The organism is Ructibacterium sp. SJQ-7 (assembly GCF_054696575.1).
This window is the reverse complement of record NZ_CP195193.1, coordinates 692,058-807,400: the sequence shown is the minus strand read 5'-3', so window position 1 is coordinate 807,400 and position 115,343 is coordinate 692,058. Positions and strand designations below refer to the sequence as shown.

General features: G+C 38.8%; 100 protein-coding genes and 1 pseudogene (2 of these 101 cut by a window edge). 83 read left to right on the top strand and 18 right to left on the bottom strand.

What is annotated here, in order from left to right; translation table 11 throughout:
• The 4 genes in view from tig to lysA are tightly spaced (at most 29 nt apart) and all read left to right on the top strand, a layout consistent with a single transcriptional unit that may run on beyond the window.
• Window positions 1-645 carry the 3' portion of a trigger factor gene (gene tig / locus ACSAMO_RS03540; RefSeq protein WP_499209867.1) on the top strand. Its footprint begins 642 nt before the window's first position, so 645 of the gene's 1,287 nt are visible here — the last part of the coding sequence; its start codon lies beyond the left edge, outside the window; its stop codon occupies window positions 643-645.
• A 29-nt stretch (window positions 646-674) separates the two neighbouring features.
• Window positions 675-1,271 (top strand): ATP-dependent Clp endopeptidase proteolytic subunit ClpP, encoded by a 597-nt coding sequence (clpP, locus tag ACSAMO_RS03535; RefSeq protein ID WP_117964894.1) that lies wholly within the window; start codon window positions 675-677, stop codon window positions 1,269-1,271.
• A 14-nt stretch (window positions 1,272-1,285) separates the two neighbouring features.
• Window positions 1,286-2,557: an ATP-dependent Clp protease ATP-binding subunit ClpX gene (gene clpX / locus ACSAMO_RS03530; RefSeq protein ID WP_022230192.1), complete on the top strand. Its 1,272-nt coding sequence runs from the start codon at window positions 1,286-1,288 to the stop codon at window positions 2,555-2,557.
• Window positions 2,558-2,583: 26 nt separating this feature from the next.
• On the top strand, window positions 2,584-3,885 hold the full coding sequence (gene lysA, locus ACSAMO_RS03525; RefSeq protein ID WP_147513614.1) for a diaminopimelate decarboxylase: 1,302 nt from the start codon (window positions 2,584-2,586) through the stop codon (window positions 3,883-3,885).
• Window positions 3,886-3,939: 54 nt separating this feature from the next.
• Here lysA and ACSAMO_RS03520 read toward each other — a convergent pair whose 3' ends face one another.
• Window positions 3,940-4,290: a winged helix-turn-helix transcriptional regulator gene (locus ACSAMO_RS03520; protein WP_022230194.1), complete on the bottom strand. Its 351-nt coding sequence runs from the start codon at window positions 4,288-4,290 to the stop codon at window positions 3,940-3,942.
• A 139-nt stretch (window positions 4,291-4,429) separates the two neighbouring features.
• Here ACSAMO_RS03520 and ACSAMO_RS03515 point away from each other — a divergent pair, with 139 nt between their 5' ends.
• Together ACSAMO_RS03515 and ACSAMO_RS03510 are read left to right on the top strand one after the other, a co-directional pair.
• Window positions 4,430-6,913, top strand: coding sequence for a heavy metal translocating P-type ATPase (locus tag ACSAMO_RS03515; protein ID WP_499209866.1), 2,484 nt, complete (start codon window positions 4,430-4,432; stop codon window positions 6,911-6,913).
• Window positions 6,914-7,094: 181 nt separating this feature from the next.
• On the top strand, window positions 7,095-9,401 hold the full coding sequence (locus ACSAMO_RS03510; RefSeq protein WP_499209865.1) for a phosphodiester glycosidase family protein: 2,307 nt from the start codon (window positions 7,095-7,097) through the stop codon (window positions 9,399-9,401).
• Between the two features lie 31 nt (window positions 9,402-9,432).
• Here ACSAMO_RS03510 and ACSAMO_RS03505 read toward each other — a convergent pair whose 3' ends face one another.
• Together ACSAMO_RS03505 and ACSAMO_RS03500 are read right to left on the bottom strand one after the other, a co-directional pair.
• Window positions 9,433-10,239 carry an AraC family ligand binding domain-containing protein gene (locus ACSAMO_RS03505; protein WP_499209864.1) on the bottom strand — a complete coding sequence of 269 codons (807 nt, stop codon included), beginning with the start codon at window positions 10,237-10,239 and terminating at the stop codon, window positions 9,433-9,435.
• Window positions 10,240-10,242: 3 nt separating this feature from the next.
• Complete coding sequence (locus ACSAMO_RS03500) at window positions 10,243-11,073, bottom strand: helix-turn-helix transcriptional regulator (RefSeq protein WP_308456196.1); 831 nt, start codon at window positions 11,071-11,073, stop codon at window positions 10,243-10,245.
• A 217-nt stretch (window positions 11,074-11,290) separates the two neighbouring features.
• Here ACSAMO_RS03500 and ACSAMO_RS03495 point away from each other — a divergent pair, with 217 nt between their 5' ends.
• The 15 genes from ACSAMO_RS03495 (at window position 11,291) to ACSAMO_RS03425 (ending at window position 30,110) form a co-directional block, all read left to right on the top strand.
• A complete protein-coding gene (locus ACSAMO_RS03495) occupies window positions 11,291-16,702 on the top strand; it encodes a LamG-like jellyroll fold domain-containing protein (protein ID WP_499209863.1) in 5,412 nt (1,803 codons plus the stop codon).
• Window positions 16,703-16,788: 86 nt separating this feature from the next.
• A complete protein-coding gene (locus ACSAMO_RS03490) occupies window positions 16,789-17,262 on the top strand; it encodes a C-GCAxxG-C-C family protein (RefSeq protein ID WP_412274201.1) in 474 nt (157 codons plus the stop codon).
• An 83-nt stretch (window positions 17,263-17,345) separates the two neighbouring features.
• A complete protein-coding gene (locus tag ACSAMO_RS03485; protein ID WP_418755880.1) occupies window positions 17,346-17,609 on the top strand; it encodes a hypothetical protein in 264 nt (87 codons plus the stop codon).
• A gap of 87 nt (window positions 17,610-17,696) precedes the next feature.
• Window positions 17,697-19,064 (top strand): copper amine oxidase N-terminal domain-containing protein, encoded by a 1,368-nt coding sequence (locus ACSAMO_RS03480; RefSeq protein ID WP_499209862.1) that lies wholly within the window; start codon window positions 17,697-17,699, stop codon window positions 19,062-19,064.
• Between the two features lie 140 nt (window positions 19,065-19,204).
• Window positions 19,205-19,765 (top strand): elongation factor P, encoded by a 561-nt coding sequence (efp, locus tag ACSAMO_RS03475; protein ID WP_022229870.1) that lies wholly within the window; start codon window positions 19,205-19,207, stop codon window positions 19,763-19,765.
• A gap of 81 nt (window positions 19,766-19,846) precedes the next feature.
• Window positions 19,847-20,323, top strand: a complete 477-nt coding sequence (locus ACSAMO_RS03470; RefSeq protein ID WP_117964874.1) for a CD1247 N-terminal domain-containing protein — start codon at window positions 19,847-19,849, stop codon at window positions 20,321-20,323.
• A gap of 53 nt (window positions 20,324-20,376) precedes the next feature.
• Window positions 20,377-21,474 carry a radical SAM family heme chaperone HemW gene (hemW, locus tag ACSAMO_RS03465; protein ID WP_499209861.1) on the top strand — a complete coding sequence of 366 codons (1,098 nt, stop codon included), beginning with the start codon at window positions 20,377-20,379 and terminating at the stop codon, window positions 21,472-21,474.
• Between the two features lie 172 nt (window positions 21,475-21,646).
• Complete coding sequence (gene hrcA / locus ACSAMO_RS03460) at window positions 21,647-22,684, top strand: heat-inducible transcriptional repressor HrcA (protein WP_147513624.1); 1,038 nt, start codon at window positions 21,647-21,649, stop codon at window positions 22,682-22,684.
• Window positions 22,685-22,700: 16 nt separating this feature from the next.
• On the top strand, window positions 22,701-23,234 hold the full coding sequence (gene grpE / locus ACSAMO_RS03455) for a nucleotide exchange factor GrpE (RefSeq protein ID WP_308456201.1): 534 nt from the start codon (window positions 22,701-22,703) through the stop codon (window positions 23,232-23,234).
• Window positions 23,235-23,257: 23 nt separating this feature from the next.
• Window positions 23,258-25,090, top strand: a complete 1,833-nt coding sequence (dnaK, locus tag ACSAMO_RS03450) for a molecular chaperone DnaK (protein WP_022229875.1) — start codon at window positions 23,258-23,260, stop codon at window positions 25,088-25,090.
• A 121-nt stretch (window positions 25,091-25,211) separates the two neighbouring features.
• Window positions 25,212-26,342 carry a molecular chaperone DnaJ gene (gene dnaJ / locus ACSAMO_RS03445; RefSeq protein ID WP_499209860.1) on the top strand — a complete coding sequence of 377 codons (1,131 nt, stop codon included), beginning with the start codon at window positions 25,212-25,214 and terminating at the stop codon, window positions 26,340-26,342.
• Window positions 26,343-26,358: 16 nt separating this feature from the next.
• Window positions 26,359-27,657: a histidinol dehydrogenase gene (gene hisD, locus ACSAMO_RS03440; protein WP_499209859.1), complete on the top strand. Its 1,299-nt coding sequence runs from the start codon at window positions 26,359-26,361 to the stop codon at window positions 27,655-27,657.
• A 160-nt stretch (window positions 27,658-27,817) separates the two neighbouring features.
• Window positions 27,818-28,435: an imidazoleglycerol-phosphate dehydratase gene (locus ACSAMO_RS03435; protein WP_022229878.1), complete on the top strand. Its 618-nt coding sequence runs from the start codon at window positions 27,818-27,820 to the stop codon at window positions 28,433-28,435.
• Between the two features lie 88 nt (window positions 28,436-28,523).
• Window positions 28,524-29,558, top strand: coding sequence for an HAD family hydrolase (locus ACSAMO_RS03430; protein ID WP_499209858.1), 1,035 nt, complete (start codon window positions 28,524-28,526; stop codon window positions 29,556-29,558).
• Window positions 29,559-30,110: a Fe-S-containing hydro-lyase gene (locus tag ACSAMO_RS03425; protein WP_117964857.1), complete on the top strand. Its 552-nt coding sequence runs from the start codon at window positions 29,559-29,561 to the stop codon at window positions 30,108-30,110.
• A gap of 44 nt (window positions 30,111-30,154) precedes the next feature.
• Here the strand turns inward: ACSAMO_RS03425 and ACSAMO_RS03420 are convergent, their stop codons facing one another.
• The 3 genes from ACSAMO_RS03420 to glmS form a co-directional block, all read right to left on the bottom strand.
• Window positions 30,155-31,822, bottom strand: coding sequence for a leucine-rich repeat domain-containing protein (locus tag ACSAMO_RS03420; RefSeq protein WP_499209857.1), 1,668 nt, complete (start codon window positions 31,820-31,822; stop codon window positions 30,155-30,157).
• Window positions 31,823-32,149: 327 nt separating this feature from the next.
• Window positions 32,150-34,231, bottom strand: coding sequence for a glutamine synthetase III family protein (locus ACSAMO_RS03415; protein ID WP_499209856.1), 2,082 nt, complete (start codon window positions 34,229-34,231; stop codon window positions 32,150-32,152).
• Window positions 34,232-34,849: 618 nt separating this feature from the next.
• Window positions 34,850-36,676, bottom strand: coding sequence for a glutamine--fructose-6-phosphate transaminase (isomerizing) (gene glmS, locus ACSAMO_RS03410; RefSeq protein WP_499209855.1), 1,827 nt, complete (start codon window positions 36,674-36,676; stop codon window positions 34,850-34,852).
• Window positions 36,677-36,858: 182 nt separating this feature from the next.
• Between glmS and ACSAMO_RS03405 the strand changes: the two genes are divergently transcribed.
• From ACSAMO_RS03405 to ACSAMO_RS03390, 4 genes are read left to right on the top strand one after another with little or no spacing between them, the layout of a single operon-like run.
• Complete coding sequence (locus ACSAMO_RS03405) at window positions 36,859-37,515, top strand: YesU family protein (RefSeq protein WP_147513630.1); 657 nt, start codon at window positions 36,859-36,861, stop codon at window positions 37,513-37,515.
• 15 nt (window positions 37,516-37,530) lie between these two features.
• Complete coding sequence (locus tag ACSAMO_RS03400) at window positions 37,531-39,927, top strand: endonuclease MutS2 (RefSeq protein ID WP_499209854.1); 2,397 nt, start codon at window positions 37,531-37,533, stop codon at window positions 39,925-39,927.
• Window positions 39,928-39,937: 10 nt separating this feature from the next.
• Entirely contained in the window at window positions 39,938-40,429 is a 492-nt protein-coding gene (ybaK, locus tag ACSAMO_RS03395) for a Cys-tRNA(Pro) deacylase (protein ID WP_499209853.1), read from the top strand.
• A gap of 14 nt (window positions 40,430-40,443) precedes the next feature.
• On the top strand, window positions 40,444-41,703 hold the full coding sequence (locus tag ACSAMO_RS03390; protein ID WP_308456209.1) for a DUF1015 domain-containing protein: 1,260 nt from the start codon (window positions 40,444-40,446) through the stop codon (window positions 41,701-41,703).
• A gap of 324 nt (window positions 41,704-42,027) precedes the next feature.
• Here the strand turns inward: ACSAMO_RS03390 and ACSAMO_RS03385 are convergent, their stop codons facing one another.
• The 3 genes from ACSAMO_RS03385 to ACSAMO_RS03375 form a co-directional block, all read right to left on the bottom strand.
• Window positions 42,028-43,359, bottom strand: a complete 1,332-nt coding sequence (locus ACSAMO_RS03385) for an MATE family efflux transporter (RefSeq protein ID WP_308456210.1) — start codon at window positions 43,357-43,359, stop codon at window positions 42,028-42,030.
• A gap of 141 nt (window positions 43,360-43,500) precedes the next feature.
• Complete coding sequence (locus ACSAMO_RS03380) at window positions 43,501-44,343, bottom strand: fumarate hydratase (protein WP_022229337.1); 843 nt, start codon at window positions 44,341-44,343, stop codon at window positions 43,501-43,503.
• A 17-nt stretch (window positions 44,344-44,360) separates the two neighbouring features.
• A complete protein-coding gene (locus ACSAMO_RS03375) occupies window positions 44,361-47,522 on the bottom strand; it encodes a glycosyltransferase family 39 protein (protein ID WP_022229338.1) in 3,162 nt (1,053 codons plus the stop codon).
• Window positions 47,523-47,717: 195 nt separating this feature from the next.
• On the opposite strand from ACSAMO_RS03375, the gene hpf reads away from it, so the two are divergent.
• Window positions 47,718-48,257 carry a ribosome hibernation-promoting factor, HPF/YfiA family gene (gene hpf, locus ACSAMO_RS03370; protein WP_412598434.1) on the top strand — a complete coding sequence of 180 codons (540 nt, stop codon included), beginning with the start codon at window positions 47,718-47,720 and terminating at the stop codon, window positions 48,255-48,257.
• A 42-nt stretch (window positions 48,258-48,299) separates the two neighbouring features.
• Here the strand turns inward: hpf and ACSAMO_RS03365 are convergent, their stop codons facing one another.
• The 3 genes from ACSAMO_RS03365 to ACSAMO_RS03355 form a co-directional block, all read right to left on the bottom strand.
• Window positions 48,300-48,506, bottom strand: a complete 207-nt coding sequence (locus ACSAMO_RS03365) for a hypothetical protein (RefSeq protein WP_412598436.1) — start codon at window positions 48,504-48,506, stop codon at window positions 48,300-48,302.
• Window positions 48,507-48,626: 120 nt separating this feature from the next.
• Window positions 48,627-50,108, bottom strand: a complete 1,482-nt coding sequence (locus ACSAMO_RS03360; RefSeq protein WP_499209852.1) for a lipopolysaccharide biosynthesis protein — start codon at window positions 50,106-50,108, stop codon at window positions 48,627-48,629.
• A gap of 9 nt (window positions 50,109-50,117) precedes the next feature.
• Complete coding sequence (locus ACSAMO_RS03355; RefSeq protein ID WP_499209851.1) at window positions 50,118-51,161, bottom strand: glycosyltransferase; 1,044 nt, start codon at window positions 51,159-51,161, stop codon at window positions 50,118-50,120.
• Between the two features lie 153 nt (window positions 51,162-51,314).
• On the opposite strand from ACSAMO_RS03355, the gene ACSAMO_RS03350 reads away from it, so the two are divergent.
• The 15 genes from ACSAMO_RS03350 (at window position 51,315) to ACSAMO_RS03280 (ending at window position 63,776) form a co-directional block, all read left to right on the top strand.
• Entirely contained in the window at window positions 51,315-52,295 is a 981-nt protein-coding gene (locus tag ACSAMO_RS03350) for a glycosyltransferase family 2 protein (protein ID WP_499209850.1), read from the top strand.
• A gap of 3 nt (window positions 52,296-52,298) precedes the next feature.
• Window positions 52,299-53,282, top strand: a complete 984-nt coding sequence (locus tag ACSAMO_RS03345; RefSeq protein ID WP_499209849.1) for a polysaccharide pyruvyl transferase family protein — start codon at window positions 52,299-52,301, stop codon at window positions 53,280-53,282.
• A gap of 110 nt (window positions 53,283-53,392) precedes the next feature.
• Window positions 53,393-54,301, top strand: coding sequence for a quinolinate synthase NadA (gene nadA / locus ACSAMO_RS03340; RefSeq protein ID WP_412293667.1), 909 nt, complete (start codon window positions 53,393-53,395; stop codon window positions 54,299-54,301).
• 11 nt (window positions 54,302-54,312) lie between these two features.
• A complete protein-coding gene (locus tag ACSAMO_RS03335) occupies window positions 54,313-55,584 on the top strand; it encodes an L-aspartate oxidase (protein WP_499209848.1) in 1,272 nt (423 codons plus the stop codon).
• Window positions 55,577-56,428 carry a carboxylating nicotinate-nucleotide diphosphorylase gene (nadC, locus tag ACSAMO_RS03330; RefSeq protein WP_022229346.1) on the top strand — a complete coding sequence of 284 codons (852 nt, stop codon included), beginning with the start codon at window positions 55,577-55,579 and terminating at the stop codon, window positions 56,426-56,428. Before ACSAMO_RS03335 ends, nadC begins: the two co-directional genes overlap by 8 nt.
• 21 nt (window positions 56,429-56,449) lie before the next feature.
• Window positions 56,450-56,962: a transcription repressor NadR gene (locus tag ACSAMO_RS03325; RefSeq protein WP_022229347.1), complete on the top strand. Its 513-nt coding sequence runs from the start codon at window positions 56,450-56,452 to the stop codon at window positions 56,960-56,962.
• Window positions 56,963-57,238: 276 nt separating this feature from the next.
• Entirely contained in the window at window positions 57,239-57,454 is a 216-nt protein-coding gene (locus ACSAMO_RS03320; RefSeq protein WP_022229348.1) for a hypothetical protein, read from the top strand.
• A 137-nt stretch (window positions 57,455-57,591) separates the two neighbouring features.
• Complete coding sequence (gene thiS, locus ACSAMO_RS03315; protein WP_022229349.1) at window positions 57,592-57,783, top strand: sulfur carrier protein ThiS; 192 nt, start codon at window positions 57,592-57,594, stop codon at window positions 57,781-57,783.
• 3 nt (window positions 57,784-57,786) lie between these two features.
• A complete protein-coding gene (thiF, locus tag ACSAMO_RS03310) occupies window positions 57,787-58,419 on the top strand; it encodes a sulfur carrier protein ThiS adenylyltransferase ThiF (RefSeq protein ID WP_499209847.1) in 633 nt (210 codons plus the stop codon).
• 3 nt (window positions 58,420-58,422) lie between these two features.
• Window positions 58,423-59,196, top strand: a complete 774-nt coding sequence (locus ACSAMO_RS03305; RefSeq protein WP_117966978.1) for a thiazole synthase — start codon at window positions 58,423-58,425, stop codon at window positions 59,194-59,196.
• A gap of 18 nt (window positions 59,197-59,214) precedes the next feature.
• Window positions 59,215-60,366 carry a 2-iminoacetate synthase ThiH gene (gene thiH / locus ACSAMO_RS03300; RefSeq protein WP_499209846.1) on the top strand — a complete coding sequence of 384 codons (1,152 nt, stop codon included), beginning with the start codon at window positions 59,215-59,217 and terminating at the stop codon, window positions 60,364-60,366.
• The gene (locus tag ACSAMO_RS03295; RefSeq protein ID WP_499209845.1) at window positions 60,359-60,940 is read left to right on the top strand and encodes a thiamine phosphate synthase; all 582 of its coding nucleotides are present in this window, start codon (window positions 60,359-60,361) and stop codon (window positions 60,938-60,940) included. The genes thiH and ACSAMO_RS03295 overlap by 8 nt, the downstream gene beginning before the upstream one ends.
• An 80-nt stretch (window positions 60,941-61,020) precedes the next feature.
• Window positions 61,021-62,499: an L-arabinose isomerase gene (gene araA / locus ACSAMO_RS03290; protein ID WP_499209844.1), complete on the top strand. Its 1,479-nt coding sequence runs from the start codon at window positions 61,021-61,023 to the stop codon at window positions 62,497-62,499.
• 72 nt (window positions 62,500-62,571) lie between these two features.
• The gene (locus ACSAMO_RS03285; protein ID WP_176813169.1) at window positions 62,572-62,940 is read left to right on the top strand and encodes a helix-turn-helix domain-containing protein; all 369 of its coding nucleotides are present in this window, start codon (window positions 62,572-62,574) and stop codon (window positions 62,938-62,940) included.
• Entirely contained in the window at window positions 62,874-63,776 is a 903-nt protein-coding gene (locus ACSAMO_RS03280; RefSeq protein ID WP_176813171.1) for an IS3 family transposase, read from the top strand. Before ACSAMO_RS03285 ends, ACSAMO_RS03280 begins: the two co-directional genes overlap by 67 nt.
• Window positions 63,777-63,930: 154 nt before the next feature.
• Here ACSAMO_RS03280 and ACSAMO_RS03275 read toward each other — a convergent pair whose 3' ends face one another.
• From ACSAMO_RS03275 to ACSAMO_RS03265, 3 genes are read right to left on the bottom strand one after another with little or no spacing between them, the layout of a single operon-like run.
• The gene (locus ACSAMO_RS03275; protein ID WP_499209843.1) at window positions 63,931-65,262 is read right to left on the bottom strand and encodes a hypothetical protein; all 1,332 of its coding nucleotides are present in this window, start codon (window positions 65,260-65,262) and stop codon (window positions 63,931-63,933) included.
• A complete protein-coding gene (locus ACSAMO_RS03270; protein WP_499209842.1) occupies window positions 65,237-66,463 on the bottom strand; it encodes a glutamate-cysteine ligase family protein in 1,227 nt (408 codons plus the stop codon). The genes ACSAMO_RS03275 and ACSAMO_RS03270 overlap by 26 nt, the downstream gene beginning before the upstream one ends.
• Window positions 66,464-66,474: 11 nt before the next feature.
• Window positions 66,475-66,774: a putative quinol monooxygenase gene (locus ACSAMO_RS03265; protein WP_022229355.1), complete on the bottom strand. Its 300-nt coding sequence runs from the start codon at window positions 66,772-66,774 to the stop codon at window positions 66,475-66,477.
• Between the two features lie 146 nt (window positions 66,775-66,920).
• Between ACSAMO_RS03265 and ACSAMO_RS03260 the strand changes: the two genes are divergently transcribed.
• The 11 genes from ACSAMO_RS03260 (at window position 66,921) to ACSAMO_RS03210 (ending at window position 76,791) form a co-directional block, all read left to right on the top strand.
• Entirely contained in the window at window positions 66,921-68,201 is a 1,281-nt protein-coding gene (locus ACSAMO_RS03260; protein ID WP_499209841.1) for a methionine gamma-lyase family protein, read from the top strand.
• A gap of 4 nt (window positions 68,202-68,205) precedes the next feature.
• On the top strand, window positions 68,206-68,871 hold the full coding sequence (locus ACSAMO_RS03255) for a CpXC domain-containing protein (protein ID WP_022229357.1): 666 nt from the start codon (window positions 68,206-68,208) through the stop codon (window positions 68,869-68,871).
• A complete protein-coding gene (locus ACSAMO_RS03250; RefSeq protein WP_412322119.1) occupies window positions 68,871-69,764 on the top strand; it encodes an RluA family pseudouridine synthase in 894 nt (297 codons plus the stop codon). Before ACSAMO_RS03255 ends, ACSAMO_RS03250 begins: the two co-directional genes overlap by 1 nt.
• Window positions 69,765-69,852: 88 nt before the next feature.
• A complete protein-coding gene (locus tag ACSAMO_RS03245) occupies window positions 69,853-70,704 on the top strand; it encodes a sulfide/dihydroorotate dehydrogenase-like FAD/NAD-binding protein (protein ID WP_117966948.1) in 852 nt (283 codons plus the stop codon).
• Window positions 70,705-70,723: 19 nt separating this feature from the next.
• Window positions 70,724-72,115 (top strand): NADPH-dependent glutamate synthase, encoded by a 1,392-nt coding sequence (gltA, locus tag ACSAMO_RS03240; protein WP_117966945.1) that lies wholly within the window; start codon window positions 70,724-70,726, stop codon window positions 72,113-72,115.
• A 146-nt stretch (window positions 72,116-72,261) separates the two neighbouring features.
• Window positions 72,262-72,846 (top strand): XTP/dITP diphosphatase, encoded by a 585-nt coding sequence (locus ACSAMO_RS03235; RefSeq protein ID WP_412274148.1) that lies wholly within the window; start codon window positions 72,262-72,264, stop codon window positions 72,844-72,846.
• Window positions 72,847-72,870: 24 nt separating this feature from the next.
• Window positions 72,871-73,437 carry a DUF6106 family protein gene (locus ACSAMO_RS03230; RefSeq protein ID WP_499209840.1) on the top strand — a complete coding sequence of 189 codons (567 nt, stop codon included), beginning with the start codon at window positions 72,871-72,873 and terminating at the stop codon, window positions 73,435-73,437.
• 3 nt (window positions 73,438-73,440) lie between these two features.
• Window positions 73,441-74,985 carry an NAD(P)H-hydrate dehydratase gene (locus ACSAMO_RS03225; protein ID WP_412322116.1) on the top strand — a complete coding sequence of 515 codons (1,545 nt, stop codon included), beginning with the start codon at window positions 73,441-73,443 and terminating at the stop codon, window positions 74,983-74,985.
• Window positions 74,986-75,073: 88 nt separating this feature from the next.
• The gene (gene alr / locus ACSAMO_RS03220) at window positions 75,074-76,231 is read left to right on the top strand and encodes an alanine racemase (protein ID WP_499209839.1); all 1,158 of its coding nucleotides are present in this window, start codon (window positions 75,074-75,076) and stop codon (window positions 76,229-76,231) included.
• A gap of 46 nt (window positions 76,232-76,277) precedes the next feature.
• Window positions 76,278-76,439 carry a hypothetical protein gene (locus ACSAMO_RS03215; RefSeq protein WP_308456228.1) on the top strand — a complete coding sequence of 54 codons (162 nt, stop codon included), beginning with the start codon at window positions 76,278-76,280 and terminating at the stop codon, window positions 76,437-76,439.
• Between the two features lies 1 nt (window position 76,440).
• On the top strand, window positions 76,441-76,791 hold the full coding sequence (locus tag ACSAMO_RS03210) for a type II toxin-antitoxin system PemK/MazF family toxin (protein ID WP_022230485.1): 351 nt from the start codon (window positions 76,441-76,443) through the stop codon (window positions 76,789-76,791).
• Between the two features lie 201 nt (window positions 76,792-76,992).
• Here ACSAMO_RS03210 and ACSAMO_RS03205 read toward each other — a convergent pair whose 3' ends face one another.
• Window positions 76,993-79,632, bottom strand: coding sequence for a transglycosylase domain-containing protein (locus ACSAMO_RS03205; protein WP_118446187.1), 2,640 nt, complete (start codon window positions 79,630-79,632; stop codon window positions 76,993-76,995).
• Window positions 79,633-79,868: 236 nt separating this feature from the next.
• Here ACSAMO_RS03205 and ACSAMO_RS03200 point away from each other — a divergent pair, with 236 nt between their 5' ends.
• The 3 genes from ACSAMO_RS03200 to groL all read left to right on the top strand — a co-directional run bounded on the left by ACSAMO_RS03200 (window position 79,869) and on the right by groL (window position 82,376).
• Complete coding sequence (locus tag ACSAMO_RS03200) at window positions 79,869-80,231, top strand: hypothetical protein (protein WP_118446186.1); 363 nt, start codon at window positions 79,869-79,871, stop codon at window positions 80,229-80,231.
• A gap of 217 nt (window positions 80,232-80,448) precedes the next feature.
• A complete protein-coding gene (locus ACSAMO_RS03195; RefSeq protein ID WP_022230488.1) occupies window positions 80,449-80,733 on the top strand; it encodes a co-chaperone GroES in 285 nt (94 codons plus the stop codon).
• A gap of 20 nt (window positions 80,734-80,753) precedes the next feature.
• Window positions 80,754-82,376, top strand: coding sequence for a chaperonin GroEL (groL, locus tag ACSAMO_RS03190; RefSeq protein WP_499209838.1), 1,623 nt, complete (start codon window positions 80,754-80,756; stop codon window positions 82,374-82,376).
• Between the two features lie 493 nt (window positions 82,377-82,869).
• On the opposite strand, the gene ptsP is transcribed toward groL, so the two are convergent.
• Window positions 82,870-84,534, bottom strand: a complete 1,665-nt coding sequence (ptsP, locus tag ACSAMO_RS03185; protein ID WP_147513655.1) for a phosphoenolpyruvate--protein phosphotransferase — start codon at window positions 84,532-84,534, stop codon at window positions 82,870-82,872.
• Window positions 84,535-84,807: 273 nt separating this feature from the next.
• Between ptsP and ACSAMO_RS03180 the strand changes: the two genes are divergently transcribed.
• From ACSAMO_RS03180 to ACSAMO_RS03115, 14 genes are all read left to right on the top strand, one after another.
• Complete coding sequence (locus tag ACSAMO_RS03180) at window positions 84,808-85,980, top strand: NAD(P)-dependent malic enzyme (RefSeq protein ID WP_022230491.1); 1,173 nt, start codon at window positions 84,808-84,810, stop codon at window positions 85,978-85,980.
• 13 nt (window positions 85,981-85,993) lie between these two features.
• Window positions 85,994-88,603, top strand: coding sequence for an exo-rhamnogalacturonan lyase family protein (locus ACSAMO_RS03175; RefSeq protein ID WP_499209837.1), 2,610 nt, complete (start codon window positions 85,994-85,996; stop codon window positions 88,601-88,603).
• A 127-nt stretch (window positions 88,604-88,730) separates the two neighbouring features.
• A complete protein-coding gene (locus tag ACSAMO_RS03170) occupies window positions 88,731-90,887 on the top strand; it encodes an S-layer homology domain-containing protein (RefSeq protein ID WP_499209836.1) in 2,157 nt (718 codons plus the stop codon).
• Between the two features lie 399 nt (window positions 90,888-91,286).
• Window positions 91,287-92,774 carry a rhamnulokinase gene (locus ACSAMO_RS03165; protein ID WP_499209835.1) on the top strand — a complete coding sequence of 496 codons (1,488 nt, stop codon included), beginning with the start codon at window positions 91,287-91,289 and terminating at the stop codon, window positions 92,772-92,774.
• Window positions 92,775-92,912: 138 nt separating this feature from the next.
• A complete protein-coding gene (locus ACSAMO_RS03160; protein WP_499209834.1) occupies window positions 92,913-94,454 on the top strand; it encodes a DUF3794 and LysM peptidoglycan-binding domain-containing protein in 1,542 nt (513 codons plus the stop codon).
• 98 nt (window positions 94,455-94,552) lie between these two features.
• The gene (cysS, locus tag ACSAMO_RS03155; protein ID WP_118446249.1) at window positions 94,553-95,962 is read left to right on the top strand and encodes a cysteine--tRNA ligase; all 1,410 of its coding nucleotides are present in this window, start codon (window positions 94,553-94,555) and stop codon (window positions 95,960-95,962) included.
• A gap of 32 nt (window positions 95,963-95,994) precedes the next feature.
• A complete protein-coding gene (locus tag ACSAMO_RS03150; protein ID WP_022229889.1) occupies window positions 95,995-96,393 on the top strand; it encodes a Mini-ribonuclease 3 in 399 nt (132 codons plus the stop codon).
• Window positions 96,389-97,264 (top strand): transketolase, encoded by an 876-nt coding sequence (locus ACSAMO_RS03145; protein ID WP_499210083.1) that lies wholly within the window; start codon window positions 96,389-96,391, stop codon window positions 97,262-97,264. Before ACSAMO_RS03150 ends, ACSAMO_RS03145 begins: the two co-directional genes overlap by 5 nt.
• On the top strand, window positions 97,264-98,193 hold the full coding sequence (locus ACSAMO_RS03140) for a transketolase family protein (RefSeq protein ID WP_499209833.1): 930 nt from the start codon (window positions 97,264-97,266) through the stop codon (window positions 98,191-98,193). Before ACSAMO_RS03145 ends, ACSAMO_RS03140 begins: the two co-directional genes overlap by 1 nt.
• 17 nt (window positions 98,194-98,210) lie before the next feature.
• Entirely contained in the window at window positions 98,211-98,759 is a 549-nt protein-coding gene (locus ACSAMO_RS03135) for a hypothetical protein (protein ID WP_308456237.1), read from the top strand.
• A gap of 185 nt (window positions 98,760-98,944) precedes the next feature.
• Window positions 98,945-99,430: a CarD family transcriptional regulator gene (locus ACSAMO_RS03130; protein WP_022229885.1), complete on the top strand. Its 486-nt coding sequence runs from the start codon at window positions 98,945-98,947 to the stop codon at window positions 99,428-99,430.
• Window positions 99,431-99,492: 62 nt separating this feature from the next.
• Window positions 99,493-100,182 carry a 2-C-methyl-D-erythritol 4-phosphate cytidylyltransferase gene (ispD, locus tag ACSAMO_RS03125; protein WP_499209832.1) on the top strand — a complete coding sequence of 230 codons (690 nt, stop codon included), beginning with the start codon at window positions 99,493-99,495 and terminating at the stop codon, window positions 100,180-100,182.
• The gene (ispF, locus tag ACSAMO_RS03120; protein ID WP_147513662.1) at window positions 100,179-100,646 is read left to right on the top strand and encodes a 2-C-methyl-D-erythritol 2,4-cyclodiphosphate synthase; all 468 of its coding nucleotides are present in this window, start codon (window positions 100,179-100,181) and stop codon (window positions 100,644-100,646) included. The genes ispD and ispF overlap by 4 nt, the downstream gene beginning before the upstream one ends.
• Window positions 100,647-100,659: 13 nt before the next feature.
• Entirely contained in the window at window positions 100,660-101,616 is a 957-nt protein-coding gene (locus tag ACSAMO_RS03115) for an HAD-IB family phosphatase (protein ID WP_499209831.1), read from the top strand.
• A gap of 160 nt (window positions 101,617-101,776) precedes the next feature.
• On the opposite strand, the gene aroA is transcribed toward ACSAMO_RS03115, so the two are convergent.
• A complete protein-coding gene (gene aroA, locus ACSAMO_RS03110) occupies window positions 101,777-103,042 on the bottom strand; it encodes a 3-phosphoshikimate 1-carboxyvinyltransferase (protein WP_499209830.1) in 1,266 nt (421 codons plus the stop codon).
• 113 nt (window positions 103,043-103,155) lie between these two features.
• Here aroA and ACSAMO_RS03105 point away from each other — a divergent pair, with 113 nt between their 5' ends.
• The 14 genes and pseudogenes from ACSAMO_RS03105 to ACSAMO_RS03040 form a co-directional block, all read left to right on the top strand.
• Window positions 103,156-104,688: a putative polysaccharide biosynthesis protein gene (locus tag ACSAMO_RS03105; protein WP_117966905.1), complete on the top strand. Its 1,533-nt coding sequence runs from the start codon at window positions 103,156-103,158 to the stop codon at window positions 104,686-104,688.
• Between the two features lie 70 nt (window positions 104,689-104,758).
• Window positions 104,759-105,535: a nucleoside triphosphate pyrophosphohydrolase gene (gene mazG / locus ACSAMO_RS03100; protein WP_117966902.1), complete on the top strand. Its 777-nt coding sequence runs from the start codon at window positions 104,759-104,761 to the stop codon at window positions 105,533-105,535.
• 155 nt (window positions 105,536-105,690) lie between these two features.
• Entirely contained in the window at window positions 105,691-105,966 is a 276-nt protein-coding gene (locus ACSAMO_RS03095) for a non-specific DNA-binding protein Hbs (RefSeq protein ID WP_022230727.1), read from the top strand.
• 113 nt (window positions 105,967-106,079) lie between these two features.
• Window positions 106,080-106,322 carry an RNA-binding S4 domain-containing protein gene (locus ACSAMO_RS03090; protein ID WP_117966899.1) on the top strand — a complete coding sequence of 81 codons (243 nt, stop codon included), beginning with the start codon at window positions 106,080-106,082 and terminating at the stop codon, window positions 106,320-106,322.
• Between the two features lie 67 nt (window positions 106,323-106,389).
• Window positions 106,390-106,689 (top strand): sporulation protein YabP, encoded by a 300-nt coding sequence (gene yabP / locus ACSAMO_RS03085; protein ID WP_117966896.1) that lies wholly within the window; start codon window positions 106,390-106,392, stop codon window positions 106,687-106,689.
• The gene (yabQ, locus tag ACSAMO_RS03080) at window positions 106,686-107,120 is read left to right on the top strand and encodes a spore cortex biosynthesis protein YabQ (RefSeq protein ID WP_117966893.1); all 435 of its coding nucleotides are present in this window, start codon (window positions 106,686-106,688) and stop codon (window positions 107,118-107,120) included. Before yabP ends, yabQ begins: the two co-directional genes overlap by 4 nt.
• Window positions 107,101-107,430 (top strand): FtsB family cell division protein, encoded by a 330-nt coding sequence (locus tag ACSAMO_RS03075; RefSeq protein WP_022230731.1) that lies wholly within the window; start codon window positions 107,101-107,103, stop codon window positions 107,428-107,430. The genes yabQ and ACSAMO_RS03075 overlap by 20 nt, the downstream gene beginning before the upstream one ends.
• A gap of 23 nt (window positions 107,431-107,453) precedes the next feature.
• A complete protein-coding gene (locus ACSAMO_RS03070) occupies window positions 107,454-107,900 on the top strand; it encodes a S1 RNA-binding domain-containing protein (protein ID WP_117966890.1) in 447 nt (148 codons plus the stop codon).
• Window positions 107,901-107,966: 66 nt separating this feature from the next.
• Window positions 107,967-110,045, top strand: a complete 2,079-nt coding sequence (wsfD, locus tag ACSAMO_RS03065) for a glycan biosynthesis hexose transferase WsfD (RefSeq protein WP_499209829.1) — start codon at window positions 107,967-107,969, stop codon at window positions 110,043-110,045.
• 16 nt (window positions 110,046-110,061) lie between these two features.
• Window positions 110,062-111,507 carry a nicotinate phosphoribosyltransferase gene (locus ACSAMO_RS03060; protein ID WP_499209828.1) on the top strand — a complete coding sequence of 482 codons (1,446 nt, stop codon included), beginning with the start codon at window positions 110,062-110,064 and terminating at the stop codon, window positions 111,505-111,507.
• Window positions 111,508-111,524: 17 nt separating this feature from the next.
• Window positions 111,525-112,544, top strand: a complete 1,020-nt coding sequence (locus ACSAMO_RS03055) for an L-threonylcarbamoyladenylate synthase (RefSeq protein WP_118446250.1) — start codon at window positions 111,525-111,527, stop codon at window positions 112,542-112,544.
• A gap of 415 nt (window positions 112,545-112,959) precedes the next feature.
• The gene (locus ACSAMO_RS03050) at window positions 112,960-113,805 is read left to right on the top strand and encodes a hypothetical protein (protein ID WP_499209827.1); all 846 of its coding nucleotides are present in this window, start codon (window positions 112,960-112,962) and stop codon (window positions 113,803-113,805) included.
• A gap of 213 nt (window positions 113,806-114,018) precedes the next feature.
• Window positions 114,019-114,561 (top strand): hypothetical protein, encoded by a 543-nt coding sequence (locus tag ACSAMO_RS03045; RefSeq protein ID WP_118446251.1) that lies wholly within the window; start codon window positions 114,019-114,021, stop codon window positions 114,559-114,561.
• A gap of 49 nt (window positions 114,562-114,610) precedes the next feature.
• Window positions 114,611-115,343: pseudogene (locus ACSAMO_RS03040) on the top strand (IS3 family transposase) (its annotated part continues 164 nt past the right edge of the window); the annotation flags it as partial.

Genomic DNA, 115,343 nt, shown 5'->3' with positions numbered 1-115,343 from the left:
GTTAAGGTTACTTTCCCTGAAGAATATCATGCAGAAAACCTTGCAGGTAAGGACGCAGTATTTAAAGTAAAGGTTAAGGAAATCAAGAAACGTGAACTTCCTGAACTTGATGACGATTTCGCAAGTGAAGTAAGTGAATTTGATACAATGGACGAATTCAGAGCAGACGTTCGTAAAAAGCTTGAAGAGGCTGCTGAAAACAAAGCTAAGGTTGAAACTGAAAATGCAGTTATCGACAAGGTTATTGAAAATGCTGAGTTCGATCTTCCTGACGCTATGGTTGAAACTCAAATCGACAACAGTGTAAGAGATTTCGCTCAAAGACTTTCATACCAAGGTATGAACCTTGATATGTATATGCAATATACAGGTATGACAATGGACGCTCTAAGAGCTCAATTCGCTGAACAGGCTAAGAAACAGCTAAGCGGTTCGCTTGTTCTTGAGGCAATTCAAAAGGTTGAAGGAATCGAAGCAGGTCCTGAAGAAGTTGAACTTGAACTTGTAGATATGTCAAAGAAGTACAATATGGAACTTGACAAGCTTAAGGAACTTCTTGGTGACGCTGAAAAGGAAAGCATTAAGAAAGACCTTGAAATTCAAAAGACAATCACTATGATTGTAAACAATGCACAGGTAAAATAATTTCATAATTTCGGAAAGGGATGAATAGTATGGCATTAGTACCAATGGTCGTTGAACAGACCAACAGAGGCGAACGTTCATACGATATTTATTCAAGACTGCTTGAGGACAGAATTATATTCTTGGCAGATCAGGTAACTGACGCAACGGCAAGTCTTGTTGTGGCACAGCTTTTATATCTTGAAGCAAAGGATCCTGATAAAGATATTCAGCTTTATATCGACAGCCCGGGCGGCTCGATTACTGCAGGTATGGCAATTTACGACACAATGCAGTATATAAAGTGTGACGTATCTACAATTTGTATCGGTATGGCGGCAAGTATGGGTGCATTCTTGCTTGCGGCCGGTGAAAAAGGCAAGAGATTTGCTTTGCCGAACAGTGAGGTTATGATACATCAACCTCTTATTGCCGGCGGCGGACTTAGCGGTCAGACAACTGATATTAAAATATACACAGATCATCTTGTTAATACAAAGAAGAAGATGAATGAAATTCTTGCAGAGCGTACGGGACAAACTTACGAAAAGCTTTGTGAGGATACAGAGCGTGATAACTTTATGACTGCTCAAGAGGCTAAGGAATACGGCCTTATTGACGAGGTTATTGTAAAAGCCTCTAAATAAAGGAGTATAAATATATGGACGAAAATAAACATTTCAGATGTTCATTCTGCGGAAAAACTGAACAAGAAGTAGATAAGCTTTTGTCGGGACCGGGGGTATATATCTGTAACGAATGTATAGATATGTGCAACAGTATACTTGACGGTGAATTTGAGCATAAGGGCGGATTTACGGCTACTGAACTGCCTAAGCCGAAGGAAATAAAGGCTTTTCTTGATGAATATGTTGTCGGACAGGAGGACGCAAAGAAAATTTTGTCGGTAGCGGTATATAATCATTACAAGAGAATAGAACATTCTGATATGGCTGACGATGTGGAACTTCAAAAGAGTAATATACTTATGATAGGCCCGACAGGCAGCGGTAAGACGTTCCTTGTACAAAATCTTGCAAAGATACTTAATGTACCTTTTGCCATAGCTGACGCTACTTCTCTTACTGAGGCGGGCTATGTCGGCGAGGACGTTGAAAATATATTGTTAAAACTTATTCAAGCGGCTGATTACGATATTGACGCTGCGGAACGCGGAATTATATATATTGACGAAATTGATAAAATTGCACGAAAATCCGAAAATCCGTCAATTACGCGTGACGTTAGCGGTGAAGGTGTTCAGCAGGCACTTTTGAAAGTGCTTGAGGGTACTGTTGCGTCAGTTCCTCCGCAGGGCGGAAGAAAACATCCGCACCAAGAACTTATTCAGATTGATACAACGAATATTTTGTTTATATGCGGCGGTGCTTTTGACGGTATCGAAAAGATTATCGGCTCAAGAACAGGTAAGCAAGGTTTGGGATTTGGTGCACAGATTTCAAGCAAGAAAGAGTCTAACATCAATGAATTGCTGGGTAAACTTATACCGCAGGATTTGCTTAAATTCGGATTGATTCCTGAATTTATAGGCAGACTTCCTGTTTTTGCAAGACTTGATAAACTTGACAGAAAAACGCTTATTACAATTCTTACAGAACCGAAAAATGCACTTATAAAGCAGTATAAAGCCTTGTTTGCATTTGACGGTGTAAAGCTTGAATTTGAAGATGACGCGATAGAGGCAATCGCTGATAAAGCGATTGAAAGAAATACAGGTGCGAGAGGACTTCGTTCAATTATCGAGGAGGCAATGTCTGACATTATGTTTGAAGTGCCGTCCGATGACAGTATAAAAACCGTTATCATAACAAAGAAGTGTATAACAGATTTAAAAGAACCTAAGATTATACACGAAACTAAGGAAACGAAGAAACTCAAAGAAAATTTAGAGCCTGACGGAACTCAGGGTTAAGAAACTTTAGGAAGGTGTGAGAAAGAATGTTTGTATCAGAAGATTTGACAGTAAACGAGAAAAATCATCTTGTTATTGGTAAAAATGATACTGTTGAACTTGCAAAGGAGTTTGGAACTCCGCTATATGTATTAGATGAGGATTTAATAAGAAAAAATTGTCGTGTTTATAAAAACGCGATGGATAAATATTACGGAGGAAACGGACTTGTCCTTTATGCAAACAAGGCTTTCTGCTCACTTTTCACTTGCAGACTTGTTAAAGAAGAAGGTTTGGGTATTGACGTTGTATCGGGCGGCGAGCTTTATACGGCGATAAAGGCAGATTTTCCTATGGATAAAGTCTATTTTCACGGCAATAATAAAACTGCTGATGAAATTGAGCTTGCAGTTAAAAATAAAGTTGGTAATATCATAGTTGATAATATTTATGAACTTGAAGCACTTAACGAAACTGCTAAGAAATACGGTGTTGTTCAGAACATAATGTTCAGAATCAAACCCGGTGTTGACGCTCATACTCACAGCTTTATTCAAACAGGTCAAATTGATTCAAAGTTCGGTGTTGCACTTGAAAATGGCGAAGCATTTGAAATTATTGAAAAAGCAAGTAAAATGTCTAACGTAAAAGTAAACGGTGTTCACTGCCACATCGGTTCACAAATTTTTGATATTGAACCGTTCTGTAAAGCGGCTGAAATAATGATGAACTTTGTAGGCGACTTAAAGGACAAGCTTGGTCTTGAAATTGATAATCTTAACCTTGGTGGCGGATACGGTATTATGTATACCGAAAATGACGATCCTGTACCGTATGATGAATATATTCAGCACGTTTCAGAGGTTGTTAAGGCTACTGCAGAAAAAAGAGGAGTCAAACTACCGTTCATTCTTATGGAGCCGGGTCGTTCAATTATTGCGCCGGCGGGTATTACGCTTTATACAGTAGGCGGAATTAAGGATATTAAGAATGTGAGAAAGTATGTGTCGGTAGACGGCGGTATGGGTGATAACCCAAGATATATACTTTACGAATCAGAGTATGAAGCGGTTGTTGCGAACAACGCAAATGCCGAACGTACCGAAAAGGTTACAGTAGCGGGTAAGTGCTGTGAATCCGGAGATATTTTGCTTAAAGATGCGATGATGCCGGAAATCAAAGTCGGAGATACTTTGGCAGTTCTTGCAACAGGTGCTTATAACTATTCAATGGCAAGCAATTATAACAGAATTCCGAGAGCGGCAGTTGTTGCTGTTTCGGACGGTAAAGCTAAGGTAGTTGTAAAGCGTGAATCATATGAGGACCTTATAAAGAACGACGTTCTTTAATATATTGGTTTAATTAAACTGACACAAAAAGGAGCTGAAATCAGCTCCTTTTTGTTATTTTTGTTTTGTCATAGAACAGTTAGGACAAATGTTGTTTGCCTTTAAATAATTATTTCCCCAATCGCAAATGCTTGATAATATAGGAATAAAACTTGTTCCGAGCGGCGTAAGTGAATATTCCACTTTCGGCGGAACTACGGGATAAACTTTTCGTGCAATCAGTCCGTCATTTTCAAGCTCGCGTAGCTGTTTTGTAAGCATTTTCGGCGTTGCAGATGAAAGCAATTTTTGTAATTGCCCGAAACGTAATGTTTTACCCGATAAGTGCCATAATATAAGTGGCTTGTATTTTCCGCCCACTATTTCAAGTGTTGCCTCAACAGGGCATATATAATCGTGGTTCATATGTATTACCTCCAATCCATACTATCATAAATGATAGTATCTATCAAAAAAGTGCATACTTGAAAAATAAATAATTTACGATATAATAATATCATAAACAATAAATAAATTCAATCAAAATATTCGGGACGGTGATAATGTGACTGAAAAATTTAATGTAACGGGAATGACGTGCAGTGCGTGCAGCGCACACGTTGAAAAAAGCGTCAAAAAACTTAACGGTGTGAAATCTGTAAACGTAAATTTGTTGCAGAATAATATGCACGTTGATTTTGATGAAACGGCTGTAAGCGTTGACGATATTATAAACGCAGTTGTTTCGGGGGGATACGGTGCGTCTGTTGCGGGGAAAAAACAAGAAAAGAAAGACAACAAAATCGACAATGAAATTTCAAATATGAAGTTCAGACTTATTGTGTCGCTTGTTTGCCTTGTGCCGCTAATGTACATTTCAATGGGACATATGTGGGGTTGGCCGTTTTTGAGCGTGTTTCACGGTGCAGAAAACGGAATAACATTTGCACTTACGCAAATGCTGTTGACGTTGCCGATAATGTATGTCAACAGAAAATACTATATAACAGGTTTTAAGACGTTGTTTCACGGTGCACCGAATATGGATTCGCTGATAGCGATAGGTTCGGGCGCGGCATTCGCGTATGGAATCATTGCAATATATTGCATAGGATACGGACTCGGACACGGTGACAAGGAATTTGCACATTCATATATGATTAATTTGTATTTTGAGTCGGCGGCAATGATACTTGCACTCATAACCCTCGGAAAATTTCTTGAATCGAGGGCAAAAGGGAAAACATCACAGGCGATAGAAAAACTTATTGATTTATCGCCGAAAACGGCAGTTGTAATTCGTGACGGAAAAGAAGTTACAGTAGGTGTAGATGACGTGCAAATCGGTGAAATTGTCGTTGTAAAAGCAGGACAATCAGTTCCGCTGGACGGTGTTATCGTTGAGGGTAACGGTGCGATAGATGAGTCGGCTATTACAGGCGAGAGTATCGCAGTTGAAAAAAATATCGGTGATAAGGTTATCGGAGCTACTATAAATAAATCGGGATATTTTAAATTTAAGGTTGAAAAAATCGGCGAAGATACCGCATTGTCACAGATTATACATCTTGTGGAAGAAGCTTCGGCATCAAAAGCACCGATTGCAAAGCTTGCCGATAAGGTCAGCGGTATATTTGTACCGGTTGTAATATCAATCGCAGTGATTACGATTATAGTGTGGTTGTTTTTGGGTAAAGGCGTTAGTTTTGCACTTTCAATGGGAATATCGGTACTTGTAATTTCTTGCCCGTGTGCGTTGGGATTGGCAACACCGACTGCAATAATGGTCGGTACAGGCAAGGGCGCGCAGTACGGAATACTTACAAAATCAGCCGAAAGTCTTGAAACAGCACATCAGGTTGATACGGTCGTACTTGATAAAACAGGCACGATAACAGAGGGTAAGCCTTCTGTAACGGATATAGCACCTGTCGGAATTTCCGATAAGGAACTTTTACAGATTGCAGCGTCAATAGAATATTTGTCGGAACACCCTCTTGCAAAGGCTATTGTTGAAAAAGCCAACGGCTTGGAATTTAGTGATGTTGCAGATTTTGAACAGATTGTCGGACAAGGTGTAAAAGGCAATGTTGACGGAAAGAAAGTTTTAGCCGGAAATTATAAGATGATGCGTGAAAACAATATTGAAGTATCGGAAGATGAAATATTCGCGAAGAACGGAAAAACATCATTGTATTTTGCGGTGGATAATAAATTTGTCGGAATAATCGCAGTTGCCGATACCATAAAGGCAACAAGTAGGCAAGCGATAGAAGATATGCGTAATATGGGACTTGACGTAATAATGCTTACGGGTGACAATGCCGTTACGGCAAATGCAATTAAAAACAAGCTGCCGTTAAGCAGTGCCGTTGCGGAGGTGTTGCCGTCAGACAAGGAAGAAGAAGTAAGAAAACTTCAGCAGAGCGGTCACAAGGTTGCAATGGTCGGTGACGGAATTAATGACGCACCTGCTTTGACTCGTGCAGACGTTGGCATTGCTATCGGTGCGGGAACGGATATAGCTATTGAATCAGCTGATATTGTATTGATGAAAAGTGATTTGCAGGACGTTGTTACATCAATAGAGCTAAGCCACTCGGTAATTAAAAATATAAAAGAAAATCTGTTCTGGGCATTTTTCTATAATGCACTCGGAATACCGATTGCTGCAGGTGTTTTGTACGGTATAGCAGGATTGAAATTAAATCCTATGATTGCCGCACTTGCTATGAGTTTCAGTTCGGTATTCGTTGTGTCAAATGCGTTGAGATTGAGATTTTTCAAACCAAAACGCAATAATATTAAAACTGTAAAAAATGAAAAGGAGAATAAAACTATGACAAAGACAATTAAAATTAACGGAATGATGTGTTCACACTGTACAGGCAGAGTTGGAGAGGTGCTAAACGCAATAGACGGAGTAAGTGCGGAAGTTTCACTTGATAACGGCGGTCAGGCTGTCGTAACACTTGCAAAAGACGTGTCGGACGATGTGCTTAAAAAAGCCGTTGTTGACGCAGGATATGAAGTTGTAGGTATAGAATAAGAATTAAGCAAAATTTGGATTGTAGACAAAACCGATATGGTTTTGTCTACTTTATTTTTTGATGTCGATAGCCTTAATTATATAATATTTAATTGCATATATTCCATTATTTAAGTTTTACATAAATCCGATTTTGTGATATACTATAAAATGTATTGTTTTTTATATGGAGGAATGTTTTGTGAGGAAGAAAATTTTATTTTTTGCAATGACACTTTTGTTGCTTACGGGAATAACTGCAAGTGCAGATGTTTTGGGTGAGCAAAACGGCGGTTGGAGTACGTATATGGGAGCATTTACATACTTTCATAATGTACAGTTCAATTCGGACAGCGTCGGTAAGCAAAATGAATATTATGTTGAATATACACCTAATGAGGACGCCGTACCGATTGTTGTGAACGGTGCGAGCATATGGGGAACGAGAAATATTAAACAGGCAGAGCAATATATGCAGGAGAACGGTTTAAGACCGCTTGCCGGAATTAATGCCGATTATTTTTCATTCAAGACAGGTATTCCGATGGGTTATACAATAGCCGACGGCGAAATTATATCAAAGGAATACGGCGGACAGGACGCAGTCGGTTTCAGAAGCGACGGAACGGGTTTTATAAAGTGGCTTGACATTCAGACAACAGTGACGGACGGCGAAAAATCGATTGACGTTATGTATATAAATAAGTGGTGTCAGGCGGGATTTGATCCTGTTTATCTTTTGACGGACAAATTCGGAGAAACGACAAAAACTCAATCGGAATGTATTTTTGTTATTTGCACACCTAACGAGGGCAGACTGCACGTAGACGAAACAATGTCGCTTACTGTTGACGATGTGTTCATATATAACGGCGAGATAGAAATTCCTGAGGGTAAGGTTGTTTTGCTTATGGATACAAGCGGTGTAAGTGAATATTATGACTTTTTGAGCAGACTTCACGCAGGTCAGACTTTAACGGTCGCAAATCAGGCGGTCGGAGATGACGGTACTTGGAAAACAGCTGAAAACGCGGTAAGCAGTGTCGGTGGCAGACTTGTAACAAACGGAGTGGCAAATTCCGATTTTGAAGCCGGTGCGGCACCGAGAACGGCTGTTGGAATAAAAGCAGACGGCAATATTATTTTCTATACGCTTGACGGCAGACAGTCGGGTTACAGCTATGGCGCTCAACTTAAAACGCTTGCAAAACGTATGGTTGAGCTTGGGTGTGTTGACGCGTTAAATCTTGACGGAGGCGGTTCGACAACCATTTCTGCGTGGTTTCCGGGAAAAGACAATACAATGGTTGTAAATTCACCGTCGGACGGTTATTTGAGAAGTGTTGCAAATTATATTTTCTTAAAGGACAATCGCGAGAGAACGAATATTCCGTGGATAATCAATATTACAGGCGGAACTAATAATAACTATCTTTCGGGAATGACCGCGAATATTAATATAGAAAGCGTATACGATACCGCAAATTATAAAATGGAAGAACCGTATAATATAAAATATCGTGCGGAAACCGATACGGACAGTACGGTAGATGAAAACGGAGCAGTATCGCTTAACGGTACAGGCGATGTTAAAGTTGTTATGTACGGCGATAACGGTGACGTGACGGACGTGACATACGGCGTTTATGAAACACCTGAAGAAATAAAGGTATATAATCAAGCGGACTGGAAAGAAATCAGCGAAATCTATACAGAGGCAAACGAAGAATTACAGCTTAATCTTTCGGCGGCGTCATACAAAAACGGAACCGAATTACTTTCAACAAACAGATTGTATAAATGGGAAGTTGAGGGCGATATAGGTACGATAACAGAGGACGGCATTTTCACACTTGCCGATACGGTCAACAAAGACGGTAAAATAAAGGTGACGGCAGGAAATTTAACGAAAGAAATACCGGTGCATATTTCGGATTATCCGAGTACACCTAATCCGTTTTACGATACAGAAAATCACTGGGCAAAGGATATAATTGCCGATATGGCGGCAACAGGGATTATCAGCGGTTTTGAAGAAGACGGAAAAATGATTTTTAAGCCTGACAACAATATGACCAGAGCGGAATTTGCATCGATGATAGCAAATTACAAAAAACTTGATTTTTCAAAATATGATGATGTAAAGCTTGATTTTACGGACAATGATACAATACCGCAGTGGGCAGTTCCGGCTGTAAAAGCTGTGTATAAAGAGGGTATAATTTTAGGTCGCGTCAATGACGACGGAACAAGCACATTTGCACCGTATGACAATATAACGCGTGCAGAGGCAATGACGATTTTGGGAAGAATACTTCCGAATAATGATGATTTGCCGAATCTTCCGTTTGCGGATAAAAACGATATACCGCAGTGGGCGGAAGAAGGTGTGAGCAAGTTGTATTCGACAGGTATTGTGAGCGGTTATGAGGATAACACGATACTTCCGAATAATAATATGAAACGTGCCGAAGCGGCAACGATGTTGTATAAAATTGAAAATAAATAAAACAATAGGCTGTCGGTTTTTTGCCGACAGCCTATTGTTTTGCCCAAACAAGGTTAAAGTATTCCTCTACGGTCATATTCGCATACTTTTTAAATTCACTGTAAAATTCTTGGGGAGATTTAAAACCGCATTGATTATAATACCTTTCGTAATGAGTATTTCCTACCTTGAAAACCGCGTACTTTGCAAATTCCATACGGTAAAAGTAAATCAGCTCATTAATATTTTTGCCGTAACGGTTTATAAAAATATCGTTAAGCTCCGTTATTGAAATTTTGTGTAATTTCAGATATGGTGAAAAGTCTATATTTATTGACGATATGTTTTGTTTTATAAAATCAAAACCACTCTCGGCAATAAAGTCTTCGGTTGTCAGAAGAGCGGTTTTTGATGAAACATAACTTTCACCGCATACACCGATAAGATTGTACATATTAACAGAATTTTGTATATCGTCTTTATCGTGCATATAGCCGTCATACGCAATATTAAATGCGTTAAAAACTTCGTCGCTTTTCGGAACAAAAACAACGGCTTGGTTAAAATCAAAGTATTGGAGGTAATTTGTAACGAAATTACCGTTAAACGCAATACGCTTTATAGAAAAATTTTCTTGTTGTCTGAGCGAAAACAGAATTGAAGAATTTATAAATACAATATCGCCTTTGCTTACGGTTTGTTCAATGTTGTTTTCGGTGCATATTTTACCTGTTCCGCTTGTACACAAAATGAATTGATGGTGCGGAAAGTTGTTCATAAACATAACCTTTGAAAGATTGTTTATTTCCTGTATATCACATATGTATGACGGTAAAATTTTTTCGTAATTCTTTTTCATAGCTTATATTTCTCCGAATGTGTTAATACTTCTGTATTCCGTAGGCGTAATGCCTATATATTTCTTGAATGTGTTGCAAAAATAACTTTCACTGTTAAACCCGGAATTGATTGCAACATCCGAAAGTGACATATTTTTGTTGCTGACTAAAAGTTGTTTGGAATTTTCTATGCGTATATTGGTAAGAAATTTTTGCGGTGTTATATTGTAAACTTTCTTAAAAATAATTCCGAGATAAGTAGGAGTTACTTTAATCATTTCAGCTAAAGCTGATATTGAAATATCGTGCATATAGTTAGATTTTATATAATCAATACACGGCTTGATTAAATTCGCTTTGTCATTGTTGGGATTGCCCTCAATGCAAGATGCAATATCGAACAATACGGTATACAAAAGTCTGCTGCAAATCGAATGAGCATTTTCGGTATTGGAGTTGTTTAGTTCAATAATTGTTTTAAAATTTTGATATACTTTTTCTTTAATATTTTCGGTAAGGTGAATTACACCGCTTTTTGAATATCCCAAAAACCTCATAAGCTCAATCAGAGCATATCCGCCCATAACGATGTAGTCTGTTTTCCATGGGACAGAGGTGGGTTTATATGAATTTGATGTTGCGGAAGTAAAGTACATAATATCTCCGCTTTGAACTTTGTGCGAAACATTGTTGTGGTCTGTAAAAACACCTTCTCCGCTGTAACAAACGGAAATTTGAGAATGTAGCATAAAACCTTTGCCGCGACTTATTTGTGCTTGATGTTCAAGCGATTCCGAGCCGTAGACATACACCGGTAAAAGTCGTTCTTCTTTTGCTGATACAGGTTTGAACATATTATCCGCCTCCGATATATCTGTTGAGTCTGTCGGCAAAGCGTTGACAGACGCGTCTTTAATCTAATATCTATTATAAAATATCTAAGTACAAAAGTAAAGCAAAACAGTTAGAAAATTTACAACTGTTTTAGAAATCTTATAATTGTAATGCCCTATGTGGGAGTGCTATAATATAATTAACGGACAATGTAATCTTAAGGAGGAGAGAAAACCAATGAATAAGAAAAAGATTATAAGCACAATCTTGGCGTGTGCTATGCTTCCTTTTGGCGGCTTAATCAGTGCATCTGCTCAAGATACAAAACCGACATATGTACAGCTTAATCCGGCTGACGCGTCACCTTTTAACAACGGTGAGTTCCAAGGCTGGGGTACTGCACTTTGCTGGTGGGCAAACAGATTAGGTTACAGTGAAAAACTTACCAATGCGGCGGCAGAGGCATTTTTCTCAGACGAAGGATTGGGACTTGACATCGCACGTTACAACTTAGGCGGCGGTGACGATCCGACACATAACCACATCAACCGTTCTGACTCAAAAGTACCCGGTGTGTACAGTGATTACAAATTGTCAAGTGACGGCAAAGATGTAGAGAGTATTACATATGACATTACGAAAGACCAAAATCAATTAAATATCGCAAAAGCGGCACTAAAAGCAAATCCTGATTTGTATTTTGAAGGGTTTTCAAATTCCGCACCGTATTTTATGACTAAAACAGGATGTACAAGCGGCGGCGGTACTGTAAACAGTGACGGAACAGTTACGTCAAACGGAAATTTGAATAACTTAAATGACGATATGTATGATGATTTTGCCAAGTTTATTGCAGACGCAACAAAGCTTTTCAAAGATAACGGTATAGAGTTTAAGAGCTATTCGCCTATGAATGAGCCTGATACGGATTATTGGGGTTACGGCTCACCGAAACAAGAGGGCTGTCACTTTGATCCGGGTACAAGTCAGTCAAAGATGATTACGGAAACAAGAAAAGCACTTGACAATGCAGGACTTACAGATGTGCTTGTAGCAGGTATGGACGAAACAAGTTTGAAGAAAACCGCAAACAATCTCGGAAGTCTTACAGACGAGGCAAAGACTGCACTCGGCAGAGTTGATACTCACACATATTCAGACCGTGGCTATCACGCACAGGTTAAGGCAAAGGCACTTGAACTCGGCAAAAACCTATGGCAGAGCGAAGTTGACAAGGGCGGTAACGGTGCAACTCTTGCAAGTATGATTATCGAAGATATGAACGGTATGCAGCCGTCTGCATGGGTAATGTGGGATATAGTGGACTTCCATAAGGACTCAAAATTCGTAGACCCGACGAGCGGAAACAAGACTGAGGCTAACAATTCTTTGGCATACACAGGCAGTGTATGGGGCGTAGGTATGGCAGACCATGACAAAGAAGAATTGGTACTTACAAACAAGTATTACACATACGGTCAATTTACAAAGTACATAAATCCGGGTGACACAATTATCGCCTCATCGGCAAACACACTTGCCGCATACAACAAAAATACAGGCGATATTAAAATTGTAGCAAACAATGCGTCAAATTCATCTGATGTGGATTACGAATTTGACCTTTCGGGATTTAATACGGTAGGTACAAACGTAAGAGAAATCAGAACAGATATGGCAGGCAAGGAAAAGTGGGCAGAAATCAAAGACGGTGCCGTACTTGACGGAAAAACTCTTACAACAACTTTAAAAGCAAATACAGTAACAACATATTTGATTGAAACAGGCGCAAAGGTTACAAGTTTTGAACCTACAAGCACAGGTTTAAAATACAGCTATACACCGAGCGAAACATTGAACGGATATAACCAATATTTTGCAGTGTATGATAAGAACGGTTTACTAAAAACTGTTACGGTAAACCAACCGACAGGCGAACTAACTGGTGACTTTACAGATTGCACATTCAAGTTTATGGCTTGGGACGGAGTTACTCCGAAAGCGACTGTAACAAATACTACTTCACAGCTTGGAACAGATTATGCGGTTATTACAGGCAGTGACGTTGAAATTAAACGCGGTGACGAGGTACAACTTGCCGTTGGCACAAACTTAAAAGGTGACGTTACTTGGTCTGTTGACAGTGACGCAACTGAAAACGGTATTGCTGAAATTTCTCAGACAGGTCTTTTGAAGGCTAAGAAACCGGGCAAGGTAACTGTTACGGTTAAGGTAGGTGACTACACAACTTCAAAAACTTATGACATCACTGTTTATGCAACAATTTCGGGTGCGGCAACTGTAAGTGTCGGCAAAACATCACAATATACACTTGATACAAATGCAGAGGGTACACCTGTTTGGAGCGTAAGCGATGAAAAAGTTGCAACTGTTTCACAAGACGGTACAGTAACAGGCGTGTCGGCAGGAACAGTTACAATAACGGCGACAATCGGTGACGTTAAGGCTACAAAAGATATTAAGGTAACAATGTATACTCTAAGCGGAACGGCTTCATGGAAGAATGACTCAACAGCACCGAGTGACGCTAACGATTATCGTAAAGCGGCAGACGGCGACCTTAATACATATTTTGACGGCGTACAAAACGGCTATGTAATGTACGACTTCGGCAAGACTGTTAAAGTAAACAACATAAAACTTGCCGCAAGAAGCGGAAACGGTATGCCTGAAAGAACAAAGGACGGTAAAGTTCAGGCTTCAAACGACGGCATAACATGGACAGATTTGTATACGATTACTGAGGCAATTCCGTCAGGTCAGTACACAACAATAAGCAGTACAGATTTGGCTGATCAAAACGCATATCGTTACTTCAGATATACTAACGATACTAATATGACAAATATCGCAGAATTTTTGATTGACGCAACTCCGTCTTCGGAAACGGCAGTCGGAGCACCGAGCGTTACGGATATTGATGAAATGAGCGATGATTTTGAAGATTCAGCAAATATTTTTAATGCAAGTGCAGGAGATTTGTCGGCAGACGGAAATCAAGTATATGCAACAGGTCTTGAAAGATTCGGTAACGTATTTGTTCCTGTTAAAGCAACTGCAAAAGCAGAACTTTCAGAGGCAAAGTCACTTACAAGCAAGGATAAATTCAGACTTACATTCGATATGTTCTCAGGTTGGGAGCAGAACGGTAAGGAAAATACATTCTCTGTTAAAGACGCATACGGCAACGAGGTTGTAGGATTTACAATCACAGGCGGCGGATATAATCTTAATCAAATGCGTATCGGAGGTACAGACGTACTTGCCAATTCGGAAAAACCGGTAATTCAGTGTACATCAACTGATGTCAAAAATGGTAAATTGCGTGGTGCAAACGGTTGGCAGACCTCATCGCAGAAGTACGCAAACAATATGGGACTTAATAAAAAGGTAGAAATTATAATAGACGGAACAGGTTCGGCAAGCGTAAGCTTTACAGGCGGTGAGACTGATGTAAGCTACACAGGAACAATAAGCACACCTATAAGCGTTAAATCGCTTGAATTAACAGGTTCATACAACGGTGCAAGAGGAAGAGTTGTTTCATATGATAACTTTAACGCAGATGTAATATCATACAGCAGTGAGTTGGCGGCACCGACGCCGACTCCTGAACCAACCGCAGCACCGACGGTTCCTGAAAGCGGCGAGCTTATCAATATGAATTTTGATAACGGCGACTTAACAAGTACATCATCATACGGCAAGGCAACAGGTACACCGAAATTTGTTACGGTTGACAATAAGAAGTGTATTCAGTTTGACGGAACAAGCGGAACGGTTGTTACGCTTACAGACGCAAACGGCAATTCACTTTTGACAGGTCAGAAAAATATCACAATTTCATTTAAGGTTAAGCCGACAACCACAACAACATCATGGTGGTTCTTTGCCGCACCAAACGGCAGTGCACAGACATATCAAAAGGAACAGTATCTTGGTGCAATGACAAACAACGGCACACTTACATCCGAAAGATATAATAACTCCGGTACAAGAAGTCAGTCGGCAACAGGTGCATATAACACAAATGAATGGAACGATGTAATCATTTCGATTGCTGACGGCGTAACGGACGTTTATGTAAACGGAACAAGAACAAGCAGTGTTGATTCAACAGTTAATATCTCGGATATGCTCGGCAAAAATTCAGTTGCATATATCGGTAAGGCTAACTGGGGTACAGGTGAATTCGCAACAGGTTATATAGATGATTTTGTAATCTATAACTATGCTTACGAAAATCCTTTAAATTCACTTGATTTGGGTGATTTGACAGCTGTTACATCTGACATTACAATCCCTACGCAAGAGGGTGTTACTTGGTCAACTTCAGACGCTGCTGTGGTTACAACGGCAGGTAAGATTACAAGAAGTGACGAAACAAAAACAGCTACTTTGACTGCAAAAATGACAAAAGACGGTGTTGAATTTACAAGAAACTTCGACGTAACTGTATTGGGATATACAGCGGTTATTGACAGTTTCAAAGCATATGCCGACGGAAATAAAATCGTTTATGCAAGTGACTGTGATTCGACGAAAGATAAGTATGCCGTAAAGGTTTCATTGGCTGATTCAGACGGTACGGCAGTCGGAACAGAGCAGACAAATGCGGCAGGCAGTTTTGATAATCTTGAAGTAGGTAAGTATAAAATAACAGCAACATTATCAGACGGAACAACAGAAAAGAAAAAGGTGGAAAAGACAATTAATATTAAGAACCTTGATGATATGAGTGCGTACTTGTTTGTTCACTTCGTTGATACACAAGAGGACGCAACTCGTGAACAAATCTATTTCTCAGTATCAAAAGACGGTAAGACATGGACAACGCTTAATAATAAACAACCGTATTTGACAAGTAATGTCGGTACACAGGGCGTTCGTGACCCGTATATTCTTCGCGGTGAGGACGGTAAGTTCTTTATTATCGCAACAGACTTAAGCGTCTATAACTTAAAGAATAACTGGACAGCCGCCGCACAGCAAGGCTCAAAGAGCATTGTTGTATGGGAAAGCAGTGACCTTGTTAATTGGAGCGAGGCAAGCCTTGTAAAGATTAATAATGACAATGCCGGTTGTACATGGGCGCCGGAGGCTTGCTATGACCCTGAAAAGGATGAATATATGGTATTCTGGGCATCGGTTGTAAGCGATGACAGCTATCAAAAGTACAGAATTTACAGAAGTTATACAAAGGACTTCAAGACATTCTCTGCTCCTGAATTGTATATAGAAGAGCCTAACGCGGTTATTGATACAACTATTATCGACCATGAGGGTACATATTACAGATTTACAAAGAATGAGGCAAAATCAAGTATCACAATGCAGGAGTGTACATCTCTAAGCGGTGATTGGAAAGATGTTGCAAACTATAATTTGGGTAGTATGACAGGCTATGAAGGTCCTACAATTTATAAATTAAACGGTAAAAATGAATGGTGCTTACTTCTTGACTACTTCTCAAAGAGTAAGGGCTATAAGCCTTTTGTAACAACCGATATTACAAAGGGTGAATTTACGGCAGATTCAGACTTCTCGTTTGACGGTACATATCGTCACGGTACTGTAATGCCGATTACACAGGCTGAATACAATAAGCTAACAGCTACAGCTGAATAAATGCGAAAAACTGCGGGTAACAATACTCGCAGTTTTTTTATTTGACAAGTGTGATATAATTAGAATAAAAACGTAAGGTGATTAATATGAACAAAAGAGAAGAACTTGCCAGACAGGCATTTAAAGAGGGATACAACTGCTCACAGGCAATGGTGGCGGCGTTCAGTGACTTGATGGGTATGGATAAAAAGACTGCGCTAAGACTTGCGTCATCATTCGGCGGCGGAATGGGCAGAATGAGAGAAGTTTGCGGTGCTGTAACGGGAATGTTTATGGTTGTCGGAATTTTGTACGGATATGACGACGCGAAAGATTATGAGGGTAAAAAAGATACTTATGCACTTGTGCAGGAACTCGCAAATCAATTTAAAGCGGAAACAGGCTCTATTATATGCCGAGAACTTTTAGGTCTTGACGGAAAAGATAACAGTCCTGTTCCGTCAAAGAGAACAGAAGAATATTATAAGAAACGCACTTGCGAAGATAAAGTCGGTCTTGCGGCAAAAATACTTGACGAATATATCCAATCGCATTGCCCTAACGGAACTTGCAATTTTTAACTGACAAAGTCTTTACAGTTTGAAAAATATATGTTATAATGTAAATAGAGTAATATAAATGTGATTTTGAAAGAGTGATAGATATGTTAGATAAAAATGATTTACAGGCAATTCAAGAAATGATTCAAGCGAGTTTACAATCAAATTTACAAGCTATCAATGAAAGACTTGACACAATGCAAGATGACATTACAATTATTAAATCAGATGTAAAGACACTAAAGAACGATGTTAAATTTAACCATAAAACCGAAATAAACGTTATTGATTACATTGAAAATAGACTTGATGAAAAAATAGACAGTAAAATTAATCAGTTAAAGGCTGAATTAAACAAAACAGCATAGAGCATAAATGAATTTATTAAAGGGTGTAAAGTCTTTGACAACAAATAAGACTTTGCATCCTTTTTGTATTTTGGGGAGGATAAAAGAATGAAAAAGTTTATGATAGGATTATTATTTATTATTTTATTATCAACAACATTAAGTGCGAATGCAGAAACAGTAGTTTTAAAAGCAAATAGTTATGATAAGTTGGAAAATGCTTATTTTGACTACCATAATGTAGATGTTTTGTCGAATCAAGAAGGGAACTTCTTTTGGTGGACGGGTACTGAGTTTATAAAATGCTCTCTTTTAGATACTAAATTTACAAAATCCGATGATTTGGTAGAGTGGAGTGATATGGATATTAGCTATGATGTGCGTATGAAAATTAGCAGCCAGTATAGGGCAAACATTAAGCATTATGGGGATAAATATATTGTATATGATGAAGTATATTTCAACCCTTCTTTCATAATAGATAAAATGATAAGAACACATGGTCCGAGAATTAAACCAATATATATATTGGATGAAAATTTTAATTTGGTAAGTGAATTTCAGTTGGATAAACCGTTAACCGATTTTGAATATGTAGACGGTGTTTATTATGCTGAAACACAAGAATACACACAAATAGGAACAACAGACTATGAACTTAAAAATAATACTATTTACTATTCTTATGATGCAATTGATTGGCAAATTGATAATGAAAGGAGTAGTATGCCGCAAAGCAATGGCAGAAATTCTCTTGTATTTCAAGGAGAATTGACAAAATACATAAACTTAAGTAATTATAGGTTTGAAGTAAAAGATATGTTCATCAAAAAAAATAATTCGGATTTAACTAAAGTGGTACAAGAAAGACCTATAACATGTTACTATAAAGCAAAGGGCGATATCTATGTTGAAATGCAATCTGATAATAGTAATACATTCAGAATATCTCGGGACGGTGTATATTCTGTTGATATAGCAATCCCTGAATACAGTGGTAATATATCCGGAAGTGAATACGTTAATTCGTGCAATTTATGGAAAGATAAGCTTGTTTTATGGACCAGAAAAAGATTGGTAGAATATGATATGGCAGATATTGAAGATGTATTAAATGAAAAATGCCCGTCGGATACACCGTATATTGAGTTTGACGGTAATATTCTCGGCTTTGACGTACCGCCGATTATCGAGGACAGCAGCACGCTTGTGCCTATGAGGTTTTTGTTCGAGCAAATGGGAGCAGATGTTGAATGGGATAGTGAAACTCAGACAGCAACAGCAACGATTGAGAATAAGGCAGTAACATTTTCAATAGATAACGTCAACGCGAGAATAAATAATAAACCCGCTAAAATGGATGTGCCCGCAAGACTCGTAAACGGCAAAACAATGGTACCGCTGCGCTTCCTCTCGGAAAATATGGGATATGACGTAGATTGGGACGCCGATAGCAGAACGGCGATAGTACGCTAATATCATTTTATTAATTTACAAGTTTTAAACCTGTAATAATAAAAAGGAAAAAAAACTAATAAATACTTGATTTTTTAGACAAAATATATTAAAATATAATTATTAATATTAAATTACAAAAGATTCAGGAGGATTAATTTATGATTACAGCTGGTGAATTTAGAAATGGCAGAACCTTTGAACACGAAGGTAATGTATTTCAAATCGTAGAATTTCAGCACGTTAAGCCTGGTAAGGGTGCTGCTTTCGTAAGAACAAAACTTAAGAACATAATCAGCGGCGGTGTCGTTGAAAAGACATTCAGACCTACAGAAAAGTTTGAAGAAGCTCATATCGACAGAAAGGATATGGCTTATTCATACGGTGATGACGACTTCTATCATTTCATGGACAACGAAACATTTGATATGCTTGACATTGCTAAGTCAGAAATCGAAGAACAAATGAAGTTCGTTAAGGAAAATGACGTATGTAAGGTTATGTCTTACAAGGGTAACGTATTCGGTGTTGAACCGCCTACATTCGTTGAACTTGAAGTCGTTGATACAGAACCGGGTTTCGCAGGTAACACATCTACAAACGCTACAAAGCCTGCTACTCTTGAAACAGGTGCTACAATTCAAGTACCTCTATTCGTTGATATGAACGAAGTTATCAGAGTAGATACAAGAACAGGCGAATACATGGAAAGAGTAAAATAAGTCTGAATAAAATCGCACACAGCACTTATTTTGTGTTGTGAACAATTTTCTTTCAGCCTTTTGAATGAAAGGAGATTAATTATGGAAGATTTAATTAAAAAAGTTTCATATCTAAAGGGTTATGCAGACGGTCTTGACCTTAGCCCAAAGAGTGACGAAGGTAAGCTTATTATCAAATTGCTTGACGTTATGTCTGAAATGGCTGATACTATTGAAGAATTAAACTCAAGAGTTGATGATGTTGAAGATGTTGTTGACGAGCTTGATGATTGTGTACTTGAAATTGCCGACGATTTGTACGGTGACGATGAGTATGACGATTATGATGACGATGACGACGATGATTATATCGACGATTATGATGACGATGATTACGACAGTGACGGAAATGATTATTTTGAAATTCAATGTCCTAACTGCGGTGAAGACGTTATGATTGATTTTGATATGATTGACGATGATAACGCTATCGTATGTCCGAACTGTCACGAAGAAATCGAACTTGAATTTGATTGCGATTGTGACGATGATGACTGCGACTGCGGACACGAACATTAATATTGAATTGAATAAAAAAGGACTGTTAAGTCCTTTTTTTATTGAGGTGACTTATGAAAGGACTTTATATTCACATACCGTTTTGTAAACAAAAATGCAAGTATTGTGATTTTGTATCATTTCCGTGTATGGAGGATACGGCGGACAAATACGTTGACGCGCTAAAGCGTGAGGCGGAACAATACAGGGGAGAAAAAATAGATACAATATTTATCGGCGGCGGTACACCGTCAATTTTAACACCGAAACAAATCGAAGAAGTTACGAAAATGTGCTTTGATGTATTTGACGTTGCGAGTGACTGCGAATTTACGACAGAGGCAAATCCGGGAACAATGGATGATGACAAAATTAAAGCAATGCTAAACGGCGGTATAAATCGTATAAGTGTAGGGGTACAATCGTTCAATGATGATGAACTGAAAAAAATCGGAAGAATACACGACGCAAAGACGGCATATAATACAATTTGTCATTTAGATAAAATGGGTTTTCAAAATATAAATCTTGACCTTATGACCGCACTGCCGTCACAGACGTTTGAGAGTCTAAAAAATACTTTAAACACAGCCGTCAGCTTGCCTGTAAAGCATATATCGGCGTACAGTCTTATAATTGAGGACGGAACACCTATTGAAAAGGAATATTCAAAAGGACTGCTTGATATTCCGAATGAAGATACTGACAGAGAAATGTATATGCATACAGTCGATTTTCTCGGTAAGAACGGCTTTAAACAATATGAAATATCAAATTTCGCAAAGGACGGATACGAGTGCAGGCATAACGTGAAGTATTGGACAGGTGAGGAGTATATCGGCTTAGGTACAGCGGCACATTCATATATCGGAAACTGCCGTTTTTACAACACGTCTGACATAAACGAATATATCGGCAGTGCGAGAAAAGAAGTAATCGAATTGACCGAAAATGATAAGATAGCAGAATTTATGATTACCGGACTTCGTATGAACAGAGGAGTAAGCGAAAATGATTTTAAGTCGCGTTTCGGCAAGAATATAAAAGATGTATTCGGCAGTGAATTTGATAAATTTATAAAGCTCGGACTTATGCAATATATTGACGGAAGATACAGTCTTACATTGGACGGAATAAACGTGTCAAATTCGATTTTATGCGAGTTTGTATAAGAAATTTGGCAATATGGGATAATTTATGAACATTTTATGAAAAGTTATATTAATCACTTGACAATCGGGTATAATAGTGGTATCTTATAATTGTTAGCACTCAAGGTGTATGAGTGCTAACAAAAAATGCTTATATGACATCTTGTTTAAAGATAGAAAGGAATGTTTGTATATGGATTTGAACGACAGAAAAAGAAAAATCCTGCAAGCAATCATTGATGAATATATAGGCACTGCTGAACCTGTCGGTTCAAGGTCGATTTCCAAAAAGGAAAACTTGGGTTTGTCCAGCGCGACAATCCGTAATGAAATGGCAGACCTTGAAGAAATGGGTTATCTGATACAACCGCATACTTCGGCGGGACGTATTCCGTCAGATGAGGGATATAGATTTTACGTTAATTCGCTTATGCGGAAGTATAAAATAGGTATGGAAGCAGTTGCACAGCTGCAAAGCGTACTTGAAACGCGTGTCAGTCAGCTTGAAAAGCTGATTAGATATGCCGGTGCAATAGCGTCAAATCTTACCGAATATACAACGGTTGTTACAGCGCCTAAGGAGCAGGAATTTGAAATTAACAAGATTGACCTTGTGCCGATTGCCACGCAAACGGTAATGCTTATTGTTGTAACAAGAACTGTAAGAAACAAGGTGATGAATATCGACATTGACAGTGCAACGTGTATGTCACTTGCAAATATATTAAACGAACATCTTGCCGGACTTAAAGCCGGAGAGATAACGTTTGATAAGATACAGGATATTCAAAAAGATATTGAAAACAGACTTTCACTTCATCCGAAAGTTTTGATTGATATAATGCACTTTGTGTATGAAACGATAACGGACAGCGGTGAAACAGAAATATATGTCAACAATGCAAAGTCAATATTGAAATATCCCGAATACAACGATGTTGAAAAAGCGGAAAAGATATTTACTTTCCTTGATGACAAAGAAAATTTGAAAAAGCTTGTTGCCTCAAGCGACGCTGACGGAATTGAGGCTAAAATCGGTAAAGAAAACGATTTTGAAATATTGCAGGATTGCTCATTGGTAACTATCAATTATTCACTCGGCAATAAAAAAGCCGGAAAAATCGGAGTTATCGGACCTAAACGAATGAATTATTCAAAGGTTTTTGCAAGCCTTGACCTTATTTCAAATGAAATAGATAAAATACTCAACGAATATATAAGTGATGAGTAGAGAAAGGGGTAATCAGATGGCTAAGAAGAATGAGGAAGTCAATGAGGAGACATTAGATAAAGAAACAGAAAAAACGGCTGAACCTAAAGAGGCAGAAAAGTCAAACGAGGAAGTCCTTGAAGAAAAGCTGAAAGAACAGACTGATAAATATATGCGTCTGTATGCCGAATATGACAACTACCAAAAGCGTTCGCAGCGTGAAAAAGATATGCGTTACGGTGACGCGGTAATTGATACGGTCGGTGCAATTCTTTCGATAGGCGACAACCTTGAAAGAGCGCTTGCGACTGAAGTTCAGTCGGAGGACGGTCAAAAAATGAAAGACGGTATTGAAATGGTTTTAAAACAGTTCAATGAAACACTTTCAAAGTTGGGCGTTACGCCGATTAAGGCAGAGGGTGAACAATTTGACCCTAATCTTCATAATGCGGTTATGCACATTGAAGATGAAACAATCGATGACAATACGGTTGTCGAGGATTTGATGAAAGGCTACATATATAAGGACGGCCGAGTAGTCAGACACAGTATGGTAAAAGTAGCAAATTAATTATAAATTAGGAGGAATTAAAAATGGGAAAGATTATAGGTATAGACTTAGGTACAACAAACAGTTGTGTAGCTGTTATGGAAGGCGGTAACCCTAATGTTATCACTAACAGCGAAGGTGCAAGAACAACTCCTTCAGTTGTTGCATTCCAAAAAGACGGTGAAAGAATTGTAGGTCAGGTTGCAAAGCGTCAAGCCGTAACAAATGCTGACAGAACAATTATGTCAATTAAGAGAAAAATGGGTACAAGCGAAAAAGTTACAATCGACGGTAAAGCTTATACACCACAAGAAATCTCGGCAATGATTCTTACAAAGTTAAAGCAAGATGCAGAAAGCTATCTTGGTGAAACTGTAACACAGGCTGTTATCACAGTTCCTGCTTACTTCAACGACTCACAGCGTCAGGCTACAAAGGACGCAGGTAAGATTGCAGGTCTTGAAGTTTTGAGAATTATCAACGAGCCTACTGCCGCAGCTCTTGCATACGGCGTAAGCGACACAGGTAAGAAAGTAATGGTATACGACCTTGGCGGCGGTACATTCGATGTATCTATCCTTGATATTGATGACGGCGTATTTGAAGTTCTTTCAACAAACGGCGATACTCACCTTGGCGGTGACGATTTCGACCAGGCAATTATCAACTACTTGCTTGACGAATTTAAGAAAACAGAGGGCGTAGACCTTTCAACAGATAAGATGGCTATGCAAAGATTAAAAGAGGCTGCTGAAAAGTCAAAGATTGAACTTTCGACAACAACAACTTCAAACATTAATCTTCCATTCATCACAGCTGACGCAACAGGTCCAAAGCATATGGATATTACACTTACAAAAGCTAAGTTTGATGAACTTACAGCTGACCTTGTAGCAAGAACACTTACATGTATCAGAAACGCTATGAATGACGCAGGTCTTAACGCATCACAAATCGATGAAGTCCTTCTTGTCGGCGGTTCTTCAAGAATTCCTGCTGTACAAGAGGCTGTTAAGAAAGAAATGGGCAAAGAGCCTAATAAGGGTATCAACCCTGACGAATGTGTTGCAGTAGGTGCTGCAAGACAGGCAGGTGTACTTGGCGGTGAAGAAACAGGCGTTCTTCTACTTGATGTTACACCGCTTTCACTTGGTATCGAAACAATGGGTGGTGTATTTACAAAGCTTATCGAAAGAAATACAACAATCCCTACAAACAAATCACAAATATTCTCAACTGCCGCAGACGGTCAAACTTCTGTTGAAGTACACGTTCTTCAAGGTGAAAGAGAAATGGCTCAGTACAACAAGACTTTGGGACGTTTCAATCTAACAGGAATTGCTCCTGCTCCGAGAGGTGTGCCACAGATTGAAGTTACATTCGATATTGACGCAAACGGTATCGTAAACGTAAGCGCTAAAGACCTTGGCACAGGCAACGAACAGAAGATTACTATTACAGCATCTTCTAACCTAAGTGACGAAGATATTGACAGAGCTGTTAAAGAGGCTGAAAAGTACGCTGAAGAAGATAAAAAGCGTAAAGAAGAAGTTGAAATCAGAAACAACGCAGAATCACTTGTATATCAATGTGAAAAGGCTGTTAAAGACGCAGGTGATAAGATTGACGATAATACAAAGTCAATGGTTGAAACTGAAGTAAACAAGGTTAAAGAGGCTCTAAAGGGTACAGACTCGGCAGCTATTAAGGCGGCTACAGACGAACTTCAAGAAAAGTTCTACGCAGTTGCACAGCAAATGTATCAGCAAGCTAATCCGCAGGGTGATCCTAATGCACAACAGGGTGCACCAAATGATGACGGTGTTTATGAGGCTGATTACAGAGAAGTTGACAACGACGATAACAATCAACAATAATAATGAAAACACTAAAAGGACGGACAAATGTCCGTCCTTTTAAGGCTTTTAACAAAGCCTTTGTATTAACACTTTACAAAACTAAAATATTGTAGTATAATAGCATAGGTAGGTGAAAAAATTGGCTGAAAAAAGAGATTATTACGAAGTGCTCGGAGTTTCAAAGGGTGCTTCTGATGATGAAATAAAAAAGGCATTCAGAAAGATGAGTAAGAAATACCATCCTGACCTTAATCCGAACAATAAAGAGGCGGAGGAAAAGTTTAAGGAGGTAAACGAGGCTTATCAAGTGCTTTCTGATCCTGAAAAGAAAAGTAAATACGACCAATTCGGACACGCAGGTGTTGACCCGAACTTCGGAGCGGGCGGCGGTGGCTTTAACGGCGGCGGTTTTGACTTTGGCGATATATTCGGCGATTTCTTCGGAGGCGGTTTCGGAGGATTCGGAGGCGGTCAAAGAAGAAACGGACCAAAACGCGGTGCTGATATTCGTAAGATTATTGATCTTACTTTTGAAGAGGCGGCATTCGGCTGTCACAGAGAAATGAGTATACAGGCACAGGAAAAATGTGAAACTTGCGGCGGCAGCGGTGCTAAAAAGGGTACGACTGCACAAACTTGTCAGCATTGTCACGGAACAGGTCAAATCCGTACACAACAAAGAACTGTACTGGGTTATATGACTAACGTTACGACTTGTCCGCACTGTCATGGTGAAGGTAAGATTGTAAAAGATCCTTGTCCGGACTGTCGCGGTACAGGTAAGGTAAGAAAGTCGAAGAAGATAGAAGTTGATATTCCGGCAGGTATTGATGACGGTCAGACAATTCAACTTTCGGGTAAAGGCGAGGCCGGCGATAAAGGCGGTCCTAACGGCGACTTACTTCTTACAATAAGAGTACATCCGCACCAGATGTTTAAACGTGAGGGAACGAATGTATTTATAGATATGCCTATATCATTTGTACAGGCTGCTTTGGGTGCAACCGTACAAGTACCTACACTTGACGGCCCCGTTGAACTGAAAATTCCTGAGGGAACTCAAACAGCTTCAAAATTCAGAATGAAGGGCAGAGGTATTCCGTCAATCAGAAGTAAGGTAAGAGGCGACCAATACGTTACTGTAAACGTAGAAGTACCGAGAAACCTTAATTCAAAGCAAAAAGAACTTTTGCGTGAATTTGAAGAAGATAAAAATTATAAACAAAAGAAATCTTTTGCAGAAAAGATGAAAGATTTCTTGAACAAATAAACTTAGGAGGAAGACAATGAACCCGAATATTTATGAACTTTCAAAAATGACCAAAGAGCAGTATGATTTCATAATGAAACGTGCAGAACTTGATATTACAGAACAAATGAAAGTTGCCAAAGAAGTTTCTGACGATGTCAAGGCACGTGGTGACGAAGCGGTATTGGAATATACTGCAAAGTTTGACCGTGTACAGCTTACTGCTGATAAAATGAAAGTAACACCTGAAGAGATAGAGGCAGGCTACAATAACCTTGATAAGGAAACAAGAGAGGCTATTGAATATGCTTATAAGAACATATACGATTTCCATGAAAAGCAACTTCCGGAGGAAATGTGGTTTACTATGGTCGATGACGGACTTATGGTAGGCGAAAAGACTACTCCGATAGTTGACGTATGTCTGTATGTTCCTCACGGCAAGGGTTCATTCCCATCAGTTTTGTGTATGCTTGGTATACCGGCAGTTGTTGCGAAAGTTCCTAAGATTGTTGTTGTAACACCTCCGAATGAAAAGGGTGAAGTTGACGACGCTATTTTGGCAGCGGCAAAGATAATCGGTATCACTGAAATATATAAAGTCGGCGGTATTCAAGCCGTTGCAGCCGTTGCATACGGTACTGAAACAATTCCTAAGTGTCATAAAATAATTGGACCGGGTAACAGTTATGCAACTGCCGCAAAGAGAGTTCTTTCAAACCATATTGACGCAGGTTTGCCGGCAGGTCCGAGTGAAATTATTGTTCTTGCAGACGAAAAGGCTGACCCTGAAAAGGTTGCTCTTGACTGGATGATTGAGGCTGAACACGGCCCTGACAGTGCCGCACTTCTTGTTACTCACTCAAAGGAACTTGTTGAAAAGGTTGTTCCGATTGTAAACAGACAGCTTGAAAAGATTTCTCCTAAGAGAAAAGAATTTATAGAAACAAACCTTACAACATACGGCGGTGTAATTCTTACAAATTCTCTTGACGAATCAATCGATTTTGTAAACGAATACGCACCTGAACATATGGAAGTTATGACAGAAAAGCCTTTCGATACACTTCCTAAGATTAAGAATGCAGGTGAAATTCTTCTTGGTGATTACACACCTGTAACACTTTGTAACTTCGTTTTAGGTCCTAACGCAATCTTGCCGACAGGCGGTTTTGCAAAGACTTATTCATCAGTAAGTGTTCAAGACTTCTTAAAGCGTTCATCAGTAGGCTATGCGTCAAAAGACGGTTTTGAAAATGTAAGAAATTACGCTTACAGATTTGCAAAGGTCGAAGGATTTGATACGCACGGTTTAGCCGTCAAAGAAAGAAAATAATTCCAAAATTGACGCCTATGAAACTCCCGTCAGCTCGAAGTATCAGCATACGTCGTCGCTGACCTGTCGTCCCATATACGAACAATTTTGAAATTATTCAAAATCAAAATTGATACCTATGAAAACAATTTTGAATTTATTATTATAAGAGGATACCACTATGGAAAAGATAAAAGTTACCCGAAAAACAACCGAATCCGAAATGAACGTTGTGCTTGATTTTGCACCGCTTAAAAAGGATTACAGAAAGTACATAAAGACACCTATACCGTTTTTAAATCATATGATTGAGCATATTGCATGGCGCGGTGAGGTCAATATTGATGTTGACTTAAAGCTTGATGAATTTGTTTTGACACACGTTATATGTGAAGATTTAGGTATTGCACTTGGTAAGGCGGCAAAGGAATATATCGACCGTACAGACGGTGCGAGAGGTTTCGGTGACGCAGTCGGTATTATAGATGAGGCAAAAGCGGAATGTGCGTTGAGCTTTGAATCAAGAGCATATTGCGATATTGATTATCACGGTATTGAGCTTAGTGAAAAAGTTGAGGGAATGGATACGGAGGATTTGGAAACATTCCTTGAAGGTTTTGCACAGGGGGCTATGTGTACGCTTCATATTGACCTTGTAAAAGGTCATAACGGACATCATATTTGGGAGGCAATATACCGTAGTTTCGGAAGTGCTTTGAATAAGGTATTTGAAGTATCTGAAAGCCGCAAGGGCAAAACAAGCGGTGTAGCCGGAAAAATTGATTGGGTAATAGAATAATATTAGGGACACTAAATAGGGACACTAAAATTTAGTGTCCCTATTTCTGAAAACAGATAAAATCTGAAAGGAACAAAGTATTAAAAATATGAAACTCGCAAAATTTCTTGATAAATACGATACCGTTATATTTGATATGGACGGTGTTATAACAAGTGAACAGAATTATTGGAATTGTGCGGCACTCACTGTCTGGGAATATCTGAATTACAACAGTGGTCAAAAAATTAATGCCGCAGAGTGTATGCAAAATATTTCAAAAATCCGAAGCCGCGTTTTTTCAGACGATGAGCTGATAAGCGTTTTAAAAGGCAAAGGCGTTAATTCAAATTGGGATTTGGGTTATGTGACGGTGCTTATAGCATGGATATGCAACGGGAAAAATGATTGGAATTATTTTGACAAAGTGCTTGAATATGCAAGGTCATTGTCAGACAATATTATTGATGAATACGATAATCTTGCAATTAAATGTGCCGAAAAAACAGGTTTTGACTATGAATGGCTGAAACGCAACGGAACTATGTGGACGACTATGCGAGATATATTTCAGACGTGGTTTCTTGGTGATGAACTGTTTGAAAAGACTTTTGGATATATACCGATTAATACGGGCAAAACGGGGCTTTTATATAAGGAAGAACCGATTGTCGATAAGAATAAGCTTATTGCAATAATGAGTCTTTTAAGCCGAAATAAACGCGTGTGTACAGGTACGGGCAGACCGTATATAGAAATGCTGCCGCCGATTGAAAATTGGGGGATAAAGCAGTATTTTGCACAAAACGGACTTTGCAATTATGATAATGTTGTCGAGGCTGAAAAAGAGCTTAACAACAATGCACTTACAAAGCCGCACCCATATATGTTCCTAAAGGCGCTTTACGGCACTGATTACAGCAATAAACGCATTGTTGACGGCGATTATGATAAAGCAAAAATAAAGACTACACTGGTTGTCGGTGACGCAGGTGCGGATATTCTGGCGGCACAGGCGATGGACGCAGACTTTTGTGCGGTGCTTACGGGAATACAAGGAGAGAGAGCAAGAGGTTATTTTGAAAAACTTGGGGCGAACTATATTTTAAAAAGTGTAGAAGATTTTTTAGTGGAGGGAGAATAAATGGAAAAACGACTCACAACACCATTTACAAAGGATAAAATTAAAGACCTGAAAGCAGGCGACAGCGTGCTTATAACAGGCACAATATATACCGCGCGTGACGCGGCACACGAAAGAATGACGACAAATTTCAAAAACGGAATACCGTTCCCGATAGATTTGACCGACAACGTGATTTATTATGCAGGTCCATGTCCTGCTAAACCCGGCGAAGTTATCGGCTCTTGCGGACCGACTACAGCCGGCAGAATGGACGCGTACACGCCGATGCTTTTAGATAACGGACTTGGCTGTATGATAGGCAAGGGCGCAAGAAGCAAAGAAGTTGTTGACGCAATGAAACGTAATACCGTTGTGTATCTTGGTGCAATCGGCGGTGCGGGTGCATTGATTGCACAGTCGATAAAAAAAGCCGAAGTTGTCGCATATGACGATTTGGGTACTGAGGCAATCAGAAAACTTGAAGTCGAAAATTTCCCGGCAGTGGTACTTATAGACTGCGAGGGTAATGACCTTTATGAAATAGGTCAGGCAAAGTACAGAGAGATATAAATTAAAATGCAGTGATTTTTTATAATCACTGCATTTTATGTTTATTAAAGATTTTTTGTTACGGCATTGCATAAAGGTATCATATTTTTAAGACTGTCCCATATAAATATTTTTGCACTGTCGGCATTGGTAGCCGTCAAGTTTAAAGTTTTGTTTGTTGTATTTGATGTTAAAGTAGTTGTTTTGACATTTGCAACTTTTCCGTTTTTGTAAAGAACTACAATTAACTCACAATCTGCTGTTACATCGGATACATTTACGTTGAAAGTATATGTATTATTTGATTTTGTGACTTGCGAACTTGTTATTACAGGTTTATTTGTGATTTCTTTTGCAAAATGAATTGTAGCATTGAGCAATGGTGCGTTTGAGTTGTACCGAGTGTCAATATTGATTTTATCCCATTGTTCTTTTGTTCCACTGTAATGCACATCGGTCAAAGTCGTACATCCATAGAAAGCTCTATTATCTATCTTTGTAACGCTTACGGGGATAAATACTTCTTTCAATGAACAGTAAAGAAACGCACTTTGCATAATTTCGCTTACATTCGGTGGAATAGTAATATTTGTAATAGCTGTATCATAAAATCCACCAAGTTTCTTTACACTGTCGGGAATGTTAACTGAAGCAAGTCTTTCGCAGTGAGAAAAGCAATTTAAAGTTTCAACACCGTCCGGTATATTAATTTTAGTAAGATAGCGACACTTTTCAAATGCATTATCATTTATGTATTTTATGCTGTTTGGTAAATTTATAGTGGAAGCGTGAGCACCATCGCCATTTTCATATCCATAGTTTTTATCATCTCCAAAGGCATTGACCGCAATTCCGATTGTATTATTTTTGACGGTTATAGTATTTGCTTGTTTTATGGTATCTCCTTTTAATGTGAGTAACCAATTATTTAAGTATACTAAACCGTTAGGTTGGTTATTGTACCAAGCAGTATCTGAAAAGGCTAAACGACCTATGAATTCAACATTGTCAGGGAAAGTAATGCTTTTTAAATTCTGACAATTAGAAAAAGCTTCAGTTCCGATACTTTTTAAATTTTTAGGAAGTGTTATAGATGTAAGTCCTGTACAATATGAAAAAGCTCTGTTATCTATATATTCTAACGTATTTGGAAAAGTAACACTTACTAAATTTGATTCGTTATAAAATCCGCCACAAATACCGATAGTTCCGTTTTTTACATTAATAGAAGTATTGGACGGCATTGTTCCTTTATAGGTGTATAAGAAGTTTCCACAATAAACAACTCCGTTAGGTTGGTTGTTATACCATTTTGTTCTGGCAAAAGCATCGTTTGCTAAATATTTGCAGCTGTCTGGAATTGATACATCAGATAGCTTTGTACAATTAATAAAAGCCTCTAATTCTATTCTTTCGATACTGTTTGAAAGTGAAATACTTGTTATGTTTTGAAAATCACGAAAAGCGGCGAATGGAATATTTGTAATACCATAGTTTATGACTACCGACTTTATATTGTCTTTTAAATCATACCAAGGTTGCTCGGCATTTTCGCCATATCCGTCATAAATTTCACCTGTACCGCTGATTGTCAGCGTTCCACTGCTGTTGAGCGACCATGTTGCGTTATCACCGCAAGTACCGCTGTCAACTACCGTTGCCGCATATATATACGGCACAAACGTCATAAAAATTGAAATTATTAATATAATTCCACAAACTTTTTTTTTCATAATCTTTTACCTCCATAATATAAATTTTAATAATAAAAAAAGCGTGGCAACAATTCTGAGCCACGCTTAAAAAATGCAGAGCTCGGAATTGTTACCACACAAAACTTTTTACGGTATAAAAGCACGCAAAAAGAGCTTGCATTTTTAACATAATTAAAAATGCGTGCGATAATACCAAATAATTTAGTTTTGTGTGGTATAATTATCATATCATAAAAAACAGAGTTTGTAAATAAAAAAATCATGAAACGGAAAAAATCCGATGGTTTGTTCCATCGGATTTTTTGTTGCTACTATATTTATAACAAAGAAAGAAGTTTCTTTAGATTATACAAGATAAAGTAAATCTGTGTATGTTGGGAACGGCCAGTATTCTTTTGCAACGATTGTTTCAAGAGTATCGGCTGTTTCACGAAGTGAGTCCATAGCAGGAAGAACAGTATCTTTATAATACATACCCACTGCGTATACGTCAACGTCAGGAACGTCTGTAGCGGCGTCAAGAGTATCAATCTTAATCATAAGATCCTCTGTAAGCTCTGTAAGTCTTTGAGCTTTTTCAAGCTCTTTAGGAGCGTTAAGACCAAGTGCTTTCTTTGAAGCAATATCGTCTGTAACGAACTTTGTATATTTTAGGCAAGCAGGAAGAATTTCCTGTTTAGCCATTTCAAGCATTGTAAGCATTTCAAAATGAAGTGTATTGTTGTAATCCTCCATCATGATTTCGCCTCTTGTCTTAACTTCTACATCAGTAAATACTTCTTGCTTTGTGAACAAGTCGATTGACTTCTGAGTTACGAAGTAAGGCATAGCGTCAGGAGTTGTCTTTAAGTTGTACAGACCTCTCTTTTCAGCTTCTGCAACCCATTCATCACTGTAACCGTTACCGTTGAAGATAATTCTTTCGTGATCTTTGAAAATCTTGATTGCAAGTTCAAGAGCATCTTTTGAAATGTCCTTGCTACCATCAAGTTGATCTGCGATTTCTGTAAGTGTTTCGGAAACGATTGCATTGATAACGATATTGATACCTGCGATTGACTGTCTTGAACCTGGAGCACGGAATTCAAATCTGTTACCTGTAAATGCAAATGGGGAAGTTCTGTTTCTGTCTGTTGTGTCTTTTTCAATATCAGGAAGTGATTCAACACCTGTTTCGATTAGCTTACCTGCCTCATACTTAACACCCTTACCGCTCTTTAGCTGGTCAACAACTGCTGCAAGCTGGTCGCCAAGATACATTGAAATAATAGCAGGAGGTGCCTCGTTTGCACCAAGTCTGTGGTCATTACCTGCTGTTGCAACAGATACTCTAAGTAAATCTGCATAATCGTCAACAGCCTTGATAACTGCTGCAAGGAACAATAGGAACTGAACGTTTTCTTCAGGTTTTTTACCCGGCTTTAGAAGAAGTTCGCCGTCTGATGTACCGATCGACCAGTTATTGTGTTTACCTGAACCGTTGATACCTTCATATGGCTTTTCATGTAGTAGGCAGTATAGACCGTGATGGTCGGCAACTTTCTTCAGAACTTCCATAGTAAGTTGGTTGTGATCTGAAGAAATGTTTGTTGTTGAGAAAATAGGTGCGATTTCGTGCTGAGCAGGAGCAACTTCATTATGCTTTGTCTTAGCAAGTACGCCAAGTTTCCAAAGTTCTTCGTCAACTTCCTGCATGAAAGCTGCAACTCTTTCTTTAATTTGACCGAAATAGTGATCGTCCATTTCCTGACCCTTTGCAGGCTTTGCACCAAATAGAGTTCTGCCTGTTAAAAGTAAGTCCTTACGCTTATTTCTAAGCTTTTTGTCAACAAGGAAATATTCCTGTTCAGGACCGACATATGAAACAACTCTCTTAGGGAATTTACCGAATAGAGCCAAAACTCTTCTTGCAGCCTTGTCGATTGCAACCTCACTGCGAAGTAGAGGAGTTTTCTTATCAAGAACTTCACCTGTATATGAAACGAATGATGTAGGAATGTACAATGAGTGATCCTTAATGAATGCAAATGATGTCGGGTCCCAAGCTGTATAACCTCTTGCCTCAAATGTTGCTCTAAGTCCGCCTGATGGGAAAGAAGACGCATCCGGCTCACCCATAACAAGCTCTTTGCCTGAGAATTCCATAATGACAGTTCTGTCATCTGTAGGCTGAATGAAAGAGTCATGCTTTTCGGCTGTAAGACCTGTCATTGGCTGGAACCAGTGAGTGTAGTGAGTACAACCGTTTTCAAGTGCCCAGTCCTTCATTGCATTTGCAACAACTTCCGCAACGGATATATCAAGTTTTGAACCGTCATTGATAGTTTTTAGCAATGATTTGTAAATATCCTTAGGCAATCTTGCCTTCATAGTAGGAAGATTAAAAACCTTCTCACCGAAAATTTCTGCTACATTTCCGTTTTCCATAATAATACCTCCTGAAATTATTGATGCACATATATAATAAAAGTACAATCAAAATGTTTTGCTGAGCTAACAATAAGTATCTTACGAAAAAAGGGCATTTTATATTTAAAAATATAAAACACCCTTGTCTTATCTTCGCTCAATCTATGGGGTTAGTTGTCTTAACTAACTGTTTTCTATGCTTTAATTATACCACTAAATAAAGTTTTGTCAATATGCAACTTGCAAAATTTAGAACAGAATAACTTTTTTTTATTTATGCAAAATGATGAGTGGTGAGGGATACATATTAAAGGGCGACCAAAGATCGACCCTACGAAGAAAATAGGTGCAGTGTCATAGCATATTTGTAATGGTGGGAAGAATAGAGAAAGTGGTGGACGGTGCCTCTACGTCCCGCAAAACTGTGGATAAATGTTGCGATAAGCGTTATTGTAGGCACAATTAATGTGACTGTGAGCGACTGTATTAACAGCGTCATAAAAAAGATTATTTCTGTTCGGCATAAAACCGTCTCATCAAATCAAATATAAATAAAAAAACAGAGTGTCTGACATTCAAAGCCTGTCAGGCACTCTATCAATTATTATTATACCACAAAAAATATTTCTGTCAGGATTATTCAACAGTAACCGACTTTGCAAGGTTTCTCGGCTTATCAATGTCACAGCCCTTTAATGATGCAACATAGTAACCGAATAACTGCAACGGAATAACTGTAAGTGACGGAAGTAACATTTCGTGCGTTGCAGGGATTTTTATAGTATAGTCAGCAACGTCGTCCATATGTTCATGTTCTTCGGTTGTTACGCCCATAACAACCGCACCTCTTGCTTTAACTTCCTTAACATTTGAAACTGTTTTATCAAACAAATTCTTGCCTGTTGCAAGCGCTACAACAAGTGTACCGTCCTCAATAAGTGAGATTGTACCGTGCTTTAATTCACCTGCGGCGTATGCTTCACTGTGAATATATGATATTTCCTTTAGCTTTAGTGAGCCTTCAAGAGATACTGCATAGTCAAGGTTTCTGCCGATAAAGAATATTGAATGGCAATTATAGAACTTTGAGGCAAGATACTGAACATCTTCTTTAGATTTAAGAATTTCAGCAACCTTATCCGGAAGTGCCTCAATTTCTTTAATAAAGTCGGCATATTCTTCTTTAGAAATTTTACCTAATTTATCAGCCATATATGCGGCGATAAGGTATATAACAGTAAGTTGTGTACTGTAGGCCTTAGTTGTTGCAACGGCGATTTCAGGACCTGCCCATGTATAAATAACATCATCAGACGCTTTTGCAATGGCACTGCCGACAACGTTTACGATTGAAAGCACTCTTGCGCCGCGAGCTTTCGCCTCTTCAAGAGCGGCTTTTGTATCGGCTGTTTCGCCTGACTGGCTGATTACGATTACAAGGTCGTCTTTGCCAACGATAGGGTCGCAGTAACGGAACTCTGACGCAACCTGTACTTCAACAGGAATACGGCACATCTTTTCGATTACATACTTGCCGACAACGCCTACATGGTATGCACTGCCGCATGCAACGATATAAATTTTATTGATATTTTTAATATCTTCTTCTGTAAGAGAAATATCGTCAAGAACGATTTTGCCGTCCTTAATTCTCGGACTGATGGTATCTCTGATAGCCTTTGGCTGTTCTTCGATTTCTTTCATCATAAAGTGTTCATAGCCGCCTTTTTCAGCCGCACTTACGTCCCAATCAACCGTGAACTTTTCTTTTTTAACTTCTTCTTTATCTGTATTGTAAACCTTTACGCTGTCCTTTTTAAGTACAACGATTTCGTTATCTTCAAGGTAGTAAATATCTCTTGTGTGCTTTAAAATTGCAGTAACGTCCGATGCGATAAAGTTTTCTTTGTCACCAAGACCGACAATCATAGGACTTGCTTTTCTTACTGCGATAAATTGGTCAGGGTAGTCAACGCAAAGTACACCAAGAGCATATGAACCCTCAACTCTGTTGATAACCTTAATCATTGTATCCATTATGTCACCTTTGTAGTAATATTCAAAAAGGTGAGCGATAACTTCTGTATCTGTTTCAGAAATAAATTTAAAACCCTTGCTTTCAAGTTTTTTCTTTAATGAAATGTAGTTTTCGATAATACCGTTATGAACAACGGCAAAACGGCCTGATTGTGAAAGATGAGGGTGAGCATTTACGTCTGACGGCTCGCCGTGAGTAGCCCAACGTGTATGACCGATACCCATATTACCGCCAAGTTTTTTACCGCCGTCAATTTTTTCTGAAAGAACCGCTAATTTTCCCTTTGACTTAGCAACTTCCAATTCATTATTATTGTAAACAGCAATACCTGCACTGTCATATCCTCTGTATTCAAGTTTTGAAAGCCCTTCAAGCAAAATAGGAGCTGCTTGATTTTTACCTATATATCCTACTATACCGCACATATTATAATGTACCTCCTTATTGTCCACTCGCAATGTTATATTGCTTTACATAAAAATATATATACCATTCTATACTATTCTCACAGATTTTTCAATCCTTTTTTTTGATTTCGTGTTGTATTTAGTAAATATTGCTGATATAATATAGGTTAAGATGAGTTTTTTGTGGAGGATTAAAAACAATGAAGTTAGTTTATGAAAACAAATTGTCCTGCGAGAATGACGTAAAAGATTTCGTTCTTGAGGGCAGTGCCGAGATATATTTTGAAAACGGTAAAATGCGTATGAAAAATGCGTTGTCTGCCGATTTGGGACAAAAGTCAAACTTTGTGTATTGGTGCAACGAGGACTTCCCGTCAGATGTGCAGATAGAGTGGGATTTCAGACCGATTGAAGAGCCTGGATTGGCAATTTTGTTCTTTTCGGCAAAGGGTGTGAACGGTGAAGATTTGTTTGATCCGTCATTGCAGGAAAGGGACGGACAGTATAATTTGTACCATTCGGGTGATATAAATGCGTACCACGTTTCATATTTCCGCAGAAAGTGGGACGAGGAAAGAGGTTTTCATACCTGCAATTTAAGAAAAAGCAAGGGCTTTCATCTTGTTGTACAAGGTGCAGACCCTATTCCGAATTGTGAGGACGCATTTGAAAGCTATCATATAAAACTTGTTAAAAAAGACGGTAAGATTGATTTTATAATTAACGATTTGCCTGTATTTTCGTGGCAAGACGACGGAAAGGAATACGGTCCTGTTTTAGGCGGCGGAAAAATAGGTTTCAGACAAATGGCGCCTATGATTGGTGAGTATTCTAATCTAAAAGTATATTCTATATAAAACAGGAGAGGTAAAATGGATAAACAGAATAAAGCGTTCAAGGTGCTTGAATTTGACAAGATACTTGAACGACTTTCATCTTATACGGAGAGCAAGGACGTAAAAAAACGCATTGAAGAAATAGTTCCGTATACGGAATTAGAGGACGCAAGGGCGGCACAGAAAGAAACGACAGAAGCAATGTCAACCTTATTAAAGCTCGGCTCACCGCCGGTAGATCTGTCTGTTGAAAATGTGCTTGGAGCTGTAAAAAGAACAGAGCGTGACGGTGTACTTCATACAAAGGAACTTATAAACATATCAAGACTTTTGTATGTAGCAAGACGTATGAAGTCGTATATAGACGAATCAGCCGAAGAATGTACAATTCTTCACGGTATAGAGGAGGCTATCATAACGGCAAAACAACTTGAGGACAAAATTAATTCGTGTATCGTTTCTGAAAATGAAATTGCCGACGATGCGTCACCTGAACTTAACACAATCAGAAGAAAAATAAGAAATCTAAACGGCAAGATTAAGGAAAATCTTAATTCTATGATTCACTCAACGCATTACAAAAAGTTTTTGCAAGACCCTATTGTAACAATGCGTTCGGACAGATACGTTATACCCGTAAAGAGTGAATACAGAGGTGAAGTAAACGGTATTGTACACGATACGTCCGCGAGCGGTGCAACTCTGTTTATCGAGCCTATGAGCGTTGTAAACAACAACAACGAAATCCGTGATTTGCATACGAAAGAGCAACAGGAAATTGAGCGAATACTTGCGGAACTTTCGGCACTTGTTGCGGAAAACAGTCATACAATTTTTGTGGATTATAAATACGTGACTGAGCTTGATTTTATGTTCTGCAAGGGCAGACTGTCGCTTGATATGAACGCAAATGAGCCTGTGCTGAACGACAAAGGTATTATCCGATATAAAAAAGCACGTCATCCGCTTATCGACAAAGAGAAGGTCGTGGCAAATGACATAATGCTTGGCGGCGAATATGATACGCTTGTCATAACAGGTCCGAATACGGGCGGTAAAACAGTAACGCTTAAAACTATCGGATTGTTTTCGATTATGGCGGCGGCAGGACTTCATATTCCGGCACAGGATAACAGTGAAGCGGCTGTATTCCATCATATTTTTGCGGACATCGGTGACGAACAGTCAATAGAACAGAGCCTTTCGACATTCTCGTCACATATGGTCAATACGGTGAGCATACTTGAAAATATTGATTTTAATTCACTTGCACTGTTTGACGAATTGGGTGCTGGAACTGACCCGACAGAAGGTGCGGCACTTGCTATATCAATATTGGAATTTCTTCGTGCAAGAAAGGCTACAACCGTTGCGACAACTCATTACAGTGAATTGAAATTGTTCGCGCTTTCGACTGACGGTGTGGAAAATGCGTCATGCGAATTTGACGTTGCGACACTTCAGCCGACTTACAAACTTCTTATCGGAGTACCGGGTAAGTCAAATGCGTTTGCAATTTCACGCAGACTCGGACTTGACGAAAGAATAATTGACAGAGCAAACGATATATTGTCTGATGAGGATATAAAATTTGAGGACGTTATAACAGACCTTGAACAAAACCGTGCAAAGGCGAGAAAAGAGGCTGACGAGGCGGCAAGAATGAAGCGTGAACTTACCGATCTCAGAAAGCAGATTGAAAATGACAGAATAAAGCTTAAAGAAAATAAATCAAGAATACTTGATGAGGCAAGACGTGAGGCGAAAATACTTGTAATGGACGCAAAGGATGAGGCGAATAGCATTATTCGCGACCTTGAAAAAATGCGTCAGCAAGGTATTTCAAACGGCGGCAATCTTGACAAAAAGACTTCCGCAATGCGTGACAAGCTGAAAAAGAAAGAAGATACGATTGATAAGGCAATGGCGCGTGCGGCAAAGCCGAAGAAAAGATATGTCGAACCGCCTAAAAATCTTAAACCGGGTGCAACTGTTAAAATCGTTGATATGAATCAAGAGGCGACAGTTTTAAAAGAGCCTGATAAAAACGGCAATGTTCGTGTTCAGGCGGGTATTATAAAAATGGACGTGCATATAACGAACTTGCGTAAGGTTGAAGAAAAGAAGTCAAAGGAATTGGCTGAAAAGTACGTCAGAAGTACGAGGGCTTTTGAATCAAAGTCAAAGAACGTTTCAACGGAAGTTGACGTCAGAGGACAAAATCTTGAAGAAGCGTGGATGAATGTTGAAAAATTCCTTGACGATTGCTACCTTGCGGGAATTTCGCCTGTAAGCATTATTCACGGTAAAGGTACTGGCATTTTGCGTAAAGGCTTGCAGGGATATATGAAAAAACACAGATACGTCAAATCGTTCAGAAACGGCAGATACGGCGAGGGCGAAGACGGTGTAACGATAGTAGAATTAAAATAAGGTGATATAAATGGCAAAGGACAAAAAGAATGTAACAAATGCAATGCGTTTGCTTAATGCGTCAAAGATAAAATATGAAACGGTTGAATATGAAGCTGATGAAGTCGGCGAGCATTTCGGTGAGGCTATCGCCGAAATGACAGGTATTCCGCCTGAAAAATCATTTAAAACTCTTGTCGCAAGAGGTGACAAAACGGGTATAATGGTTAGCTGTATAGCGGTAAATCACGAAGTGGATTTAAAAAAACTTGCAAAGGTTTCGGGTAACAAAAAGGTTGAGATGATACACGTCAAAGAACTTTTGGGACTTACGGGGTATATCAGAGGCGGAGTATCGCCTGTCGGAATGAAGAAGAAATATCCGACATATATAAACGAAACGGCACAAAACTTTGAAACAATCGCAATCAGCGGCGGAAGATGCGGTACAACGCTTATCCTTTCGCCGAATGATGTGCAAAAAGCAACAGACTGCGTATTCGCAGACATAACGAAAGAATAACGGAGGGCAGAACTATGGCAATTTTTAAACCGGCGGACATACTTATTCCGCAAAATGTTGATTTCACAAAGTGGAGCGTTGTGGCGTGTGACCAATACACGTCTGAAAGAGAATATTGGGAAGATGTAAAAAATATTGTCGGCGACAGTCCGTCAACATTGAATATTATTTTCCCTGAGGTTTATCTTGAGGACGGTGACGGAGACGAACGTATCAAGAAGATAAACAGCACAATGGAGGAGTATATAAATAAGGGTATTTTCAGAGAATTAAAGGACACGTTTATATATGTAAAACGTACTCAGCCGAACGGAAAAACACGTCACGGTATTGTCGGAATGCTTGATCTTGAAGAATACGATTTTTCAAAAGGCTCACAGTCAAAAGTTCGTGCAACTGAGGGTACAATTATCGAACGTATTCCGCCAAGACAGCGTATAAGAAAAAATGCACCGCTTGAGGCACCGCATATCCTGATACTTATTGATGACAGAGAAAAAGCGGTTGTTGAACCGCTTGAAAATCAGATAAATGATTTTGAAAAGATTTATGATTTTGACCTTATGAAAAATTCGGGACATATCGTGGGTTATAATGTAAATGAAAGTGCAAAGAAGAATATACTTGATGCAATAGAAAAACTCGGCGATAAGGCTGATTTTGAGGCGAAATACGGTGTTAAGGATAAGGGCGTGTTGATGTTCGCGGCAGGTGACGGAAATCATTCTCTTGCAACCGCAAAGACTTGTTGGGAAGAAATTAAAAAGGAACTTTCAGAGGAAGAAATTAAAACTCACCCTGCACGTTTTGCGTTGGTTGAGCTTATGAATATCCACGACGAAACACTTGAATTTGAACCTATTCAACGTGTAATATTTGAAACAGAGCCGAAGAAATTGCTTGATGAACTTGTTGCGTTTTACGGTGCGGAATATGAAGATAACGGCGGTCAGCGTATTGATTATACATACGGCGGTAATGAGGGCAGTATCTATATTAAGAATACAGACTCAAATCTTCCTGTCGGAACACTTCAAAAATTTCTTGATAAGTACCTTGCCGAAAACGGCGGTAAAATTGATTATATCCACGGAAACGACGTTGTAAGAAATCTTGCAAAGGCAGATAATACAATCGGTTTTATGGTTGATTCAATGGAGAAGAACGACTTGTTCACAACAGTTATAAAGGACGGCTCACTTCCGAGAAAAACTTTCTCAATGGGTGAGGCGGCAGATAAGAGATTTTATCTTGAATGTAAGAAAATCAGATAATAAAAAAGTGCGGTCAAATAAAATGACCGCACTTTTCAAAAAAGTAGACAAAACCTTTATGGTTTTGTCTACTTTATTTTGGGGAGTTTGAGGTGCTTTTTCAGTAGTTTTGCCTGTGGCAAAACCGCTCTACGAGCGTCGGATGTCTTTCCGATACGACCTCATTAAAAATCATTTCTGGCGACATGTGCGGCAGAAATGGCTTAAAATCTAAAGTTTCGACTTTGGAGGAACTTTATGATTTTTTCTCTGACAATACTCAAAAATTACATCGTATGATGTGATTTTTGGAGCTGTCGACATTTTGGCGACAGGCTCTGGTCTTTATATTCTCTTGCTTGCTTTATGATAAATAAAATACGCAAAAACGGCTGTGACAAATTCGGCGAACGGAAAGCTTATCCATACGCCTACTGCACCGAAAAATCTACTGAAAACGAAAGCAGCTGGAATTATGATTATTATATATCTAAAAAGCGAAATCCACAATGACGGCATACCTTTTCCAAGCCCCTCCAAAGCACCGGAGGACGTTACGGATACAGCTGATACGATAAATCCTATACTGATAATGTTAAGTGCCGTAACGCCTAATTTAAGCGTGGCAGGGTTTGCAGTAAACATTCCGAACAGTGTAGACGGCATAATCCACGAAAGTGCAGTACCCAAAGCCATAATTATTGCCGACAGCAAAAGTGCGGTGTTATATATTTGCTTAACACGTTTGTGTTCACCTGCACCGTAGTTATAGCCTATGATAGGTCTGATACCTTGAATAAGACCGTTGGCGGTTAGGTATATAAATGTTTGAAGTTTGTAGTATACACCGAGTACAAGAACATATGAGCCTGAAAATTCGGAAAGTATTCCGTTAAGTGCCGTTATAAGCAATGACGGAAGTGCCATATTAAGCATAGCCGGTACACCGATTGAGTATAACCTTTTCAGAAGTCGTTTGCCGGATTTGAGCAGACTTATTCTGAATTTTGCCTGAATAGGACTTGCAAAGTAGAATATGAAGTAAATGATAAGCGTTATAGTCTGTCCTATACCTGTGGCAAGTGCCGCACCTTGAATACCCATAGCGGGAAAAGGTCCTAAGCCGAATATCATTAACGGGTCAAGAATAATGTTTGTGACACAACCGCATATCATACTTATCATTGATACGTTCATTCTGCCGACTGCTTGGAAAATCTTTTCAAATGCTATGCCGACATTTACTATTGTTGAAAATGAAAACACGATAGTTGAGTACATTACGGCAAGATTGATAACATCTGTATCGGTTGTGAACATTTTTACGAAGTACGGCATACCGAATATTGAAAAGAAGGTAAGTATAAGTCCGTGTATAAAGCTTAGAAACAATCCGTAAGTTGTTGCTCTGTCTGCGTTCTGCATTTCGCCCGCACCGAGATGGAATGCAACTACCGCATTTATGCCTACACCAAATCCGACTGCGATAGAATTGACAAGATTTTGAATTGGGTAGACAAGCGAAAGTGCGGTCATTGCGTTTTCGCTCACTTTTGCGACAAAAAAACTGTCGATGATATTGTACAGTGAATTTACCGCCATAGATATTATCATAGGTAAAGCCATTGAAAGCACAAGCGGCAATATCTTTTTTTCTTTCATAAACGTTTGATCCATAAATAATTCTCCTTATATTTATTCCGAAAAAAAACTATAGGGTTAATACTGTTTGACTCAAAAACAGAAAACCCTATAGTCTCATTATAATCCGGACAAGATTATTCAATTTTATATCAACCTGTCGGACAGGCTCAAATTTTATATAATTTCCACAGTATGTCTTGTTGCGTGACAGTTTACGTTTACTGCAACCGGCAAGCCTGCAATGTGGGTAGGGAATGTTTCCACATTTACGGCAAGGGCGGTTGTTGTACCACCCATACCCTGAGGACCTATTCCCAGTTTATTTATTCTTTCTAAAAGCGTTTTTTCAAGCTCTGCATAAAAAGGATTGGCATTTGGAACGTCAATATCTCTTGTAAGAGCCTTTTTAGCAATTTGTGCCGCTTTATCCATAGTACCGCCGATACCTACGCCGATTATCATAGGCGGACAAGGGTTTGCACCGGCTTTTTTGACTGTTTCGATAACGAAGTCAATAACTCCGTTTATGCCGTCTGACGGATTAAGCATTTTAAGTCTGCTTTTATTTTCACTGCCGAAGCCCTTCGGTGCAAATGTGATTTTAATTTTATCGCCTTTAACGAAGTCATAGTAAATAACAGCCGGAGTATTATCCTTTGTATTCACTCTGTCAAGCGGATCGCGGACAACCGACTTTCTTAAATATCCGTCTGTATATCCCATTGAAACACCCTTGTTTACGGCGTCTGTTATTGTGTCACCCTCAACAAAAACTTCATTGCCGATTTCGATAAAGAACACCGCCATACCGGTATCCTGACAAATAGGAACTTCTTTGCTGTCGGCAATTTCGGCATTCTTCAAAAGGTTTTCTATAACACCTTTTGAAATATCCGATTTTTCGGTTTTGACACTGTTGCTAAGTGCAGATTTGATGTCTTTGTTTATATGACAATTTGCTTTGATACACATACCCTTAACAACTTCTGCAATGTCATTTGAATTTATAATACGCATAAATTTTTCTCCTTATCTTATATCAATACCCATGAGTCAAACCATTTCAAGAAGTGGTCAACGTAGTCTACACTGCACGGATGACCCGAAAGAATAGGGTAGAACATTGCAAACAATACGATTGCAAGTCCTGCATATACAAATGCACCGTACATAACCGCCTTTTTATTCTTCGCCTCGTTATAGATGTTGAGGATTGAATAACCGAGCATAAGCACGATAAACGGTACGCAAGGGAAGTAGTGGTATATAAACGTAAGTCTTGTAACAGGTATCCACGATACAAGCTGTGCAAGGTAAGCGATTACAAGGAATAATGCGTTTTTATCTCTGTTCTTGAAAATCAAATATACCATATAGAAGAATGCCGGAATACCAATCCACCATACAAGCGGATTACCGAACGAGCTGATACCCTCTTTAACCTCCGATGTAATTGTTCCCGAATAGTACCATATAGGACGTTTCATAATAATCCATTCATACCAACGTGACGAGAACGGATGCTCTGAGCCGAGAACGGTCTTTGAATGGTAAGTAAGCATTGAACTTTGGTTATCAATAATAGTCTTGAAACCTTGCGAATTCGGTGCTTGCAAGTACGGAATATATGCAAGACAGTATATAATAAGCGGTACTATTACGAAGAATATACAGCACCATAAAATTGTTTTTATCATATACGGCTTAAAGTTGTCAATTATAAATTTGTGACTTATTCCGTTTGTTTCGCCGTTTGGTGTTTTAACTGCGACACGGTACTCACTGTAACGCTTGTAAAGTGTTATGAAGAACAGTACCGCAAGTCCCGCGCCTGCATATATACCTGTCCATTTACTTGCTATGCCGAGTCCCATACTGATTCCGCACAATGCAAGTGTGATAAGTCCTTTTTTGAATGACGAATCATAGAAACTTGTGCTGTAATACTTATACATAAAGTAGTACATCAGCATTACAAAGAATGTGATATATACGTCTATTGTTGCAATTCTTGTCTGTGCGAAGTGCATAAAGTCGAATGTGAGCAAAAGGCAAGTAACTATTGCAAGCCAAGATTTCTTTAGCAATTTCTTTGCAAAAAGGTATATAAGCGGTAACATAAATATACCGAATACAGTACCGACAATTCTCCAGCCGAACGGACACATTCCGAATATTCTTATACCGATTGAAATAAATACTTTACCAAGCGGTGGGTGAGTCCATTCGTATACGTTTAGATGATGTACAAATTCATAGCCTGTACGTCCGTGATAAATTTCGTCAAAGTATGTGCCGTTTCTGAATGATGAACGCTCCGGAACTTCCTGCTGTTCGTCAAACAAAGCCTGTCCCTCTGACGGTGTTGCCGAAACGGGCTCTATAAGGTTGCCCGAAGAATCAAGCAAGGCAAATTCTTTCATTGAAAGCTCTGTGCCGTTTGTTGAAAGTGTAACATATCTTGCTGTAACGCTCTTTGTTTTTTCTTCCCAATGGAATACAGAACCCTCTGTAAGTGTTTCCGTAGCGGTTGTATTGTTTGATGAGTCCGCAAAAGTGATTGTTAAATTGCGGTTGTCCTCAAGTTCATATGAACCAAGGAAGAATTTATATTGGCTGATGTTGCAGTCCTTACCCAAATCAAGCGTTACAGGTGCGTCTGAAATCATATATTCCGTTTCTGCCGCGTGCATATCGCCGAGGTCGTAAAGTGCGATACATGAATATACAACGACTATAGCCGCCATTGCAATAACGTCTACACGGGTTATTTTAGGAAATATTTCGCTTACGGTGAATTTAGCCTGTTTCTTAACAGGAGTATTTGAGAATGTTTTTGAACTTTTTGTATTCTTTTGATATGCTTGTTTTGAATTTTTCGTACTCTTAACTTCTTCTTTTACCGTATCTTTAAGTTCGTTGCCTGCATAAAGTTTTTGCGTCAAGTAAACTACAAATATCATAAGTGCGACATTTATTAAAGACGCAATCAAAACAGGTGCGGAACGGAAGTAGTCGTTCGGACTTTTTTCGTATACAAACAGTACCCATGCAGTGTTAAAGAACTGCGAAAGTGTAACAAGTGCATACATAATAAAGTTTTTGAAATCAGTCACTGAAACAAATGCCAAAAGCAAAAGCCCCATTGCAGGGAATGCGTAACGGTCGTGCATTTTTGTTGAAAGCATATATGTCATAAACGCAAGCAATGCACCGACAAAGTAATACTTCGCATTGTTTTTGCTCTTGAAGAATACATATACCGAATATGCGACAATGGCAATAAGGAATACATAACCGATAACAGTTGTGAACGATGAAAGACCTTCCCAGTTTTTACCCAATGCACCCCACAAGTTAAACGCATTGACCGTTAGGTAAGGATATGACGCCATAGTCGTGGTGTATTGGTCGATTACATTTGATATTCCGAACGGAAGTGCAAGCAACACCATAAGGATTATTGCACTGACACCAAATCCTAAATTCTTTAACAGCTTTTCTTTGCTGAAATCTTTTATAAATACATTTTCGATTATACCGAATATAAGTATAGGCGTAAATATAAATGCCTGCGGTTTTATGAATATACATATTGCGAACATAAAATATGAATAAATCATTTTCTTTTCGCTTATGAAGTATATCATAAGAAGTATAAACAATGTATATACCGAATCAACTTGTCCCCAAAGAGAACAGTTTACTACAGTTGCGGGATTGAAAAGGTATAGCGACGCGAACACGGTTGAAAGTCCATCTGAAAACTTTTTCTTTGCAACTTTATATATAAGTACACCGGCGAGAATATCGCATACAATAGCCGGAAGTTTTACAAGTGCGTATTGCGCACCGTCGGAGAAACCGAACAGTTTTTCAATCGCACCGACTATATAGAGGACATACATATATCCCGGCGGATAGTCGTGAAACATATCGAGTGTGTAAAACTTACCGAAACCGTTTTCAAAAACGGCGTTTGACCAGCCTATGAAACAACTCATATCAGTGTTGTGTCCTCTGTAGACCGCTCCGAGGATTAAACGAAGTATAAATGCCACTGCCGCGGCGGCAATAATATACATTGCGTTGTTATCCTTTTTCACATTGCTTTTTAGTGCCGGATTGATGTAATATGACCATACAGCAAAAGCGGCAAGTGCCGAGAAAAGCACTGTTAATGAAATTCCAAGCATATTTTCACCTCATATTTTAATAATTATTATCTCAACTTATTATTTTACTATATATTCCTATATAATGCAAGCATAAAAAAATATAAAAATTTTTTCAAAAAAAATGTTTGAACTTGTAATATGGTGGTATATATATAGTAACAAAGATAATTTATTAAAAATAATCTTTGGCTAAACACAAAAGGAGTGAGTTTTATGAAGTTCAAAATTATTGGCAGAAGATACGATGTGACAGATAAGATCAGAGATTATGTTGAAAAGAAATTGGGAAAGCTTGATAAGTTTTTCAAAGATGAATCTGAGGCAAGAGTCGTAATCGGAACGATTAAAGATAATGATTATATTGAAGCTACAATTTATGCGGCAGGTATGATGTACAGAGCAGAGGCATCGGATAAAGAAATCCTTGCCGCAATCGATAAGATTGTAGACGTTATCGAAAGACAAATCAGAAAGAATAAGACACGTCTTTCAAAGAAGATAAAGAGAGATGCTACTCTTGACGCAAAACTAATCAGCGGTGCGACTTATACAGAGGGTGAAGAAATAAAAGAATTTGAAGTTGTTAAGACAAAGAGATTTACCGTTAAGCCTATGAGTGTTGAGGAGGCTATTCTTCAAATGAATTTGTTGGGTCACACATTCTTCGTATTCAAAAATCAGGAAACTGATGAAATGAATGTTGTATATAAGAGAAAAGACGGCAAATATGCTGTTATTGAATCAATAGAATAATATGTAGTGATGCACCTTTCGGGGTGCATCATTTTTTTGATTTTAATTTCTGTATCGGTCACACAAATTTGAAATCAATAGTCCGAAAATAACAAAGAAAAGGATAACGGCTATAACGATAAGTGGGATAAGAACAGCATTAAAAACTTCAGGGAACGATACTCCGAAAATCAAACCTATAGCAAGTGCGAATACTGTACTTAGAACGTATAAAATTAGGCTTATGCCGCAATTTTGTCTGCAACTCATAATATTAAAACTCCTTTCAAAATTTTTGAATGTTTCTTGTAGAGCATTTCTGCTTTACAGTATATAATATGAAAACAGTATAGTTTTGTTACAGTAAAAAAAGATGTAAAGTTCAAAACTTTACATCTTTTTAATATAACTTTTTTCGTTTTGGTTAAGTCCTAAAAACCACATTGACACTGCATAAAAGACGGTGAAGATAATACCGCACAAAGCTATTGAGAACAAATTATCCGAAACAAAATGACGGATTACGATTATCGTCAAAATCGGAATAATCAAAGACGGAATAAATTTAAAAATCTCTTTCCAAAAATATTTAATATCAAGTCCGACACGTTTTTGATAATATATATTCATTATAATTATATTCCCGACAACAAGGCTTAAAGCCGTACCGAATGCGCAGCCAAGCTCGCCGAATTTTATACACAGCGGAATGCTTACGGCAATATTAATTGCGGCGATTACAAAGTACAAAACCGAGCGGAATTTGTGCATATCTTTTGCACGCTGAATTTCAATACCGATAGATTGAATTGAAGTTACAAGCAGCGGCGAAATAAGCAGTAATGCGGTATAGTAGGGGATATTGCTGTCAATCCCCGACCAAAGTTTGATAAAAGGTTTGCCTACTGCGATTATTATAAAATAAATATAAGCCATAACGACAAACTGCACTCTGCCGAATGACGCAAAAAATTTGCTTGTTTCTCTGTTGTCGGCATGGTTTGCGATAAGCGTATGTGCCTTTGGCGTCATAAGTGACGAAAGTGCATAGGAAAATGTAAGAAAATATCCGTTGAATTGAGAACCTACTGAATAAACGGCTACATTTTTTGCACCGCTGAACATTCCGAGCAGAATTTTATCGACATTCCAATTAATTTGGTCACTTATAATATTCAAAAACACAAAAAACGAAAATACCGAAAGCTGTTTGAAAACATTTTTATCAAATGCAAAGCAAAATCGCATATTAAGTTTTTTTATACAATACACCGTACCGCAAAGCAGTTTTATAACGGTAATCGCCGTCATACAAATCGCAACGGAAACCGCACCGTGTCCCATAATCAGCAAAGGAAAAGTCAGCATGGGATTTAAAAGTGACGATATTATAATCAGAATTTTCTGAAATGAAAAACGCTCTTGTGCGATTATATACGAATCGGATATACTGCACGGAAATGTAAACGCAAGGTTTACGGTCATTATGCCGAGCAATGTTTTCAGTAATTTTATCTCGCTTGCGGTCATTGATTTGCCGAACAGAGTTGATGTGTTCATCGTTATAAAACCGCCGACGATAAGCGACAAAATTGAAACGGAAATAAATATTATCGTAAACATACCGTTCAGAACCGATATTGCGTTATTGTCATTGTCGGCTTTGTATTGTGAATAAAAACGCATATACGAACTTCCGAAACCGAAGCTTAAAATGCTGAGACTTGACATTGTGGAGATGGCAAGCTGAAGAAGCCCGTAATTGCTTTCACCCAAAAGTCTAAGCATAACGGGAGTGTATAAAATGCTGATTATGCTTTGTATAAAAATGGCTATATATGAAAGTATAAATCCTGATTTTAAATTTCTCATATTGCTACCTCATCTGAAAAATCTTTGCCAAAATCTCACAATGTTTATACAGACGGTAAGTAAAAAAGGTCTGTTTCTTTTTATAAGTTTGAAGTACATACGGTGGAAAAACGGCAAGGAGGAAATATCTATTTTATCGATAAAACCTTTTTCATCGGCAAATGTACATATTTCTCTGATGTGATTTAGCTTTGTCTTAATCGGAACTGAATTTGCTTTTTTCAGTTCGTTGCTTATTGCGGTTTTCGCAAGATAAGAATAGTAGTATTCAAGTTGATTTGAATACGGTGAATTTGCGATTGATGAATTTGACAAAAATTCATACAGTGACTTGAAACAGTCAAAATATGAACTGTCATAACTTACCGTCATTTGAGTGCGGGAACGTCTGTAATGATACAAAGACAGATTTTCCAAGAAATACAGACTGTCACATTCAAGCAAATACGGATATACACAAGCCGCGTCCTCACCGGTGCGAATATCGTCATCAACCGCCATTTGATGTTTAATGAGTTTTTCTCTTTTGTAGAGCTTATTCCATATGACAGGGTATATTCCGAACTTATAAAACACACCCGTATAAATCATTTTAGGGAACACGTTATTTTCAAGCTGTTCACGGTTATAGTAACCGCCGCTTATATTGATATGCGTGCTGCCGGAAGAAAACGGAACGGACTTGTTTTCGTGTTCAACGTCACACATAACCATATCGCAATTATATTTTTCCATTGCATTAACCATATGTTCGTACATATGCTCGTCAATCCAATCGTCACCGTCAACATAGCCTGCATATTTGCCGACCGCAACGGAAAGCCCTGCTTTTCTTGCACTGACAACGCCGCCGTTTTCTTTATGAATAACTCGTACACGACTGTCTTTTTTTGCGGCGGCGTCACATATTTCAACGCTGTTGTCCGTTGAACCGTCATCTACAAGTATAAGTTCAAAATCGGTAAAGGTTTGTGAAATAATGCTGTTGATACATTTAGGCAGAAAAGAACCTACATTGTAGACAGGTACGATAATACTAAGTAATATGCTCATTCACGTTCTCCTTTACATATGATTTTGCTATTGACAGTTTGTGTCAACACTTTATTAAGTATATCATTTTTAACGGTTACAGTCAATCATAAGTATTTACAAAAAAATATGTTTATGATATTATTAATAGAACAAACGGGAACGGAGGAAAGTATGGAAACAGCAGTTAGTGTGATAATACCTGTATATAATTGTGAAAAAACAGTAGGAAGATGTATAAACAGCGTGCTTAATCAAACGCTTGCCAACATCGAAGTGATAGCGGTAAATGACGGTTCGGACGACAGCACTTTGAAGGTATTAAAAGGTATAAATGACGATAGATTAAAAATTATTTCTCACCTTAATTACGGTCAAGGATATGCAAGAAATAACGGAATGTCTGTTGCAAGCGGTAAATATATTGCATTTGTTGACGCTGACGATACAATAGAGGAATGTATGCTTGAAAAAATGTATGAAAAAGCCGAAACGGAAAATGCGGATATGGTGCAGTGTAATTTATATGACATATATCCCGACAGAACAAGAAAAATTCAGCTTAAACCACTGGACAAGACAGTTATCGTTGAGGATAAGGGCGAGTATGCCGATAAATATTTTTCAACGTGCTATCACAGTTATGAAATTTGTAACAAACTTATACGAAGAAGTTTTCTTGAGGAAAACAACTTGAAATTCTGCGATACAAAGAAATATTTTTCAGAAGACTTAATGTTTAATTTAAAGATGCTTAGCTGTTTAAAAAAAGTTTGCTTTATTTCCGAGCCTTATTATAATTACTATCAGTATGAAACAAGTCATTTTCATAATGTAAGCAACGGCGAGCGAAGATTGGCGGCGATATGCGATTTGTTCATTGACTATATGGCAGAGGCAGAGCCTGAAATGAAAAAGGCGGTGTCATTTACCGCGTCAATGATTGTTACATATAATATAGGACGATGTGCAAAATTATCATATGAATCGGCATACAGAGTTATGACAAGCCATGTTTACAGAAAATATTTAAAGTCCGCACTTACACGAAAATGCAGTATCAAGCATAAGGCGTTTTTCCTGGCATTGCTGATTTTTCCGCTAAGATGGCGAATGAAAGTTGCGTCTTTGTATGCGTGGAGATGGGAAGTTTAAGGAATGAGTAAAAATTTAAGGATTTTGCTTGACGGATATATTGACGGTAATTTCGGCGATGACCTTATGCTGTATCTTGCGGCTGACGGACTTAAAGAACATAAGCTGTATATAACATCTCCCAAACTTGATATTGCCGAATATACTGAAGAAAAAAGCGGTTTTGACTGTTATTTAAAAGTGACAGGCTCGGGATTTTTGATACACAATAACAAAGGTATAGCTTATCGTATGCGTGATATGTACCGTGAAAAACGGTATTCCAAAAACAGAGCCGTTATAAATTGCAATATAAGTGGTTTTATTAATCGCGTTGCCGAAAAAGTTATACAAAAGCAAATAAGCGACTATGATTTTGTGACGGTGCGTGACAGATATTCGTACGAATATATAACGAAGAATATACCAAACGTAAAATGCGAAAAATATCCCGATATGGTGCTGTCGTTAAGTGACGGAATGATACCGAATGTGCATAGTGAAAATGCACTTGGGATAAGCGTGCATAATAGTGCGGATATAAATTTGTTGGCAGAGATTGCGGATAGGTTTATTAACGAAACAGGCCGAAATGTTTGTCTTTTGTGTTTTAATACAGGCTTGGAAGATGATGTTTCGGTGGCAAATCAAGTTTACGGTATTATGAAAAATAAACATATGACCGAAATTATACGATACAAAGATATAAATGATATGTTGAAAAATATTAAGCGTTGCGGAGCAATTTTGGGAATACGTTTTCATTCTGCTATGCTTGCGCTAAGAATGGGCGTACCCGTTGTGCCGATTGCGTATTCTGATAAGACAAAAAATGCACTTGACGAAATAGGTTACAGCGGTAAAATATATGATGTGAACAATATTGATACTGACGAAGTTTTGAAAAGTATTTTAAATGCAGTACCTTATAAATTAGACGGTAATATAATAAAATCAGCCGAAAATCATATAAAAAGATTTGACGAATACATCAAACGACAGTGTTAAAAACTGTCGTTTTTTTGTATGTTTTTCACATTGTTTATACAGGTGTCTTTACAGGTGTAATGATAAGTGCTATACTGTTAAAAATAAATTATATAAGGGGTTTATATGTTATGAATGAACTTGTAAAAGAAATCGAGCAACTGAAGAAAGAGAAAAATGCTGTAATTCTTGCTCATTATTATGTTAATGATGAAGTGCAGGAAATAGCTGACTATATCGGTGACTCTTACTATTTGGCAAAAGTGGCAAGAGAGGTTGACGCAAAAACTATTGTTTTCTGCGGTGTGTCGTTTATGGGCGAAAGTGCGAAAATTCTTAACCCGAACAAAACTATTTTAATGCCGGATATGTCGGCAGATTGTCCTATGGCGCATATGGCACAGGTTGAAAAAATTGAAGAAATGCGTGAAAAGTATGATGACCTTGCGGTTGTATGTTACATAAATTCAACTGCCGAATTAAAGTGTCACAGTGATGTTTGCGTAACTTCGTCAAATGCGGTTAAGATTGTAAAATCATTGCCGAATAAAAACATCTTCTTTATTCCTGACGAAAATCTCGGAAGACACGTTGCAAAACAGATACCTGAAAAGAACATTATACTAAACAAAGGTTTTTGCCATGTTCACGTTTCAATGACAGCCGACAATCTAAAGGCTATAAAAGAAAAATATCCGAAGGCACTTGTGCTTGCACATCCGGAATGTAAACAGGAAGTGCTTGACCTTGCAGACTACATAGGAAGTACGTCCGGTATCATAAATTACGCAACCGAAAGCGACAATGAAGAATTTATAATCTGTACAGAAAGCGGAGTAGGCTATGAGCTTAGAACAAAAAATCCGAATAAGAAATTCTACTTTGCAGGTACAAAACATTTTTGCCCTAATATGAAACTAAACACAGTCGAAAAAGTCTGTCACGTTTTAAAAACAGGTGAAAACGAAGTGCATGTAAGCGACGAAACAAGATTAAAGTCACTTGTGCCACTTGACAAAATGCTTGAAATGGCAAAATAAGGAGAATACATATGAAAACAGATATAGTCATCGTAGGAACAGGCGTTAGCGGACTTTATTGTGCGCTTAATCTTCCTCGTGATAAAAAAATAGTAATGGTGACAAAGGCTGACGATGATAAAAGCGATTCGTTTTTGGCACAGGGCGGAATATGCGTTTTGAAAGACGAAAACGATTATGACAGTTATTTTGAGGACACAATGCGTGCCGGTCACTATGAGAACAACAAAGAATCGGTTGATATAATGATTCGTTCATCAAGGGATGTTATAAATGACCTTGTAGGATACGGAGTGCGTTTTGAAAAGGAAAACGGTGAATTTGCGTACACAAAAGAGGGCGCACACTCTACGTCAAGAATACTGTTCCACGAAGATATAACAGGTAAGGAAATTACATCACATCTTTTGACGGCGGTAAAGGAGCTTGACAACGTAACAATTATCGAAAACTTCACAATGGTTGATATAATTGAAGAAAACAATGAATGTTTCGGTATAATCGGTTACGGCAAGGACGGCAAATATATTGATATTCAGGCTGATTTTACAGTGTTTGCAACAGGCGGTATCGGCGGTCTTTACAAGCACTCGACAAATTACAGACACCTTACGGGTGATTCGCTTGCGATAGCACTTAACCACAATATAAAACTTCAAAATATTGATTACATTCAAATACACCCGACAACGCTTTATTCAACAAAGAAAGGCAGAAGATTTCTTATTTCCGAATCTGTCAGAGGTGAGGGAGCGGTGCTTTTTAACTCACATATGGAACGATTTGTTGATGAACTTTTACCTCGTGACGTTGTCGCAAAGGCGATACAAGAGGAAATGAAAAAGGATAATAAGCCGTATGTATGGCTTTCTATGAAGCCTATTCCTACCGAAATGATAAAAAACCATTTCCCAAATATATACAAGCATTGCCTTGAAGAAGGTTATGATGTTACAAAAGAATGTATTCCCGTTGTGCCGTCACAGCATTATTTTATGGGTGGTATCGACGTTGATAAATACAGCAAGACGTCAATGGACAGATTGTACGCAGTCGGTGAAACGGCGTGCAACGGTGTTCACGGCAAAAATCGTCTTGCAAGCAATTCACTTCTTGAAAGCCTTGTTTTTGCAAAACGTGCGGCAAAACGTATGATTGAAACATACAGTAAGACAAGTGACAGAGAAGTTACGATAGATAAGGATTTATACAAGAATTACGAAGACAAGTACAAAGATGAAATTCTTGAGGAGATAGAAAAGGAGAGAAAGAAACATGAATAATATAACAATGGCGCTTAATGCAGACGAGCTTATTTTGAGTGCGTTAAGAGAGGATATTACAAGCGAAGATATTACAACAAATTCGGTAATGCGTGAATATCAGCTTGGTGAAGTTGAGCTTATTTGTAAGCAGGACGGCGTTATCGCAGGACTTGACGTTTTTAAGAGAACATTTGAATTGCTTGACAGCAAAACAGAAGTTACTTTTACAAAAAAAGACGGTGACACTGTAAAGAACGGTGATAAAATCGGCGTTGTAAGAGGTGATATACGCGTGCTTCTTTCGGGCGAAAGAACGGCACTTAACTATCTTCAAAGAATGAGCGGTATTGCGACATATACACGTTCCATAGCCGACCTTTTAAAAGGCAGTAAAACAAAACTTCTTGATACAAGAAAAACCACACCGAATATGCGTGTATTTGAAAAATACGCGGTAAAAGTGGGCGGCGGATATAACCACAGATATAATCTGAGTGACGGGATACTTTTAAAGGACAATCATATCGGTGCTGCAGGCGGGGTTAAAGAGGCTGTACAAATGGCAAAGGAATATGCACCGTTTGTAAGAAAGATTGAAATTGAAGTTGAAAATCTTGATATGCTTAAAGAGGCGCTTGACGCAGGTGCGGATATAATAATGCTTGATAATATGAGCGTTGAAGATATGAAAGAGGCTGTTAAACTTGTCAGCGGAAAAGCTGAAACGGAGTGCAGCGGCAACGTGACAAAAGAAAATGTTGAAAGACTTGTTGATATAGGAGTTGACTATATTTCAAGCGGTGCGCTTACTCATTCGTCACCGATTCTTGATTTATCATTAAAAAATCTTCACGCAATTTAAAGAAAGGTTGTGGGACTTAATATGAACGCAGTCGAAAGACGACAGGAAATTGTAAGACTTATAACCACAAATGATGAAGCAATGTCAGGAAGTATGCTTGCAAAAGAACTTGACGTTTCAAGACAGGTTATCGTACAGGATATAGCACTTTTAAAGGCGGCAGGATATGAAATTTTATCTACCAACAAGGGATATGTGATAAATGATGTGGCGGCACATACGAGAGTGTTTAAGGTATATCATACGAACGACCAAACGGAAGATGAGCTTACAACGATTGTCGATATAGGCGGAACGGTTGTTGATGTGTTTGTGTGGCACAGAGTTTACGGAAAAATCGAGGCTAAACTTAACGTCGCGTCAAGAAGAAATGTTCAGCAATGTATAGACGGGCTTGTCAGCGGTAAATCATCGGCACTTATGAATATAACGTCGGGGTATCACTATCATACAGTAAAAGCCGACAGTGAGGAAACACTTGACCTTATTGAAAAGGCGCTTGCAAAGAAGAATTATCTTGCACCGGAAATATAAGATGTGAGCCTGTCGACAAAATGTCGACAGCTCCAAAAATCACATCTTGCGATGTAATTTTTGAGTGTTTTCAGAGAAAAAATCGTAAAGTTCCTCCAAAGTCGAAACTTTAGATTTTAAGCCATTTCTGCCGCACATGTCGGCAGAAATGATTTTTAATGAGGTTAGAACCTCAAACTCCCAAGAACAAAGTAGACAAAACCGTAACGGTTTTGTCTTAAAATATTTCTTTTTCGGTTATAATAAACTATAATGTAATCGAAAGGAGATAAAATTATGTGTCACAGACAGATTAAAATAACAACGTATGACAGATTATTAAGGGCGTGGGAAAATTCTATGGAGGCGGTAAGAGATTTTCAAAGCTATGCCGATTTGACGGAGGACAACGACAAAGCAAAACAGGCTTTTTATGATTTTGCGGAAAACAGTGCAAAGCAAGCGGCAAAACTTCGTAATTTACTGCTTGAATACAAGAAAAGTAATGCTTGACAATATCATTGATTTGTGCTAAAATATCAAACAAAGTGAAACCTAAGGTTACACAAAGGGGTACACCACCTTACAGGGTGTAGTACTTCTTTGTGTAACCTTTTTTGTTTTTAAAATAAAAAAGGAGGTTGTTATTTATGATTTATGTGAACGGTAAAGAAACGGAAAACTGCAAAAATCTTAGTGTCTTGCTTGAAAACAGCGGTTTCAGACGTGACAGAATAGCGGTTGAAATTAACGGCGAAATAATCAAAAAGTCTGATTATGATAAAACCGTTTTGAATGACGGTGATAAAATTGAAGTTGTGAGCTTTGTGGGAGGTGGTTGATTTATGATTACTTTTGAAGAATACGAAAATGCCTTAAAACAGCGTCACGGCGAAAGAATACATAATATATTAAGTCATTCGTCTGTTGCAATAGCCGGTCTTGGCGGACTCGGCTCAAATATTGCAATGTATCTTGCAAGAGCCGGTGTGGGACATTTGCACCTTGTGGATTTTGACAAAGTGGATATTACAAACCTGAACAGGCAACAGTACGATATAGCAGATTTGGGAACACTGAAAACAGACGCGCTTACAAAGAATATTAAAAGGTTTAATCCGTTTATCGAAATAACGTCGCAATGCGTTAAAGTAAACGAAGACAATGCCGCTGAAATATTCGGCGGATATAAAATAGTGTGTGAGGCTTTTGATAAGGCTGAAAACAAAGCAATGCTTGTAAACAGTATCTTGTCTGAATGTGGGGACACTAAAATTGTATCGGGTTCCGGTATGGCGGGTTTCGGCAGTTCAAACACGATTGTTACGCGAAAAATAAACGACAGATTTTATTTATGCGGGGACGCTGAAAGTGATATGAATGACGGACTTGCACTTGCCGCACCGAGAGTGGCAATATGTGCCGCACATGAGGCAAATATGATTTTAAGACTTTTAATAGGAGAGAAAGAGGTTTAATAAATGAACAAAGAAGATAAATTAATTTTAAACGGACACGAATTTACATCACGATTTATTTTGGGCTCGGGAAAGTATTCGCTTGAACTTATAAAAGCGGCGGTTGAAAATGCCGGAGCGGAGATTATAACTCTTGCTCTAAGACGTGCCGCAGGCGGTGACGTTGCGAATATACTTGATTACATACCAAAGGGCGTAACGCTTTTGCCGAATACCTCCGGTGCGAGAAATGCCGATGAGGCAGTAAGAATTGCAAGACTTGCAAGAGAAACAGGCTGCGGTGACTTTATAAAAATTGAGGCGATAAGGGACACTAAATATCTTTTGCCTGATAATTACGAAACTTTGAAAGCGACTGAAATTCTTGCGAAAGAAGGATTTGTTGTAATGCCGTATATGTATCCGGATTTGAATTTTGCGAGAGATTTACAAAATGCGGGTGCGGCTTGTATAATGCCGTTAGGCTCACCGATAGGGTCAAACAAAGGACTTTGCACAAAGGAATTTATAAAAATTCTTATTGACGAAATCGATTTGCCGATTATTGTTGATGCAGGTATAGGCAGACCGTCACAGGCTTGTGAGGCAATGGAAATGGGCGCGGCGGCAGTTATGGCAAATACGGCGATTGCGACAGCCGGTGACGTGCCGAAAATGGCACAGGCATTCAAAAAAGCAATAGAGGCAGGACGTGAATCGTATCTTGCAGGCTTTGGTGATGTGGTTGAAAAGGGTGCGAGAGCGTCATCGCCGCTTACGGGATTTTTACACGATTAATTTTGAAAGGTTACGAAAATGAAAGAAAGAACAAATCATATGGAATATATGGAGGGTATGGAGGTTATCGACTCTACTCTGCTTGATGAAGTCATATCGGCTATGGACGCGTATGACTATGATAAATATACGGATAAAGACGTGGAAAATGCACTTTCTCACGATGTACTTACAACGGAAGACTTCGCGGCACTTCTTTCACCGGCGGCACTTAACCACCTTGAAGAAATGGCACAAAGAGCACAAATTGAAACAAGAAAGCATTTCGGAAATTCCATTTCGATGTTTACGCCTTTGTACATAGCAAATTACTGTGAAAACTATTGTATTTACTGCGGTTTTAACTGCTATAACAAAATTCGCCGAGCAAAACTTTCGGAAGAAGAAATTAAAAAGGAAATGCAGGAAATCGCGAAAACAGGCTTACAGGAAATTTTACTTTTGACAGGTGAAAGCCGAAAAATGTCAGACGTCGAATATATCGGCAATGCCTGTAAAATAGCGAAGAAATATTTTAAGGTTGTCGGTGTTGAGGTTTATCCGATGAACTCTGACGAATACGCACATCTGCACAAGTGCGGTGCAGATTTTGTGACTGTATTCCAAGAAACGTATAACAGCGACAAATACGAAACATTGCACCTTGAGGGACACAAAAGAATATTCCCGTATCGTTTCTATGCACAGGAAAGAGCGATACTCGGCGGTATGCGCGGTGTGGGATTTGCGGCACTTTTGGGATTGGACGATTTCAGAAAAGACGCTTTCGCAACTGGTATGCACGCATATTTGTTGCAGAAAAAATATCCGTATGCGGAAATTGCGTTTTCGTGTCCGCGTTTAAGACCGATTATAAATAACGACAAAATCAATCCGAAAGACGTACACGAACCACAGCTTTTGCAGGTAATATGTGCGTACAGAATATTTATGCCGTTTGCGAGCATAACAATTTCAACGCGTGAATGTGAGCGATTCAGAAATAATATTATTAATATTGCCGCTACAAAAATAAGTGCCGGAGTTGACGTTGGTATCGGCGGTCATTCGGGAGAGCAAAAGGGTGATGAACAATTTGAAATTTCAGACCCGAGAAACGTTGAAGAAGTGTATAAAGCGATTGAGGAGCAGGGCTTACAGCCGGTAATGAGTGATTATATCTATGTTTAATATTGTATGCGTGACGCACAGAAAACTTTGCAAAAACTTTTTTAAAAGAGTGGGGGAGCTTTATGAAAACAATGTTCCTGTAATACTCAGAGAAAAAGACTTGTCGGAAAGTGAATATGAAGAACTTGCGAAAAAAGTTATTGAAATTTGTCCGAACGTGATACTTCATTCATATATTAACGTTGCAAAAAAAATCGGCGTAAAGAGAATACATTTGCCTTTGCGTTTGATGAACGAAAATGCAGAGAAAGAATTTGAAACGGTCGGTGTATCTGTTCATTCGGCAGATGAAGCGGTGCTTGCAGAAAAAATGGGTGCAACGTATGTGACGGCAGGTCATATTTTTGCGACAGACTGCAAAAAAGGTCTTGAGCCGCGCGGCATAGAATTTTTGAAAAATGCAGTATCGTCCGTCGATATTGATGTTTACGGTATCGGCGGTATTTCGCCTGAAAATGTCGGCAAAATACAGAATACCGGCGCAAAGGGCGCTTGTATAATGTCGGGGTTTATGAAGTGCGATAATGTGAAAAAATATTTGGACGAAACATACAAAAACCTATTGAAAAAATAAACCGATTAATATATAATAAATATATAGTGTGAAATTTACACACAAAACAGAGTATTATGTATTTAAGGAGAGAGAAACCAATGAAATCAATTAAAGAATATGAATTTTGGTTTGTAACAGGAAGTCAACATCTTTACGGCCCTGAAACTTTGGAACAGGTTGCAAAGGATTCGCAGGCTATGGTGGACGGTCTTAACGCGTCAGGCAAAATGCCTTGTAAGATTGTGTACAAGCCGACAGTGAAAACTCCTGCTGAAATTAAAAAAGTTTTCAAAGAGGCATCATATGATGATAAATGTGCCGGTGTAATTGCTTGGATGCACACATTCAGTCCGTCAAAGATGTGGATAAACGGTCTAAAGGACTTCAAAAAGCCTTACTGTCATTTCCATACACAGTTTAATCGTGAAATTCCTTGGAATGAAATCGATATGGACTTTATGAACCTTAACCAGTCTGCACACGGTGACAGAGAACATGGATTTATCGGTTCAAGACTTAGAATGGCGAGAAAGGTTATCGTAGGTTATTGGGAGGACGAAGAACCTCAGACAAAGCTTGCAAATTGGATGAGAAGTGCTTGCGGTTATGCAATCAGCCAAGAGCTTAAAATGGTACGTTTCAGCGATAATATGCGCCAAGTTGCCGTTACAGAGGGTGATAAGGTTGAGGCTGAAATCAAGTTCGGTTGGGACGTTGAATACAGACCAATCGGTGATATTGTTGACATTTTGAATGAAGTTACAGAGGCTGAAATCGATGCAAAAATGGCTGAATATGAAAGCCGTTATACAATGGATACGGATAATATTGACGCTGTTCGTTATCAGGCGAAAGAAGAAGTCGCTATAAGAAAAATGTGTGAACAGTTTGATTACAGTGCATTCGTTACTCATTTTGATACATTGCACGGTCTTGACCAACTTCCGGGTCTTGCCGCACAGAATATGATGGCAGACGGTTACGGTTTCGGTGCTGAGGGTGACTGGAAAGTTGCCGCTATGGACGTTATAATGAAATCAATGGCTGAAGGTATGACAGGCGGTACTGCATTTATGGAGGACTATACATACCATCTTGAAAAAGGTAATGAACATATTTTGGGTGCGCATATGCTTGAAGTTTGCCCGCTTGTTGCGGCAGATAAGCCGAAAATTCAGGTACATCCTCTTGGTATTGGCGGTAAGAGCGATCCTGCAAGACTTGTATTTGACTCAAAGAACGGTGACGCAATCGTTGCTTCGCTTGTTGATATGGGCGGCAGAATGCGTTTAATCGTAAATGATATTAAGGCTTGTAATCCGTTAAAGCCAATGCCTAAATTGCCTGTTGCGGGTGTAATGTGGAAACCGCTTCCGTCACTTGCTGTTTCGGCTGAATGTTGGATTAAAGCCGGCGGTGCTCATCACAGCGTTCTTTCATATGACATTACTGCTGAAATGATGAAAGACTGGGCTGAAATGATGGGTATTGAATTCCTGCATATCGGTGAAAATACAACAGTTGAAAATTTTGAAAAAGAAATTTTCTGGAACGATATTGCTTATAAATTAAAGTAAATAACATTATAAAAAGGCGAGCTGTTTGATATGCACCCCAAAAGTTAGACACTTTTGGAGGTGCATATTTTTATGGCAAAGAAAGGGCAAAAATATAGAAAACACTCGCCAGAATTCAAACTATCTGTTATAATGGATATGCGAGAAAACCATTTGGGTATAATGGAAACAGAGAGAAAATACGATGTTAAACATGATGTAATATCGAAATGGGAACGCATATTCTTGGAAGAAGGAGCCGAAGGTCTGATGAAAGAAAGACGAGGTAGAGCCAGTAAAGTAGATGGAATAGCAAAAGGTCGTCCACCCAAACTTGATAAGAAAATTGAAGAAGATTTAATTGCCGAAAATCAGCGATTAAGAATGGAGAATGAATACTTAAAAAAACTCAGTGCCTTAGTTCGGAAAAGAATGTTAAAAGAAGAGAAAAAGCAGCAATAGTCAATGAATTAAGGCAAAAATATCCGTTAAAAGACTTGCTGCAATTATCAGGTTTAGCCCGTAGTACCTTTTATTACTATATACAACATCCAATCAAAGATAAATACAAGAAAGAGAAACAAGAAATACTATATATATTTTTAGCTAATAAAGGCAGATACGGCTACCGCAGAATCTTAATTGTATTAAGACAAAAAGGATATACAATTAACCATAAAACTGTGTTGAAACTGATGAAAGAACTTAATCTCAAAGGAAAACAACGCAAAAACAGTAAATATCGTTCATACAAAGGAGAAATCGGCAAAATAGCCGACAACTTACTTAAAAGAGAATTTACAGCTACAAAACCTTTTGAAAAACTAGCAACTGATGTAACTGAATTTAAAGTGTGTAATGATAAAGTATATTTGTCACCTGTAATGGATTTGTATAATCGAGAAATTGTGTCATACTCAATTTCATTAAGTCCAAATTTGCAGCAAATTAGAGAAATGCTTGATGGTTTATTCAAAAAGCTGCCCGCTAATGCGAAACCATTATTCCATTCTGACCAAGGTTGGCAATACCAACATTCGGAATATCAACGTTTACTGTCAGAACACAATATTGTACAAAGTATGTCTAGAAAAGGAAATTGTATGGACAACGGTGCGATGGAAAACTTCTTCGGAAGATTGAAAGTTGAAATGTTTTATGGTGAAAAATTTGAAAGTGTCAAAGCTTTCATAGATGAATTAAAAAGATATATTGATTATTACAACAATGAAAGAATTTCTTTAAAGCTAAAAGGAATGAGTCCGGTACAATACCGAACTCATTCACAAGCAAGTTAATATTTAATTTTGTCTAAATTTTGGGGTTCACTTCAGTTCGGCTCGCCTCAGAATGTCGACAAATTGTCCGGAATTTTTTATATTTTAAAGTTTAATTTATAGCTATAAAAAGTACACAGGCAAGCCTACGGCTTGCCTGTGTACTTTTTGTGTGCTATTTTTCACTTACCACAATCGTCGGAAGTGACATTTCACTGTATTGAGTTGAAATAATGCTGTTTTTGGCAATTCTTGAATATAGACCGACAAGTTTGCCGTTATACACATACATACCCGTTATATTACTGTACTTTTTATATTTTGCGTTTTCATCGTGGGTGATGTCGATATTCCAAGTTGCATATGGGGTACAGTATTCTTGAAGTAAGTAGTGATTATCAACGTTACTCAAAACTTCTTCTTTCCACGCGTGGTCACTCATACCCTCAACACCTGCATACACGCCTTTTGACGCGTACGAATCTTCAGGCTTTATGACCCATTTATCCTTTGTATTAAGGACATCGTGTTTATCGATTTCTTCTTGTGTAAGTGACGCGGTGTACGGAATGTGATCTTTGACGTACTGCTTTTCTTCGTCGGTAAGGAATGCGGAAGTCATATCATCGTGAAGTACCTTAAACACGATTTTATTATGAATAACCTGTGTTTTAAAATCACCGATAAGGCATACGTCATTATTTTCGGCAGCCTTTATAAACGGCTGAACTTTATCGTAATTACGCATAATATCGCAAGTCACCGCACGGCGGTAGATTGCATTGATTTGCTTGCCGCTTGGCGAAAGAAGTTTGCCGTTTTCGTATGAAAGGTCGGTTATTTCGCATATTTCACACGTTAAACCGCTGTCCTCAAATGCCTTTTGAAATGCGGTAAATTCACGGCTTATGTCACCGCCGAAAAAGTCGACTATTGCAATATGCGGATTTTCTACCGCTCTGTCGTATGTACGGTAAATATCCATAAATGCTTTAACCCATGAATTAAACAATTCATATGTTCTCACATTGTATTTTTCGGTAAACTTATCAAAAGTGCTTGTAAGACGAATGGCTTGGTTAAGCTCCTTATCCTCATTCATTGCACTTGAGCCGTCCGCGTTAAATTCGCAGAACTTAAACGAAAAATCGTCCTCATTAAAAAATATATCTATTCTTGCGATAGGCAAGGCACATTCATAGTGATTTGGACGAAGAATAAGCTTTTCCAATTTTTCGTCAAAACCGAAAAGCTTTCTGTATTCGGCATTAGTTTGATATTCATGAATAACCTTTTCAAGTATTTTGTACATACTTTCGGCGGCTTTTTTGAAGTATGCCGCCATTTCTTCCGTAAACATTTTCGGCATATAAAGCGTGTGTACAAAATAGCCGTGATAACGTGCCGTTGAAGTTTTAATATATTCCTGTTGCTTTTTTGCACTTTGCAGACTTTCCTCGAAATTATCGTCTACAAGTTTTTTATAAAATTCCTCTGCCTTTTGCAAGGTCAATCGTCTCCTTTAATGTTTGTTTGTTGTCTATAAGCTGTTTAAGCGGAAGAAGATATTCTCTGTCGCTTGAATCAAGTGCGTTATATGCCGCACTGCACAATTTCATAGCCAACGTATGTGCGTCGGTTCCGTAAACTTCGGCATTATAACCCTTTAATATTATATTGTTCTTTGCCTGAGTAATGGCACTTAGTGAAACATCAAGTGAAAAATCAGACATAAAAATACCTTTGATAAGCGTTGCATAAGCTAAAACATACTTAATCGGCATACTGTCGGCAGGTCTGATTTCAATATACTTTTTAAGTCTTACGTCAGGGAAGAACATAGAAAGAAGATGCTCCGCTATGCTTTCGTCAATAGGAGTATCTTTGTAAATATCGCATATTTTTTTATCGGCGGTAAATTCTATATCGTCACCGTTTACAGTGAGTATAGCCGGTGAATTGTAAATGTATTCGGCATATTTCTTGAATGAAAAATCACTGTCAAGCGCTGTCGGAACAATACCGCAACGGTCCTTGTCAACATCATTCCAAATATATGTTCTCAACGTATTTCCCAAAAACGGCTTGCCCTCAAAAACAGGTGCGTTGTCGCATATAAGTGAAAGAATAGGGCTTATTATGTTTGCTTTTTTGAATTTTTGAACGCAGTCTTTTTCATCGGCGAAATCAATAGATACCTGTGCAGACGCGGTACCGCGCATCATATTTATTCCGCGTGTGCCGACCGATTTAAAGTATTTATTCATATATTCATAACGTTTTTTCGGGATAAGCGATATATCCTTTGCTTTGTTTTTAGGCATATAACCGAGTGTTGTAAGTCTGTATGAATATTTATCAAGTATCGGATTTATCACCGATAAAAATTCGCCGTAAATATTTTCAATCTCACAAATGTTTTCGGTCGGTTTTATACTGATTTCAATTTGTGCGCCCGGTTCAAGAGTGATGTTGTATTTATCGCATGAAAGACCGATAAGAAAACCCTCACTGTAAACGTGTTTGGGGAAGTTTTGAGCAAGCTGTTCGATTATATTTTCAACACCGTTGATATACGGCACACAATCGCCGTTTTTGTCAATTACAAAATGCTCAAGCTCAACTCCGACTGCATTTGAATTACAGCCTTTTGAGCCATCGGCTATATAATTTGTAAGTACATTAATGTTATTATCGTATATATCCATAAATCCCTCAATCAGCAGAATACAGACGGTACTTTTGTAAGCTGTTCGATTTGAACGTCACCATCTGTAAGCGGTTTGATGTCCTCAAGAAATTGAAGAAAATGCTTTGCATTGTTGTGCTGCTCTATTGCAGTGTCGTTAAGCCATTCTTCGATGAATGTAAATTTTGTTGCATCTTCTCTGCTTTGGTATATCTTGTACGCAAGATTGCCTTTTTCCTTGCGTGTGTCACGCACTACATTGACAGCACATTTTTTGAATTCGTCAACACTGCCGTTAAGTACGTTGAATTTTGCTATTATAGTAATCATATTAATTTCAACTCCTTAATATAGATATTTTTATTATACCATATTAGTGCAATTTTTACAAGACCAATAAATAATGATTGACGGAAAAAATTATAAGTGATATAATTAATAGGTTAGTATAAAGCTTTGAAAGGACATATTTACTTATGGATAAGAATAAATTTATAAAAGATAATTTCGGTATATCGGACAAGACGCTTAAATTGGTAAGTGAGGCGGAGGAGAGTATCAAAGAGCAGTTTAAGCATATAGAGAATATTTGTGAAATAAATCAGCTTAGAGTTATGAAAGCATTTGCGGACAATCGTGTATCTGACAGTCACTTTGTTGCTACGACAGGCTACGGTTATGACGATTTGGGCAGAGATACGCTTGACAGAGTATATGCGGATATTATGGGTGCGGAGGACGCACTTGTACGTCACAATTTCATATCTGGTACGCATACCATCTCAACCGCACTTTTTGCTGTTTTAAGACCGAATGATATACTTGTTTCGATAACAGGCAAGCCGTATGACACGCTTGAAGAAGTAATCGGAATACAAGGTGAGGCGGGCAACGGCTCACTTAAAGATTTCGGTGTAAAATATGTTCAGATTGATTTAAAGCATGACGGAACACCTGACCTTGAACAGATTAAATTTACTCTTACTCATATGAATGTAAAAGCCGTTACAATACAGCGTTCAAAGGGTTACGGCTGGCGTCCGACATACAGTGCAAAGGATATAGGCGCACTTATAGAATTTGTAAAGAAAATTTCGCCTGAAACTATTTGTATAGTTGACAACTGTTACGGTGAATTTGTCGAAACGGAAGAGCCTACCGCATACGGTGCAGACCTTATAGCAGGCTCACTTATAAAAAATCCGGGCGGCGGACTTGCTCCGACCGGCGGATATATTGCAGGTAAACAGAAGTATGTAGAGCTTTGCGCATACCGTCTTACTTCTGTCGGAATCGGCAAGGAGGCAGGTGCGTCACTCGGTTTTAACAGACAGATGTATCAAGGCTTGTTTATGGCACCGCACGTTGTGTCACAGGCTTTAAAAGCAGCAGTGCTTTGCTCGGCGGTTTTTGAAAAACTCGGCTTTGAGGTTGACCCAAAACCTAACGAAATCAGACACGATATAATTCAATCAATAAAATTCGGTGATCCCGATAAAGTTACAGCATTTTGTCAGGGAATACAAAAAGGTGCACCGGTGGACAGCTTTGTTACACCTGAACCTTGGGATATGCCGGGATATTCGTCACAGGTAATTATGGCGGCAGGTGCGTTTGTACAGGGTGCGTCGATAGAATTATCGGCTGACGCACCTATAAAACCGCCGTACATTGCATATATGCAAGGCGGTTTGACATACGAAAGCGCAAAACTCGGAATAATGGTTGCTGCTGATAAAATGATTAGAAAGGAATAAAAATATGAGTCTTAATTTAAAGCAAAATGTAAAATGCCCTAAGTGCAGTCAAATGAGTGAAGTTACTGTATGGAACTCGATTACGGTTAAGGACAGTGAAGATTTAAAGCATGACTTGCTTACGGGTAAGGTGAATATGTTCCGTTGTCCGTCTTGTTCGTACTCGGCACTTATGCCTACACCTATGCTTTATCACGATGAAGATAAGCGTCTTATGATTTCATTTTCACCTTGTGACGATGTTGTTTTGAAAAGTCAGCTTTTTGACAATGTTCAGAAATCGTCAAAAGAATCTGGCGAACTTGACAAACTTGAGGGGTATAATTTACGTTTTGTAACCGATTATAATGAATTGCTTGAAAAAATTCTTATCTTTGATAACGATATGAACGACAAGACTATGGAGGTTATAAAACTTATGGTATTGTCGCAGGACTTGGAAAAGGCGGAGCAGAGAGTTTGCCGTTTCGGAAAGTGTCAGGATGAAGTGATAGAATTTATGATATACGACACAATCGAAAATCAAACATACACATCAAAAGTGCCTAAAGAAACATACGACACAATCCATAAACAACTTCTTGAATCGGGTATGAAACCGTATAGCTTCGGTTGGGAAATGGTTGACGCGTCATATGCGACAAGACTTTTAAACGGGTTTAACAACTGATGGACAGAGTACTTGAATATGAAATTCCGTCAGAATATGACGGAGCGAATATAACGACTGTTTTAAAACAGCATTTTAAAATTTCAACCAATCTGATTAAGGACTTAAAGAAATACAAAGAGGGAATACAGGTAAACGGAGAACACAAACGTGTTGTGGATTTGGCGGCAAAGGGCGATATTTTAAAAATAACAATTCGTGACACTGCGTCCGAAAATATTGTGCCTACCGATATTCCGCTTGATATTGTGTATGAAGACGAGGACGTGCTTGTTATAAACAAACCGTCGAATATGCCGACTCACCCGTCAATGGGAAATTACGAAAATTCGCTTGCAAACGGTGTGATGTATTATTACAAAAGCAAGGGCGAGGAAAGAGTTTTTCGTGCGGTAAACCGTCTTGATAAAGATACTTCGGGACTTATGGCTGTTGCAAAAAATTCATACATACACGCAAGATTGGGTGAAGAAATACAGAAAAAAGAATTGAAACGAAAATATATGTGTATCGTGTGCGGTGATGTAGAACGTGACGGAACGGTTGACGCACCGATAAGACGTGCCGACGGAAGTGTTATAAACAGAATTGTAGCACCTGACGGACAGAGAGCTGTAACACATTACAGAGTTGTAAAACGTTACGGAGAGTATACATTGCTTGAAATGGAGCTTGAAACGGGGCGTACGCATCAAATTCGTGTGCATATGGCATATATCGGTCATCCGCTTGTAGGCGACTGGCTTTACGGAACGGAGGACCATAATATTGCCAAAAGGCAGATGTTACATTCGTGCTATCTTTGCTTTACGCATCCGATAACAGGTCAAATAATGGAGTTTAAAGACGAAATGGCAGAAGATATGAGGGCTTTTATCGAAAAACTTTCGTAAAATTATTGAAAAAACAGTAAAGTTATGATATGATAACATATATGTATTAATATTTTAATGTATTGAACTAAATTTAAGAGGTGATATAATGGCTTACAAAGTAGTTAAAAAGAATGTGCTTAATCCGCAAATCTTTTTAATGGAGGTTGAGGCTCCATTGGTTGCGAAGAAAGCAGAGCCGGGACAGTTCATCATTTTGAGAATTGATGAATACGGCGAAAGAGTTCCGTTTACAATCGCAGATTTTGACAGAGAAAAGGGAACAGTTACAATTATCGTACAAATCGTAGGTAAGACAACAAAGGACCTTGCACAGGTTGAAGAAGGCGAAGAAATTCTTGACTTTGCCGGACCTTTGGGAACACCTACACCGCTTGAAGGTCTAAAGAAAGTTGCGGTTATCGGCGGCGGTCTTGGTACAGCTATCGCTTATCCGCAGGCTAAGAAACTTCATAACCTTGGTGCCGACGTAACGGTTATCACAGGTTTTCGAAACAAGGATTTAGTTATTCTTGAAGATGAACTAAAGAAAGTTTCAAACAAACTTATCGTTGCAACAGACGACGGTTCAAACGGAAATCAAGGTTTTGTTACAGATATGCTTAAAAAAGAAATCGAAGCAGGCGAAAAGTTTGACGAAGTAATCGCAATCGGTCCGCTTGTAATGATGAAATTTGTCTGTAAGCTGACAGAGCAATACAACATTCCTACAACAGTTTCAATGAACCCTGTTATGATTGACGGTACAGGTATGTGCGGTGGCTGCCGTGTAATAGTCGGCGGCGAAACAAAGTTCGCTTGCGTGGACGGTCCTGACTTTGACGGTCACAAGATTGACTGGGATACTGCTATGAAACGTGGCAGAATGTTTAAGGATTACGAAGAAAAATCATGTAAAGAAGGTCACTGCAGAATAGGCAGAACCAATCATCAAGACTGATTAAGGGAGGATTTTTAATATGCCAAATATGAGAATGGACAAAAATCCGATGCCGGAGCAATGTCCTAATGTAAGAAACAAGAATTTCCTTGAAGTAACAACAGGTTATACTGAGGAAATGGCAATAGACGAGGCACAGAGATGTCTTAACTGTAAACATAAGCCTTGTATGCAAGGCTGTCCTGTAAGCGTTAAAATCCCTGAATTTATTGCATTTGTTGCAAAGGGTGAATTTGAAAACGCTTATAAGAAGATTAAGGAAACAAATGCACTTCCTGCTGTTTGCGGCAGAGTATGTCCGCAGGAAAAGCAGTGTGAATCAAAGTGTGTAAGAGGTATCAAGGGCGAAAGCGTCGGTATCGGCAGACTTGAAAGATTTGTTGCCGACTGGCATATGAAGAATGTCAAGGAAGAAATTGAAAAGCCTGTTTCAAACGGTAAGAGAGTTGCAGTTGTAGGAAGCGGTCCTTCAGGACTTACAGTTGCGGGCGACCTTGCTAAAAAGGGTTACGAAGTAACAATTTACGAGGCATTCCATACAGCAGGCGGCGTTTTGATGTACGGTATTCCTGAATTCAGACTTCCAAAGGATATTGTGCAAAAGGAAATCTCTAACCTAAAGGAAATGGGCGTTGACATCGAAACTAACGTAGTTATCGGTAAGACACTTACTGTTGACGAATTGTTTGACGAAATGAATTTTGATGCGGTATATATCGGTTCAGGTGCAGGTTTGCCTCACTTTATGGGTATCGAGGGCGAAAGCCTTAACGGTGTATACAGTGCAAATGAATTCTTAACAAGAATTAATCTTATGAAGGGTTATAAGTTCCCTGAATACGATACACCTGTATATGTAGGTAAAAATGTTGCGGTTCTTGGCGGCGGTAACGTTGCTATGGACGCTGCAAGATCGGCAAAGCGTCTTGGTGCTGAAAATGTATATATCGTTTACAGACGTGGTAAGGAAGAACTTCCTGCAAGAGCGGAAGAAGTATTCCACGCAGAAGAAGAAGGTATCGAATTTAAACTTCTTCAAAATCCGACAAAGATTCTTGGCAACGAGGACGGTTGGGTAAACGGTATGGAAGTTATCAAGATGGAACTTGGCGAGCCTGACGACAGTGGCAGAAGACGTCCTGTTCCTATCGAGGGCAGTGAAGAAATTATTGACGTAGATACAGTAGTTGTAGCTATCGGTCAAACTCCGAACCCACTTATCAGAAAGACAACAAAAGGTCTTGATACAAATAAGAGAGGTTGTATCATTGCTGATGAGGAAACAGGTAAAACTTCAAAAGACCATGTATACGCCGGCGGTGACGTTGTAACAGGTGCCGCAACAGTTATTCTTGCAATGGGTGCTGGTAAAGCCGCAGCTGCTGCAATAGATGAAGAACTAAGCAAGTAAAAATAATGGCGACAGTCATGAAAATGCACTCTTTACGGAGTGCATTTTTTGTACTCAAATTGTGTAATTTTCTATTTAGACCTTGAAAAAAAACGCTATATGTAGTAGAATATTTAGAGAAATAATTAAATTACGGAGGCAGTCTTATGAAGGTAATAGCTGCAACAAAAAACAAAGGGAAAATAAGAGAAATGCAAGAAATTCTTGCACCGCTTGACATTGAAATCGTATCACAACAAGAGCTTGGAATTGATGTTGATGTGGAAGAAACGGGTGACACGTTTGTAAAAAACGCACTTATTAAGGCAAGAGCGGTTGCTATGGTTTGCGATTATCCTATCCTTGCGGATGATTCAGGCATATGCGTTGAGGCACTAGGCGGTGCGCCGGGTGTCAGAAGTGCAAGATATGCCGGTGACAATGCAACGGACGAGGACAGAATCAACAAACTTTTAACGGAACTCGGCGACAACGAAAACCGCAGAGCAAAGTTTGTGACGTCGGTAGCGTTTATAATGCCTGACGGTACGGAAATAACCGCTGAGGGTGAAGTAAAAGGCACGATAACAAAAGAGCCTAAGGGTGAAAACGGATTTGGATATGATCCGATATTTTTGTCTGACGAACTCGGTAAAACATTTGCCGAAAGCAGTGACGAAGAAAAAAATTCAATCAGTCATCGCGGACGTGCATTGAAAAATCTGTATGATAAGTTGAAGAAAATGAATTAAATATAAGAAAGGTAACAGATTGCTATGATGAATGATATATATTTGGAATACATACTAAAGAAGAAAAAGACAGGCGGACAAAAGGCGATTATCGCAGTTATAATTTTTGCGGCGATTATTGTATCGCTGGCTTTGCTATTACTTATTTTTGCAACGGCTACTGCACTTTCGGGCACTCAATTCGGTTCATTTTCATTTAGTATCGGACTTGTGATTATAGCATTTGCGTGGTACGGTGCGTATTTGCTTATGAGTATGCAAAATATTGAGTACGAATATATACTTACAAACAGCGAAATTGATATTGATAAGATTATGTCAAAGAAAGCAAGAAAAAGAATTGCGAGCTTTGACTTTAAAGAAATAAATATTTGTGCGAATATCAATGATAATGAGCATAATCACGATTATAAAAACGTAACAGTAAGCAAAACTTTTGACGTTACGGGCGATAAGGCGAGAGGTAATGTTTACTTTGTTGATTACAGCCAAGACAGTGAAAATTACAGAGTATTGTTCCAGCCTACATCAAAGATGATTGAATCAATCAAGAGATTTAATCCGAGAAATGTATTTGTAATGGAGGACTAAAATATGAAAGCGTGTTTTGCCTCTGAAATGAGAGGTGTGGACAAGGCGGCAAGCGAAATCGGCGGAATACCGAGTATTGTGCTTATGGAAAATGCCGCTATGGCTTGTGTGGAAGAACTAAAAAACGACTTTGCAAACCTTTCGGAAAAATCGGTCGCAGTATTTTGCGGAAAAGGCAATAACGGCGGTGATGGTTTCGCAATCGCAAGACATCTGTACAATATGGGCATTGATGTGGCGGTTTATTTGGTATGCGGAAATGAATTTAAAGGCGACGCAAAAATTAATTTTGATATAATCAAGAGAATGAATATCAACATTGATGTCATTTCCGATATAGAGGATTTGAAATATATAGTGCGTTCGTATGACATAATTGTTGACGCAATTTTCGGAACAGGCATAAGTGGAACTGTACGCGGAATAAGTTATGACGTTATAAGTGAAATTAACGATAACGCAAAGTATATAATGGCGGTTGACGTTCCGAGCGGAATTAATTCCGACAGCGGCGAAATTTGCGGAGTATGTATAAAGGCTGACAAAACAGTGACTTTTGCGGCTTACAAAGTCGGTATGCTTATGTTCCCTGCGGCTGATTATGTGGGAAAGGCAGCGGTTAAGAATATTTCAATTCCGGACTATATAATTGACGGACAGAATTTGAAAATTAACGTAATTGACGATAAATTTGTGCGTTCAAATTTCCCTAAACGTGAAAACAATTCGCAGAAAGGCGATTACGGTAAGGTACTTGTTATAGCAGGTTCTGCCGGAATGACAGGGGCGGCATATTTGTCGTCACAAACCGCCGTTACAACAGGCAGCGGACTTGTTACGCTTGCAGTACCGAGCAGTCTTAACGGTGCCATGGAGGCAAAAACGACAGAAGTTATGACAGTGCCGTTAAGCGACAAAAACGGACGTATTTCTGCCGGGGCGATTGATGAAATTTTAAAACGAGTTGATAAGGCTGATACGGTGCTTATAGGCCCGGGATTGGGAAGATGTGACGATGTTTCGGAAGTTGTTGAAAGTGTGCTTGAATATTCAAAAGTTCCCGTTATAATCGACGCAGACGGAATAAATGCCGTAGCGGAAAATATGAAGGCTTTAAGCAGTTGCACTTGCCCTGTGATATTTACACCGCATACGGTTGAAATGTCACGTTTAACGGGACTTGAGAGAGAATATATTGAGGATAACAGACTTGTTACCGCAAAGGAGTTTGCGGAGGAAAACGGAGTCACTTTGATTTTAAAAGGACATCATACGATTGTAACAGGTCAGGACGGAGAACAATATATTAATATTACAGGCAATTCAGGTCTTGCAACAGGCGGCAGCGGTGATGTGCTTGCCGGAACGGTTGCGTCACTTGTATCAAGAGGTATAAACGAAACCGTTGCGTCAGCTATGGCGGTGTACATACACGGTTTGGCGGGTGATATTGCCAAAGACAAGTATGGAATCGAGTCCGTAACCGCATCTAAAGTTATGGAGTGTATTCCGTGTGCTTTAAGACAAATATTACAAGTAGAAAATTAAATGGCTATATGCTATAATTAAGAAGAACTGAATTAAATCTCTCGCAGTAATGTGGATGATTTTCTTTCGGAAAGGGAGTAGTATAACAATGGATAAAAGAACTTGGGCAGAGGTTGACCTTGACGCAATAGCTCATAACATAAAGGAAATAAGAAAGATAACAAATCCGAATGCAAAAATAATGGCGGTAGTAAAAGCCGATGCATACGGTCACGGATTTTTGGAGGTTGCAAAAACGCTCCTTGAAAACGGCGCAGACCGTCTTGCCGTAGCGGTTTTGCAGGAGGGTAAACAGCTTAGAAGCCGTGGCGTAACCGTGCCGATTTTGATACTTGGCGCAAGCGGTGAAGAAACTGTTGAAGATTTAATCAATTTTGATATAACGCCGAGCGTATTCACATATGAATTTGCAAAAGCACTTTCTTATGAGGCTGAAAGAAAAGAAAAGGTTACGAAAATTCATATCAAAATTGATACAGGAATGAGCCGTATAGGTTTTCTTGCCGGAGAAAATAATGAAGAAATTGTAGACGAAATTATAAAAATATCAAAACTGCCTTATATTGAAATTGAAGGTATATTCTCACATTTTGCAACATCTGACGAGTACGATAAATCGTATACACTTTTGCAATACGGACGTTTTATGGATGTTTGCAACAGACTTGAAGAAAAAGGACTTAATATTCCGATTAAGCATATTTGCAACAGTGCCGCAATAATGATGTACCCTGAAATGCACCTTGATATGGTGCGTCCGGGTGTTATTTTGTACGGAATGTATCCGTCTGACGAAGTGGATAAGTCAAGACTTGACCTAATTCCCGCAATGACGCTAAAATCAACAATAACACATATAAAAGAAGTTGAACCGGGCAGAGGGGTAAGTTATGGAAAAGAGTACATAACCGATAAGAAAACCAAAATTGCAACAGTACCTATCGGTTATGCTGACGGATATTTAAGAAAGCTTGCAAAGCATGGTAAGATGATTGTTGACGGCGTAAAAGTTCCTATCATCGGAAGAATTTGTATGGACCAATGTATGATTGATGTTACAAATGTCCATAATATTGATAAAGGCGATGAAGTAATCATATTCGGACGTGAAGGAGTAACCGTTGACGATTTGGCCGAGTGGCTTGAAACAATAAACTACGAGGTGTCATGCGTAATAGGTAAGCGTATCCCGAGAATTTATACAAAAGACGGAAAGGCGGTGAAGGTATTAAACTACCTTATGTAGTTGATAAACGGTTATCTTGAAAACTGAAAAAGGGGGCCTGATTGCTTTGTCACAAATCAAAAAATCCGATAAAAATAAACTTGTAGCCGAACTTGAAAAAGGTTATAAGGAAATGGCGGATATAAATCTTGAACTGGCACAAATGTGTTTGGAGGCGGATAACGAAAGTCTTTCGCTGTGTGAGGAAAAACTGACGGAGTGTGAGTAAATTGATTGTGAAAAGAGGAGATATTTATTACGCCGATTTAAGCCCGGTTGTCGGAAGTGAACAAGGCGGTATAAGACCTGTACTTGTTATACAGAACGACATAGGTAATAAATACAGTCCTACGGTGATTGCGGCGGCTATAACAAGCCAAATTAATAAGGCGAAAATGCCTACGCATATCGAACTTGCTGCAAAGGATTACGGACTTAATAAGGATTCTGTGATATTGCTTGAGCAAATCAGGACGATTGACAAAAGAAGATTACGAGAGAAAATAGGCCGTATAGATGACGGACTTATGGCAAGTGTTAATAATGCATTGTCAATAAGTTTCGGACTCGGCGGATTTTAAAAACCTCTTAATTATCGAAAATATGGGAGGTTTTAATATGGATAGAAAAATAACGTGTTATGTAGCATAGACGGCTACATATAAAAAGGTTATCGGCTAAAATGCCGATAACCTTTTTTCATTGTGTAGGGGTATATCTGTTTATAAAATCTGAATCAGTAACAAAAAATGAGGCTTTGAAAAAGCCTCATTTTTGCTGTCTTATTCTTCCGATGAAGTATCTTCTTCTGCTCCGCCTGCTGTATTTTCGCTTTCAGATGAGCCTGTATTGCCTTGTTCGTAATCAGTTCCGCCCGAATTTGACGAAGTACTGCTGCCCGAATTTGTATCATAAGAACCACTGTTAGTACCCGAATTTGTACTTGACGAAGAACCGCTGTTAGTACTTGACGAAGAACCCGAATTTATACCTGAAGATGTATTTGAATTATTGCCGTTTTGATTTTCGTGCGTTTCCGAAGCCGCAGGATTTACTGTAGGCATAACGCTTGGAGTATTAACCGGTGCAACCGTTGATAGAGGTGTTTGCGTTGGTTTATTACGTCTGCTTGCGTGTGATGCGTCACAATATGCCTTTGGCTGTGTTCCTTCAACGAAGTAAGCGGTTGTGGTAGGGCAGGTGTCAGTTGCAAGCATACCGGAGTATTCGCATACCTGTGCCTCAACAACATTACTTGGCTTTGTGATTTCTTTAGGGTTAAGCGATTCGTGAATTTTTTCCATTACAAGATTCCATGCGGTAACTGTCGGATTGCCCGAAACACCTGCCGCTGAAATTGATGCGGGAGTATCGAAACCATACCAACAAGCACCTACATAATACGGTGTGAAACCAACAAACCACTTATCACAGTCATCATCGGTTGTACCTGTTTTGCCGTATGTTGAAATACCGCAGTCAAGCTTTGCGCCTTTACCTGTACCGACGCTGCTGTTTACAACGCCCGAAAGTAAATCAGCTGTAATGTATGCTGCCGCAGGACTGATAGCCTGACTTGTGCTTGATGTGTTTTCAAGAATAACTTGACCTGTTGAATCAAGTACTCTTGTGTAAGTATACGGCTTAATATATTTACCGCTGTTTACGAATGTACAGTATGCTCCTGCCATTTCTTCAACGGTTACACCTTGTGTAAGACCGCCGAGTGCAAGAGAACTGTAGTTTTTATCTTTTTCTTCAAGTGTTGTGATGTGGAATTTGTTTTGTAGGTAGTTGAATGAGTTTGTAAGGTTGACCATATCCAATACCTTTACGGCAGGAATGTTTGCCGAACGTGCAACCGCCTCTTTAATTGTCATATCGCCTAAGAAGTCGTTGTATGAGTTCTTTGGTTTCCACTTGTCGTTGCCGATTGTTATTTCTTCGTCTGTAACGGTGTCAACTTCTGTGATTTTACCCATATCAACCGCCGGTGCGTAAACCGAAAGCGGTTTGATTGATGAACCCGGTTGACGTTTTGATTGAGTGGCTCTGTTCCAACCGCGAATATCAGTCTTTTCGCCAAGACCGCCTATAAGACCGCGAATTTTACCTGTGTAAGGGTCAATTATAATCATTGCCGATTGAGCACCCTTGCCTGTATAAGGGAAGTTAGACGTATTGGTAAATATGCCTTCCATTATATTTTGAATGTTGGGATCCATTGTTGAATAAATTTTCAAACCGCCGTTGTATACCTGTTGGGTTGCAAAATCTTCCGAGTAACCTTTTTGAGTCATAAGGTCGGCGATAACGTCATTTACAACTTGGTCAACAAAGTATGAAGTAATACGTCCTTGATTTTGCCTGTAAGCGTTGCTTACAACAAGGTCACTGCCTGATGCCTCTGCATATTCAGCGTCTGTGATATAACCGAGTTCACGCATTTTGCCGAGTACAAGATTACGTTTTTCGATATTCTTATCCGGATGTACAAACGGATCGTATTCTGATGGGAACTGTGTTATACCTGCGATTGATGCCGCTTCGGCAAGGGTAAGGTCGCTTGCGTCTTTGTTAAAGTAAGTGTTTGCGGCAGCCTCAACACCGTTACAGTTGTTAGCGAAATATACGATATTCAGATACATTGTAAGTATTTCGTCTTTTGTAAGCTGTTTTTCAAGTGCAACCGCACGCATCATTTCTTTGACCTTACGCGAAGGTGTATTTTCTTTTTCATTGGTTATATTTTTTATAACCTGTTGAGTAATCGTACTACCGCCATAGTTTGACGAGCCGATACCGACTTTTGAAAGTACCCATTTACCCGTTGCACCGAGTGTACGTTTTATATCAACACCGTGGTGCTTGTAGAAGCGTTCATCCTCGATTGAAACGATAGCGTCTTTCATAACTTGAGGTATTTGCGACGAATCTACCCATATACGGTTAAAATCGGATTGTATTTGTTCAAGTTCCTGCGGATTGCCGGCGGCATCTTCGTAATATATAAATGAAGAATAATTCAAAGCAAGAGTTTGAATATTCATATCTTTAATTTCACGTGATACTGCGGCATACATTCCTATGCCCATACCGGATACAATTACAACTACCACAAAAATCGCAACAAAGAATGTAAGCCGTAAGCGTTTCCTGAATTGAATCTGTTTCGGAGTAAGCTGCTTTTTTTGCTTTTTCTTACTGCGGGAAGTTGTTTGAGTTCGGCGCCTTGACGGTACTTCTCTGTATGATGAAGAACTTGCCTGCGGTGATCTTGTAGGCTTTGTGGATGCCGCTTGTCTGCGACGTCTTGGAGCGCCTGAAGCTGACGAAGTTTTCATATCATACTCTTCCCAGTTGAAATTATCATTTGAGCCATATCCGGAGCTTGGTCTGTTTCTTCTGTTATTATCAGCCATAATATTTTCTCCTATCTTTTTTATTAAGATTGTAGACAAAATGTGAGAGTATGTCTACTTTGATTTCGGGGCTGTTAAAAGCCTCAATCTTTCTTTAAAGATAATTGCATACTTTAATTATATCCTAAATTGCATAAATTTGCAACATTTATTTTTCAAAGTCTTATGCAAAGTATAAAAATGGGACAAAAGGGAATAATTTAAGAAAAAATATTAAAAGAAATGAGGAATAAATTATGAAAATTTTAAAGAATACACTTATTGTTTCGTCATATGTATTACTTGTAGCGTTGTTTTTCGGAGGCGGATACGCTATCGGCAGAATAGGTGTGTCCGACAGTGTGCCGACTCCTATGCCTACAGTTGCGGCGGTTGAAGAGGTGAATGCAAATGATGTAAAAACTACAGTATATGAAGTTAAGGTTGAGAACGGTTTACTTCAAATTAATAAATGTGTAGGGGATAATAAAACAGCAATTTTGAGTGAGGAAATAAGCGAAAATGTATTTCCGAGCGAGGATATTGATGAACTCAAAAAAGGTGTTGAATTTGATAATCTTGATGAGGCACAACAGATGTTTGAAAACTTCGTAAGTTAAAGCAGTATTAAGTTTATGAACAATTTGTTAAAACACCAAAAGGGAGATATTGAACGTAATAAAAAGAAAAATAAAGAAAATAAGAGTAAATATAGCAATATATTAAAAAAACGGACTTTGCTAAATAGAGCAAAAAAGAACATAATAGCATTGTTAGCACTCAAGAAGTGTGAGTGCTAACAATGAACTTGATTAAAATTTTAGGAGGTAATATATAATGAACATCAAACCATTGGCAGACAGAGTTGTTATAAAAATGCTTGAAGCAGAGGAAACGACAAAGAGCGGAATTATCCTTACTTCAAAGGCACAGGAAAAGCCACAGGTGGCTGAAATCGTTGCAGTAGGTCCCGGCGGTGTTGTAGACGGAAAGGAAGTTAAGATGGAAGTTTCCGTTGGTGATAAGGTACTTACTTCAAAATATGCAGGTACAGAAGTCAAGGTTGACGGTGAGGAATATACAATTCTTCGTCAAAGCGACATACTTGCAATAGTAGACTAATATATTAGGAGGTTATTATTATGGCTAAACAAATTAAATACGGACAGGACGCAAGACACGCTCTTGAAAGCGGTATCAACCAACTTGCAAATACAGTTAAAATCACACTTGGCCCGAAGGGCAGAAATGTTGTTCTTGATAAGAAATTCGGTGCACCGCTAATCACAAATGACGGTGTTACAATCGCTAAGGAAATCGAACTTGAAGATCCATTTGAAAATATGGGTGCTCAGCTAGTAAAAGAAGTTGCAACAAAGACAAATGACGTTGCCGGTGACGGTACAACAACAGCTACACTTCTTGCACAGGCACTTGTTCGTGAAGGACTAAAGAATGTTGCAGCAGGCGCTAACCCTATGATCGTAAGAAAGGGTATCCAAAAGGCTGTTGACGCGGCTGTTGAAAAGCTACTTTCTACAGCAAAGAAAGTTCATGGTAAGGAAGATATTGCAAGAGTTGCGTCGGTTTCAGCTGCTAATGAAGAAATCGGTCAGCTAATTGCAGAGGCAATGGAAAAGGTAACAGCAGACGGCGTTATCACAGTTGAAGAATCAAAGACTGCCGAAACATATTCTGAAATTGTTGAAGGTATGCAATTCGACAGAGGTTATATCACACCTTATATGGTAACTGATACAGAAAAAATGGAGGCAGTTCTTGACGACCCATACATTCTTATTACAGATAAGAAGATTTCAAATATTCAAGAAATTTTACCGCTTCTTGAACAAGTTATGCAAGCAGGCAGAAAGATGGTAATTATCGCTGAAGATGTTGAGGGTGAGGCTCTTTCAACACTTATCGTTAATAAACTTCGCGGTACATTCGTATGCGTACCTGTAAAGGCTCCCGGCTTTGGTGACAGACGTAAGGAAATGCTGCAAGATATTGCAATCTTGACAGGCGGTCAGGTAATCAGTGAAGAACTTGGCTTTGATTTGAAAGATACACAAATTTCACAACTTGGTACAGCAAAGCAAGTTAAGATTCAAAAGGAACTTACAATTATTGTTGACGGTGCAGGCGATAAGAATGCAATTGCAGACAGAGTTGCACAAATCAGACGTGAACTTGAGGCATCAACATCTGAATTTGATAAGGAAAAGCTACAAGAAAGACTTGCTAAACTTGCAGGTGGTGTTGCTGTAATTAAAGTCGGTGCGGCAACAGAAACAGAAATGAAAGAAATGAAACTTAGAATTGAAGACGCTCTTGCAGCTACTAAAGCGGCTGTTGAAGAAGGTATCGTTGCAGGCGGCGGAACAAGTTATATTGATGTTATTCCTACTGTTGCGGCTCTACTTGAAAAAACCGAAGGCGATGAAAAGACAGGTGTTCAAATTGTACTTAAAGCACTTGAAGAACCGGCTTGGCAAATCGCAAAGAATGCAGGTCTTGAAGGCAGTGTAATCGTGGATAAGGTTAAGTCTTGTGAAACAGGTAAGGGATTTAATGCACTTGTTGAAGAATATGTTGATATGATTTCGGCAGGTATCGTTGATCCGGTTAAGGTTACAAGAAGTGCACTTCAAAATGCAGCATCTGTTGCGTCTATGGTACTTACAACAGAAAGTCTTGTAACAGACCTTCCTGAACCGGCAGCTCCTGCCGCTCCGATGGATCCAGGTATGGGAATGTATTAATTTGAATAATATTAAACACAGATTGCAAAATGCAGTCTGTGTTTTGCATTATGTGTTGACAAAATTAATTTATAGTTATATAATAAAAATAGAAAAAGGCAAACCTCAAGCGGTTATGCCCAAAAAGAACTATTTATTCAATAGCCGTTCCTGGGTGAGAGGGCGGCTATTGTACTTTTATGGTGAAAATTATCAATATAGCGATAATTATCAAAACTGCAAAAAGCAATTTCTTTGCCATATGTAACAATATGCTTACTTTTCATAAGCATACCCCCTTTCATAAACTCGGCATAAAGCCTGTGAATATAAAAGTGGGCATAACCGCCGGTTAAAAACCGTTAATGAAGTTTGCCTTTAACATCGGATTAATCCGACAAGAGTATTATATATCAACAAATTACAAAATTCAACAAAGTATATAAAAAGACATATAAATGTAAATAGCACATAAAAAAGCAGACAAAGAATTTTTTCTTTGTCTGCTTTTAAATTAGTTCAAATATTTGTCTAAAACACTTTCTTTAATTTCAGAAACATTGGTTTCAATAACCTTTTTACGTATCGGTAAAATAGCACTTGGGGTGACGGAAAGTTCGTCAACGCCGATAGCAAGAAATGCTTCGGTAAGTTCAAGGTCTGCACCGAGTTCGCCGCAAATTCCAACCCATGTACCGTTTTTATGAGCATTTTTTACTATCATATTAATAAGTCTTAAAATTGCAACATGATGTGTGTCACAGAATTTGCCTATGTCGGGATTTTGTCTGTCAGCGGCAAGAGTATATTGAGTAAGGTCATTTGTACCGATTGAGAAGAAGTCCAGGTGCTTTGAAAGAATATCACTGATTACCGCTGCGGCAGGTGTTTCAATCATACAACCAAGTTCAACATTCTTTGAATAAGCAATGCCCTCACTGTCAAGTTCTGCTTTAACTTCATCAATTATTTCGAGTATTTTTACGATTTCCCATTCCGAAGCAATCATAGGGAACATAATAGCAAGTTTACCGAATACCGATGCACGATATAGAGCGCGAAGCTGAGTCTTGAATATATCCGGTCTTTGAAGGCAAATTCTTATTGCACGAATACCCATAGCCGGATTTTCTTCTTTCGGCATATTAAAGTAATCAACCTGCTTGTCTGCACCGATGTCAAGTGTACGAACGATTACACGTTTATTAACCATTTTTGAAAGTACATCTTTATATGCGGCAAACTGAACGTCTTCAGACGGATAATCGTTGCTTTCAAGATATAAAAATTCACTTCTGAAAAGTCCGATACCCTCGGCATCATTTTTCAAAACATTGCCGACATCAAGAACACTTCCGATATTTGCACAAAGTTCAATCTTTTGACCGTCTTTTGTTACGCTTTCACGACCTTTTAATTGTTGAAGAAGTTTGTTTTGTTTATCAATTTCTTCTTTTTTCTTAGTCATTTCGTTGATTGTAGCTTCGTCGGGATCAATATAAATCGTACCCGTAAAACCGTCAACAATGGCATTTTTGCCGTTTGCATCGGCAGACAAAACGCCCTTTGCACCAATCATTGCGGGAATATTCATCATTCTTGCAAGAATTGATGTATGAGAATTTGTAGAGCCACCCTCTGTTACAAAAGCGAGAATTTTGCTCTTGTCGAACTGAACCGTTTCGCTCGGCGCAAGGTCATCGGAAATGATTATAACAGGTTCGTCCGTAACAAGACCGTCCTTGTCCTTACCCGAAAGAATTTTTATAAGTCTTTCCGAAACGTCTTTGACGTCCGCACTTCTTTCACGCATATACGGATCGTCCATTGCACGGAACATTTGCACAAAATTGTCGCAAGTTTGTGCAACTGCGGTTTCGGCATTTATAAGCTGGTCGGTAATTATATTTTTGATTGATTCGATATAATCAAGGTCGTCAAGCATCATCTGATGAATTTGAAAAATCATTGCGTTAGCCTCGCCGACTTCGGCAAGAGCCTTATCATAAAGCATAGCAAGTTCACTGATTGTCTGCTGACGTGCTGATTCAAAACGAGCGATTTCATCATCACTGCTTTCGATATGATGTCTTTTAATTGTGCTTTCCTCACGGCTGAAAACAAACACAGGTCCAAATGCAACACCGCTGCATACTGGTTTTCCGGTAATAGTAATCATAATAATCTTCTCCTTTGAAATTTGGAAATTTATATATATAGATATAATATTCTCATACTATGTCATATATATTATACAATATTTTTTACAAAAAGAAAAGAACTATTTTGTTAATTGTTGTGCATATTTTTGCTAAAAACAGTAAGGCTCGTTTGGTGAGATTGTATAAATAAGAAAATAAATGAATTAAGTAATGCAAATGTATTGAATGTACGAGTGAGTTGTGATAAAATGAAAATAATTGTACACAGTGATAGAATAGGAGAGAAACTAATGGATAAAAAAGAATTTGCACTAAAACAACACGAGGACTGGCACGGTAAAATTGAAGTTGTGTCAAGAGCAAAGGTTACAAACAGAGAAGAACTTTCTGTTGCATACACACCGGGTGTTGCAGAGCCTTGTCTTGAAATTTCAAAGGACGTGGATTTGTCATATAAATACACAAGACGTTCAAATCTTGTTGCCGTTATAACGGACGGTACAGCTGTACTCGGACTTGGCGATATAGGTCCGGAGGCAGGTATGCCTGTAATGGAGGGTAAATGTGCATTGTTCAAGGTGTTTGCAGATGTTGACGCATTTCCGCTTTGCGTTCGTTCAAAGGACGTTGACGAAATTGTAAATACGGTAAAAATGATTGCCGGTTCATTCGGCGGTGTTAATCTTGAGGATATATCCGCTCCGAGATGTATTGAGATTGAAAGAAGATTGAGAGAAGAATGTGATATTCCTGTATTCCACGATGACCAGCACGGTACAGCCGTTGTTGTACTTGCGTCGGTGCTTAACGCTCTAAAGGTAGTCGGCAAGGATATTACGGAAATTAAAGCCGTTGTAAACGGTGCAGGCTCGGCAGGTATGGCGATAACAAGACTGCTTGTTTCAAGAGGTTTGAAAAATGTAATTATGTGCGACAAGTACGGCTCACTTTACAGAGGAAACCCTGAAATGAACAGCGAACAGGCAAAGCTTGCCGAACTTACAAATCCGGACAATCTTGACGTAAAGCTTGATGAGGCAATCGTAGACGCAGATTTATTTATAGGTGTTTCCGCACCTGGTATTCTTACGGAAGAAATGGTTGCAAAAATGGCGAAAGACCCAATCGTGTTTGCTATGGCAAATCCTGTTCCGGAAATTATGCCTGACGTTGCAAAAAAGGCAGGCGTAAGAGTTATAGGTACGGGAAGAAGTGATTTTCCTAATCAAATCAACAATGTGCTTGCATTCCCGGGTATATTCAGAGGTGCACTTGACGTAAGAGCGAGCGATATTAATGATGAAATGAAAATGGCAGCCGCACAGGCGATTGCCGATATTATCAAAGACGATGAACTTAATGATGAATATATTATTCCTGACGCATTCGATAAGCGTGTAGCGGAAAACGTTGCAAAGGCTGTTGCAAAAGCAGCAAGAGAATCGGGCGTTGCAAGAATATAAGGAGATGTGAAAAATGAGCAGCATAAAATTACATTGGCTTGAAAACCGTTCAAAAGGCGGATATGTTACATTCGGTGTGCCTTGGAAAAAAGGCGAAGTTACAAAAGAAACAGTATTTTCAATAAATGACGAAAACGGAAACGGTATCGCATATCAGGAAAAGCCGATTGCATATTATCCCGACGGTTCAACAAAATGGACTTCGTACACAATCAAAACAGACAGTGAAACTGTTGAAATAAACAAAACGGATAAATATGACGGTTTTGACGGAATAAAGACAAATGAAACAGAAAACGAGATAACTGTTGACAACGGCAAATTTAAAGCGGTATTCCCAAAACAAGGTTCGGTCTTGATGAAAACTCCTTACGGTGATGTAACATTAAAAGCCGTAAAAGAACTTCGCAGTAAAGACGGTGACGTTGAAATAAGAAAAAGCATACCGTATATAGGAGAAATCAATACTGTCGAAATTGAAGATTGCGGTAATTTGAAAACAACGGTAAAAGTTACGGGTGAACACAAAAACATTGACGGCAGCGAATTCTTGCGTTACATAATCAGATTTTCTGTATTCTATGATGAAAATGAAATCAAGATTATCCATACATTCTTGTATGACGGCAATGAAAAGACCGACTTTATAAAAGGTGTCGGCATTCAGCTTACAAGAAAAATGGACGGTGAACTTTATAACAGACGTATAAAGATAACAGGCGACTGCGGTGTTATGCACGAAACAATGCAGCTTTTAAATTTGTGGCGACCACGTCTTGGACCGTCAATCGGTATTCAGCCGATTTATTCAAAACAACTTGCAGGAGAAAAGGTAAACCTTTCGGAAATGGTCGACTTGAGAAACGGTAATGCGGTTACAAAAGAGGAAATTGACAATGTAACAAAGTGGGACAGCTATCGTTTGCAACAGGTTACGGCAGACAGTTTTGAAGTAAAGAAACGCACAGGACACGAAGAATGTACATTTATAAAAGCAAATTGGGGTAAACGCTCAAAAGGTCTTATGTATATTGCGGACGAAACAAAAGGTACGGCATTCTGTATGCGCAACTTCTGGGAGAAGTATCCTACATCACTTTATGCAGACGGACTTTGTACGGATAACGCAAGCCTTACCGCATGGATTGTTCCGCCGGACGCAGACGCACAGGATATGCGTCACTATGACACCGTTGCACATGACCAAACATATTATGAAGGATTCCCTGAAATAGGCTCGTCGGCATACGGAATTGCGAATACAAACGAAATGTCACTGTTTTTATATGATACAGTGCCGTCGGACGATGAACTTATGAAACAAGCCGAAACTGTACAGAAACCGTCTGTACTTGTTGCGACTCCTGAATATTATCACGAAGTTAAAGCTATGGGTGAATGGAGCTTGCCGTCAAAGGATACACCGCTTAAAAAGTGGCTTGAAGAAGAACTTGACAAAGCATTTGCATTTTATGAGAACGAAGTCGAACAAAGACATTGGTACGGTCTTTGGGATTACGGCGATATCATGCACACATATGACGCACAACGTCATTGTTGGAGATATGATATGGGCGGTTACGCTTGGCAGAATACCGAACTTATACCGACATTATGGTTGTGGCTTGCATTTATGCGTTCGGGCAGAGAAGATATTTTCACTATGGCGGAGGCAATGAGCCGTCACAGTGCAGATGTTGATATATACCATTTCGGTGATTTGAAAGGTCTTGGCAGCCGTCATAATGTTGTGCATTGGGGCGATTCCTGTAAAGAACCGCGTATCGCTATGGCAGGACATCACAGAGCATTGTATTATTTGATGGGCGGTGATCCGAGAATAGGTGACGCAATGGACGATGTTAAGGATGCTGACTATGCAACGCTTAATATGGATCCGCTTAGATATTTCTATAAGAAAGAAGAAATGAAACTTCCTACTCATGCAAGAAGCGGTCCTGACTGGTCAACATATTGCTCAAACTGGTATACGGCTTGGGAGAGAGATAACGATAATCATTACAGAGATAAGATTGTTACGGGTATCAATGATTTGAAAAAGTCGCCTATGCGTATGATTTCGGGTTCAAACTATGAATATGATCCCGAAACGGGTCATTTGGGATATATCGGCGAAAGTGCCGCAGGCGGTGCACACCTTGCCGTTTGTATGGGTGGTCCCGAAACTTGGTTTGAACTTGCGGAACTTTTAGATGATGAAGTGTTTAAGGATATGCTTGTTCAGTACGGCGAATTTTACTTCTTGCCGGTTGAAGAAAAGAAGAAAATTTCAAACGGTCTTTTGACCGGCAACGGATTTGTTTATCCGTATATGGCATCGGCTTTGTGCGGATATGCGGCAAGAGAAACAAATAACGCCGAGCTTGCATATCAAGTATGGCAAGTGCTTATTCATTCTTTGGCAGGCAAGGACAAGAAAGATAATTTCGATATATGTGTTTACAAGAATTACTTTAATAATGAAAACCTTGAAGAAATGTTCTGGATAAGTACAAACTTTACTTCACAGTGGTGTCTGAATGTAATTGTTGCACTGGAACTTACTAAGGATTACATCAAAGATTCAATCAACGATTACGAATGGGCTGACTGGGTGAAATAAAGACAAATTATGTTATAAAATATTCTTAAACATATTGACAAATATAAATGTTGAGTGGTATTATATGTATATAATATTAATATAACTATATATTGATATTATAATAACTGGAGAGAGGGAGAGGTTTATGAACATGAAAAAAATGGTTTCCTGCTTGGTTGCAGGATCAATGCTTACAATGGCAGTGTCTGCTTTTGCTCAGATTCCGGAAACACAGGTTTCTACAATCGACAATGCGGCTGTTGTAGCATTCAATGGGGTAAACGCACATCAATCAATGAATATTGAGGGTGACGTGTATGCAGGCGGACAGGTCAAGTTTGACAATGCCGGTGAAAACTATCTTGACGGTGATATAATTTCATCACAAGAAGTAAGCTATCAAGACGAATATTCTGCAATCCTTAAAGACACAAACAGAAAAGGTGTGGATAAGGTTGAAGAAAATATGTCAAAGTATCTTGATGCATATTATCCCGATACTTATCTTACAGATGATTCTGTAAAACCCGAAACACCTGCTTATGAAGATGTAGAATACACATCTGCACAAGGTTGGGTAGGTGTTAATGCCTGGTCGTATCCGAGTCTTCCTACCGATGAAAACGGTTATCCATATTACACAATTTCAGAAAATACATCATTTGACGGACTAAGCGTTCAAGGCGGTAAGGTTGTTATCGATACAACAAACGGTCCGGTATATGTAAAAGTTAATCAATTATCATTCTCTACTGCTAACGATAAGAAAGGTTATATTGAAGTAGTAGGCGACAATCCTGCATATCTTATTTCACAAGCTCCGGGTGAGGCTATGGTAAACGTAGTTGACACAGGTGACGGTACATTTGATTTCGGTACAGGCGATTTGAAATGGATTATCGTTCCGAGTCAATGGGGTGACAGCTGGGTTTCAATCGGCAGTACAAGTGCAAACTCTATGATTTGTGCGGATATTTACTATGACGGTGAACCGCAGAATTTATCATTTAATGCTCCGACAAAGGGTGATATAGTTCTTGGCAGCGCACCTGTATCATTCGGTAATACATTTACTCTTGAGGGTGACATTTATTCTTACGGAACATCAAAGTTTGACTTTGACGGTAAGATTACAGGTGACATTGTAACAAAGGCTGAAACAGTAAGATTTGCAAACAGCGGTCAGTATGCTGACGAAAGAGTTACAGGTAATGTAAATGCAATCAATGCAACTTCATATGAAGTATCTTGCCATATGGTAGGTAACACTGTAACAAGTGCGGAAACATTCAACATTTACGGCGGCGGTACTAATATTGAAGGTACAGTATATGCTCCGAAAGCTGATGTAAAGATTGGTACAACATCAGGTAACGGTATTAACCGCGGTCAACTAATCTGTAATTCACTTGATATTTACGGTGAAGGTGCGGTAATTTGGGGTCATGCAGGTAATACAACTCCTGACGTAACACCTGTACCGTCAGAAGAACCAACACCGGAACCAACTGAAGAGCCTACACCTGCTCCGACTGTTACACCGGGCGAAGAAGTGGATCTTCAAGGCCTTGGCTATGCGTATATATTCGGTTATGAACCTGCTATTCAAAGAGTAGACGTAACTGACGAAGAAGGTAACGTAGTCGGCGGTAAATGGGTTGCAGAGGTTAAGATGGCTCCTGACGATGCTGTTACAAGAGAACAGGTTGCAGCTATGATTACAAGAATGGTTGACCAAAAGTACGGTACAACAGATACAGTTTATCCTGTAACAGATAACATTGCAAAGCATGAGGGTACATGGTATGTAAGAGGTCTTGCATATCTTGCTCAAAAGGGTGCATTTGACGGTGTTGATTCAGTTGAAATCGGTGCAGTTACAAGAGGCGAAGTTGCAAAACTTCTTGCATACGGTTTGGGACTGACAAAGACAGGCGAAACTGAATTTACTGATATTGCTGATTCACAGTATAAGTCATATATCGAAACAGTAGTTGCTTACGGTTATATGAATGGTACAAGTGATACAACATTTGAACCTGACAGAGTAATGACAAGAGCAGAATTCTGCCAAATGTTCAATAATGTTATCGGACGTACAGATATGGGTCTTGTAGCTCAAGACGGTACAACAGTAACTCCTGAATTGTATTCAATCGTAGACATTGACGGTCACTGGGCAGAAGATGCTATGCTAAAGGCAACAAGTGCTTATGACGATAACGGTCTTATTGATACAGAAACAAGAATAGCTAATATCAGAAACGTACTTGATAAGTATGATTCACAAACTTGGTATTAATTAGATTAAAAACTCCGACTTCGGTCGGAGTTTTTTTGTGTGGAAATATATTTTGTTGGAATGGTGTCACGAAACACTTTGTAGGGGCGACCATTGGTCGCCCAAAACGGAGAGAAGTGGACGGCACCACGACGTCCCACAAAAGCCACCCCTCAGACGACTATGTTGCAAGCTCCCCTCAAGGTGAGCTTTGTGAAATATGGCGGACAACGAAAAGCCTCTCCTTGAGTAGAGGTGTCACGATAGTGACGGAGTGATGGCGAATCATACTATTTAAACTGTAAAAATAAAAACTTATTCCTATAAATCAAAAATGCACTATGTGTAATATTGACATAGTATTTTATTTAATGTATAATATATTTAGTAAAATTTATTTTTAAGAAAAGAGGAAAGAATATGGGTAAAAAGTATAAATTTTTAGCATTTGACTTTGGTGCGTCATCGGGACGTGCAATGCTTGCCACATTTGACGGTGAAAAAATCACTCTTGAAGAAAAACACCGTTTTTCAAACGACCCTGTTAACATAAACGGAGATTTGCATTGGGACGTTCTTAGATTATTCTTTGAAATCAAGCAAGGTATCTTAAAGTGTGCAAATTCGGGTGACAGAGATATTGACTGTATCGGTATCGACACATGGGGCGTTGACTATGGTTTGCTTGACGAAAATGACAAGCTTATCGGCAATCCTTACCACTATCGTGATACAAGAACAGAGGGTATGTATGACGAGGCATTTAAACTTGTTCCGAAAGAAGAAATTTTCAAGGGAACAGGTATTGCTTTTAACTGGTTCAATACAATATATCAGCTTTTGTCAGCAAAGCTATCGGGTGATACTTCACTAAAAAATGCAAAAACTTTGCTTATGATGCCTGACTTATTCAACTTCTTCTTAACAGGTGTTAAAAAGACTGAATACACAAATGCGTCAACAACACAGATGTACAACAGTGAAAAGTACGAATGGTCATACGATTTGTTAAAGAAACTCGGTATTCCGACAGACATTTTAACAGATGTTATATTCCCTGGTGAAATTGTCGGCAAAGTAAAGCCGGAACTTGCAGAAGAACTTGGTATTGAACAAGTGCCTGTTGTTGCGGTTGCTTCACACGATACGGGAAGTGCCGTTGCTTCGGTACCGGTTGTTGACCAAAAAGACTTTATTTACATATCTTCGGGTACATGGTCACTTATGGGTGTTGAACTTGACAAGCCTAATACTTCGGACGGTGCATTCAACCATAACTTTACAAACGAGGGCGGAGTTAATAAGACAATCCGTTTCTTGAAGAACATTATGGGACTATGGCTAATCCAAGAATCAAGACGTCAATGGGACAGAGAAGGCGAACTTCTAAGCTTTGACGAACTTGAAAGACAGGCAAATGCGGCAGAACCTTTTGCAAGTCTTGTTGATCCGGATTATGCAGAGTTCCAAACACCGGGTAATATGCCTAAGCGTATAAAGGAATACTGTAAAAAGACAGGTCAGAAAGTGCCTGAAACAAAGGGCGAGGTTGTAAGATGTATCGCAGAAAGTCTTGCGTTCAAGTATCGTCAAACTGTTGAAGGTATGGAGGACGTTACAGGCAACAAGTACAATGTTGTTAATATTGTCGGCGGCGGTATCAAGGACAAGATGATTTGTCAATTTACCGCAAACGCAACAAAGCGTGTTGTTAGCACAGGTCCTGTTGAGGCTACAAGTATCGGTAACGTAATTGTACAGGCAATGGCTATGGGTGCGATTAAGGACATCAATGAAGGCAGAAAAGTTGTTCGCAATTCATTCGATATTAAAACATACGAGCCGCAAGATTCAGAAAAGTGGGATGCGGCTTACGAAAAGTGGAAAGAAATTATTAAAAACGCATAATTAAGAATAATTCATAAAAATTCTCATAGTATTTACTATGAGAATTTTTTTATTAGAAAAGTTTGAATAAAGTTGTACACAGAAATGTGAACAATTTTTTAGATTTTTATTTAACGAAAGGAGAGAATTATATTAATTATGGAATTAGTAAAGGAGAATGTAACTGTAAATCAAGTTTCATGCAAGGGCGACACGCAGGTGCTTGTTGATGAGGACATAATCGTACCCGATGTGAAACCCGATATACTAAAAATTTTGCAGCTTGACGCAGTATCGTGTATTACGAACAAGGAAATTACAAACGGACGAGTAAATGTCACAGGCAGAGTTGATTTGAAAATTTTGTACATACCCGACAGTGACCGAGAAAAGATAAAAAGTATTATAACGTCGTTTGACTTCACGCAAAATGTGGACAGCAAAAATATAACCGACGATATGACTGCAATTATAATGGCAAACGTGGATAGAGCCGAATTTTCGCTTATAAACAGTCGTAAACTGAGAATTAAGGTGATTGTGGGTTTGGACTATGAGGTTGTAGCCGAAAAGAATGTTGAGATAGCGGTTGAAGCGGAGGATTGCGACAATGCGGAATTGCTCAAGGAAAACGTAAAACTGCAAAATTGTATCGGACTGACGGAAACTGAATTTTCTGTAAAGGAATCAATAGAAGTTCCGAACGGTCAGACATCAATCAACGAGATATTGAAAGTCGATACAAAAATATCCGATTCGGAATATAAAGCGGTTACGGGAAAGATTGTTGTAAAGGGAGAAATAAGTGTATGCGTTCTGTATACCGACAGTGACTGTTGTATTCAGTTTATGGAAAGCGAAGTGCCTTTTACGGAAATTATTGATTGCGACGACGCCGGTGACGAAACGATGTGCGATATTGATTACAGCATATCGGACGTAAGGTATAAGGTTGTCGAGGATGATGACGGCGATAACAGAATTGTTGATATTGATGTAACCGTTACGGCACAGGTTAAGGCAACGGAAAATGTGTCGGTGGATATGATATGTGATTGCTATGAGCCGTTTACGAAAACTAAGCTTTTAAAGGAAGAAGTGGAACTTGAAGAAGTTGTGTCACGTCCTTCATCACAGAACACAATTCGTGAAATGGTGGAAATGGGCACGGGTACACCGTCCGTTTCTGGCGTGTATGACGTGATAACAAGACCGTATATCACAAAGGCACAGATACAACGCGGTAAACTTTTGGCAGAGGGTAAAATCGAGGCATATATTTTATACTTGACAGACAGCAACGAAAGCCCCGTTTACAGTATGAAAAAAGAATTGCCGTTCAGCTATATGCTTGACTGCGAAAGTACGTACAGTGACCTTATTCCGGAAATAAAAGCGGAAGTAAAGCACACTGCATATAATTTGAACGTGGCGGGTGAAATTGAAATCAGATGTATTTTATCGCTTAACGCAAATATAATCAGAAAAAGAAAAATCGAACTTGTGAATGAAGTGGTGACAGAACCGCTTGAAAACGGTGACAAAAACGGTATAGTGATTTACTTTGTTCAAAAAGGGGATAATCTTTGGGAAATTGCAAAACGATACGCAGTACCGCAAAGCGAAATTTTGAGGTTTAACAATATGGAAAAATCCGACAAACTTGAAATAGGAAACAGATTATTTATTCCTAGCATATAAAAACATAAATACAACTTCTATTTTTTAAAAATAGAGGTTGTATTTTCTTTTATTTTGCGATATAATTAAAGTTAGAATGGAAAAAGGAAGTAGTGCTTATGAAAATTTATAACACATTAACAAGACAAAAACAGGAGTTTGTCCCTATAAATAAAGGTGAAGTTAAAATGTATTCATGCGGTCCTACTGTATATGACTATTTTCATATAGGAAATGCAAGACCGTTTATTGTTTTTGATACAATGCGCCGTTATCTTGAATATCAAGGATATAAGGTAACATTCGTACAGAATTTTACGGATATAGACGATAAGATGATTAAACGTGCAAATGAAGAAGGTATAACGGTAAAAGAGCTTGGTGAAAGATTTATTGCGGAATATTTTAAGGACGCACAGGCAATCGGTATTCACAAAGCTACAATTCACCCGAAAGCAACGGAAAATATTGATGCGATTATCAATGTTGTAAAGAAACTTGTTGATAACGGCTATGCTTACGATGTTGACGGAAACGTGTATTTCTCTACAAAGAAATTTAACGAATACGGCAAGCTTTCAAAACAGCCATTGGAAGATTTGGAGGCAGGTGCAAGAATTGATGTGAACGAACATAAAAAGGACGTTATGGACTTTGCACTTTGGAAAAAGCAAAAAGAGGGCGAACCTGCTTGGGAAAGCCCATGGGGAATGGGCAGACCCGGTTGGCACATCGAGTGTAGTGCAATGGTGAACAAGTATCTTGGCGAAACGATAGACATTCATTCGGGCGGTCAAGACTTGATTTTCCCACATCACGAAAACGAAATTGCACAGAGCGAATGTGCAAATGGAAAGCCTTTTGCACATTATTGGATGCACAACGGATATATTAATATAAATAACAGGAAAATGAGTAAGTCACTCGGAAATTTCTTTACTGTTCGTGACATACTTAAACAGTATGACGGTGAAGTGGTACGTTTCTTTATGCTTTCGGCTCATTACAGAAATCCTATTAATTTTGATAATGAATTAATGGAACAGGCAAAATCTGCTGTTGAAAGAGTTTACACTTGCATAGACAATCTTGAATTTTTACTTCAAAACAGTGAGGACAGAGAACTTACAGACAGTGAAAAGGAGTATTCAAAAACTCTTGATGACTGCAAGACTAAATTTATTGCGGCAATGGACGACGACTTGAATACAGCCGACGCAATCGCGGCAATATTTGATATAGTTTATGCGTCAAACACCGCATTGTCAAATGAAAATAAGAATGCGAAAGTTGTTGTTGAAAAGACGCTTGACCTTATACATGAGCTTGGCGGTGTACTCGGTTTATTCCAAAAGACACAGGAAAAGTCGATAGACGCAGAGGTTGAAGAATTAATCGAAAAGCGTAACAAGGCAAGAAGTGAGAAGAACTGGGCTGAAGCTGACGCAATTCGTGATAAGCTTAAAGCTATGAATATTGAGTTAAAGGATACACCGATGGGTGTAAAGTGGAACTACATCTCAGAATAAAAAATTTGCCCACAGTGCTTGGGGAGGTAACTATGCTTACAACTAAAAAGCCGTCACAGTTTTCGCCTTTGGCGCTTGCCTATATAGGTGACGGAGTGTATGAACTTTTTGTTCGTACACGAATTATAGAAGAACACGAAAATCTTCCTGCAAACAAACTGCATAAAAAGACTGTTCAGTATGTCAAAGCACACGCACAGTCAAACAGTATAGACGCAATGCTTGAACATATGACAGATGATGAAACGGCGGTATACAAGCGAGGAAGAAACGCAAAATCGAATACAGTGCCGAAAAACGCAAATATGACGGAATACCGCAGAGCAACGGGATTTGAGGCACTTATAGGATTTCTGTATCTTTCGGGAGAAACGGAAAGACTTGACACACTTATGAATATCGCGTATGAAAATGCGTTAGATAATAATTAATTTAAGGGAGGAAATACGACACATGGATAAGAAAAGAGTCACAGAGCTGTCAATCATTGCAAACAATGTTCGTAAGCACGCTCTTACAGCCGTATACAGTGCGGCATCGGGACATCCGGGAGGTTCATTATCTGTAGCAGATGTTTTGACATTGCTTTACTTTGAGGTAATGAATGTAGATCCGAAAAATCCTAAAATGGAGGACAGAGACAGATTTGTTCTTTCAAAGGGTCACACAGCACCTGCACTATACGGTGTACTTGCAGAAAAAGGATTTATACCAAAAGAGGATATTAAGACATTCAGAAATGTAAACAGCTATCTTCAAGGACATCCTGATATGAACAAAGTACCCGGCGTTGATATGTCAACAGGTTCATTGGGACAAGGTGTGTCAGCCGCAGGCGGTATGGCACTTGCAGCAAAGCTTGACAACAAGGATTACAGAGTATATTCTGTTCTTGGTGACGGTGAGCTTGAGGAAGGACAGGTTTGGGAGCAAGCTATGTTTGCCGCTCATTACAAACTTGACAACTTTACAATTTTCGTTGATAACAACGGCTTACAGATAGACGGTGACATTTCTAAGGTAATGAATCCTAATCCTATCGATAAGAAGTTTGAGGCATTCGGTTGGCACGTTATAAAGGTAAATGCTCATAATTTTGAAGAACTTATGGCGGCTGTTGACGAGGCAAAGGCTACAAAGGGACAGCCTACCGCTATTATAATGAAGTCTGTTAAAGGCAAGAATGTTTCATTTATGGAAAATAACGCAGGCTGGCACGGTTCTGCACCTAATGAAGAACAGTACAATCAAGCAATCGCAGAGCTTGATGAAATAATCAAAGGATTGGAGGCGAGTCTGTAATGGCAAAGAAAGCTACAAGAGAATCATACGGAGCGGCGCTTGTAAAGTACGGTGAAAACCCTAACATAGTTGTGCTTGACGCTGACCTTTCAAAATCAACAAAAACAGAAATGTTCAAGAAAGCATATCCTGAAAGATTTATAAATATGGGTATTGCAGAAAGTAATATGATGTGCGTGGCAGCAGGACTTGCCGCAAGCGGAAAAATCGCTTTTGCGTCAACATTTGCAATGTTTGCCGCAGGCAGAGCCTTTGAACAGGTTAGAAACTCAATCGGCTATACAAAACTTAATGTTAAAATCGGTGCTACTCACGCAGGTATTTCTGTCGGTGAGGACGGTGCGTCACATCAATGTCTTGAGGACATCGCTTTAATGCGTTCAATTCCTAATATTGTTGTTATAAACCCTGCCGATGATATTGAGGCTATGCAAGCTGTTAAGGCGGCTATTGACCACGACGGTCCTGTATATATGAGATTCGGTCGTCTTGCCGTTGAGGACGTAAACAGTGAGGACTACAAGTTTGAACTTGGCAAGGGCGTTCAACTAAAGGATGGTAAGGACGCAACAATTATTGCAACCGGTCTTATGGTAGGTATGGCACTTGAAGCGGCAAAAATGCTTGAAGAAGAAGGCATTTCCGCAAGAGTAATCAATATCCATACAATCAAGCCTATAGACGAAGAAATAATAACAAAGGCTGCTAAGGAAACAGGTGCTATCGTAACAGCTGAAGAGCATTACATTATGGGCGGTCTTGGAAGTGCCGTTACGGAAGTGGTATGTGCAAATGCTCCTGTACCTGTTAAGATTATCGGTACTGACAGATTCGGTAAATCGGGTAAACCGGCTGAATTATTTAAGGAATACGGTTTAACTCCTGAAAATATCGTTAAGAATGTAAAAGATGCCATTGCAATGAAATAATCATTGGAGGTAAAATTATGAAAAAGTTATTGCTTGTGTTAGCAAGCTTGGCCATGATAATAGGTTTGTGTGCTTGCGGCGGTGGCGGCGGACTTTTTGCAAAGCCGACACCTACACCGATACCTGAAATCGACCCGGCGACACTTATCACAACTGATGATGTTGCACTAAATGCCGGATATACACCTGTTATTGAGGAATCAGGTACAAGCCGTAACGGTAATGTTGCGACAGTGCTTTACAGAAGTGAGCCTATAGGTCAAAATGATACTGTAACGGTTAAGGTTACACAGTTCACAGATACTATTGATTATCAAATGCTTTTCGACCAGTACGAACAGGAAAAGTCAAAACGTTCTTCTGCTGAATTGGTTGAGGGTATAGGACAGGAATCGTATATAGCGTTTCCGACTATCCATGTGTACGACAGAGGCTGTATAATTGAGATTACAGCCGGTTCGGGCAGTGACGATAATCAAAAGACTTTGCTTAAAAATCTTGCGATTACTGCGGCGGGTCGCTTGGAAAGCATAATTCCCGACAACACAGGTCAAAATAAAGAATAAAAACGAAAAGGATATTACTTTAGAGTGGTATCCTTTTTATTTTGACAATTTATTAAAAAAATTACACAAAAGGGGTTGATTTTTTTTGGTAACTATGATATAATCAAAAAATTTGACATTTGGGGCGTTTTGTGTTATAATTATGTTGTTAAGATAGTGGTTAATGAGAAAGGCGGTAAGTAAAGATGTATAGTGTCGGCGATAAAGTTGTACATCCTATGCACGGTGCAGGTACAATAGAAGAAATCAAAGAAATAGAGATTGTCGGCAAAAAACGTCAATACTATGTTCTAAAGTTTGCCATAGGCAATATGGTAACAAATGTACCGATAGAAAACAGTGAAGAAATCGGTATTCGTCCTGTTATAGAAAAGCAGGAGGCAAAAAAGGCACTTCAATATTTTCGTGACGCGGAGCTTGAAGATGACGCGAATTGGAATAAACGTCAGAGAGATAATCTTATTAAGATTAAGTCGGGAGATATTTATCAAGTGATTTTGGTATTGAAAGAACTGATGTACCGTGAAAAAATAAAAGGTCTTTCAACAAGTGAAAGAAAGACTCTTACCAGTGCAAAACAGATTGTTGTAAGCGAACTTGTCCTGTCGGAAGTTGCCGATGTTAGTGATATTGAAAGCATTTTAAACGATACTGTTGACGCGTTGGTTTGATATGTGATTAAAAGTGCAGAGCTATGTTTTATGGCTCTGCTTTTATTTTGAAAGGATATATTATGAAAATAACAGCGGTTATAGTTGCAGGAGGCAAAGGCACAAGAATGGGTGCCGATAAAAATAAGGTTTTTCTTAAAATATTGGGACGTGAAGTGCTTTATTATACAATTTCGGCATTTGAAAAAAATGATAAAATTGATGATATTATAGTTGTCACAGGCAAAAATGATATAGAAGAATGTCAAATACTTGTTGACAAATACGATATAAAAAAGGTATCATATATAACAGAAGGCGGTGCGACACGTCAGGAGTCTGTTATGAACGGACTGAAAAAAGCCGAAGGTGATATTGTGCTTATACACGACGGCGCTAGAGCACTTGTGACAGATGATGAAATTAATAATTCTGTTGCGGATTGTATAAAATTCGGTGCGGCGGCGGTCGGTGTTAAATGCAAGGACACGCTGAAAAGTGCGGACAATGACGGTTTTATAGTAGGAACTGTTGACAGAGAAAAAACATTTATGATTCAAACTCCGCAGGTGTTTTATCTGGATAAGATACTTGATATGCACCAAAAAGCACTTGACGAAAATTTTGTCGCTACTGACGATTGTATGATTGCCGAACATTACGGTGTTAAGATAAAAATAAGTGACGGAAGTTATGATAATATAAAGCTCACAACTCCCGAAGATATGATAATCGGTGAAAGAATACTCAGAAAGCGAGGTATTACGGAATGAGAATAGGACAGGGATATGACGTTCATAAGCTTGTAGAGGGCAGAGATTGTATAATTTGCGGTGTTAAAATACCGTATGAAAAGGGACTTTTGGGACATAGTGACGCAGACGTGGCACTTCACGCACTTGCAGACGCAATTCTCGGTGCGGCGGCACTCGGAGATATAGGAAAACATTTTCCCGACACAGACGAAAAGTATAAGGGCGCGGACAGCCGTATGCTTTTGAGAGAAGTCGTAAAGAAAGTGGCTGAAAAGGGATATTCCGTGGGTAATGCAGATGTTACGATAGTGGCACAAAGACCGAAGATGTTACCGTATATTGAGCAAATGAGAAAAAATGTTGCAGATGATTTGAATGTCGGTATTGATGATGTCAATATCAAGGCGACAACAACCGAAAAACTCGGCTTTGAGGGCAGAGGTGAGGGCATTTCCGCAACGGCGGTTGTATTATTGAAATAGGGGGATATATGGCTTGAATATTTACGATTTTGATGAAACAATTTATGACAGTGACAGTACAAAGGATTTCTATTTTTACTGCTTGAAGAAATACCCTAAAATATTGCTTAGTGTGCCGATTATGGCATGGACATTCTTTTTGTACATTTTGGGAGTTAAAACGAAAACGCAGTTTAAGGAAAAAATGTATAGATTTTTGACATATGTACCTGACATAGACAGTGCGTTAAACGATTTTTGGAATGTAAATGAACACAAGGTTAAATCTTGGTACAAGGACAGACAAAGGGAAGATGATATAATAATTTCAGCCTCGCCCGAATTTTTACTTGAACCGATATGCGAAAGATTGGGTATAAAAAATCTTATGGCTTCAAAGGTTGATAAGCATACGGGACTGTATGACGGTGAAAACTGTTGGGGAGAAGAAAAGGTTAAACGTCTTTATGAGAAATTCCCAAATGCTAAATGTGAGGAATTTTATTCCGATTCACTTTCTGATACACCGCTTGCCGAACTTGCGGATAAAGCAATGATTATAAGAGGAAATGAACTTATTGAGTGGAATGAGTATAAACCGTCAAAATTAAAAATGTTCTTGTCAAGAGAATTTTTGTCGTTCCTTATTGTCGGCGGAATTAATACGGTGAGCAATGTAATTTTTTCAACAATATATTCATTGTTTATTCCAAATACCACACTTGCATTTTTTCCCGGATATATAACGTCAAATGTGGTGTCGTATTTGCTGAACAGTAAGCTTACATTTAAAGAACGTTTGGGATTTGTTAAGTTTATAAAATTCTTTATATCGTATATTCCGAACTTCATAATACAGACAATTATCGTTTGGCTGTTTGATAATTTCATTCACGGTCCAAGCGTCATCGCTTACGCAATCGCCGCCATTATCGGCGTGCCTGTGACGTTTGTGTTTATGAAGATATTTACGTTTAAGAAAAATGATTGATATTGTAGGGGCGACCACAGGTCGCCTTTTTTGTATGGTCACCAAAAAATAAAAAAAGCCACCACTCCGTCACTGCGTGACACCTCTCCTCAAGGAGAGGCTTGTTGGCTCCCATCGAGGGGAGCTTTCAACGCAGTTGACTGAGGGGTGGCTTAAAATTTTATTTCCCTAATTTATAAAAATCATCAAAGAAAGTCGGGTATGACACGCACGCACAATCGCTGTCGTCAAGTGTTGATTCACCGTCGGCGAGTTGTGCAAGCACTGTAAGACTCATAGCCATTCTGTGGTCGTCGTATGTTTTGAAATCAGCACCGTGAATACTCTTACCGCCGTTTATAATCATACCGTCGTCGGTTTCGGTAATATCGATACCGCATTTATTAAATTCGTCAACTACCGCACGAATTCTGTTTGTTTCTTTAACCTTTAATTCCTGTGCGTCTTTAATAACCGTTTGACCGTCTGCAAAAACTGCCGCAACTGCGATAATAGGAAGTTCGTCGATAAGTCGCGGAATAATATCGCCGCCGACTGTTGTGCCTTTTAATGACGAAGAACGCACTGTAATATCCGCAACGGTTTCACCTGCCGAAGTATGTACATTTTCAAGTGTAATATCTGCACCCATATCCTTTAAAACGTCAATAATACCTGTTCTTGTAGGGTTTATACCGACATTTGTTACTGTAATTTGCGAGTTCGGCATAATTGCACCAAGTACCAAAAAGAATGCGGCTGAAGAAATATCGCCCGGAACATCAACATTAACTGCCGTAAGGTCGTTTGTAGGTTTTACAGTAATATCAAGATTATCAACTGTTAAATCCGCACCCATAGCACTTAACATAAGTTCTGTATGGTCGCGTGATTTTTCAATTTCGTGAATAACCGTTTCACCGTATGCATAAAGTCCTGCAAGGATTATCGCAGTCTTAACCTGTGCGGACGCAACAGGCATTTTGTAGTCTATACCGTGCAATTTTGTACCCGTAATATAAAGCGGACAATATTCATTTTCGATTTTTGCACCCATCATTGAAAGCGGTTGTACGACTCTGCCCATAGGACGTTTTTGAATAGACGCGTCACCCGTAATTGACGTATCAAAATTTTGACCTGCCAAAATACCGCACAAAAGACGTGTCGTAGTACCGCTGTTGCCTGTATAAAGCATTTCATCAGGCTTTTTAAGACCTCTTAGACCGTTGCCGTGAACGGTTACGTTTTCACCGTTTATATCTATATCAATTCCCATTTTTCTGAAACAGTCAATAGTTGAAAGACAGTCCGCACCCTTTAGAAAACCGCTTATTTCGGTTACACCGTTTGCAAGCGAGCCAAGCATAACGGCACGGTGTGAGATTGATTTATCGCCGGGAACTTTAATTTGTCCGATGGCTTTTTTTATTTTCTGAATTACCATTTCTTATCCTCCGTATATTCCCGATAACAAAACAAGGAACATCTTAATTTAGTTATAAAATAATTATATCATAAATAGGATATAAAGACAAGTTAAAATGCGTGGAGGGAGTTATGAAAAAGCAGAGTTTTCTTACCGGTGCGGTAATACTTATGATAGCAAATGCAATATCAAAAATACTCGGTGCGGTATTTAAGATACCTCTTACATATATACTTAACGAGGACGGAATGGCAGTGTTTAATATCGCATTTGAGGTTTACATAATGTTTTTATCGTTTATCATTTCAGGTTTGCCGTTTGCAATATCGAAAATGGTTGCGGAATCAAATTCAAGAGGAGAATACAGTAAAACTCACAGAATAGTGAAAATTTCAACAATATTGCTTGTGTGTATAGGCATTGTCGGAAGTGTTGCGCTTTATTTCGGCTCACCGTTTTTTGCACTTGCAATGAAAGAAGAAAAGGCGATATATGCAATACAAATGATTGCACCGTCAATATTTTTCGTTGCACTCGGTACGGCATATAAAAGTTATTATCAAGGTGTTTCAAATATGATACCGACCGCACTTTCACAAGTAACAGAAGCGATTGTTAAACTTGCGGCAGGATATTATTTAGCTGTACTTTTTTTGAATTACGGCGTTGAAAAAACAGCCGGCGGTGCAATAATGGGTGTAACGGCAGGTGAGATTATCGCAACGGCGATACTTATGATTATGTATTTTTACGGCAGAGATAAAAAGTATGTAAAGTCCGAAAAGAGCGATACTGCGGAAATATTAAAAGAGCTTATGTCAATCGCATTGCCGCTTTTATGTGCGTCGGTGGTGGCGAATGCAATAAATGTGGCAGATACAACGCTTGTGCGGTCAAGACTGCTTGACGGCGGTTTTTCAAGTGATGAGGCAAGATTTTTGTACGGTGCGTACACCGGTTACGCACTTACCGTTTTTCATCTGCCTGTCGGAATACTTGCAACATTGGGTGTAAGCATACTCCCTGTAATAGCCGGAGCGATAGCCGTAAACAACACAAAAAAAGCACAAACCGCGACCGATATAGGAATACGTCTTGCGGTTATGCTTTCAATGCCTTGTGCGGTTATAATGTACTTGATGAGTAATGAAATACTTACTGTATTATTTCATAACAGTTCATCGTCCGCTATGCTTACGGCGATAGCACCGTGCGTTATTATGATGTGTGTGACGCAGATAACGTCCGCGATATTACAGTCGGCAGGGAAAATAATGCTGCCGTTTTTTACGGCACTTTGCGGAAGTGCGGTAAAGCTTTCAATGAGTTGGTATCTTATAGCTATGCCCGAAATTAATATATACGGTTCTGCGATAAGCTCAAATGCAGCATATATTCTTGTAATGATATTAAATTTAATTGCAATTCGTAAATGTTTGAGTTTAAAATTGAATATTACGGCAATAATTATAAAGCCCGCAATAGCGACGGTGCTTATGTTCGGTGTTATGTACATTTCATCGAACTATATTTCGGCGATATTGGGGGACGGATTCGTATATCTTGCCGTAATGTGCGGTATCGGTATGGGTGCATATGTACTTATGCTGTTTCTCACAAACGCAATATCGGTTAAAGAAGTGCGGAAAATACTTAAAGGATAGACTTGTAAAAAATAATGCGGGGTGATATAATACAAGAGATTGAAGAAAATATGAAAGGGATTTGTTACTTATGAAAAAATATTCTATTGATGATTTACGCGATATAATGGTACAGCTAAGGGGCGAAAACGGTTGCCCGTGGGATAAGGTACAGACACATCAGAGCATAAAGAAAAGTATGATAGAGGAATGTTACGAGGCGATTGACGCGCTTGACAGCGGTGACGACCACGCATTCGCAAATGAACTCGGTGATGTGCTTTTGCAGGTTGTGTTCCACGCAAGAATTGCGGAAGAAAGAGGAGCATTTGACTTTGATGATGTGGTAAACGAAATCTGTACAAAGCTTATTACACGTCATACTCACGTTTTCGGCAAGGATAATGCGGTATCGGCAGAAGAAGCACTTGGACAGTGGGAGAAGAACAAGAAAAAAGAGAAAAATCTTGATTCATATACGGCGATGCTTGAGGACGTACCGCACTATCTTCCGGCACTTATGAGAAGTGAAAAAATACAGAAAAAAGCCGGCAGTGTAGGTTTTGATTGGGAAGAAACAGAACCGATATATGATAAGATTGCGGAAGAAACGGCGGAAGTTAAAGAGGCGGTTAAAAACGGTAATGCTGATGAAATCGAAGAAGAATACGGCGATTTGTTGTTTGCGGTAGTGAATTTGGGACGTCATTTGAAGGTTACACCTGAAATTGCACTTACAAAAGCATCTGATAAATTCGTAAATCGTTTCAAGGAAATGGAAGAAAAAGCAGTTTCGGACGGTAAGGATATGGCAGAACTTTCGGCAAAAGAGCTTGATGAATTATGGGAATTTGTAAAAAAGGCATAAATCTGCGAAAAAAAATAGGTGAAATTGGCTTAAAATGGTGCAAAGCTATTGACAGAACTGAAAAAATGTAATAGAATTAGTCAATGAACAGCCGATTAACAAAATTATGAAAAAACGGCTGAATGAAACTTTTGAAAATTTTAGGAGGAAAAATCATGAACAAAACAGAACTTGTAGCAGCAGTAGCTCAAAAGGCTGAATTATCAAAGAAGGACGCTGAAAAGGCAGTTGCAGCTGTAACAGCAGCTATTACAGACGCTCTATGTGCAGGTGATAAAGTACAACTTGTTGGTTTTGGTACATTTGAAGTAAGAAACAGAGAAGCAAGAACAGGTAAGAACCCTCGTACAGGCGAAGCTATTCAAATCGCTGCATCAAAGGTTCCTGCATTCAAGGCAGGTAAGGCTCTTAAGGACGTTGTAAACAACTAATTTAAGCGGTTTTATGATTTTATTACAGGGGTGTCGCATATGCGGTACTCCTGTTTTGTTTTTCAAAAGGTAATTAGAATTTTCTGAATTTAATAAAAAAGGGAGAATAACATATGAGAATAGATAAATATTTAAAGGTTACACGACTTATAAAAAGACGTTCGGTTGCAAACGAGGCTTGCGACCAAGGCAGAATAACCGTAAACGGCAGAGTAGTAAAGGCATCATATGATGTCAAGGAAAATGATATTATCGAAATCAAGATGGGCGAAAGAATTATAAAAGTACAGGTTATGGCGATAGCCGAACACGTTTTGAAAAATGACGCGTCATCACTTTACAAGCCGTTGTCATAAATTAAAAACGAGGGACATATATTTATTCAGAGATTAAAAACTGATTAAATATATGGAGGCGGTTTAAATGGCTCAAATGTCTAAAATCGAAAAAAGCTTTTCCGAAAGCTTTGCGGAAAAGAAACATTCAATATCGCTTGTGAACAGGTCTGAAATGTCGCTTTCCGGAGTAAATGACGTTTCTGAATTTTCGGACAGTCAGGTTATGCTGAAAACGAGTATGGGCGGACTTTGTATAAAAGGTAAAAATCTAAGTATAAATCAGCTTAATACCGATACGGGAATGTTGGACGTTAAAGGTGAGATATATTTGATACAGTATGTAAACAAAGGCAAGGACGGATTTTTTGCAGGTCTGTTCAAATGATAAGCCGAGAAGTATATGTATTTCTTGCGATGATTATATGCGGCGGTGCGTTGGCGGTTGTATTTGATATGCTCAGGGCAATGCGAATGGTTTTAAATCCGTCTGCGGTGATAGTTTCTGCAAGCGATATATTGTTTTGGATATTTGCGGCATTTGTCATAAGTGCGGCGGCGTGGAATTTCAACAGCGGAATATTTAGATTTTACGAACCGCTTGGGATAATTTTAGGCGCTGTTTTCTACTTTTTGCTGTTTAGTAAATGGATTTTAAAGCTTTTTTTGTTTATATTTGAAAATATTTTGAAATTTGCTAAGTTTATTTTCAAAATACTCTTGACACCGCCGAAGTTTTTGTATAAAATTTTAATAGTGCCTATAATTGGAGTTATAAAAAATAAACGACGGAAAGGTCATGATACCCATGATGAATGAATACAAAAACTTAATAATAAATTTTGTAAAGGAACATCAAAAGGGACTAAAAATAGCATTACTTGTATTTTTGGTAGGTGGAATGATATTTAAAGGTCTTATGCAAATTCCGCAGATAAATGCAAGTAAAGCGGAAGTTGCAAAGCTGACAAACCAAATCGAATACGAACAGGAACGTCAGAAGGAAATTGAAGAATTAAAAGGCAAAGTTAATACCGATGAGTACATAGAAAAAATGGCGAGCGAAAAACTTGGTTTAATCAAGAGCAACGCTAAGGTTTTTGTGGACGTATCGGGTGAACAACAATAAACAGAGAGGAAAAACAAAATAATATGGTTTCAGTAGGTAGTATATTAGAGGGCAAGGTTGTAAGTGTAATGCCGTTCGGTGCATTCGTGGATATCGGAAATAAACAGTCCGGTCTTGTTCACATATCCGAACTTTCTTCAAGATATGTTAAGGATATAAATGACTGCGTAAAGAAAGGCGATAATGTAAAAGTAAAGGTCATCAAAATTGATGAGTCGGGAAAAATCAGTCTTTCCATGAAACAGGCAGAAGAAAAAAAGGAAAGAGCTCCAAGACACAGACAAGAGAACAAAGGTCCTATACGTCCTGCTGATATAGATTGGAGTGCGTCATCATCGGACAGTTTGTCGTTTGAAGATAAACTTTCAAAGTTCAAACAGGACAGTGATGAAAAAATGCAGACATTAAGACGTAATAACGATTCAAAGCGTTCAGGCGGCTACAGCAGAAAGAACACTCATTCATTTTAATAGAATTTTGTAGGCGGAAAGGGTATTTCCGCCTATTTTGCTATAAAAGCAAATAAGGAGATTCAGATGGAATTATTGAAAAACAACAAGAGAATATTTCCGCTTATTGGTGCGATTATAGTTTTTATACTTTCTTTTTCTGTACTTTATATGGGTGATAATATCGGACTTTCCGATAACGGTGATTTCAGGAGAGTACTGCTTGTAAATAATATGGAATATGAAAACGACAGCAATTATTATTATCTGTTCAAACAGGATTATAAGATGAAAGTCGAGGGTGCGGGATTTTGGGACAAGATAACGTATCTTTGTGAGTCTAACAGCGAAGAAGATATATATTCATCACCGCAGTTTATAATCATAAAAGCGTCTAAGGTTATGAACTTTGTCGCAAACAAAATAACTTCGCGTGATGAAACAACATACAATATTGCGTATTTGGCATTTATATACATACTTATGCTGTCAACGGCGGCATGGGGAATATTTACGTTTTTTGCGGATGAGCCGAGAAAAATGCAGATAGCTGTATTTCTGATATTTATATTTATATTTTGTGACGCGGGGTATTTGCTGTACTTCAATTCGCTGTACGGAGAACCGCTGCAATATGTGTCGCTTATGATACTTATTGCGTTGGGGCTTTTGATATACAAACGACCGACTATACCGAAAATAGCTTGCTTTTTTGTGGCACTGTACTTTTTCGCAGGTTCAAAACTTGCGAATGTGCCGTATTCGGTTATAGTTTCGGTGCTTGCACTTTCTTTTGCGTATTTGCGTAAGGGCAAGTTTTACAGAATAGGCGTGCTTATATGCGTTATTTTGGCGGCGGTTTGTATAACGAATTTGTATATGAGTATTCCGTCATGGATGCACTATGATACAACGTATCAGTCGGTATTTTTCGGTGCGGTCAAGGAAAGTGAAACGCCCGAAAAGGATTTAAAACAGCTCGGTATTGACGAAAAGTATTTACCGCTTGTTAATACTCATGCTTATATGGATGACGGTGAATATCCGATTGATATAACAACAGACGAATTTCAGCACGATTTTTACGACAGAATATCAAAAGCGAATGTTGTGTTTTTCTATTTAAGACACCCTGTAAGGTTCGTAAAGAAAATCGCTTTTTCGATAGAAAACGCGTCATGCTTAAGACCTCTTAATTCGGGTAATTCAGAAACGGTGCTAATGCAGTATTCAAACCGTTTCAGCCTGTGGAGCAATCTGCGAGTGGCGACAAAGTTTTTGTATAATCCGTATATTGTGTTTGCAATGGCAATTATAATGACATTGTATGTTATATTTGTACACATATATCTTGTTAAAAATCATAAAGAAACCGATGAAAAAAGGTTGTATATGATTATGGCGATGTATGTGCTTATAGTCGGATTGTGGATTAATATGTGTCTTCCGATTGTCGGAAACGGTGAGGCGGATATTATGAAACATATGTTCCTTTTTGCAAATTGTATGGACGTGCTTTTTGCTGTAATTATTTTAGGAATAGTAAATATGCAGCTGCGTAACAGGATTGCATCAATAGTGGCACTTGCCGTTGCGGTAGGAGTATTGCAGATTGAGCCGCCTAAGGAAACTGTTGAATTCGGAACGTATAACGGTCAGCCACTGAAGTGGGAAGTAATGCAGGAATATGGTGACGGCAGTAAGGTTATTGTTACCAAGGATTGCGTTACCGAAAGAATTTTTGATGACGAAAATAATATGTGGGAAACAAGTGATTTAAGACAGTGGCTCAATTCCGACTTTATAAGCGAGTTCACAATGGACGAACTTGCAAGAATTGAGCCGAAGGAAAACGAAGTTATGCTTACTTATAATGACAGAGGACTTGCGGTGAGCGGTGATCATACTCATTATTGGAGTGCGACAAGAAGCGAGGTTGCAGACCTTTCGGAAAGTGCGTATAAGTATTACGTTGATGATATGGTTTATATTCCTACACTTGATATGATGAAAACGATAGATGTTCGCGGTTCGTATTGGATTTTATGCCCATACGGCTATAATGACAAAATGCAGAGATATATGAAGAATGATGGGTTTATTCTTCATACAAACGTAGATAATATAGATGGAGTGCGTGCGGCAGTACGAATAAAAGCGGAGTAAATATGAGGTAACATATATGAAAAATGAAATAAATTTGACAATGCTCACGGATTTTTATGAGTTTACAATGATGAATGGCTTTTTTGCCGAGGGATATAAGGATAAAATTGCGTATTTCGATATGTTTTTCAGACGAGTTCCCGAAGACGGCGGTTTTGCCATAATGGCGGGTGTTGAGCAGATTATTGAATATATAAAAGAGATTAACTTTACAGTGGAAGATATTGAATATCTTCGGGGTAAAGGAATTTTTAAAGAGGAATTTCTTAAATATTTGGAGAATTTTAAGTTTGAATGTGACGTATGGGCAGTGCCTGACGGTACACCGATATTTCCGGGTGAGCCGATTGTTACGGTAAGAGGTCCTGTAATACAGGCTCAGTTTGTCGAAACGATGATTTTGCTTACGATAAACCATCAGAGCCTTATTGCGACTAAGGCAAACAGAATTGTAAGAGCCGCACAGGGCAGAGCGGTTATGGAGTTTGGCTCAAGACGTGCTCAGGGTTACAGTGCCGCAACTATCGGTGCAAGAGCCGCATATATAGGCGGTGTTGCAGGTACGGCTTGTACTATTTCCGATGAACTTTACGGAGTGCCGGCACTCGGAACAATGGCACATAGTTGGGTACAGCTTTTTGACAGTGAATATGAGGCGTTTTATGCGTATGCGAAGAATTATCCGACAGGCTGTACTTTGCTTGTTGATACTTATAATGTGCTGAAATCGGGTATACCGAACGCAATTAAGGTTTTTGATGAAGTATTAAAACCCATGGGAGCAAGACCTAAGGGTGTAAGAATTGATTCGGGCGATATAACGTATTTGTCTAAAAAGTGCCGTAAAATGCTTGACGACGCAGGTTATCCGGATTGTCAGATAGTTGCGTCAAATTCACTTGACGAGTATATAATTCGTGATATGCTTTTGCAGGGTGCTAAGATTGATATGTTTGGTGTGGGTGAAAGACTTATAACATCTAAGTCAGAGCCTGTATTCGGCGGTGTGTATAAACTGGTGGCGGTTGAAGATAATGACGGAAATATAATTCCGAAGATTAAGATAAGTGAAAATGTTGCAAAGATTACAACACCGGGATTTAAACAGGTGCATAGATTGTATTCAAAGAGTGACAGTCGTGCGATTGCGGACGTTATTACAATGCACGGCGAAACTATTGACAACAACAAACCGTACACAATATTTGATCCCGAACATACATGGAAGAAGAAAACTGTTACGGACTTTTATTCACGAGAATTGTTAAAACCGATATTTGAAAAGGGTAAGTGCGTGTATGAATGTCCCGACCTTAATGTACTTCGCGAATATTGTAAAATGGAGATTGACGGACTTTGGGACGAGGTTAAGAGATTTGAAAATCCTCATACTTATTACGTTGATTTGTCGGAGAAATTGTGGAATTTAAAGCATACAATGCTTGAAGAATATCAAGATTGACAGAGGTTAAGAAAATAATGGATACGAAATTATTTCATACAGATGATAACGAAATTGCCGAGGCAGGCGAAATATTGAGAAACGGCGGACTGGTCGCATTTCCGACTGAAACAGTTTACGGTTTGGGTGCGTCAGCTTTTGATTCGGACGCGGCTAAGAAAATTTATGCCGCAAAGGGCAGACCGTCCGATAATCCGCTTATAGTGCATATATGCGATAAAGGGCAGATAAAGGATATTGCGGAGGAAATACCGGAAAGTGCAAAGAAAGTTATAGATAATTTTATGCCGGGACCCGTGACAATTATTTTAAAGAAAAAATCGGTTGTACCCAATGATGTTACGGCAGGACTTGATACTGTTGCAATACGTTTTCCGTTACATGAAACGGCTCAGAAACTTATAAAAGCGGCAGGTGTTCCGATTGCCGCACCGAGTGCAAATCTTTCGGGAAAACCGAGTCCGACAAAGGCAAAGCACGTTGTAAAGGATATGACGGGAAGAATTGACGCTATAATTGACGGCGGTGAATGTAATGTGGGTGTGGAGTCGACAATCGTTGATTTTACAGGTGAAAAGCCGGTTATATTAAGACCGGGCGGCGTGACGTATGACGATTTGAAAGGCATAGGTCTTGACGTTGAAATAGATAAAAATATATTACATTCCATTGCGGCAGATGAAGTGCCGAAATGTCCGGGTATGAAGTATAAACATTATGCGCCTAATGCGGAAGTAACCGTTGTTGAGGGTGAAAAAGACGCGGTGCAGAGTAAGATAAAGGAACTTCTTGAACAGACCGAGGGGAAAGTAACGGGAGTGCTTACAATGTACGGTGCAGTGTATGATAAAGCAGTGATGCTTTCGGCAGGAAGTACAAATAAAGAGTATGCAAAAAACTTGTTTGCGGCATTGCGTGAATTTGATGAACTTGGCGTTGAAGTGGTATTTGCCGAATTTTCCGAAAAAGACGGCTACGGACTTGCAGTGAAAAACAGATTGTATAAAGCGGCGGCACAGAGAGTAATACACGTCTAAAACCGAAAAATCGCCCACAGCACCACTTTTTGCTTGGACGGTACAGTAAGTACAGCACCAAAGCTGCAAAGCCACACTGTGAACGATTTTGTGGATTTACAACTAAAAGTCTCTCCTTTATGGGAGGTATCACGAAGTGACGGAGTGGTGGCGAAATATGAATCACACAAAATACGAAAGGAGATACGAAATTTATGAATATATTATTTGTATGTACAGGCAACATACAAACATAAACTCCGAAAGCAAGGTAAAACCAAAGGAAAAGAGGATTGTAATTTGCATTTTACAGAGGTTTTACAGGATTTGAAGAAAAAAAGAAACCATAGTGTAAAAATTGAATATTTGATATGAAAATAAGTCTGTATTTAAATTATATGGACTTATTTTTTGTTTAGAGCAGGGAGGTGTTCAAATGAAATGTCTAATGAGATACGGTTGGGTAAAGTTAATGCGCTCACATTTACCCGAGGGTAAGGGTATATTGGGAATGTGGGCAAAACTGGCATCGCGTGCGGCATTTCGCAAAGGGCACGCGACCTATTGTGGTTACAAGAATGAAGTGATAGCCGGTATGTGGTCTGGAGGAATTGTTGGGGTTAAGAGCATTTTGGGAGTGCGAAGCCGTAGGAAAGCCCTTGAAACGCTTGATGCACTATCAGAACTCGGATATATTAGGTACACTCTTGATGTAAAGACAAAAAAGCTTACATATCAGATTACCGATTGGGTTATCCGATGCTCTGGTGAGGAATGTACGAATGGAACAGTTTATACGACAGACGGATACGGATTTTTATGTATGCCGCGCAGTATAACAGAAAGACTCATAGAACATAATTACATATTGGAAGAAGCAGACGCATGGCTTGACCTTTGGTGTCACTCGGTATCAAGGGACAGAAACAATGCGTTTTCTTTTTTTGCGCCGACAGTCCAGCTTGGCAAATACGGTGCTGTACTGACTTTGGAAACACTCGGCAAACGCTGGGGATGGGAAAAGACAAAGGTATGGAGATTTTTTAGGAAATACAATGATATGTTCGATCTATACCGCTTGCCGGGTTCGTATGGATGCCTTGTGTTTAATAAATTGTATCCGTGTGATACAGAGTGTGTAACGCCTTCACAAGAGCAAATTATGCGTATTCTTGATGCGATAAGAGCTTATGCGGTAAATACAACAAAGAGAGAGACAGACCATCAATATATCAACAGGCTTATTGCATGGTACAGCCGGAGAGTGGTTGATAAATTTTAGACAACTACCGATGAAAATCGCGTTGCAAAATCGGACCATATAATACGCGCGTATTTTTCTCTGTGTTGGAATTGTAAGAATATATATGACTGCAGTAATAGTTATTGTATTATGGCAACGACAGAAAACAACGATATCCGTGGACCGTGCGTACCAGCGGATTTAACAGAAATAGCAAAGGAGTTTTTTACCTATGAGTAAACAGAATAAAAAATGAATAATTTGGAGGTAAACGAGCAAACAATAGCAAATTCAGAACGGATTATGAAAATGCTTGCTCAAAGGGGTATAATAAGCGATAAAAACATTGATGGGGAAAAAATGAAAAATGTAGGACAGGAGAAGAAATATCATAACACACTGTTGCTTTTAAAGAATTACAGAACTATTGCTTGGGTGCTCGAATGCTTTCCTGACACGCTTGCCGAGGAACTTGAGCAGCCATTTGAAGGCTTAGATGAGCTTTTGGACAGATTTGATGCAGAAATGGGTATGGAGAACCGTAAGCTTGAAAATAGAATGATGAGCGTGCAGAAATCAAGATTAATGATTGATCGCGTAAATGAGGCGCTGTCAGTTCTTAAGAAAAAACCGGACAATGGTCAAAAACTGTATGATTTAATCTATCAGACCTACATAAGCCCTGAGAAATTACGTTTGTCTGACATTCTGTATCGTCTGGATATGTCGCCCAGACACTATTACCGCCTTCGTGAACAGGCAGTAAATATACTTTCTATCCGTTTATGGTCATAGAAAATGCATATTTAAAAGAATTGAGGAGGCTGCGTTTAGAGGAGGAAACTCTTCTGAAAAAACAGCGAGAATTGTCCACAGTCTCCGAGGACAGTTCAAATTAAAAGACATTCTCGCAGTAGTCGGTTTTCCAAAGGCAACATATATGTATTGGCAAAAACGATTTGACAGAGAAAATCCTGATAAACAGTTGGAGGATGAAATCACTAAAATCCATATAGAAAACAAGGATTACGGTTACAGACGGGTATATAGAGAATTACGAAACAGAAAGATTTTTGTGAATAAAAAGAAAGTTCAAAGAATCATGCAAAAATTATGTTTCCAGGTCACATCATTTACTCGAAAAAGTCGCAGATATAATTCGTACAAAGGCAATGTTGGTAAAATAGCACCAAACAGAATTAACAGGCGATTTAATACATCTGTACCGCATCAAAAGATAACTACTGACACGACCAAATTTAAGTATTATGAGATTGACAACAAAGGCAGAATGGTAATTAAGAAATTGTATTTAGACCCATTTCTTGATATGTTTAATGGTGAAGTGTTAAGCTATGGTATAAGCAAAACTCCATCAGCGGCAAGTGTTTTATCGGCACAGAAACAAGCAATAGAAATAACATCTGATTGCCCATACAGAAGAACATTCCATTCAGACAGAGGTTGGGCATATCAAATGGGTGCATATTCCTCTGTTCTTAAAGAAAACAAAATATTTCAAAGTATGTCTCGGAAAGGAAATTGTTATGATAACTCTGTGATGGAAAATTTCTTTG

What these genes read in the sequence shown, in the direction of transcription:
- clpP (WP_117964894.1), top strand. Translation starts at nt 675, where the DNA reads ATGGCATTAGTACCAATGGTCGTTGAACAGACCAACAGAGGCGAACGT.
- clpX (WP_022230192.1), top strand. Translation starts at nt 1,286, where the DNA reads ATGGACGAAAATAAACATTTCAGATGTTCATTCTGCGGAAAAACTGAA.
- lysA (WP_147513614.1), top strand. Translation starts at nt 2,584, where the DNA reads ATGTTTGTATCAGAAGATTTGACAGTAAACGAGAAAAATCATCTTGTT.
- ACSAMO_RS03520 (WP_022230194.1), bottom strand. Translation starts at nt 4,290, where the DNA reads ATGAACCACGATTATATATGCCCTGTTGAGGCAACACTTGAAATAGTG.
- ACSAMO_RS03505 (WP_499209864.1), bottom strand. Translation starts at nt 10,239, where the DNA reads ATGAAAAAGAATTACGAAAAAATTTTACCGTCATACATATGTGATATA.
- ACSAMO_RS03500 (WP_308456196.1), bottom strand. Translation starts at nt 11,073, where the DNA reads ATGTTCAAACCTGTATCAGCAAAAGAAGAACGACTTTTACCGGTGTAT.
- ACSAMO_RS03495 (WP_499209863.1), top strand. Translation starts at nt 11,291, where the DNA reads ATGAATAAGAAAAAGATTATAAGCACAATCTTGGCGTGTGCTATGCTT.
- ACSAMO_RS03490 (WP_412274201.1), top strand. Translation starts at nt 16,789, where the DNA reads ATGAACAAAAGAGAAGAACTTGCCAGACAGGCATTTAAAGAGGGATAC.
- ACSAMO_RS03485 (WP_418755880.1), top strand. Translation starts at nt 17,346, where the DNA reads ATGTTAGATAAAAATGATTTACAGGCAATTCAAGAAATGATTCAAGCG.
- ACSAMO_RS03480 (WP_499209862.1), top strand. Translation starts at nt 17,697, where the DNA reads ATGAAAAAGTTTATGATAGGATTATTATTTATTATTTTATTATCAACA.
- efp (WP_022229870.1), top strand. Translation starts at nt 19,205, where the DNA reads ATGATTACAGCTGGTGAATTTAGAAATGGCAGAACCTTTGAACACGAA.
- ACSAMO_RS03470 (WP_117964874.1), top strand. Translation starts at nt 19,847, where the DNA reads ATGGAAGATTTAATTAAAAAAGTTTCATATCTAAAGGGTTATGCAGAC.
- hemW (WP_499209861.1), top strand. Translation starts at nt 20,377, where the DNA reads ATGAAAGGACTTTATATTCACATACCGTTTTGTAAACAAAAATGCAAG.
- hrcA (WP_147513624.1), top strand. Translation starts at nt 21,647, where the DNA reads ATGGATTTGAACGACAGAAAAAGAAAAATCCTGCAAGCAATCATTGAT.
- grpE (WP_308456201.1), top strand. Translation starts at nt 22,701, where the DNA reads ATGGCTAAGAAGAATGAGGAAGTCAATGAGGAGACATTAGATAAAGAA.
- dnaK (WP_022229875.1), top strand. Translation starts at nt 23,258, where the DNA reads ATGGGAAAGATTATAGGTATAGACTTAGGTACAACAAACAGTTGTGTA.
- hisD (WP_499209859.1), top strand. Translation starts at nt 26,359, where the DNA reads ATGAACCCGAATATTTATGAACTTTCAAAAATGACCAAAGAGCAGTAT.
- ACSAMO_RS03435 (WP_022229878.1), top strand. Translation starts at nt 27,818, where the DNA reads ATGGAAAAGATAAAAGTTACCCGAAAAACAACCGAATCCGAAATGAAC.
- ACSAMO_RS03430 (WP_499209858.1), top strand. Translation starts at nt 28,524, where the DNA reads ATGAAACTCGCAAAATTTCTTGATAAATACGATACCGTTATATTTGAT.
- ACSAMO_RS03425 (WP_117964857.1), top strand. Translation starts at nt 29,559, where the DNA reads ATGGAAAAACGACTCACAACACCATTTACAAAGGATAAAATTAAAGAC.
- ACSAMO_RS03420 (WP_499209857.1), bottom strand. Translation starts at nt 31,822, where the DNA reads ATGAAAAAAAAAGTTTGTGGAATTATATTAATAATTTCAATTTTTATG.
- ACSAMO_RS03415 (WP_499209856.1), bottom strand. Translation starts at nt 34,231, where the DNA reads ATGGAAAACGGAAATGTAGCAGAAATTTTCGGTGAGAAGGTTTTTAAT.
- glmS (WP_499209855.1), bottom strand. Translation starts at nt 36,676, where the DNA reads ATGTGCGGTATAGTAGGATATATAGGTAAAAATCAAGCAGCTCCTATT.
- ACSAMO_RS03405 (WP_147513630.1), top strand. Translation starts at nt 36,859, where the DNA reads ATGAAGTTAGTTTATGAAAACAAATTGTCCTGCGAGAATGACGTAAAA.
- ACSAMO_RS03400 (WP_499209854.1), top strand. Translation starts at nt 37,531, where the DNA reads ATGGATAAACAGAATAAAGCGTTCAAGGTGCTTGAATTTGACAAGATA.
- ybaK (WP_499209853.1), top strand. Translation starts at nt 39,938, where the DNA reads ATGGCAAAGGACAAAAAGAATGTAACAAATGCAATGCGTTTGCTTAAT.
- ACSAMO_RS03390 (WP_308456209.1), top strand. Translation starts at nt 40,444, where the DNA reads ATGGCAATTTTTAAACCGGCGGACATACTTATTCCGCAAAATGTTGAT.
- ACSAMO_RS03385 (WP_308456210.1), bottom strand. Translation starts at nt 43,359, where the DNA reads ATGGATCAAACGTTTATGAAAGAAAAAAAGATATTGCCGCTTGTGCTT.
- ACSAMO_RS03380 (WP_022229337.1), bottom strand. Translation starts at nt 44,343, where the DNA reads ATGCGTATTATAAATTCAAATGACATTGCAGAAGTTGTTAAGGGTATG.
- ACSAMO_RS03375 (WP_022229338.1), bottom strand. Translation starts at nt 47,522, where the DNA reads ATGCTTGGAATTTCATTAACAGTGCTTTTCTCGGCACTTGCCGCTTTT.
- hpf (WP_412598434.1), top strand. Translation starts at nt 47,718, where the DNA reads ATGAAGTTCAAAATTATTGGCAGAAGATACGATGTGACAGATAAGATC.
- ACSAMO_RS03365 (WP_412598436.1), bottom strand. Translation starts at nt 48,506, where the DNA reads ATGAGTTGCAGACAAAATTGCGGCATAAGCCTAATTTTATACGTTCTA.
- ACSAMO_RS03360 (WP_499209852.1), bottom strand. Translation starts at nt 50,108, where the DNA reads ATGAGAAATTTAAAATCAGGATTTATACTTTCATATATAGCCATTTTT.
- ACSAMO_RS03355 (WP_499209851.1), bottom strand. Translation starts at nt 51,161, where the DNA reads ATGAGCATATTACTTAGTATTATCGTACCTGTCTACAATGTAGGTTCT.
- ACSAMO_RS03350 (WP_499209850.1), top strand. Translation starts at nt 51,315, where the DNA reads ATGGAAACAGCAGTTAGTGTGATAATACCTGTATATAATTGTGAAAAA.
- ACSAMO_RS03345 (WP_499209849.1), top strand. Translation starts at nt 52,299, where the DNA reads ATGAGTAAAAATTTAAGGATTTTGCTTGACGGATATATTGACGGTAAT.
- nadA (WP_412293667.1), top strand. Translation starts at nt 53,393, where the DNA reads ATGAATGAACTTGTAAAAGAAATCGAGCAACTGAAGAAAGAGAAAAAT.
- ACSAMO_RS03335 (WP_499209848.1), top strand. Translation starts at nt 54,313, where the DNA reads ATGAAAACAGATATAGTCATCGTAGGAACAGGCGTTAGCGGACTTTAT.
- nadC (WP_022229346.1), top strand. Translation starts at nt 55,577, where the DNA reads ATGAATAATATAACAATGGCGCTTAATGCAGACGAGCTTATTTTGAGT.
- ACSAMO_RS03325 (WP_022229347.1), top strand. Translation starts at nt 56,450, where the DNA reads ATGAACGCAGTCGAAAGACGACAGGAAATTGTAAGACTTATAACCACA.
- ACSAMO_RS03320 (WP_022229348.1), top strand. Translation starts at nt 57,239, where the DNA reads ATGTGTCACAGACAGATTAAAATAACAACGTATGACAGATTATTAAGG.
- thiS (WP_022229349.1), top strand. Translation starts at nt 57,592, where the DNA reads ATGATTTATGTGAACGGTAAAGAAACGGAAAACTGCAAAAATCTTAGT.
- thiF (WP_499209847.1), top strand. Translation starts at nt 57,787, where the DNA reads ATGATTACTTTTGAAGAATACGAAAATGCCTTAAAACAGCGTCACGGC.
- ACSAMO_RS03305 (WP_117966978.1), top strand. Translation starts at nt 58,423, where the DNA reads ATGAACAAAGAAGATAAATTAATTTTAAACGGACACGAATTTACATCA.
- thiH (WP_499209846.1), top strand. Translation starts at nt 59,215, where the DNA reads ATGAAAGAAAGAACAAATCATATGGAATATATGGAGGGTATGGAGGTT.
- ACSAMO_RS03295 (WP_499209845.1), top strand. Translation starts at nt 60,359, where the DNA reads ATGTTTAATATTGTATGCGTGACGCACAGAAAACTTTGCAAAAACTTT.
- araA (WP_499209844.1), top strand. Translation starts at nt 61,021, where the DNA reads ATGAAATCAATTAAAGAATATGAATTTTGGTTTGTAACAGGAAGTCAA.
- ACSAMO_RS03285 (WP_176813169.1), top strand. Translation starts at nt 62,572, where the DNA reads ATGGCAAAGAAAGGGCAAAAATATAGAAAACACTCGCCAGAATTCAAA.
- ACSAMO_RS03270 (WP_499209842.1), bottom strand. Translation starts at nt 66,463, where the DNA reads ATGGATATATACGATAATAACATTAATGTACTTACAAATTATATAGCC.
- ACSAMO_RS03265 (WP_022229355.1), bottom strand. Translation starts at nt 66,774, where the DNA reads ATGATTACTATAATAGCAAAATTCAACGTACTTAACGGCAGTGTTGAC.
- ACSAMO_RS03260 (WP_499209841.1), top strand. Translation starts at nt 66,921, where the DNA reads ATGGATAAGAATAAATTTATAAAAGATAATTTCGGTATATCGGACAAG.
- ACSAMO_RS03255 (WP_022229357.1), top strand. Translation starts at nt 68,206, where the DNA reads ATGAGTCTTAATTTAAAGCAAAATGTAAAATGCCCTAAGTGCAGTCAA.
- ACSAMO_RS03250 (WP_412322119.1), top strand. Translation starts at nt 68,871, where the DNA reads ATGGACAGAGTACTTGAATATGAAATTCCGTCAGAATATGACGGAGCG.
- ACSAMO_RS03245 (WP_117966948.1), top strand. Translation starts at nt 69,853, where the DNA reads ATGGCTTACAAAGTAGTTAAAAAGAATGTGCTTAATCCGCAAATCTTT.
- gltA (WP_117966945.1), top strand. Translation starts at nt 70,724, where the DNA reads ATGCCAAATATGAGAATGGACAAAAATCCGATGCCGGAGCAATGTCCT.
- ACSAMO_RS03235 (WP_412274148.1), top strand. Translation starts at nt 72,262, where the DNA reads ATGAAGGTAATAGCTGCAACAAAAAACAAAGGGAAAATAAGAGAAATG.
- ACSAMO_RS03230 (WP_499209840.1), top strand. Translation starts at nt 72,871, where the DNA reads ATGATGAATGATATATATTTGGAATACATACTAAAGAAGAAAAAGACA.
- ACSAMO_RS03225 (WP_412322116.1), top strand. Translation starts at nt 73,441, where the DNA reads ATGAAAGCGTGTTTTGCCTCTGAAATGAGAGGTGTGGACAAGGCGGCA.
- alr (WP_499209839.1), top strand. Translation starts at nt 75,074, where the DNA reads ATGGATAAAAGAACTTGGGCAGAGGTTGACCTTGACGCAATAGCTCAT.
- ACSAMO_RS03205 (WP_118446187.1), bottom strand. Translation starts at nt 79,632, where the DNA reads ATGGCTGATAATAACAGAAGAAACAGACCAAGCTCCGGATATGGCTCA.
- ACSAMO_RS03200 (WP_118446186.1), top strand. Translation starts at nt 79,869, where the DNA reads ATGAAAATTTTAAAGAATACACTTATTGTTTCGTCATATGTATTACTT.
- ACSAMO_RS03195 (WP_022230488.1), top strand. Translation starts at nt 80,449, where the DNA reads ATGAACATCAAACCATTGGCAGACAGAGTTGTTATAAAAATGCTTGAA.
- groL (WP_499209838.1), top strand. Translation starts at nt 80,754, where the DNA reads ATGGCTAAACAAATTAAATACGGACAGGACGCAAGACACGCTCTTGAA.
- ptsP (WP_147513655.1), bottom strand. Translation starts at nt 84,534, where the DNA reads ATGATTACTATTACCGGAAAACCAGTATGCAGCGGTGTTGCATTTGGA.
- ACSAMO_RS03180 (WP_022230491.1), top strand. Translation starts at nt 84,808, where the DNA reads ATGGATAAAAAAGAATTTGCACTAAAACAACACGAGGACTGGCACGGT.
- ACSAMO_RS03175 (WP_499209837.1), top strand. Translation starts at nt 85,994, where the DNA reads ATGAGCAGCATAAAATTACATTGGCTTGAAAACCGTTCAAAAGGCGGA.
- ACSAMO_RS03170 (WP_499209836.1), top strand. Translation starts at nt 88,731, where the DNA reads ATGAACATGAAAAAAATGGTTTCCTGCTTGGTTGCAGGATCAATGCTT.
- ACSAMO_RS03165 (WP_499209835.1), top strand. Translation starts at nt 91,287, where the DNA reads ATGGGTAAAAAGTATAAATTTTTAGCATTTGACTTTGGTGCGTCATCG.
- ACSAMO_RS03160 (WP_499209834.1), top strand. Translation starts at nt 92,913, where the DNA reads ATGGAATTAGTAAAGGAGAATGTAACTGTAAATCAAGTTTCATGCAAG.
- cysS (WP_118446249.1), top strand. Translation starts at nt 94,553, where the DNA reads ATGAAAATTTATAACACATTAACAAGACAAAAACAGGAGTTTGTCCCT.
- ACSAMO_RS03150 (WP_022229889.1), top strand. Translation starts at nt 95,995, where the DNA reads ATGCTTACAACTAAAAAGCCGTCACAGTTTTCGCCTTTGGCGCTTGCC.
- ACSAMO_RS03140 (WP_499209833.1), top strand. Translation starts at nt 97,264, where the DNA reads ATGGCAAAGAAAGCTACAAGAGAATCATACGGAGCGGCGCTTGTAAAG.
- ACSAMO_RS03135 (WP_308456237.1), top strand. Translation starts at nt 98,211, where the DNA reads ATGAAAAAGTTATTGCTTGTGTTAGCAAGCTTGGCCATGATAATAGGT.
- ACSAMO_RS03130 (WP_022229885.1), top strand. Translation starts at nt 98,945, where the DNA reads ATGTATAGTGTCGGCGATAAAGTTGTACATCCTATGCACGGTGCAGGT.
- ispD (WP_499209832.1), top strand. Translation starts at nt 99,493, where the DNA reads ATGAAAATAACAGCGGTTATAGTTGCAGGAGGCAAAGGCACAAGAATG.
- ispF (WP_147513662.1), top strand. Translation starts at nt 100,179, where the DNA reads ATGAGAATAGGACAGGGATATGACGTTCATAAGCTTGTAGAGGGCAGA.
- aroA (WP_499209830.1), bottom strand. Translation starts at nt 103,042, where the DNA reads ATGGTAATTCAGAAAATAAAAAAAGCCATCGGACAAATTAAAGTTCCC.
- ACSAMO_RS03105 (WP_117966905.1), top strand. Translation starts at nt 103,156, where the DNA reads ATGAAAAAGCAGAGTTTTCTTACCGGTGCGGTAATACTTATGATAGCA.
- mazG (WP_117966902.1), top strand. Translation starts at nt 104,759, where the DNA reads ATGAAAAAATATTCTATTGATGATTTACGCGATATAATGGTACAGCTA.
- ACSAMO_RS03095 (WP_022230727.1), top strand. Translation starts at nt 105,691, where the DNA reads ATGAACAAAACAGAACTTGTAGCAGCAGTAGCTCAAAAGGCTGAATTA.
- ACSAMO_RS03090 (WP_117966899.1), top strand. Translation starts at nt 106,080, where the DNA reads ATGAGAATAGATAAATATTTAAAGGTTACACGACTTATAAAAAGACGT.
- yabP (WP_117966896.1), top strand. Translation starts at nt 106,390, where the DNA reads ATGGCTCAAATGTCTAAAATCGAAAAAAGCTTTTCCGAAAGCTTTGCG.
- yabQ (WP_117966893.1), top strand. Translation starts at nt 106,686, where the DNA reads ATGATAAGCCGAGAAGTATATGTATTTCTTGCGATGATTATATGCGGC.
- ACSAMO_RS03075 (WP_022230731.1), top strand. Translation starts at nt 107,101, where the DNA reads ATGATACCCATGATGAATGAATACAAAAACTTAATAATAAATTTTGTA.
- ACSAMO_RS03070 (WP_117966890.1), top strand. Translation starts at nt 107,454, where the DNA reads ATGGTTTCAGTAGGTAGTATATTAGAGGGCAAGGTTGTAAGTGTAATG.
- wsfD (WP_499209829.1), top strand. Translation starts at nt 107,967, where the DNA reads ATGGAATTATTGAAAAACAACAAGAGAATATTTCCGCTTATTGGTGCG.
- ACSAMO_RS03060 (WP_499209828.1), top strand. Translation starts at nt 110,062, where the DNA reads ATGAAAAATGAAATAAATTTGACAATGCTCACGGATTTTTATGAGTTT.
- ACSAMO_RS03055 (WP_118446250.1), top strand. Translation starts at nt 111,525, where the DNA reads ATGGATACGAAATTATTTCATACAGATGATAACGAAATTGCCGAGGCA.
- ACSAMO_RS03050 (WP_499209827.1), top strand. Translation starts at nt 112,960, where the DNA reads ATGAAATGTCTAATGAGATACGGTTGGGTAAAGTTAATGCGCTCACAT.
- ACSAMO_RS03045 (WP_118446251.1), top strand. Translation starts at nt 114,019, where the DNA reads ATGAATAATTTGGAGGTAAACGAGCAAACAATAGCAAATTCAGAACGG.